Origin of the sequence: Xanthomonas bromi (genome assembly GCF_900092025.1) — a bacterium.
Taxonomy (GTDB): domain Bacteria; phylum Pseudomonadota; class Gammaproteobacteria; order Xanthomonadales; family Xanthomonadaceae; genus Xanthomonas; species Xanthomonas bromi.
In genome coordinates this window covers 1-115,343 of record NZ_FLTX01000036.1, presented here as the reverse complement: position 1 = coordinate 115,343, position 115,343 = coordinate 1, and the positions used below count along the sequence as shown (strand labels likewise).

Below are 115,343 nucleotides of genomic sequence, written 5' to 3'. Positions count from 1 at the left end.
GGTCCCGTGGCGACGCTGGCCGGCGATCTGATCCATTACCCATACCGCTCGCTGATGCAGCAGTTGGCCAAGACCCAGCGCTATGCGCAAATGATGGCCGAGCACGAACACGCACGCGGCAAACGCGCGACCTGGAGCAAGCTGGTACTGGCGCCGGCCTGGCGCTTCTGGCGCGGCTATCTGCTGCGTGGCGGCTTTCGCGATGGCTGGCATGGGCTGATCTACGCGTATGTGCGCGCCAACTACGTGCGCCAGAAGACCATCATGTTGTGGCTGCTGCAGCACAACCAGCCGGTGCAGGATCCACCGCGCGCACCGGATCGACGCAGCGAATAAGGATGGATAAAAACCGTCCAGTACAGTCGTCAAGCCGCTGCCAATGACGCGAACGCTGTGCAGACCGCGGGATGTCCACATGAGACACGCCGGTTCCCGCAACGACTGCACCCATTCGGCTTCTGGTAGGTGGCTGATCAGCCACTCAAAGCGCATGCGGCTGGCGCATGCGGCCGATGGAGCATGCGCCGCTATCGCGTACTGGCCACACCTGACTCGGCCTGTTGCGCCTGCCGCGCCGCCAGACCCACCAGTACTCCGACCATGGCGGTGTAGAAGCTTGCCGCCACCTGGTGCGCGAACATCGATTGGGTCAGCCCGCACAAGGCATAACTGATCACCATCATCACCCCGGCCGCGGCCGGACCACGGAACTGCTGCTGGCCGCTACGCCGATGCAGCCGCACGAACAGCCACAGCGGCACGCCATAGACGGCAATCAACAACAACAGGCCGGGCACGCCCTGGGTCGCACTCCATTCGGCCAGATCGTTGTGCGCGTGTCCCAACTGGCAACGGTACAACGTCGGGTCGGCGGCACAGGCCGGCACATCGTGCATCGCATCGTCGAAACGACCCACACCCACACCGATCAGCGGATGCGCCTTCACGGTGTCCCAGGCCACGTGCAGGCGTTCGATGCGGGCGCCGGCCGACGAATCGGTGTCGCCCACTTCGTAACGTTGCAGGTCGCTCTGCAATTCGCCCAGGCGCATCTGGTCGGTCAGGGCCGGCACGCTGAACGCGACGCCCACCGCCAGCACCGCGCTACCGATGAAGGTCAGCAAGCGCATGCGCGCGCTATGCCAGGGCGCGCCCCAGATCAGCACACCCAGCGTCGCCAGCAACGCCAACCACACCCCGCGGCTGCCGCTGAGCACGATCACCACCACGGTGGCGACCGCAGCGCCCACTAGCCAGCGCACATTGCTGACCGGGCGGCAGAACACCGCCACCACCAGCAACATCAACGCGATGTCGGCAAACACAATTGCGTTGGTGAAGCCTTCGGCGCGGTCGGCCCCGTTCATCACCTGCAGCAGCGCGATCAGCATGGCCGCGAACACGCCGACCAGGGCGCCGCGCCACAGCCACACCTGGCGCGGCTGCAACGCATATGCCCATAACGCCGCCCATGGCAGCACCAGGAAGCGCGAGCGGTTGCCCACATCGCGCAGCCCGTGTTCGAACAAGGCGATCGACAACAGCGACATTGCAATCACCGCCACCGTCAGCCACCCCACCACGCGCAACGACCATTCACGCGCAGCGATGCCGTCGCGCAGGCGACGCCACCCGACCAGCGAACCCAGCAGCAGGCACAAGCCGAAGGGCAGCAGCCCGCTCGGCATGCTCACCACCAGCGCAGTCAATGCGAAGGCGCCCAGCTCGGCAATGCGTCCGCCTGCCCGCGAGGTAGTCGGGGCAGACGGCGACAGCGACGCGGGTTGGGTATGCACGGAATTCATCTAGAGATCGGTGAAAAAGGGTGGCAACGCAGTGGCCGGACGTCGGCAACGCCGACCAAGCTAACGATGCGACGCATGAATCCCTGCTAGACAGCCGCTGACAGCGGCATGGACGCCGCACCAATGGCGCCTGGCATGTGGGCGTGACTGTGGGGCGCGCTGGCTCATTCGGTGTCCAGGTTGCCCTGCTCCTTCGCTTCCACCGCGCGTTCGCTGGAGCTGGCCACGCAGTCGCCGCGCACCGCATCGGCCGGCACCAACCACCAGCGCCGGCGGTTGGCCACGCCCACCAACTGGCTGCGGCTGCGATCCACGCAGGCCAGCAATGCGGTCTCCTGCGCCATCAGCCAGCGCTGGCCGGGGTGTTCTTCCTGCCAGACCACGCCACGCTGCAATTGAGTTTCCCATGGCACCTTGAAGCCGAAGGTCTGCGCCGGGCGGTCGGCCATCAGCAGGTTCTGTTCCTTCCATGCCACCAGCCCGAGTTGCGCATCCGGGCCGATGCGACGCCCGGCCTCGCGCATCACCGCGCCGGACGAACTGGAATCGTTGAAAATCGGATAGCAGACCAGCCCGAACGCCACCCACCACGCACCGAGTAGTGAGACCACCGCGAACGCGGAGCGGCGCGCGCGCAGCAGCAACAGGCTGGCGATGCCCCAGGTCCCCACCGCCAGCAGCAGCCAGCCCAGCGGGTCGGTGGCTTCGCTGCCGACCCCGCGGCTGTCCATGATCTTCTGCTCGAAGCCCGGATGGCCGACCAGCATCGCCAAACCACCAGCGCTGAACACCACTGCCAGCAACAGGCAGAAACCGAACAGCAGCCGCTGCACACCGGCCCGGCGCAGCAGCCCGGGCACCAACGGCGCCAGCGCCAGGCAGAACATCGGCAGCGCCGGCAGGATGTAGACGTCGCGCTTGCCGCTGGGAATGGTGAAGAACACCAGCACCAGCAGCCACCACGCCAGCGGCAACAGATAGCGCGGATCGCGCCGCTTGAGCCGGCGCCGCCACGCGGGGATCGCCCACGGCAGCAGCAGGATGGTCGGCAGCCACATCGTGGCCATGCTTTGCAGGTGGTACCACACCGGCTGCGCATGATCCCAGGAGCTGGCGTAGCGCTTGGCGGTCTGGCGCAACAGGATGTCGTTGAGATACACGCGGTATTCCGGCTGGCCGGCGGTGAGCGCGGTCACCATCATCGGCACGAACCACAACAGGATCGCCACGAAGAAGAACAGCGGCCCCAGCCAGAAGCGCCGGTCGCGCACATGCACGCGCACGCCCGGCCAGCCACGGGCCGCGGCAATGCCGGCCGGGATCAGCATCAGCAGCGCGATGATGCCCACGCCCTTGGTGATCACACCCAATCCGGCGGCGAACCAGCCCAGCGTCCACCAGCGCCAGGCCGGCCCCATCAACAGATGCCGCAGCAATCCGTAATTGGCCAGGGTGATCCAGAACACCACCAGCGGGTCGATCTGCGCCTTCTTGGCCTGGAAGGTGAAGTGCAGCGTGAACAGCAGCATCCAGCCCGCATAGACGCCGACGCGCCGGGTCCACAGCCGCCGCCCCAGATCGTAGACGCAGGCCAACGTGCCCAGCGCGGCCAGCAACGACGGCAGCAGGAACGCCACCCGCCAGTTGCCCAGCAGCGTGTAGAAGAAAGCCTGCAGCCACATCAGCATCGGCGGCTTGTCCGAATACAGCTCGTTGCCGCGATGCGGGAACAACCAATCGCCGCTCAACACCATCTGCTTGGCGACCAGCGCGAAGCGCGGTTCGTCCGCCGGCCAGGGGTCGCGCAGGCCCAGGCCGGCGCCGATCACCAGCACGGCGGTGATGGCCAGCAGCCAGACATCGGTGGAAGCGCGGTTCTTGAGCATATCGGACGGCAGTCGGACGCGGAGGGTGGAGCGCTGCACGCAGCGCGCGATCAGGAGGCTTTTAGCAAAAGCGCGTAAAAAAATCCGTCGCAGTGCTGCTCGCCGGGAAACCGCTGACGCCCGGAGCCGGCCGCATGCCCGAACTGCGCACCCAAGGGCTGCGCCTGTGCGTCGGACGTGCGTTGCAGGAATGCCTCCACCTGCGCCTGGTTCTCACGCGCCAACAGTGAGCAGGTGGTGTACAGCAACTGTCCGCCTGGGCGCAGCGTGCGCCAGGTCGCATCCAGCAGCCGCGCCTGCAGCGCGCATAGCGCATCGATATCGTCGGCACGCCGGTGCAACAGCACATCCGGCTGACGCCGCACCACGCCGGTGGCCGAACAGGGCGCGTCCAGCAGCACCGCATCGAACGGCTGTCCGTCCCACCACGCCTCCGTGTCGGCGGCGTCGGCCGCATGCAACGCGACCCGTGCGTTTGGCACCGTGCGCTGCAAGGTCTGCTGCACGCGCTCCAGGCGGCGCGCATCCACATCCAACGCGGTGAGCTGCAGCGCAGGATGGCGCTCCAGCAGATGCGCCGCCTTGCCGCCAGGCGCGGCGCAGGCATCGAGCACGCGAGCGACCGGCGCCAGGGTCAGCGCATCGGCCACCTGCTGCGCAGCGCCGTCCTGCACCGACACATCGCCTTCGGCAAAGCCCGGCAACTGGCTCACCGGCACTGCGCTGTGCAGGCGCACCGCGTCCGGCAACACCGCATCGGTGTGCGCGGAGATGCCCAGTTCGGCCAATCGTGCGACATAGGCCGCCGGGTCGACGCGTGAACGCTGCACACGCAGCCACATCGGCGCCATCTGCGCACTCGCCACGAAGATGGCCTCGGCGCGCTCGCCCCAGTCCGCACGCAGCTGCTTGCGCAGCCACGACGGCCAGCCGGCATCGTCGGCCACCGCCGGAAACCCCTCGCGCTGGGCGCGCCGCAAGATCGCGTTGACCATGCCGGCCTGGCGTGGCCGGCCCAGTGCGCGGCAGGCATCCACGGTGGCCGACAACGCCGCATGCGCGGGAAGTTGCAGCACGTCGAGTTGGGCAAAACCGACCATCAGCAGCGCCTTGAGTTCGGCATCGCGCGGCGGCAGCGGACGTTCCAGCCATTGCCGCAACGCGACGTCATACGCGGGACGACGGCGGATGACCGCAAAACAGATCGCCTCTACCAGTGCGCGGTCGCGCGGATCGCCGATGCCGGGCAAGGTCGCGGCCAGTTCGGCTTTCAACGAGCGGCCCTGATCGAACACCGCCGTCAGCACGTGTGCGGCTGCCAGACGCGAGGCGACCCCGGCAGTTGCGGTATCGACCGACATCAGCGCAGCGCCGGCAGGTCGCGCCGCGCGTTGAGGTAATCGGCGGCGGTGATCGCCTTGCCACCCGCGCGCTGGAGCACCCGCACCCGCAGCGCACCCTGACCGCAGGCGATATCGATGCCCTGCTTGCTGGCCGCCAGCAGGGTCCCTGGCGGCTGCTGATGGGCCAGTTCCAGCGCCACGGCGCCATGCAGGCGCACGCGCTCACCCGCCAGGATCGCCTCGGCGACCGGCCACGGGTTGAACGCGCGCACGCGCCGCGCCAGTTCCTGCGCCGACTGCGCCCAATCCAGGCGTGCCTGCGCCTTGTCCAGCTTGTGCGCATAGGTGACGCCTTCGGCCGGCTGCGGTTGCGCCACCGGACGGATCCCGGCGCGCAGCAACCCCAGGCCATCGGACAGCACCTGCGCACCCAGCGCCGCCAGACGGTCATGCAACTGGCCGCCGGTTTCCTGCTCGCCGATCTCGATACGCTGCGACAGCAGTACCGGGCCGGTATCCAACCCGGCTTCCATCTGCATCAGGCAGACGCCTGTTTCGGTATCGCCGGCCTCGATCGCGCGCTGGATCGGCGCCGCGCCGCGCCAGCGCGGCAGCAGCGAGGCATGCACGTTCCAGCAGCCGTGGGTCGGTGCGGCCAGCACTGCCTTGGGCAGGATCAGCCCGTAAGCCACCACCACCATCAGGTCCGCATCGAGCGAGCGCAGCGTCGCCAACGCTTCAGGCGACCGCAACGTCGGCGGCTGGAATACCGGAATGCCGCGCGCAGTCGCCTCCAGCTTGACCGGCGACGGCGTCAACCCGCGACCGCGCCCGGCAGGCCGATCCGGCTGGGTGTACACCGCCACCACCTCATGCCGCTGCGCGGCGGCACGCAACGAAGCGACAGCGAAATCCGGCGTACCGGCAAAGATGATTCTCATAAGGCTGGAATTTGGGAGTAGGGAGTGGGGATTGGCAACGGCGGATGTACTGGCCGGGACGGTGGCGGCGTGGAACTGATAGATGGGGTGGACAGTTGCGCGGGCAGATTTGGCGACCAGCGCCGAAAGCGGCATTGCCCAGCATCAATAGGCGCGGTGAAAAAACAGGAGTTGCAAACAGCAATTCGATAGCCGCGACGGACAGCGGCTTATCCAATCCCGCATCCCGAGTTTCAAGGCGCTGCGCACGCGGACTGGGGCAATGGCGATTCGACAACTCACGCCAGCAAACAGATCACACCAGGATCCGCGCCCGAAGATCTGAAACAGCAGACTCAAAGACCAGCAAGACCCCGCTTTTGCCAATCCCGAATCACAACTCCCCAATCCCCGCCCTCAAGCCACATGCTTGCGCTGTTTGGCCAGCTTCTTGCGCACCATTTCGCGCTTGAGCGGCGAGAGATAATCCACGAACAGCTTGCCGTCCAGATGGTCCATCTCGTGCTGGATGCACACGGCCAGCAGCCCATCGGTGTGCAGTTCCTGCGCCTGGCCCTGGCGGTCGAGATAACGCACCGTGATCGCATCGGCGCGGCTGACATCGGCGTAAATGCCGGGCACCGACAGACAGCCTTCCTGATACAGCTGCTCGCCCTGCTTGCTCACGATTTCCGGGTTGACGAATACCTGCGGCAGATTTTTCTCCTCGCTGACGTCGATCACCATGAAACGCTTGTGCACGTCCACCTGACTGGCAGCCAGGCCGATGCCGGGCGCCTCGTACATGGTCTGGAACATGTCATCCAGCAGCGTCTGGAACGCCGCACTGATGAGCTCGGCAGCATCGACCGGCACGGCCTTGGTACGCAGCCGCGGGTCGGGAAACTCAAGAATAGGGAGCAAAGCCATGGGATTACCCGTCTGGGAACACCGGCGCGGCGCCGGCAAGACGATCTCATTCTAGCGCAATGCTTGCGTGGCGCCCCGGTTTCTGGACTATAGTGCGCGGACCTGTTGGGGAATCAGGCAAGAAGGCACTCATGTTGAACCGACTTCGTACGGTCGTCGCTGCGGCGATGCTGACCGTCGCGACCTACGCTGCCGCGCAAGCGGTGGGCGAGCATCCAGACACCTACGTGGTCCGCAAGGGCGATACCTTGTGGGATATCGCTGGGCGTTTCCTGCAAAAACCGTGGCTGTGGCCGGAAATCTGGCAGGCCAATCCGCAGATCCAGAATCCGCACCTGATCTATCCGGGTGACGTGATCAGCCTGGCCTATCTGGACCGCGTGGGGAAAGGCACGATCCAGCCCGGTCCGCGCCAGGAAGCGCCAATCAACGCGATTCCGCTGGCCGATGTCGAGCCGTTCCTGAAAAACCTGCGCGTGGTCGAAGACTTCGATGAACTGCCCTACGTGGTCGGCCTGGAAGGCGGTCGCTCGCGTGCCACCACCGGGCAGGTCGCCTATGTGGTCGGGCTGGAAAACGCACGGCCGGGTCAGCGCTTTGCGGTGGTACGCCCGACCGTGAAGTTCAGCCTGCCCAAGCACAACGAAGACCTGGATATGGCGGGCAACATTACCGCTGGCTCCGGCACCATCTGGAAGAACTTCATTGCGCCGAGCACGCGCCGTGAATTCCTCGGCTACGAGATGGCGCAGGTCAACGTCGGCACCATCACCCGCAGCGCAGCGGGCGGCAACTCCAAGGCGGCGACCTTGCTGCTGCAGGACAGCGGCCGCGAAGTGCGCGCCGGCGACCGGATCGTGGCAGTGGAAGCGCAGCCGTACGATCTGCAGTTCATCCCGCATCCGCCGTCCGAACGGGCGCTGCAGACCGAATTGCGCGTGCTGGCCATTTCCGACGCCTTCATCGTGGGCGGTAGCCGCGATGTGATCGCCATTTCAGGCGGCGCGCGCGAAGGCATCAACAACGGCACGGTGTTCTCGATCTGGCGCAAGGGCCGCACCGTCAGCGACCGCGTGAAGCATTCGCGCTTCTCGCGCACCGACGACGATTTCGGCGGCCCATCCGGCTCCACTGTCGGCCTGCCCGATGAATATGCCTCGCATGCGATGGTGTTCCGCACCTTCGACAAGGTCAGCTATGCGCTGGTGATGGAAAGCGTCAAGCCGACCGGCCTGGGCTATTTCGTCAAGCATCCTGACGCGCAGTAAGCGAAAGTTCCGATGCATCACCGCGACGGCGCCCGAGGGCGCCGTCGTCGTTTGCGATCTAGCCTGGATGCATGGCCCTGACCGCTCCCGATGTGCGCGCATTCCTGATCCTGCTACTGGCAGGCGGCCGCAGCCCGCCGCGGCGAAAGCTGCTGACCTCGTTCGGGTCAGCATCCGAGATGCTGAGAGCCGGGCCCGAGGCGTGGCGCTCTGCCGGTTGCGACGCGCTGCAATCGGCGCTCTTGCAAAGCCCTGACCCGCATGCGCTGGACACCGCACTGCGTTGGTGCGAACACCCGGGACACCACCTGATCGGCTGGCACGATCCGGATTACCCGACGCTGCTGCGGCACATCGCCAATCCGCCGATGGCCTTGTTCGTGGACGGCGACCCCAATGCGCTCTGGCACCCTGGCGTGGCGGTGGTCGGCAGCCGCTCGGCCACTGCTGGCGGCCGCGACCACAGCCGCGCATTCGCCTCCAGTCTGGCCAGCGCCGGGCTGAGCATCATCAGCGGCATGGCCGCAGGCGTGGATGCGATCGCGCATGAGGCCGCACTGGCCCAGCGCGATGGCATCACCGTGGCGGTGGTCGGCACCGGCACCGATGTTGCCTATCCCGAGCGGCACCAAGGTTTGCGCGATCGCATCGCCGAACGCGGCGCGGTGGTCAGCGAATACCTGCCGGGCACCGCCGCGGTCGCAGCGCACTTCCCGGCGCGCAACCGCATCATCGCCGGGCTGGCACTGGGGACGCTGGTGGTCGAAGCGGCGATGCGCTCGGGGGCGCTGATCACCGCCCGGCTGGCGGCAGACGCCGGGCGCGAGGTGTTCGCTCTGCCCGGCTCGCTGCACAATCCGCTCGCGCGTGGCTGCCATCACCTGATCCGGCAAGGCGCCACACTGGCGCAGGAACCCACCCAGGTCATCGAGGGGCTGGGCCAACTGTCTGGCGAATTAGCCAGCGCCTTGCGCGAACGCCTGGCCGCCCCCGCTGAGTTGCCCAGGAAGGCAAAGACCAGCGCTGGCGCTGGTTCTGCCCGCTCCGATCCCGACTACCAGCGCTTGTGGCAAGCGCTGGGCCACGACCCAACCCCTATGGATGCATTGGTGCAGCGCACCGGATTGACGGCCGCCGCGCTGTCCTCCATGCTGCTCATCATGGAACTCGAGGGAGACGTGGTCACCGAGCACGGTCGCTATACCCGCAATCCTTAGTTTCTTCACCTCCACAGCGTCGCGCGACGCAGGCCGAGGGCAATGAAAGAGAGCATTCTTGATGTACTGCTGTACCTGTTTGAACATTATTTCAGCGAAGACGCGGACCTGGTCCGTGACCGTGACTCGCTTCAAAATGGCCTGATCCAGGCCGGCTTCAGTCCCGCAGAAATCAGCAAAGCCTTCGACTGGCTGGACGCGCTTTCCGAGCAGCGGCCCAGTGTCGCGCGCCCGCACGTCGATGGACCGGTGCGTATCTATCACGGGCCGGAGCTGGACAAACTCGATGTGGACTGCCGCGGGTTTCTGCTGTTCCTTGAGCAACACCGCATTCTCGACGCCGACCAGCGCGAGTTGGTGCTGGACCGGGCCATGGCGCTGGACCAGGACGAACTGGATCTGGACGACCTCAAGTGGGTGGTGCTGATGGTGTTGTTCAACCAGCCCGGCGCCGAAGCGGCCTTCGCCTGGATGGAAACCCAGATGTTCCTGGACGAGCCTGAACCCGTACACTGAGCGTTGGAGCCGCCACGGATGTGCGTGCAGGGGACGGGGATGCGCAGTTGGTATTACGTCGATGGCCACCGCCATCGGCACGGTCCGGTGGCCGACGACACCTTGCTGGGCCTGTATCGCGATCGCGTGATCGCCCTGGATACGCTGGTCTGGCGCGAAGGGCTGACCTGCTGGTTGCCGCTGTCCGCCTGCGCCGACACCCTAGGGCCGCCTGTTTCCACTGATGTACGTGCGGCCGCGGTTCCGCCGCCATTGCCGCCTGCGGCACACCCCCCGCTTGTCCATCCGTTCGTCGCGCAGCCGCGCACGGGCTGGTCGCTGCTTGCAGTGCTCGGCGCGGTGGTGGGCGTCTTTGTGGTGGTGGGCGTCATCGGCATCCTCGCGGCGATTACGCTGCCGGCTTACAACGCTTATCTGGGCCGGGCCAAGTTGACCGACACAGTCGGTGAGTTGGCAGCGTTAAAGCCGCAGATCGCCGAATTTCTAGCGCAAGAAGGCCGCTGCCCGGTCAATGGCGACGCTGGCTTCAAACCGCCCGAGCAGTACGCGAGCGAGCGGTTGAGCAGCGTCCGCATCGGCCGTCTTGAGAGCAGCGACTGCGGCATCGAAGCCGTCATACACGCGCCCAGGTCGGCCAGAATAGACGGTAAGGCCCTGTGGCTGGAACTGGATGCGGATGCCGGCAGTTGGCACTGCAGTTCCGAAATCGACGATACCCAACTTCCACCGAATTGCCGCGGCTGACGCCTGCTGCATGCGGCTCGCTACACGTTAAGGGGACAACATGACGCAGTGGTATTACGCCGACGCACAGCGGCAACGCCAGGGGCCGGTAGACACGGACACGCTTCGCGCCCGCCTGTCGCAGGGCATCATCGACCGTTCCAGCCTGGTCTGGCGCGAGGGTCTGGCGCAGTGGGTGGCGCTGCACGAGGTCGAGGCCGAACTGGGCCTCGACAGCAAAGTGTCCCCCGCTCCGGAAGCCAGCGGGCCGACGCCTGTGCATGCGTCGAGCGATACGCCATTGTCGGCTGCGCATCCCGGCGACAGCGCGCCGGCCACAGCATCGCCGGCTGCGGCCACGCCGGCCCACGAGTCCGCGGCCGAAGCAGCGTCCGGACACGCAGCAGTGATCGGTGCTGGTGCTGGTGGCGGCGTTGCCAGTGCCAGTGCCAGTGATGCCGGTGCCGGTGCCGACCACCATTCAGCCATTGATTCCGCCCTACACCCAGCACGGGACCAGGCCTCCCCGTCAGACCCATCAGCGTGGTCCACCGCGCCGGCAGACGCCGCGACCCCAACGCCGGCCGCAGGTCCAAGCCTGACCACGACGGCGGACGCGACCTCGACGCCTGGATACACCCCGGCAGCGGCGAGCGCGCCAGGTCCAAGCGCCTGGGACGCTCCGGCCCTTGCCGCGCCCGCCGCAAGCGTCGCGCCGCAGGATGCGCCGGTGGTCTACGCCGGCCTGTGGCGGCGCGTGGCCGCCAGCATTCTCGATAGCCTGATCACCACCTTTGCGGTGTACCTGATCGTGATCCCGCTGGTGTTCGTGATCGCGCTCGCGACCACCCACGGAGATTCGGGTTCGGCGCTGGATGACGGAAGTGCGCTCGGCATCGCCATCCTGGTGATGTCCTACGGCATCGGCCTGGCTATCCCGACGCTGTATTTCGCCTGGATGCAATCCAGCCGGCATCAGGCCAGCCTGGGCAAGCTCGCCTGCGGCATCAAGCTGGTACGTGCCGACAGCAACGGTGGCCGGGTCGGATTCCGGCGCAATGTGCTGCGCTATCTGGCCTATATGCTGATCAGCGTGCTCACCCTGGGCATCGGCGCGATCGTCGCGGCGTTCATGGCCGGCATGACCGAGCGCAAGCAGACGCCGCATGACAAGCTGTGCGACACCCTGGTCGTGGACCGCTGGGCCTTCACCGACCGTCCGGAGCTGCAGTCGCGCGGCCTGGACACGGTGTCGATCGTGGTGCTGGCCATCTACGGGGTGATCCTGGTGCTGTCGATCGTGGTTATGGTGATCGTGCTGGCGGCAATTGGAATGAGCCAGCGCTAACAGTTCGCGGCGCCGACCGCTTGACACGGCGGCGTCCGCCGTGATCTTTCTAATGAGAGACCTGAACGCCCGGGAGCACTTCCGGGCGTTAACGCATGGAAAACGGCCGATCTGCTTCCCTCGACCGGCCAATTAGGCCACGCTACCCGCCCCCCGGGCTCCGCCCCAAGAAGTTGCCACCATGCCCAAGCACCTGCTCATCGTCGAATCGCCCGCCAAGGCCAAGACGATCAATAAATACCTTGGCAAGGACTTCACCGTCCTGGCCTCGTATGGGCACGTGCGCGACCTGGTCCCCAAGGAAGGCGCGGTCGATCCGGACAACGGCTTTGCGATGCGTTACGACCTGATCGAGAAGAACGAAAAGCACGTCGAGGCCATCGCACGGGCTGCCAAGGGCGCCGACGACATCTTTCTGGCGACCGACCCGGACCGCGAGGGCGAGGCGATCAGCTGGCACATCGCCGAGATCCTGAAAGAGCGCGGCCTTTTGAAGGACAAGACGATGCAGCGGGTGGTGTTCACCGAGATCACGCCCCGCGCGATCAAGGAAGCCATGCTCAAGCCGCGGGCGATTGCGGGCGACCTGGTGGACGCACAGCAGGCGCGCCGCGCGCTGGACTATCTGGTCGGCTTCAACCTGTCGCCGGTGTTGTGGCGCAAGGTGCAGCGCGGCTTGTCCGCCGGCCGCGTGCAGTCGCCGGCGCTGCGCATGATCGTGGAGCGCGAAGAAGAGATCGAAGCCTTCATCGCGCGCGAGTACTGGTCCATCGATGCGCATTGCCGGCATCCCTCGCAAGCGTTCAATGCACGCCTGATCAAGCTGGACGGGCAGAAGTTCGAGCAGTTCACCGTCACCGACGGCGACACGGCGGAAGCGGCGCGGCTGCGCATCCAGCAGGCCGCGCAAGGCGTGCTGCATGTCACCGACGTGGCCAGCAAGGAGCGCAAGCGCCGCCCAGCCCCGCCGTTCACCACCTCCACCCTGCAGCAGGAAGCCTCGCGCAAGCTCGGCTTCACCACCCGCAAGACCATGCAGGTGGCGCAGAAGTTGTACGAAGGCGTGGCGCTGGGCGATGAAGGCTCGGTCGGCTTGATCAGCTATATGCGTACCGACTCGGTGAACCTGTCGCAGGACGCGCTGTCGGAAATCCGCGACGTGATCGCGCGCGATTTCGGCACCGCCTCGCTCCCCGACCAGCCCAACGCCTACACCACCAAATCCAAGAACGCGCAGGAAGCCCACGAAGCGGTGCGCCCGACCTCGGCACTGCGAACGCCTGCGCAGGTGGCGCGCTTTTTGTCCGACGACGAGCGTCGCCTGTACGAATTGATCTGGCGCCGCGCGGTGGCCTGCCAGATGATTCCGGCCACGCTCAACACCGTCAGCGTGGATCTGTCGGCCGGCAGCGAGCACGTGTTCCGCGCCAGCGGCACCACCGTGGTGGTGGCGGGCTTTTTGGCGGTCTACGAAGAAGGCAAGGACACCAAGAGCAGCGAGGACGAGGACGAAGGCCGCAAGCTGCCGCTGATGAAGGCCGGCGACAACATCCCGCTGGACCGCATCGTCACCGATCAGCATTTCACCCAGCCGCCGCCGCGCTTCACCGAAGCGGCGCTGGTCAAGGCGCTGGAGGAATACGGCATCGGCCGTCCGTCCACCTATGCCTCGATCATCCAGACCCTGCAGTTCCGCAAGTACGTGGAAATGGAAGGCCGCAGCTTCCGTCCGACCGACGTGGGCCGTGCGGTGTCCAAATTCCTGTCCGGGCATTTCACCCGCTACGTGGATTACGACTTCACCGCCAAGCTGGAAGACGATCTGGATGCGGTCTCGCGCGGCGAAGCCGAGTGGATCCCGTTGATGGAGAAGTTCTGGGGCCCGTTCAAGGAGCTGGTCGAGGACAAGAAGGATTCGCTGGACAAGACCGACGCCGGCAGCGTGCGCGTGCTCGGCACCGACCCGGTCAGCGGCAAGGAAGTGAGCGCGCGCATCGGCCGCTTCGGCCCGATGGTGCAGATCGGCACCGTGGAAGACGAGGAAAAGCCCACCTTCGCCTCGCTGCGTCCGGGCCAGAGCATCTATTCGATCTCGATCGAAGATGCGCTGGAACTGTTCAAGATGCCGCGTGCATTGGGCCAGGACAAGGATCAAGACGTCAGCGTCGGCATCGGCCGCTTCGGGCCGTTTGCGCGCCGTGGCAGCGTGTATGCGTCGCTGAAGAAAGAAGACGACCCGTACACCATCGACCTGGCGCGGGCGGTGTTCCTGATCGAAGAGAAGGAAGAGATCGCACGCAATCGGGTGATCAAGGAATTCGACGGCAGCGATATCCAGGTGCTCAACGGCCGCTTCGGCCCGTACATCAGCGATGGCAAGCTCAATGGCAAGATCCCCAAGGATCGCGAGCCGGCGTCGTTGACGTTCGAAGAAGTGCAGCAACTACTGGCCGACACCGGCAAGCCGGTGCGCAAGGGCTTCGGCGCCAAGAAGGCCACGCTCAAGAAGAATGCGGTGAAGGATTCGGCCAAGGAAGCCAAGGACGCCGCAGCGAAAGACGCGGCAGCCAAGAAGACTGCGGTGAAGAAAGCGGCCACCAAGACCGCTGCGAAGAAGGCACCGGCCAAGAAGACTGCGGCCAAGAAAGCCGCCAAGCGCGTGGTCAAGAAGACCGTGAGCAAGGTAGGCTGAGGCAGCGCATGGGTCAGACGCTGAGCCTGGACAGTGCGGTCACCACCCTGCGAAAGGGCAGCGTGATCGCCTACCCGACCGAAGCGGTCTGGGGGCTGGGCTGCGACCCGGCGCAGGAGGCAGCCATGCTGCGGCTGCTGGAGATCAAGCGGCGCCCGGTCGACAAGGGCGTGATCGTGGTCGCGTCAGGCATCGAAGTGCTGCGCGACTGGGTTGACATCGATGCACTGGAACCGGCACGCCGGCATGACGTGCTGGCAAGCTGGCCTGGCCCGCATACCTGGATCCTGCCGGTCACCGCACGGGCGCCGCGCTGGGTCACCGGCGAGCATGACGGACTTGCGGTACGTATCAGCGCGCATCCGGTGGTGGCAGCGTTGTGCGCGGCCTGGGGAGCGCCCTTGGTGTCGACCAGCGCCAACCTGGCCGGCGAGCCGCCAGCACGCAGCCGCGCAACGTTGGACCCGGCTTTGCTGACCATGATTGATGGTCTCGTGGACGGCGAGGTGGGCAGCCTGACGCAGCCAACCCAGATACGCGACGCACGCAGTGGCCAGATCCTGCGCAGCTGACAAACGACCGCGTCGCTACCCGTCGCATGCGGTGCTGCTCGGTGCGGCATGTCTCACGCGCACAGCCTGGCCTTCGCGTGCTCATGTGCACCTGACGATTGCCTGACACGTCCTGGCAGCAGCGCTCAACCAAGTGGTCGATTACTGCCGGCACCTCGCAACACCGTTCAGCCGCGCCCCCTTTGCGGCAGCCGGGCAGACGCGCACACTGCGGCCATGCGTACCGTTCTCACCCTTCTGCTGCTCGCTGCGGCGCTGCCTGCGTCGGCCGCCACCCCCGCGAGCAAACCCGACCCGAATGTGCGGGTCTACCGCTGCGTGAGCAGTACCGGCACCGTCGCCCTGCAAGATGCGCCATGCAGCAGCGGTCGCCAACAGGTGCTGGACATGCAACGCCCGCAGGACCCACCGCCGCGACCGGCCCGCGCCGGGCCGCCGGCACCGGTCGCCGCACCGCCCGCGCGCGAAGTCCGCATTGTCACCGTGCAACCCCCGCAGCCGATGTACGAGTGCACCACCGAAGACGGCAACCGCTACACAAGCGACAGCCCGGAAGGCAATCCGCGCTGGGTGCCGACCTGGGGTCCGGCCTATGTGGGCAATGGCGTCGGCCGGCCGGTGAACGGCGGCGGCATCCAGCGCCCGCCGATCTCGGTAAGCCCGCGCCCGGCGATCTCGGTGCAGGGCGGCTCTGGACGAGGAAGCATCCGCGGCAGCCCAAGCTTTGGCGTCGACACCTACCAGGGCGGCTATCAGGACGGTTACAGCGGCGGCGGCTACGGCGGCACGGTGATCGTGCCGTATGGCAACGTGCAGATCCGCGACGAATGCCATGCCCTGCCCGCACAGGAAGTCTGCGCGCGCCTGGCAGACCGCCGTTGGGAGCTGATCCGCCGCTACAACAGCGCGCTGCAGAGCGAACGCGAGGATCTCAGCCGCGAACAGCGCGGTATCGAAGCGCGCCAGCAACGCGATTGTGGCGGCGCATGAGGCGCTGGCTGCTGTTGGGCATAATGGCGCAAAGCATGATGGCGGTGGGTGCGCCAGCCGGCGCGCAGGAGGTGGCGATCTACCGCTGTACCGATCCCGCCGGTGCCCTGACAGTGCAGAACATGCCGTGTCCGAAGGGCATGCAGCAACAGAAGAAGCTGATGACCGTACCGGCGGGGGTGCCATTCGCGCCAGGCGGAGCGGCAACCGCATCGCCGGCACGTGCGGCGCCGGCGACGCAACCGCGCGCTGCGGCGCCAGCCGCTGCGTCGGCGCCAGTTGCAGCGGCCACGCCCGCTGCACCACCAGCACCGGCAGTAACATCCACCTCCACCCTGCCACCGCCACCGCTGTTCGAATGCACCGCGCACGACAACGGCCGTTACTTCACCGAGGATCGCGAGCCGGCCACGCGCTGCCTGCCGATGCAGACTACCGACCTGTCCGGTGGGCCGGCGACCGGCGGCGGTAGCGCCTGCGAGGTGGTCACCGACCGCTGCGCGCCGGTGCCGGACCAGAGCCTGTGCGAGGCCTGGCGCAAGCGCGCCGAGCAAGCCGAATCCACCTGGCGCTTCTCCGACGAGGCGCAATCGGTCGAACGCAAGCAACGCTACCAGCAGATGCGCCGGGTGCTCGACGAAAGCCGCTGCGCGAACCCATCCGCCACGCCCTGAAGAAGACTGGAAGCGTGCAGAGGGCGGCGGCAGGAACAGGATCGACTGCGCGTGCACCACATCCGCGCGTCGACGCCACCACCACCGTGCCTTCGCGCACATTGCCCTGCGATGCGGGGCAGGATGCACTTCCTTCCGACGCAAGGTTTCTTTTGCTGCCATGGCACTGCAGACAAACGTCTGCCATTACCTCATGGCGCGCACGCCGCCGCGACCGTCATGCGATATCAACCACGCACTGTGTGCCCGACAGTCGATCGCCGCGCTTTAAAGCGGCTTGCACGCCATACCCTGATCCGTACAGCCGGCGGTGCGCCCCGCACACGCTTGCATATCCGTGCCGTCCGCCGATCGCATGACGGCCGGCGCAATCGTGTGTTGCTGGATCTAGAACCCGTACCGCAGAAATCCGCCATCCACCGCGATGCATTCGCCGGTGATGTAGCTGGCCGCAGGCAGGCACAAAAAGCCCACGGCGGCGGCAACTTCCTCCGGTTCGCCGATGCGGCGCATCGGGGTGCGTTCGATCACCTGCTCGTAGTAGTCCGGATCCGACAACGGCCCGGAGGTGCGTCGGGTACGGATGTACCACGGCGCCACCGCGTTGACGCGGATGCCGTCTTCGGCCCATTCCACCGCCAGGTTGCGCGTCATCTGCTGCAATGCCGCCTTGGTCATGCCGTACGGCGCGCCGCTGCGCACATGGGTGATGCCCGAGACGCTGCCGACATTGACGATCGCCGAGGCGGCGTGTTGCGTCAGTAGCGGATGCGCATAGCGCGACAGCTCGAAGGCCGAAAATACATTGGTTTCGAAGATGCCGCGCCACTCGTCTTCGGTGTAATCGATCGCAGCGCGGGTGACGTTGCCGCCGGCGTTGTTGATCAGCAGATGCAGGCCATCGGCGTGGTCTTCCACCCAGTCCAGGATCGCGCGGCGTTCCTCATCGTCGGACACATCTGCGGCCAGTCCGTGCAGTTCGCGCTCGGGAAACTCCTCGGCAAGTTCATCGCGCGCCTGCGCCAGGGCATCGACATCGCGCGCCACCATCAGCAGGTCGGCGCCGAAGCCGAGCAGTTCGCGCGCGATGGCCAGGCCAATCCCGGCACTGGCGCCGGTGATGAGGGCGGTCTGTCCATCCAGCCGCCAACGGTGCGTTGTCACGTGGGTGATCCTCTTCAAGACGCAGGAAACGGCCGCTGCAACGCAGTTGACGCGCATGCGTGGCCCGGGCGTTAGGATACCGCTACCCCGAGCGAGGTCACGACGATGAAACTGCATTGGATGCTTGGAGCCAGCCTGGCGTTGTCGCTGGGCGCCTGCCAGCGGCCGCAGCCCGCGCCCACCGAACAGAAACCCGAACCGCAGGCCACCGCCTTGCGCGACCACATCCAGGAACCGCTGGATAAGGCGCACGCCGTGCAGACCGCGACCGATCAGGCCGCCGCAGATCAGCGCAAGGCGATCGACGCAGCTACCCAATGACAGGATGTCCGCTGTCTAGTACGCCCGCAGTCTGAAGCACACGCGTTTGTGTTGACGCGGCACAGACGCGTCGATGCGACTGTGCGTGCGCATGGATGCGCCTCTGCATGCACCGCCCTGGCTGTGACCAAACTCACCGCAAGCATGCGTGATGGCTGATGCCTGATGGTCGATCGCTTGAGCGCTCGACGATCGAATCATGCGTGCTGCCGTCTGCTTGCTTCGTTCGTTCGCAACACCGCATCATCCACCCACAGAAACGACAACGCCGGCACATGGCCGGCGTTGTCGATGCATCACCTGCGACGCAAGTGCGCTGGGTCAGAACCCGCAGAAGCAGTACGCCAGCGACTTGACCGGCGTGCCGCCAGCCTTGCCGTCTTGCACGGCGTCTTCGACGAAGCGCAGTTGCGTGTCCACGTCCGGCAACGAGCGCGCCAGCAGTGCGCGTGCCATGCCCGAGTCGCCCAGCATCCAGGCACCCATGCGGCTGCCGGCAAACCCGCTCATGAACTGCGAGAACGGCGTGGCCGGCTTCTCGACATAGCGCACGCGGAACTTGCCACGACTCAGCTTGGCGCGATCGGCCGCATCGGCCACCGCTTCGGGCATCCCGCCGAACGCATCCACCAACCCCCGCTCCTTGGCCTGCGCGCCGCTCCACACACGACCACGCGCCACCTTGTCGATCGCGTCCACCGGCTGGTGACGCGCCTGCGCCACCTTGCCGGTGAAGTCGGCGTAGCCCTTGTTGATCACCGCCTGGATGACCTGGCCGGCGGCCGGATCCAGCGGACGGGTGATGTCGAACGCACCGGCGAACCTGGTGGTGCCCACGCCGTCGGTGTGCACACCGATCTTGTCCAGCGCGCGGGTCAGATTCGGCACCATGCCGAAGATGCCGATGGAACCGCTGATGGTCGACGGGTCGGCGTAGATGCGATCGGCATTCATGCTGATCCAGTAACCGCCGGAAGCGGCCATATCGCCCATCGATACCACCACCGGCTTGCCGGCCTGTTTGAGCGCGACCACTTCACGGCGGATCTGCTCGGAGGCGAACACTTCGCCGCCGGGCGAATCCACGCGCAGCACCACCGCCTTCACTTTCTCGTCGTCACGCGCCTGGCGCAGCAACGCCGCCGTGGACTCGCCACCGATACGTCCGGCCGGCTGTTCGCCGCCGCTGATTTCGCCGGTCGCCACCACCACGGCCACCTGCGGGCGGCTGTCCATCGGCGAACCCTGGGCCTGCAACTGGCTCAGATAATCGTTGAAACCGATATTGCGGAAGCCGCTGTCGGCATCGCTGTCGGCCACGCCGCGCTTGACCAGCAACGCATCGACTTCTTCGCGGGTCTTGAGTCCGTCCACCAACTTCTGCTGCAGCGCGAACTTGGCAAGGTCGCCACCGGCGGCGGCCACACCTTCGGGCAGCGTGTCGATGCCGGCAGTCAGCTGCGCCGGGCTCAGCTTGCGCGCGGTGCCCACGTCAGCCACATAGCGTTGCCATACATCGTTCATCCAGAACAGATCCGCTTCCTTGGCATCGGCCGAGGCCGCGTCGAGGATGTACGGCTCGGCCGCGGACTTGTACTCGCCCACGCGGAACAGATGCACGTCCACGCCGAGCTTGTCCTGCAGGCCTTCGCGGAAGTACTGGCGATAGCGGCCAAGACCTTCCAGCAGCACGCTGCCCATCGGATCCAGATACACCTCGTTGGCCTGCGCAGCGAGCAGGTACTGCCCCTGGCTCATGTTCTCGCTGAAGGCCACGATCTGCTTGCCGGACGCACGCAACTTCTGCAGCGCCGCGGCCACTTCGCGCTGGGAGGCGAAACCGGACGGCTGGAACTTGTCCAGATTCAGCAGCACGCGCTCGATCTTGCGATCCTTGCCGGCCGCCTCGATCACCCGCAGCAGGTCGCGCAACTGCACTTCTTCGGCGTTCTTGTCGCCCACCGCCTTGGCCAGCGACCGACTCACCGGATCGGCGCTGAATTGTTCGACCAACGTGCCTTCCGGGTTGATCACCAGGGTGGTGCGCTCAGCCAGCGGCTTGGTGCCGTCGCCATGCGCAAGCGCCACCACGAACAACAGCAGCAACAAAAACAGGAAACCGAAGAACACCAGGTTGAAAATGAGGCGCCGGGTGAAATTCATCACATCCCACAGGCCGACGAAGAAGCTGGCGATGGGATTGCGACGCACGGGGTGGTTCATGGAAAACTCCGTCGAAAGACGCTGCATGCAGATCGATGGTGCCCAGCATACCGGCTACGCAGCGCGCGCGGCATGCGCTGGAAGTCAGGGGGTCGCGGTGGCGGTCAGCCGCCGGCTGGTCTGGCGGAAGCGCAGCCCCATCAGGATCGATGCCACCGTCAGGCCCAGGATCAGGCCAACCCACATGCCCTGCGGCCCCCAGCCCAGCCCCAGGCCGAGCCCGGCGCCGATCGGCATGCCCACGCCCCAATACGAAAACATCGCCAGGAACATCGGCACGCGGGTGTCCCTGAGCCCGCGCAGCGCGCCGGCCGAGAGCACCTGGATCCCATCGGGAAACTGGAACGTGGCGGCAAACAGCAGCAACACCGAGGCCAGCGCGGCCACGGCCACATCGTCGGTATAGACGCCGACGATGGCATCGTGGCCCAGCAGCAGCGCGCTGGCCGACAGCGCTTGAGTTCCCAGCACGATGGCATAGCCGGCCCAGGCCGCGCGCCGCATGCCCAGCGGGTCGCCGCGCCCCGCCGCATGGCCGACGCGCACAGTGGTGGTCTCGGCCACGCCCATCGGGATCATGAAACACAGCTGCGCGACGTTGATCGCAATCTGGTGCGCGGCCGCTTCGGTGGAGCCCAGCCGGCCGATCAACAACGCAGTGACGATGAACAACCCGCCTTCCATCAACACGGTGATGCCAATCGGAAGGCCCGTACGCAGCAAGTCGCCGATGGCGCGCCAGCGCGGCCCTTCCAGGTGGGTAAACAATTCCAGATGCGCAAACCGACGCGCGCGCCACAGGTACAGCGCAAACACGCTGGCCTGCACCCACATGGTGATGGCCGAGGCCATGCCCAGCCCCTGCGCGCCATGTTCGGCAAACCCGAACCGGCCATAGGTCAACGCATAACCCAGCGGCGCCAGCACCAGCAACCCGCCAAAGCCCAGCAGCATCGTCGGCAGCGTCCAGTGCATGCCCTCGCTGAGGTAGCGCATGCAGAAGTAGAAGGTCAATGCCGGCACGCCCCAGCGCACTGCGTGCAGAAAGTCGGTGGCGCCGGGCACGATGTCCGGGGCGATCCCGAAGGTCGGCAGCAGCGGCGGCACCACGCTCAGGAACGCGAACATCAGCGCGCTCAGCCCCAGCGATAACCACAGGGCCTGACGGAACAGCGGCCCGATCTCGCGCTCGCGGCCGGCGCCCATCAATTGCGAGACCGAGGCGGTCAATGAGATCAATGTGCCGATCGGCACCAACATCGGCAGCCACAGTAGCGAGGTGCCGATAGTGACCGCCGCCAAGGTGGCGGTGGCATGGTGGCCGGCGATGACGTTGTCGACGAACCCGATCAGGCCAGTGGACACGTGGCCGAGCACCAGCGGTAACGCAAGCAGGCCGGTGGTGCGCACCTCGGAGGCGAAGCCTGGCGTCGCGGACGGGGGGGCAGAAGAAACAGACATGGAAACCGATCGCTGCGCAGACTACGGCCGTGCCGGGAGGCGCTGGCACCGGGTCGCGTGGGCCCGCTATCTTACGCCCACTTTCCGGCTGCGGCTTTGTCGCGCACCTGGGTAGAGCCCGCTGCGCGCGCTGGCAAAAAACGCGAAGGCTGCTGCTACAGGTGCTACAGCGCCGGCGCGGGATAACGCTGCACGCGTGCGCCAACGCTGATCCTTCGGGATCACGTCTTCGGCAACGCGCCCTTCCCCCGACCCGCCAATCGGGCCTGGCTCAGGTCACTGCATTCGACCGCGCATCACCCCACGGACTGCGAAACTGTTCGACTGCATTGCACGGTGCGTTCTGCCACGCCTGCGGACAAAGCGCGCACAACCCGGTGCGCAGCGTCGCGCATGCGGTGGAAGAGGTGTTCGAGTCGTTCTGGCATCTGGATGGGCGCATCTTCCGCACCCTGCGCGATTTGCTGGTGCCCGGACGCCTGGCGCTGCGTTTCCTGAGCGGCCAACGCGTGCATTATGTGGCGCCGATTGCGGCTATTGCTGGTACTGCGCCTGTTGACCTCTGCGGCGCTACCGCCATTCGCCAACCTCTGGATCAACACGCAACTCAGCCACATCCGCGACAATATGCCGCGCCTGCGCAGCAATCCGCAGCTGCTCTACAGCGCGTTTTTCGCTGCGGTGCCGTCTGCGCTGCTGGTGCTGGTTCCGCTGTTTGCACTGCTGTTGGGGGTGTTCCATGTGCGCAGCGGGCAGGTGTATCTGGAACATCTGGTAGTGGCCCTGTATAGCCACGCATTCCTGTGCCTGAACCTGCTGACGCAACTGGTGTTGTCGCTGCTCAGCGATGCCTTGGCGCACGTTGCCAGCCCGATCACCTGGAGTATTGGACTTTCGGCCTGACGGTGTGGATGCCGGTGTATCTGCTCTGGATGCAGCGACGCGTGTACGCGCAGTCCTGGCTGGTCACCGTGCTCAAGTACATCGGCCTGAGCGGGGTGTATTTCGTGTTCGTGACGGTTGCCGCCGCGCTGTTGATGGTGGCGAGTCTGGCGCGTCTGTGATGCGGGAAGATGTGGGTGCGGCTGAGCGAAAACGGCAGCGTTGCAGTACAACGCATGGATGCTGGGCGCGTATGAGGTGCACGGATGGCGGCGCGGCGGGAAGCAGCCTGCTTGAGCTGATGTACCGCACGCCGCCTGCGCGCTCTGCGCGCCTACCGCGGCGAGACCGTGCCGCGACCGATCAGCGCGCCAGCTGCCGCTTCAACCACGCGCTGCGCGTGGCCGGCGCTTCGGCCAGGAAGGCATCGCGCAGGCCGTCGCGCTCCTGGGGCGGGGTCCGTTGTGCCAGCACCGCCAGTTGCTCCAGCTGGCCGGCATCCAGGCTGCGCAGCGCGGCCAGCATGGCGTCGCGCTGGGTGGGCGGCACGTAGCCGATCAGCGGCTGTAATTGCGCGTAGAACGCTCCCACCTGCGAGCCCAGGCGCCAGCCGTCGCGATGCAGGCGATCCATCGCGCCGAACTGCGTGCGCAACGCGCGTTGCTGATCGTCGGGCAAGGCTTGCAGCCGCTCGCGTGCCTGACGCAACACCACGCGGTCGGTGGCAGACAGCCCCTTCCAGGCGGCGTAGCGGGCGCGCAGCTCGGCCTGCTGCGCGGGCGTCATCGCCTCCCAGCGCGCGCGTTGCTGCGCGGCGCTCGGGGTGGTACTCGGCGCTGCCGCAACCGAGGGGGATGCGGCCGGCGTAGCGGCGGATTCTTCCAGCGGCCTCGGCAAGGTCTGCGCGCCGGCAACGCCGACAATCGCGCAGAGTAGCAGACCGCACCAGTCAGTTGGTTTCATCGTCGACCGTCTCCAAAGGGGCGGAAGGCTGCTCAGCCGCCGTGGCATGCGCACCGGACTCATCGACCGGCACCGGGTGGCCGGCGGCGTACCAGGCATAGAAATCCGCAGAGCGGGCCAGCTCCAGATCCGGGTCGGCCAGCATCGCCTGGTCGCGCGGGTCCAGGCCCGGCGTGGCCACTGCATCCGGCAGGTCGGCGGCGGGCAGCTCTTCTACCAAGACCGGCGCCGCGTCAGTCACGTGCAGCACGCCGGCCGGCGCCTGCGACACCGGTTCGGGCGGTAGCGCAGGCCGGCGGTGGGTCCACCACCAGCCCAGCACCGCCAACAGCAGGGCCACCACCAGCACGCCCAGCGCCATGCCTGCGTGGCGGCGCTCCAGCTGCGGCCACTGCCATTGCCGCCGGGGACGCGCGCGTGGGGCGGCCGGACGATGCGGCGCCGGTGCTGGCTCGGTCGGCGCGGCAGTCTGCAGCGACATCCCGGCCAGGGCCGAATCGCGTAACTGGCTGAGCCGGGTCAACTGGGCCGGGGTCAGGTCGCGCAGTTCCACTTGCGCCGCCTCGGCCAGGGCCCGCCAGGCCTGGGCGTCCGGAGTGCCGGTGGCATCGCGCGGACAGGCGCGCGCCAGCGATTGCCGGTAGTCCGCCGCCTCGACGCCCTGCACCTCGCTGGCCGCCTGCTCTTCCAAACCGGCCACGATGCGCAGCAGCAGTGCCAAGCGGCCGGCAGTCTGCATCCGGCCCAACGCAGCGAACGGGGGCAGCCAGGTGCCCGGCATCGGCTCGCGTCGCAGCGGCGGCGCGGTGGCCAGCAGGCTCCAGAAGCGCATCGGCCAACCCGCCATCGGCCGACCGGCCGCCTGGCTGCTGAAGGCGCGCAAGGCCGCTGCAAGGGCACGCTCGGCGGCGGCCACGTCGCCGCATTGCAATTGTGCGAGCACCAGACCCCGGCGTTCGACACCGCGCAGGAAGGCAGAGAGCGCGGCGGGGGTCACGGGGGCGTCGGGAACTACGGTCATGAGAACTCCAGCATCGGCCGGCATGATACCGACGCGATTGGCCCCCGCCGATGGCTTGACAGATCGGCCCGGCCCCGCTCCGCCTTCACGCCAGCCATGCGCGCCGCCGCGGTGGGTTGTGCACAGCGGCAGGCATACCGATACGCAGGCGTCTGTCAACTGTTGTTTTTTCTTTGTTGCAATCGTGTTTCACGCTTAAGTGATTGAAAATAATAGGCTTATTGATGTTGGCTAAAAAATGTCCAAGAGGTTGCAGAGGCTAGTGAATCCATCATCACAGCGTGGAGCACAACACTAATTCACAGCTTTATCCACAGGCGGTGTGGATAAACCCGTTTCCTTAACCCTCACATAGGTTTACGTCGGATTTATCACTTCCGTCACACAAATGCGGCTGCCGCGCTGGTCCCGCTTTGGCCGATTCGGAGCCGGCTGCCGGCCTCTGGACAGGGTCGGTAGACTGGTCGGATGTCCTCGACCGTCGCCACCTTGCGCGTCGCCTTGCCGGTGCCGCTGCCCCACTTGTTCGACTATCTGCCCCCGGCAGATGCGCCGCTGACCGACCCGGCGCGGGTCGGCTGCCGGGTGCGGGTGCCGTTCGGGCCACGCGAGCTGGTGGGGGTGGTGGTGGAGATCGGGCAATTGCCCGCGGCCGACGGCCTGCGCCCGGCGTTGGCCTGGTGCGACCAGGCGCCGCTGCTGGTCGATGAACTGGCCCGCTCGCTGCACTGGCTGGCCCGCTACACCCACGCGCCGCTCGGCGAAGCCCAGGCCAGCGCCCTACCCGGTCCCTTGCGCCGCGGCGAGCCATTGGCCGACACCCACGCCTGGGCCTGGCAGCTGACCGACGCCGGCCGCAGCAGGGCCGCCAGCCTGCGCGCGAACAGCCGCCCCGCCCTGTTGGCGGCCCTGCTGCTTGCCGGCGCAGTGGGTGAAGAGCAGTTGGAACAGCTGCTGCCGCAGTGGCGCGAGGCCGCACGCAGCCTGGCCAAGCGCGGCTACGCCGAACGCCTGGCGGTGCCGGCCGATACGATTTCGCCGCGCCCCGGCAGCGGTCCGCAACTCAACGACGAACAGCAGGCCGCCGCCGCCGCGATCCGCGCGCAGAGCGGCTTTGCCACCTATCTGCTCGATGGCGTCACCGGCAGCGGCAAGACCGAGGTCTACCTGCAGGCGATCGCCGATTGCCTGGCCGCCGGCAAGCAGGCGCTGGTGCTGGTGCCCGAGATCGGCCTGACGCCGCAGACATTAGGCCGCTTCCGCGCGCGCCTGGGCGTGCCGGTGCACGCGTTGCACTCTGGCCTGTCCGATGGCGAACGCGCACGGGTCTGGGCAGCGGCCTGGCGCGGCGAGGCCAAGCTGATCGTCGGCACCCGCTCGGCGGTATTCACCCCGTTGCCCAACGCCGGGCTGATCGTGATCGACGAAGAACACGACGGCAGCTACAAGCAACAGGACGGCATCCGCTATCACGCCCGCGATTTCGCGCTGGTGCGCGGCAAGGCGCTGGATGTGCCGGTGATCCTGGGCAGCGCCACCCCGTCGCTGGAAAGCCTGCACAACGCCGACGCCGGCCGCTACCGGCACCTACGCCTGTCGCAGCGTGCAGGCGACGCGCGCCCGCCGCGCGTGCGCGTGCTCGACGTGCGCAAGCGACCGCTCAAGGACGGCCTCTCGCCGGAGGTGCTGGCCGGGATCGGCGCCACCCTGGCACGTGGCGAGCAGGTGCTGGTGTTCAAGAACCGCCGCGGCTATGCACCCGTGCTGCTGTGCCACGACTGCGGCTGGACCGCGGCCTGCCAGCGCTGCAGCACACCGCTTCACCAAACCCCGATGACCGTGCACGCCGGCGGCCGTCGCCTGCAGTGCCACCACTGCGGCGCGCGCCAACCCGCGCCGTTGGCCTGCCCGGCCTGCGCCAGCCTGGCGCTGCAGCCGCAGGGCATCGGCACCGAGCGGCTGGAAGAGCGCCTGACCGAAGCCTTCCCGGACGTCCCGGTGGTGCGCATCGACCGCAGCACCACCCAGCGCCGCGACGCGCTGGAAACCCAGCTCGCCAGGCTCGGCAACGAGGCCGGCATCCTGGTCGGCACCCAGATCCTGGCCAAGGGCCACGATCTGCCGCGGCTGACCATGGTGGTGGTGGTCGGCATCGACGAAGGCCTGTTCTCGGCCGACTTCCGCGCCGCCGAAAAACTCTCCCAACAATTGATCCAGGTGGCAGGACGCGCCGGGCGCGCCGATCGCCTGGGCGAAGTCTGGCTGCAGACCCATCACCCCGAACACCCGTTGCTGCAGACCCTGGTCAATGGCGGCTACCACGCCTTTGCCGACGCCGAACTGCAGCAGCGCGAAGCGGCCGGATTCCCCCCGTTTGCGCACCTGGCCTTGTTCCGTGCCGAAGCCAAGGATGTGGCGGCCGCCAATCAGTTCCTGCTGGCAGTGCGAGGCTTGACCAACGCCGACACCGGCACGCAATCGCCGGCGTTTGCCGCCGTGGAATGCTACGGCCCGATGCCCGCGCCGATGCCGCGCCGCGCCGGGTTCCAGCGCACCCAGTTGCTGTTGTCGGCGCAGCAACGCTCGGCCTTGCATCGGCTGCTCGATGCGCAATTGCCGGCGATCTATGCGCTACCGCAAGCGCGTCGCGTGCGCTGGTCGCTGGATGTGGACCCGATCGATTTGTATTAGCGCAGGGCAACTGCAGCGCGATGATCGATGGGTGTTGCGTGTGTGCGCTGAATCGCTCTCGCTACAGGCCGACCGCTGACAGGTGCGTTAGCGACAACTGCAATGAGGGCGGTCCGATGGCCGCGATGCGCGCAGCCCGTCAACGCAACCGCCAGCCCATGCCACGCATGATGGTTCGATACGCGTAGCGGCTTCGAACGAACCCGTCTCGATCGCGATGGATAGCGCAGGTGATCCTTTCCATCCGTAAAAACAGCTTCCGACCAGCGATGCCACCCATCTGCGGGATGACGCGCGGCATCGTATCCATCGAGCACACGCGTGGATCTTCGCGATGCCGCTCAGGTCAGCGCCGTCATCACGGCGCGCTGGTACGCCGGCCGTGCGCGCAAGCGTTCGTACCACGCTTGCAGATGCGGCAACACGGGGCGCTCGATGGGCATTTCGAACCAGGCATAGATAAAGCTGCCCAGCGGAATATCGCCCGTCGCGAATCGCTCGCCGGACAGATACGGCTGTTGCGCCAATGCCGCATCGGCACGTGCAAGCAGCTCGCCGGACTGGGTCAACGCCGCAGCGATGCGTGCGTGATCGCGCGCGGCCGGCGCTGTGCGCACAACGCTCCAGAACAGGTCGCGAAACACACCGGCAAAGGTGGAGGTGGCCCAGTCCATCCAACGGTCGCCCAGCGCGCGCTCGGCTGGTGCGTGCGGATACAACGCCGGCGCATATTGCGCTGCCAGATAGCGCACGATCGCATTGGATTCCCACAGCACCAGCGCGCCATCCTGCAAGGTCGGCACCACGCCATTCGGATTCAATGCGCGATAGGCGGGCGTGTCGTTGCCACCGAAGGCACCGCCCACTTCGATCGAGGTATAGGCCACGCCGGCTTCTTCGGCGCACCACGCCACCTTGCGCACATTGCTGGAATTACGCCGCCCCCATAGCGTGATGCCGGCCGCCGATGCGGCGGGTAAACCTGTGTCCTGCGTCATGCTCAGCTCCCTGCCGCAGGTTTGGCCGACGCGCGCGGCGGGCGCTTGGCGGCCGCCGGTTGTGCCTTCGCAGGAGCGGGCTGCGCCGGTTGGGCGCGCCCACCGTTGGGCGAGTCGCGCACCCACAACGCCTGTTCGTCCTGCCTGATCTCGAACACGCCGATCGCGCGCACCAGGTCGCTGAGTTTGCGATAGCCGTAGTTGCGTGGATCGAACGAGGCCTGGTTGGCGACCTGTTTACCGACTGCACTCAGCAGTGCCCAGCCATCGTCCTCGCAGGCGCTGACGATCGCATTGCGCAACATCTGCATCAGACGCGTATCGCTGCGTAATGCAGTGGCATCCTTGCGGCCAACAGCGGTCTCGCTGGCGGCCGCGGCCTGCTCGCCAAGCGCTTCGACGTAGGTGAATTTCGAACACGCATTGACGAACGGCGCCGGCGTTTTCTTTTCGCCGAAGCCATAGACCTTCATGCCGTCGGTGAGCAGGCGCATCACCAGCGGGGTGAAATCGGCATCGCTGGAGACGATCGCAAACCCGTCCAGATTGCGCGCGTACAGCAGGTCCATCGCATCGATCACCATCGCCATGTCCGAGGCGTTCTTGCCGGAACTGTAGGCGAATTGCTGAATCGGCCGGATCGCGTATTCGTGCAACGCCGCTTCCCAACCTTTCAGGTGCGGGCTCTTCCAGTTGCCGTAAGCACGGCGCACGTTGGCCACGCCATAACGCGCCACTTCCGCCAGCACCACGTCGATCTTGCCGGAGGGCGCGTTGTCGGCGTCGATCAGCAATGCGATGCGTTTATCGGGATTGTCGATCATGCTCATTGCTCCAGAGACTCGGCAGATTCGGTCTTGATGTCGGTCTAGATGTGGGCGTCGGTTTCCACGTCACCCTCGTCGACATCCGCCTCGGCCGGCAAGGTGTACTCGGTGCCATCGCGCAGCGTGAGCACGCCCGTGCTCAGGATCTCGCGTTCGGCGCCGTCACTGATCCACGTGGCATGCACGCGCCCGGTGCCGCGATCGCCTTCCACATCGAAGACGAATTCGTCGCCACCCGGCGCCAGACTGGTGCGATACAGATCCACCCGCATCTCGCGGATCTGTCCGATATGTTCCTGCACCAGGGCATCGGCCTGCAGCGCGCTGCGCGCCTGATCGGCAAACAGCGACCAACCGAACGACATCAGCCAGATGAGTGCACCGAGCACCAGCATCCCGAACAGCACCACACAGGTCACAACGCCGATCAGCCCGGTCGCGACGCTGCTGAGTGGCTTTTTGACGACAGGTGCTGGCGTGGCCTGCGCCGCCGCAGCGGACGCTGCAGCTGGCGGCAGAGACGACAATGACGGCAACGGTGGCGGTAACGACGACATGCAGTGAACGGAAGCGGGAGATGCGACATGATGCCGCAGGTGGGCCGCGCTGACGCAGCGTGTTCATTGCCGATGCGGCATGCTGGCAAGTCAGCGTCGCAATCCATCGGACCTTACGATGACCTCTCCCCCGTCCCAAGCCCCACTGCATCTTGTTGTGGTCGGTGGCGGTTTCGCCGGCCTATGGGCGACCCGCGCGCTCGACGACCCCAACATCCGCATCACCCTGATCGACCGTCAGAACCATCACCTGTTCCAGCCGCTGCTGTACCAGGTCGCCACCGCCGGTCTGTCGGCGCCGGACATCGCCGCACCCCTGCGTCACATCCTGCGCGAGCAACGCAATGTCGAAGTGCAACTCGGCGACGTGGCCGAAATCGCGCCCGATCGCCGCGAAGTGGTCCTGGCCGATGGCAACACGCTCGGCTACGACATGCTGCTGCTGGCCACTGGCCCCACCCATGCCTATTTCGGCAACGACCAGTGGGCCGAGCACGCACCCGGCCTGAAGACGCTGTACGACGCGCTGGTACTACGGCGCAAGCTGCTGCTCGCCTTCGAGCGCGCCGAAGCCGAATCCGACCCTGCCGCACGCGCCGCCTGGCTGAGTTTTGCGGTGGTCGGCGGCGGCCCCACCGGTGTGGAACTGGCCGGCACCCTGGCCGAGATCGCCCGCCACACGCTCAAGAACGAGTTCCGCCATATCGACCCGCAACAGGCGCGGGTGCGACTGGTCGAAGCCGGCCCACGCGTGCTGCCGTCCTTTCCGGAAGATCTCACCGACAAGGCGCGCAAACAGCTGGAACGCCTGGGTGTGGAAGTGCACACCGGCACGCCGGTCACGCATATCGATGCGCTGGGCTACCAGCTCGGCAACACCTTCGTGCCGGCGCGCACGGTGGTATGGGCCGCCGGCGTGGCCGCCTCGCCACTGGCGCGCACGCTGGGCGTGCCGCTGGACCGCGCCGGCCGCGTGCTGGTGGAGCCGGACCTGAGCGTGCCAGGCCACCCGGAGATCTTCGTCGGCGGCGATCTGGCCTCGGTGCAGCAGGACGGCCGCCCGGTGCCGGGCGTGGCGCCGGCCGCCAAGCAGATGGGCAAGCACATCGCCAGGGCGATCCGTGCGCGCCATCGCGGCCAGGCCACGCCGGCCTTCCGGTACCAGGACTACGGCAACCTCGCCACCATCGGCCGCATGGCCGCCATCGTGCACGTGGGCAAGCTCAAGCTGTCCGGCATCGTGGCCTGGTGGTTCTGGCTGGCCGCGCACGTCTACTTCCTGATCGGCTTCCGCAACCGCTTCGTGGTGCTGGTGAACTGGGCGATGGCGTACTGGAGCTACCAGCGCGCCGCGCGCATCATCTTCGGTGGCGCCACCGACGACCCGCCGCCCAACAGCAAGGACGGATGACAGCGCCACGGGCCGTGCGCGATGCTGTGCGGCCTGGTTCGATGGCCTGACCGTGGCAACTGTCCTGTTCCTGCTGGATCTGCTCGGTACCTTCGTGTTCGCCCTGAGCGGCGCGACCCTGGCGGTGCGCAACCGCCTGGACCTGTTCGGCGTGCTGGTGCTCTCGTGCGCGGCTGCGGTGTCCGGCGGCATCGTGCGTGATGTATTGATCGGCGCCACCCCGCCGGCCGCGCTGGTACACCCGCAGTATCTGCTCACCGCCTGCCCGGCCGGCGTCGCCGGTTTCTACTGGCACTCCGCAGTGGAACGCCTGCGCAACCCGGTGCAGATTTTCGACGCGGCGGGACTGGCGCTGTTTGCGGTCTATGGCACCAGCAAGGCGCTGGACTACCACCTCAGCCCGCTCAGCGCGACCTTGCTGGGCATGCTCAGCGGCATCGGCGGCGGCATCGCGCGCGACCTGCTGGTCGCACGCACGCCGGTGGTGTTGCAGGCGGAGTTATATGCGGTGGCCGCGCTGGCCGGTGGCGGGCTGGTCGCAATCGGGCACTTGTTGGAGGTGCCGCAAGCCTGGTCGCTGGCAACCGGCGCCGGGGTCTGTTTCGGCCTGCGCTTCATGGCCATCCACTACGGTTGGCATCTACCGGTGGCGCGCCTGCCGGAATAGTCAGGCGGTCGTGGTGCGGGCGATCAAGCACGACTAACCGATATGCGTGACCACCAGCCGGGCGTAGCCCGCGCCGGATATCGGCAGGTCGTCTGCTCGGGTGACGAGTGCAACATCACACTGACTGACGACTGTTCGCTGCGCGTAGCCGCCGCTTGAAGAACGGGAAACGCTCGCGATTGCGCTATGTACCCGCTGCCATGCATTCCACTTGCAATCCATGTGCGCTACCCACGCGCTTTGATGTATTCCACCGGCAATCCAAGTCGGCACGACGCGATCCTTTCCTCCGTGCAGTCAAGCGCGCACACCGCAGTACGGCAGAACGGCGGCAAACCAACCACGCGACTTCGTACTCAACGCATTACCGATGCCGCACATGCAAACGGCCCGGAAAACCGGGCCGTTTGCGTAGCAGCGATCGCGTGATCGAACAGATCAGGCGACGAACAGCGCCTTCATCTTCTTCAGCGCATTCGCCTCGATCTGGCGGATACGCTCGGCCGACACGCCGTATTCGTCGGCCAGCTCCTGCAGCGTCACCTTGGAATCCGAGTCCAGCCAGCGGCGCTTGACGATGTCGCGTGAGCGCGCATCCAGACCCGCCATGCCTTCGCGCAGCAACTGCAGCTGGTTGTCTTCGCTGTCGTGACGCTCGTACGCCTGCGAGGGATCTTCCTCGTTGGCGACCAGGTAGCTCACCGGCGACGGCGGGCCACGCTCGTCGTCTTCGTCCGAGGAGGCATCGAAGCCGATATCGCGACCGGACAGACGCGACTCCATCTCCATCACTTCGCGCTCGGAGACGTTCAAGTCCTTGGCGACCGCAGTCACTTCCGACGCATTGAGCCAGCCCAGACGGGTCTTGGACTTGCGCAGGTTGAAGAACAGCTTGCGCTGCGCCTTGGTCGTGGCCACCTTGACGATGCGCCAGTTCTTCAGGATGAACTCGTGCATTTCGGCACGGATCCAGTGCACAGCGAAGCTGACCAGGCGCACGCCCATGTCCGGGTCGAAGCGCTTGACCGCCTTCATCAGGCCGATGTTGCCTTCCTGGATCAGGTCGCCCAGCGGCAGGCCGTAGCCGTTGTAACCGCGGGCCACGTGCACCACGAAACGCAGGTGGGAATGGACCAGTTCGCGCGCGGCATCGAGATCCAGCTCGTCGCGGAAGCGGCGGGCCAGATTCTGCTCCTCATCGACCGACAGCACCGGAATCTGGTGCACGGCACCGATGTAGGCGTCCAGCGAACCGAGCGCACTGGGAATCGGGAGATTGTTTGCCACAAGGGCAGTCGAAGTAGTCTGGTTCATAGGCACCATCTTAGCAGTCGAACTATTGGACTGCCGGGTATAGAAAGAGTTCCCAGCATTCCATTTATAGAACATTCGGGCTTTCGATACCGACGCTGTTCTATAGCTCGGCACCCCGAATTCGCTGATCACGCTACCACCAAGACCTTCTGCAAACCGTGACAAATTCGGTTGCGAAACGTGCCCCCCGCCGCGCTGTTCAGGCGCCGGCGAAGGTGGCGTCCAGCGTGCTGCGCGGCGGTAGCGACCAGTCGATCGGACTGATCCCGCGACGTTGCAGATGCGCGTTGGTCTTGGAAAAATGCTGGCAGCCCAGGAAGCCGCGATGCGCCGACAACGGCGAGGGATGTGGCGCCTTGAACACGCGGTGGCGCGCCTGGTCGATGACCTTGCCCTTGGACTGCGCGTAACTGCCCCAGAGCAGGAATACCAACCCTTCGCGCTCGCGGTTGAGGGTTTCCACCACATGATCGGTGAAGCCTTCCCAGCCCTTGTTCTGGTGCGCGCCGGCACGGCCCTGCTCCACCGTCAGCACCGCATTGAGCAGCAGTACGCCCTGGCGCGCCCATGGCATCAGATAGCCATGATCCGGCCGCGCGATGCCCAGATCGTCCTGGATCTCTTTGTAGATATTGAGCAGCGACGGCGGCACCGGCACGCCTGGCAGCACCGAAAAGCACAGCCCATGCGCCTGGCCTTCGCCGTGGTACGGGTCCTGGCCCAGGATCACCACCTTGACCTGCTCGAACGGGGTGGCGTCGAAAGCGGCAAAGATCTGCGGACCGGGCGGGAACACCCGCGCGCCGGCCGCTTTGCGTTGGCGCAGGAATGCCGACAGCTCCTGCATCTCCGGGCGTCGCAGCCAGTCGCCCACTTTGGCCTTCCACGACGGTTCCAGCTGGATGCGTCCTTCTACTTCAGTCATAGCGTGACAGCCTGATCCTCCAGACGTGCCAGGCGCAGCTGGAACAACACCTTGGTCACCAGCAAGCGCTCCTCGATCGGTTTTTGCACCAGATCGTTGGCGCCAGCGCGCAGCAATTCGGATTGATTGCGCGGGTTGGTGTCGCCGGTCATCACCAGCACCGGCAGACGGCGCTTGCCGTAGGCGAAATCGATGCGGATGCGCTCGACCACGTCGCGACCGTTGAGCTCGCCCTTGAGAGTCACGTCGGTCAGCACCACATCAATGCGACGCTCGGTGCGACCCAGGGATTCGGCAGTAAGCAGCGCAAAGGCATCTTCGGCGGTGAGCACGTGCACCACCTTCAGGCTCTGGCGCTCGAGCATGCGCTTGGTCGCCTCGGCCACCACGCGGCTGTCTTCGATGTAGAGCACGGTCGCACCCACCACCGGCTCGGGCTGCACGTAGCCGCGGATGAAGGTGGCCAGGGCTTCATGGCCCAGCGCCTTGTCGAAGTAGTCGGTGACGTATTCGGTGAAGCGGCGCTCCACCAGATGTTGCTGCGCATCGCCGGAGACCACGATCACCGGCACATAGGCCTGGCCGGCAGTCTCGCGCACGCTGCGTGCCAGGGTCAGGCCGTCGCCATCGTGCAGCGATAGCGAGGTGGTCACCAGATCCACCGCGCCAGCTTCCAGCACCTCACGCGCTTCGGCAATGCTGGAACAGCCGATCACCTGCACATTGGGCAGGTCGCGCTTGAGCACGTCGGCAATCAGCTTGCGCACCAGCTTCGAACCATCGACGACCATTACGCGCGGTGCGTCGCTGATCAGGTGTTTGAGATCTGGTGGATGCATGGCAGGCCTCAGGTCTCGGTGGGACGGGTCTGGCGGAGGAAATGGCCGGTCACCAGCCAGGCGCCCAACCAACCCAGCACCAGCGTGCCGACCAGCACCATCGCAGAATGCAACAGATCCAACCCATGCAGGGTAAAAGAACTGCCGTAACTGTCGGCCAATGTCGCCAACGGCGCACGCAACGCCAGCCCCGAGGCGGCGATCAAAGCGAGCGCGACGGCGCCAGCGCCGAGCCCGTACCACGCGCCCAGGTACAGGAACGGGCGGCGGATGAAGCCATCGCTGGCGCCAAGCAATTGCAACACCCCGATCTCTTCGCGCCGCGACTGGATGTCCAGCCGCACCGTATTGCCGACCACCAGCACCGCACCGATACCGAGCAGCGCCGACAGCACCTGCACCAACCGCTCGCCGAAGTGCAGCCAGCCATCCAGACGCTTGCGCCACAGCGCATCGTGCTGCACCTGATCGGCCTGCGGCAGCGCCTGCAGCGCGCTGGCCAGTTGCGCATCGTCGGCCGCATTGGCGGGGGTGACGATCAGCAAGGTGGGCAGTGGGTTGTCGCCCAGCGCATCGGCGGCTTCGTCGAGCTTGGCGCTCTCGCGCAGCTCGGCCAATCCCTGCTCGGGCGTGCGCAACGTGACCTTGGCGACATCCAGGCGCGCACGCAGCTCGCCGGCCAGCGCCTGCGCTGCATCGGCGGCCAGGTCGACCTTCAGGAACAGATTGATCTCGCGCGACTGCTGCACGCTGCCGGCCAGCAGCTTGACGTTGTCCAACGCGATCGACAGCCCCAGCGGCAGTGCCAGCGCCAGCGCCATCACCACGATCGTCAGCAACGTCGCCCACGGCTTGCGCATCGCACGGCCCAGGCTGAAGGCGATGCTGTGCAGATGATGGTCGATCCACACGCCGAACCGCGAGGGCGCGACGGTTTCGGTATTGGCGGGCTTGCTCATTCGGCCAGATCCTGCGGCGAGATGTCGTCGACCAGGCGGCCGTGATCCAGGATCAGCACGCGCTTGCGCATCTGCTTGAGCAGCGCCAGGTCATGGCTGACCACCAGCACGCTGGTGCCGCGCGCGGGCAACTCGGCAAACAACTGCATGATTTCGGCGGCCAGTGCGGGGTCGAGATTGCCGGTGGGCTCATCGGCCACCAGCAGGCGCGGTTCGCCGACGATGGCGCGCGCAATCCCCACGCGTTGTTGTTCGCCCGCCGACAACTGCGACGGCAGGGCTTTCTCGCGATGGGCCAGACCGATGCGTTCCAGCGCCGAGCGCACGCGCTTGCCGATCTCGGTGCGGCGGGTGCCGCGCAGGATCAACGGCAATGCCACGTTCTCGGCAATGCTGCGGTCGTTGAGCAGGCGATGGTCCTGATAGACCGCGCCCACCTGACGGCGATGCAGCGGAATCTGCCGGCCACGCACCTTGAGCAGGTTGCGTTCGCCCAGCAGCACCGCGCCCTGGCTGGGACGCTCGCTGAGGTGAATCAATTTGAGCAAGGTACTTTTGCCGGCGCCGGAGTGGCCGGTCACGAACAGCATCTCGCCATCGGCCACTTCGAAGCTGACATCGGTCAGCGCCTGGTGGCCCCCGGCGTAGTGCTTGCTGACGTTGTCGAAACGCAGAACGGTCATCCAGCGATTATGCCGGAGCGCCAGCGCTTGCGTCGCATCGCCGATGCGCGGCGATGCGATCAGTACCGCAAACGGTCAGTTGCCGGAGACCAGCGAACGCAGACGGCGGCCGATCCGGCTCAGCAACGACGGGCTGCCGCCCGGCTTGGCGGCGGCACGCACCGGCTTGGCGACCACCTGGGTGGGCTTGCGCGGTGCGGCAGGCGCGGCGACCGGTGTGGAGGCCACCGTCGGCTCGGCACCGTCGACCGGACGACCGTTGCGACGCCGCCGGCGCTTGCGCGGTGCGCGCTCGGCATCGGCCATGTCCGCAGAAGGCGCCTCTGCCGCTGCTGCTGCAACCACCGGATTTTGGGTCGGCGCCGCAGTTGCGGGCACTTCGCCTTCCACCCGCGGCTTGCGGCGCGGACGCGGCTTACCGTCGGCACCGGCGCTGGCGCCATCGCGGCGACCGCCACCACTGCCGCTGCGCGCTGCGCCACCCGGGCCGCTGCGACCACCGCCACGACGCTGTTCTTCGGCAGCACGCTGTTCGCGCGCTTCGCGGAAGATCGTGCCCACACTGTCGCCAGCATCGTCGTCGACCTCTTCGCCTTCCACCGGCACGCGTGCCGCACGCGGCAGCGGCGTCAGCAGTTCGGAGGTCACCGGCTCGACCGGAATCTTCTGCTCGATGTAGGCCTCGATGTCCGGCAGGCTCATCGCATAGCGCTCGCAGGCGAAGCTGATCGCATCGCCTTCTTCGCCCAGACGCGCGGTGCGGCCGATGCGGTGCACGTAGTCTTCGGCGTCGAACGGCAGGTCGTAGTTGTAGACGTACTTGACCCCGTCGATGTGCAGACCGCGCGCGGCCACGTCGGTGGCGACGAGGATTTCGAGCTGGCCTTTCTGGAAGCGGTTGAGCAGCGACTCGCGCTTCTTCTGCGGCACGTCGCCCGACAGTACGCCGACCCGGTAGCCATGCCGCTCCAGCGTGCGCGCCACGCGCTCGACGAACGCCTTGGTGTTGACGAACACCATCGTGCGCGCGCCTTCGCTACGCGACAACAAACCCAACAGCAGCGTCTGCTTCTCTTCGTCGGACGGGAAATAGATGCGCTGGCGAACCCGCGCGGCGGTGATGGTCTCGGTTTCCACGACGAGCTTTTCCGGCTCGTTCATATGCTCGTAGGCCAACTCCAGCACACGGTGGCTGAGCGTGGCCGAGAACAGCAAGGTCTGCCGGGTACCGCGCTCGGGCATGCGCCGCAGCAGGAAGCGGATGTCCTTGATGAAGCCCAGGTCGAACATGCGGTCGGCTTCGTCCAGCACGCAGATCTCGCAGGCGTGCAGCGACACCACCTTGTGCTGCTTGACGTAATCGATCAGCCGGCCCGGGGTGGCGATGATCACGTCCACGCCCTGCTGCAGCAGTTCGCGCTGCTTGTCGTAGTCCACCCCGCCATAGACCAGCGCAAAGCGCAGGCCCAGCTCGGCGCCGAACTTCACTGCGTCCTTATGGATCTGGATCGCCAGCTCGCGGGTCGGCGCCAAGATCAGCGCGCGCGGGTCTTCCGGCTTGCGGTCGGCCAGCGCCGGGCGGATCAGCAGGCGGTTCATCACCGCCACCAGGAACGCCAGGGTCTTGCCGGTACCTGTCTGGGCCTGGCCGGCGACATCGCCGCCCGGCAGCGCGACCGGCAAGGTCAGCGCCTGGATCGGGGTACAACGGGTAAACCCGGCGCTCTCCAGGCCGGCGACCAACGCCGGATGCAGGTCGAACGAGGAAAAGGTCAAATCGGTTAGCGGTTTGTCGCTCATTATTCCGTCTTCGTGAGGCGCCCTGGGCAGCCCGGGCGCGGCTTGCATCGATGCCGACAGCGTCGCAAACTGCGGCTCTTGTGGCGGACAGCGCGGCTTCAGGACTGACACTTGATTCAGTCGCGCAATGCCCCAGTTTAACGCAATGTAGCGGCCTGCCCGTTCGGGTGGGCCGTTTTGGTTTCCAGGAGACCCAACGTGAGCGATAAGGTTCAACATGTCGGCGATGCCGACTTCGAGACAGCGGTACTGCAATCGGGCGAACCGGTGCTGGTGGATTTCTGGGCCGAGTGGTGTGGCCCGTGCAAGATGATCGCACCGGTGCTGGACGATCTGGCCGACACCTACCAGGGCCGCCTGAAGGTTGCCAAGGTCAATGTGGACCAGAACCGCGCCCTGGCCATCAAGTACCACGTGCGCTCGATCCCGATGCTGTTGCTGTTCAAGGACGGGCAAGTGCAGGCGACCCAGATCGGTGCAGTCGGCAAAGGCCAGCTGACCCAGATGATCGACAAGACCCTGGGCGGCGCGGCGGCCTGAGCAGACGGGCGTCCAGCGATGGGCGCCCGATGATGCGCCGGCAGTTAAATCCTGCCCCGGTAGACGCTTGCGCGGTGACGCGCCGCGGTGATAGTGTCAGTTGGTCCGGCACACGTTCGTGCGCCGCCGTACCCCTCTAGAAGCTCTTCTAGACTCCCATCTACCAATAGTTCGCCCCCTAGTTGGGCGCTCGCACCTTAGCGAGGAATCACGCACTTGTCCGATCATCCTTCCTCCGATACCGGGAGCAGCATCGACGCTCCCGTCGAGAAGCGCGTGCGCAAGCCGCGCGTGAGCAAGACCGCCGTCACCAATGAAGACGGTGGCGCACAGCAGCCCAATCTGCCCTTGCCCGCCAGCCCCGCACCCGAGGCACCCCGTGTCCCGCAGGCACCGTCGCGCGTTGCCGATCCGGCACCTGCGCAGACGTCCAGCGACGGCGCACACGCCGGTCAGGCGCCCAGCGCCAGCCACGGCGGTGACACCCACGGCGAGCCCCGCGAGGGAGGCCAGTCGCAGCAGCAGCGCTTCAACCAGGCGCAGCAACAACAGAACCAGAATCAAGCCCAGAGCCAGGGACAAGGCCAGCCTCAAGGTCAGGCCCAGGCACACGGTCAGAACCAGAACGCCGGCCAGAATCAGCAAGGCCAGGGTGGCCAGGGTCAGGGGCAAAATCAGCAAGGCCAGAACCAGCAGGGCAATCGCCGCGACCGGTTCCGCAATCGCCGCGACCGTGGTCCGCGTGATCGGTTCGGCAACGAAGGCGGCGGCATGCCGCCCTCCGATGGCAGCAACGAGCCCTTCATCGCGCGTCCGCATCCGGCCGTGCCGGAAGGTTTCCCGGTCTATTCGCTGAGCGACCTCAAGCGGATGCCGGCGCAGAAGCTGCTCGACATTGCCGACCAGCTCAACATCCAGGAAGGCGTGGCGCGCGCGCGCAAGCAGGACGTGATCTTCGCCCTGCTCAAGGTGCTGACCCGTCATGGCGAGGGCGTTGCCGCCGACGGCGTGCTGGAAATCCTGCCAGACGGCTTCGGTTTCCTGCGTGCAGCCGAAGCCAGCTACCTGGCCGGCCCGGACGATACCTATATTTCGCCCAGCCAGATCCGCCGCTTCAACCTGCGGACCGGCGATCACCTGTCCGGCCGTATCCGCTTCCCGAAGGACGGCGAGCGCTATTTCGCGCTGTCGATCGTGGACACCATCAACGGTGAGCCGCTGGAAGCCAGCAAGAACAAGGTGCTGTTCGAGAACCTGACCCCGCTGTTCCCGCGTCGCCGCTTCCGTCTGGAGCGTGGCGATGGGTCCACCGAGGACATCACCGGCCGCATCCTGGATCTGATGGCGCCGCAGGGTAAGGGTCAGCGTGCGCTGATCGTCTCCCCGCCCAAGGCCGGTAAGACGATGATGATGCAGCAGGTGGCCACGGCCATCACCACCAATCATCCCGAAGTGCACATGATCGTGCTGCTGATCGATGAGCGCCCGGAAGAAGTGACCGAAATGCAGCGCACCGTGCGCGGCGAGGTCATCTCCTCCACGTTCGACGAGCCGGCGGCGCGCCACGTGCAGGTTGCCGAGATGGTGATCGAGCGGGCCAAGCGCCTGGTCGAGCACAAGAAGGACGTGGTGATTTTGCTCGACTCGATCACCCGTCTGGCGCGCGCCTACAACAACGTGGTGCCCAGCTCCGGCAAGGTGCTCACCGGTGGTGTGGATGCCAACGCCCTGCACCGTCCGAAGCGTTTCTTCGGCGCGGCGCGTAACGTGGAAGAAGGCGGCTCGCTGACCATCATCGCCACGGCGCTGGTGGAAACCGGCAGCAAGATGGACGAGGTGATCTACGAAGAGTTCAAGGGCACCGGCAACAGCGAAGTGCATCTGAACCGCCGCATCACCGAAAAGCGCGTGTATCCGGCGATCGACATCAACCGTTCCGGCACGCGTCGCGAAGATCTGTTGATCGAGCCGGAGCTGCTGCAGAAGATCTGGATCCTGCGCAAGCTGCTGCACCCGATGGACGAAATCGCCGCGATGGAATTCCTGCTGGACAAGATGAAGACCACCAAGTCCAACGACGAGTTCTTCAGTTCGATGAAGCGCTGAGATCGGTTTGCGTCAGCACTACGAAGAGCCCCGCATTGCGGGGCTTTTTTGTGGGCGGTTTTTTGCGTCAGGCGATGCGCTTGGTTTTCCGCGTTTGATCGCGCTTGTGCGGTCGTTGCGGATCGCCTGCATTCTGGTTGCTCGTCATGCAGGCGGCCAACGGATGGCTGATTCCCTGCCAGGCCGGATGTGCGACACGCGCCTAGCCCGCGTGACGCTCATCGCCGCACGCGAAAAGAGGATGCCCAGACCTACACGTTGCTTCCAATGCATTGCCGTACTCCATTGGTTGATCGCACGTTTGACCAGTCTGCCGCTGTAACCGAAACGGGCTAGGCAAGCCGACGCGACTCCGCATACGGCGGCGTGTCCGGATAATCGTCTTCGCGCAGGCGCGCCTGCAGGTCGCGCCACCATTGTGGGTCGAACAGTTCCGGGTGCTGGTGCTTGACCGCTTCCAGTTGCGAGGACGGCAGGCCCATGAACAAGGCGAAGCGCTCGGGAAAGACGTCGCGCGGGCCGACATGGAACCAGGGTTCGGCAGCCATCTGTTCTTCGTAGGTGGTGGGCGTCGGCCAGTCGCGGAAGGTGCAGTCGGTGATCAGGCACAGCTCGTCGTAGTCGTAGAACACCGCGCGCTGATGGCGGGTGATGCCGAAGTTCTTCAGCAGCATGTCGCCGGGAAAGATGTTGTTGCGGGCCATGTCCTTGATGGCCTGGCCGTAGTCCAGCGCAGCCGCATGCGCGGCTTCGGGCAGTTGTTCGCGCAGATACAGATTGAGCGGGCGCAGGCGCCGTTGCACGTAGCACAGCGCGATCAGTACATCGTCGCCGTCTTCGCTCAGGCTCATTGCACAGCTGGTCTGCAACTCTTGCAGCAGCGCAGGCGAGAAGCGCGATGTGGGAAAGCGCAGGAAACGATACGGCTGCGCGTCGAGCAGGCGGCCGATGCGATCCAGCTGGAACACCAGTTCGTACTTACCCTCCACCTGTGCGCGGCTCATGGTTTTGGGATAGGCGAAGCAGTCACGAATGAGCTTGAACACCAGCGGATAGCTGGGCAGCGTGAATACCACCATGACCATGCCCGGCGTGCCATCGGCATGCACCTGCTGCTCGGAGGGATGCGCCTGGAAATGGCTGAAGAACGTGCGATAGCGTTCGGTCTTGCCCTGCTTGGCGCGGCCCAGCATGGTGTATAGCTCGTCCACCGGCTTGTGGGTCAACAGGCTGCGCAAGAACACCACCGCGTCGCCCACCGTGGACAGATCGGCCTGGAAGTAGCTGCGCGAATTACTGAACAGTTGGGCGACATCGCTACGCTTGGTCAACACTGCTTCGGCACGCAAACCGGCGGCGTCGTTGATCAATGCAATGACGCACGGCGAAAACCGGTGCTCGCCGAACACGCGCCCGACCAGATACGCGCGACGTTCACGATAGAACACCGTCTCCAGCAATTCCACGCTGCGCACCGGGTGCTCGCCCCAGTGCGCAAGGTCGTCGAGCAGGCGCACCGCGATCGCGGCGGCGCAGCGGGTGCGGTGCGCATACGGCACCGCGAACGCGTAGTCGCCCAGCACCCGTACCAGCATGTCGGTCAGCCGACCCGGCGAGACCGCATAGGTGTGGCGCGCCACCGGCACGGTGATGGCATCGGTGGGTTCGATGTCCAGGGCGATGAATTCGATATCGGCATCGACGCCGTGGGTGCCGAAGTAACGCCGGGTCAGGGTGTTGTAGAACGTCTTGTACAACTCCTGATCGATCAGCCCGCTCAACAATGCGGCGTAATGGTCGCGGGCACGCATCCACAATACGCGGTCGTGCGCCTGGCCCAGCAGCACCGCGCGCAGGCGCAACATGCATTCGGCGATGTATTGGTCGTAAAGCGCGATGCGTGCAACCGCGTCGTCGCGCGCGCCGCTCCAGTCGCGTGTTTCGAACTGCTGTTTGGCACGTGCGGTGATCTCGGAAAAGCGTGCGTGGTAGTCCTCGAACGCTTCATACACGGCTTGTGCGATGGCCAGTGCACGACGCTCGGATTGCGGCGGTAACGATGGATGGCTCATGCCGGCAGTGTACCCAGCGCCTGTCGTCGCGCGCAGCCAGGGCGAGCGCCGTTGCGCCGATATGACAAGGCCCGCCTCTGCACGAGACGGGCCTTGGGATCTACCGCTTGCGGACGCACCGGCAAGCGGTGCGGGGAATCAAGCCTTCAACGTCGCCAGGATGGCGTTGAAGGTCTTGCTCGGACGCATCGCCTCGCTGACCTTGGCCAGATCCGGGTGGTAGTAGCCACCGATCTCCACCGGCTTGCCCTGCGCACCGTTGAGCTCGGCCACGATGGCGGCTTCGTTGTCGGTCAGCGCCTTGGCCAGCGGCGCGAACTTGGCCTGCAACGCGGTGTCTTCGGTCTGCGCGGCCAGGGCCTGCGCCCAGTACATCGCCAGATAGAAATGGCTGCCGCGGTTGTCGAGTTCGCCCACCTTGCGCGCCGGCGATTTGTTGTTGTCCAGGAACTGGCCGTTGGCCACGTCCAGCGCCTTGGCCAGCACCGTGGCCGACGGGTTGTCGTAGCGGTTGCCCAGATGTTCGAGCGAGGCGGCCAGGGCCAGGAATTCGCCCAGGGAATCCCAGCGCAGGCAGTTCTCTTCGACGAACTGCTGCACATGCTTGGGCGCCGAGCCGCCGGCGCCGGTTTCGAACAGGCCGCCGCCGGCCATCAGCGGCACGATGGACAGCATCTTGGCGCTGGTGCCCAGCTCCATGATCGGGAACAGGTCGGTGAGGTAATCGCGCAGCACATTGCCGGTGACCGAGATGGTGTCCTGGCCCTTGCGGATGCGCTCCAGCGAGAACGTGGTCGCTTCCACCGGCGGCAGGATGCGGATATCCAGGCCGTTGGTGTCGTGGTCCTTCAGGTATTTCTCGACCTTGGCGATCACCTGCGCATCATGTGCGCGCGCCTTGTCGAGCCAGAACACGGCCGGGGTCTCGCTCAGGCGGGCGCGCTCGACGGCGAGCTTGACCCAGTCCTGGATCGGCGCGTCCTTGACCTGGCACATGCGCCACAGATCGCCGGCTTCCACGGCGTGTTCGAACACCGTCTTGCCATTGGCGTCGGTGACCTTGACGGTGCCGGCGGCAGGCATCTGGAAGGTCTTGTCGTGCGAGCCGTATTCTTCGGCCTTCTGCGCCATCAGGCCGACGTTGGGCACCGAACCCATGGTGGCCGGGTCGAACGCGCCGTGCGTGCGGCAGTCGTCGATCACCGCTTGATACACGCCGGCATAGCAACGGTCCGGAATCACCGCCTTGGTGTCCTGCAGCTTGCCTTGCGCATTCCACATCTGACCGGAATCGCGGATCATCGCCGGCATCGAGGCGTCGACGATCACGTCGCTGGGCACATGCAGGCTGGTGATGCCCTTGTCGGAGTTGACCATCGCCAGGCCCGGGCGTTGTGCGTATTCGGCCTGGATATCGGCCTTGATCTGCGCCTGCTGCGCCTCCGGCAGCGAGGTGATACGTGCGTACAGATCGCCGATGCCGTTGTTGGGATCGAAACCAACCGACTTGAGCGCATCGGCATGCTTGCTCAGCGTGTCCTTGTAGAACTCACCGACCACCACGCCGAACAGCACCGGGTCGGACACCTTCATCATGGTGGCCTTGAGGTGCACCGAAAACAGCACGCCCTTCGATTTCGCATCGGCGATCTGCGCGTCGATGAAGCTGGCCAGCGCGCGCTTGCTCAGCACGGCGGCATCGACGATCTCGCTCGCCTTCACTGCCACCTTGTCTTTCAACACGGTGCTGCTGCCGTCGGCAGCGACGAATTCGATCTTCAATGCACCAGCATCGGCGACGGTGGTGGACTGCTCGCTGCCGAAGAAATCGCCGGCATCCATGTGCGCCACATGCGACTTGGAGTCGCTGCTCCACTTGCCCATGCGGTGCGGATGCTTGCGTGCGTAGTTCTTGACCGACAGCGGTGCGCGGCGATCGGAATTGCCTTCGCGCAGCACCGGGTTCACCGCACTGCCCTTGACCTTGTCGTAGCGCGCCTTGATGTCCCTTTCGGCGGCGTCCTTGGGCTCGTCCGGATAGGCCGGCAGCGCGTAGCCCTGGCCCTGCAGTTCCTTGATGGCCGCCTTGAGCTGCGGCACCGAGGCGCTGATGTTGGGCAGCTTGATGATGTTGGCTTCCGGCGTGGTGGCCAGCTCGCCCAGTTCGGCCAGGTCGTCGGGGATCTTCTGCGTGTCGTTCAGATGCTCGGGAAACAGCGCCAGCATGCGCCCCGCCAGCGAGATATCGCGCGTTTCGACCACGATGCCGGCGGTATCGGTGTAGGCATCGATGATCGGCAGCAGCGACTGCGTGGCCAGGTAGGGTGCTTCGTCGGTGAGCGTGTAGAGGATCTTGGGTGTCTTGGACATGGGCGCGAAATGACCTCGGGGGAAAGGAAGCAGCCGGCAGCAGTCCGGCAGGACACGTGGCAGACGGAATCGGGGCCGCAGATTGTCGCGTGTCTGCCGTGTTCTGGCAAAAGTCCGTAGTACCTACCGTCTACGGGTCCTCGGCATGCGTCGATTTTCGGCACACTAGCGGCATGACGACCCAATTCTCTGCCGCAGATCTCGACCAGGCGTTCCTGCTGCGCATCACCACGCCCACCTATTACGCACGTGGCCTGGCCTACGCCGATCAGGAGCGGGTGACGCTGGAAACGGTGGAATCCAGTCGCGTCAGCGCGCAGGTCAGCGGCAGCGAGGACTACACCGTGGAGTTGGTCTGGCGCGATGGTGCGTTGCATGGACAATGCGACTGCCCCATCGGTCAGTGCGGGGATTTCTGCAAACACCAGGTTGCAGTTGCAATCATCTGGGCTCGCGCCACCGCTCATGCTCCTGCTTCCAAACGTGGCAAGCGCGGTGCGGACGCTGCCCCGGCCAGCGACTCGCCGGAGCAGGTGCTACGGCAATGGTTGTCGACACAGACACAGCAGGCCTTGCAGGCGCTGCTCCTGGAGCTTGCCGGCAACGACACCCAGCTACGCAGGCGCCTATTGAGCCAGGCGCAACTGGCGATCGCACCACTGCAGGACTGGCGCAAGGCGATCTCCACCCTGCTGGGCCGTAAGCGATTCATGGACTGGAGTGCCACCATCGCCTACAGCAAGCAGCTGGCAGTGTTGCCTTCACTGCTGGAGCAAGCCCGGCAGCGCGATCCGGTGGCGGCGCTGGACCTGCACGAATATGCGTTCACGCGCTTGCTGACGATTTACGAAGACGTCGACGACTCACGCGGCGATCTGGGTGCGCGTCTGCACGCCCTGGGCCATGCGCATCTGCAGGCCGCACAGGCGGCTGGCACGGACAGACTGTGTGAGCGCCTGTTCGCACTGCGGATGCTCGATCAATGGGACCTGCTGCGGCCATTGTCGGACTACGCCCCACTCCTGAGCCCTGCCGACATTGGCCGGTTGCAACATGCGGCGCTGAAGGTTCTGCAACAGGAGGGCAGCGGCCCTACCCGGCGTCTATTGGCCGAGGCACTGCTTGAAGACACCGCGCGCTGCGGCGGCAGCGTGGATGCCATGCTGGATTTTTTTGGCCGCAACTGCGCCAGCGCCTTGGAGCATCTGGAGATGGCGCGACGCTGCAGCGAACACGGGCGCCAGCGCCAGGCCTTGGATTGGCTGGAGCGCGGCGTCAAGGTTGATCCGAAGGACACCCGTCTGCTGGCTGCGCTGGCACAAGCCTATCTGCGCGATGGCTTCCCCGAAGATGCATTGCAGGTGCGCTGGAAGATCTACCTGCTCAGTCCCTCCGAGAAGAACTATCTAGCGTTGCGCGAGGTCGCGTTGCTGCCGGACTCCTGGGAATCCTGGCGCGAGAGCGCCTTGCAGGCGCTTGAGGCCAAATCGGTGCCGCGCTACATCGACACGCATGACACACGCATCCGCCTATTGCTTGCCGAAGGACAGCACCAGCGCGCGCTGGAACTGGCAGCCGACCAGACACACAAGCTCCCATTGGGTACCTGGGAGCGCCTGCTGCCGGCTGCCGAGACGTGCGACCCGGCCGCCGCGCTTCGGATTTGCCACACCGTGATCGACATACACATCGAGCGCACCGACCGTCAGGGCTACGTGGCGGCAATCGGGCTACTTCCCACGCTGCAGCGGCTTTACCAGCAACAGGGCGAGCAGGGTCACGCCGCATTCGAGGCCGAACTTGGCCGCCTGCGCCAGCGCTACCGCGTCAAACGCACGTTCATTGAGTTGTTGGACAAGAAGTTCGCGGCAGGTATAAAAAAGAAGCTCACCATCAGGTGATGCACAGCTGGTGAGATTGGACAGCCGCACACTGCGACCAGACGCAACACGCGCGCCAGCAGAAAGCTCGCTGATGCACAGCGGCGGCGTGATGCGGACGCGCGCAGCGCCGCAGACGCTTCGCTGCAAGCGCAGGCCGCGTCGGCTTGCTCTCACAAGGACCCAGACGGAGGAACGCCATGGAATTCTTTGCGCATTCGACCAAGCGGCAGGATCGCAGCGATTGGCAACGGCTGGCTGAGCACCTGCTCGCCGTCGGCGAACGTGCCGCCGAGAATGCTGAACCGTTTAAAGGCCAACGTCTGGCCAGTCTGGCCGGGCAACTGCACGACCTTGGCAAGTACACGCGGCAATTTCAGCGTCGGCTGGACGGTGACCCAGCCCGCGTGGATCACGCGACCTGGGGCGCAAAAGTCGCCTGCGAGCGCTATGGCACCGCCGGCACCCTGCTCGCTTACGGCATCGCCGGCCATCACGCCGGCCTGGCCGATGGACGACCAGGACACGCAGCGCAGACACGCCTTTCGCTGCACGAGCGCCTATCGGAGGACTACCGCGAACGGGAACTGCCACCGCTGATGTCGGACTGGGAACGGGAGTTGTCACTGCCGGCCAAGGTGGCGTTGACGGAAGGATTTACCGGACATCCGCGCCAGGAGCGTCGCCCTTTCCAGCTCACGGTCCTGACGCGGATGATTTTCTCCTGTCTGGTCGATGCCGACTTCACCGATACCGACGATTTCTATCGCCGCCTGGAAGGGCGGCAGTCGCGTGCAGAGGAAACCGGCACGCGTCCGGACCCGCCAGAATTGCGGCAACGCCTTGATGCGCACCTGGCCACGTTGCCCACCGAGGGCGGCATCAATCCCTTGCGCGCGCAGATCCTGCGCGAAGTTCGTGCCAAGGCCGGCATGCGTCCTGGTCTGTTCTCGCTCACCGTACCCACCGGCGGCGGCAAGACACTGGCCTCACTGGCATTCGCCCTGGACCATGCCATCGCACATGGACTGCGCCGGGTGATCTACGTGATTCCGTTCACCAGCATCGTCGAACAGACCGTGCAGGTGTTCCGGCAAGCATTGGGGGTACAGGAGCGCGACGACGTCGTACTGGAGCACCACAGCGCCTTCTTCGACGATCCGACCAAGGCGCCGCAGTCCACCGACAAGCGCAAGTTGGCCATGGAGAACTGGGACGCGCCGATCGTCGTCACCACCGCAGTGCAGTTCTTCGAGAGCCTGTTCGCCGATCGTCCTTCCCGCTGCCGCAAGCTGCACAACATCGCCGGCAGCGTGGTGGTTCTGGACGAAGCACAGACCCTGCCGCACGCATTGCTGCGCCCGTGCGTGGCGCTGCTGGACGAACTGGCGCGTAACTACCGGGTCAGCCCGGTGTTGTGCACTGCCACGCAACCCACGCTGCGCCTGGACCAGGGCTTCGCCGGGGGTCTGGAACATGTGCAAGAACTGGTGGACGACCCACCGGCACTGTATGCACAGCTACGACGCGTCCAGGCGCGCCACGTCGGTACGCTCGACGACACTGCGCTGACCGACCAACTCTATCACCGCGAGCAGGTGCTGTGCATCGTCAACAACCGCCGTCACGCCCGGCACCTGTTCGATGCGATCGCCGACCGACCAGGTGCGCGGCACTTGACCACGCTGATGCACGCGCGCCACCGCAGCGCGGTGCTGGCCGAACTGCGCGAAGACCTGAAAGCAGGCCGGCCATGCCGGCTGGTCGCCACCAGCCTGATCGAGGCCGGGGTGGACGTGGACTTCCCCGCGGTGCTGCGCGCCGAAGCCGGCCTGGACTCAATCGCCCAGGCCGCCGGCCGCTGCAACCGCGAAGGCCGGCGACCGGCCGATGCCAGCGAGGTGTTGGTGTTCGCGCCGGCCAATCCCGACTGGGCACCGCCGAAGGAATTGGAGCTGTTCGCACAAGTCTTCCGCAGTGTCGAGCGCAGCCACCGCGACGATCTGCTGGCGATGGACGCGATCGCCAGCTACTTCGCGGAACTGTATCGCAGCCTGGGCGACGGCCGGCTCGACCGCGAGGACGTGCTCGGCCTGCTGCGCGACGCGGGCATCGACAGTCTGCCGCTGGACACGCTGGCGCGGAAATTCAAAATGATCCAGACCACCATGCGGCCGCTGATCGTACCGTATGCCCCCTATGCCGCAGGCAGCGGCAAAGAGGTGCCTGAGGTGGCCGACACCCTGCGCCAGCTCGAACACGCAGAACAAGTGGGCGTAGCCGGCGCCGCCCGTCGTCTGCAGCCGTGGCTGGTACAGGTGCCCGAGCAGGCCTACAAGGCGCTGTGGCAGGCCAATGCCATCGCCCCGGTCGCACAGGCGCGCTATGGCGAACAGTTCGTGAGGTTGGTCAATCCAAGACTGTACGACCCGCGGTTCGGGCTGCGCTGGGACGACAGCCCGCAGTTCCTGGCAGCCGAGGCTCTGGTCAGTTGAGCTTGGCGGCTTTCGCTCAAATCTCAGCATTTGAGATATCAATCAGGCAAGTTGGATCGTGTAACGCCAGATAGGGGAAACAAGGATGAGTTACGGAGTCAGGCTCCACGTCTGGGGCGAACGAGCGCTGTTCACGCGCCCGGAAATGAAGGTAGAGCGGGTCTCGTACGACATCATCACGCCATCGGCGTCGCGCGGCATCCTGGAAGCAATCCATTGGAAACCGGCGATCCGCTGGGTGGTGGACAGCATCCAGGTGCTCAAGCCGATTCGCTTCGAGTCGATCCGCCGCAACGAAGTGGGCGGCAAGCTGTCTGCGGCCAGCGTGAGCAAGGCGATCAAGGCCGGGCGCACCGATACGTTGGTGAGCTACGTCGAAGAGGACCGCCAGCAACGCGCCGCCACCCTCCTGCGCGAGGTGGGTTACGTGATCGCCGCACACTTCGAGTTGACCGACAAGGCCGGCGCCGACGACAACGTCGGCAAGCACCTGGACATCTTCAACCGCCGCGCGCGGCGCGGGCAGTGCTTCCAGGCGCCGTGCCTGGGCACGCGCGAATTCCCCGCCAGCTTCGCGCTGATCGAGCACGACGCGGCGATGCCGGCTACCGATGCAACGCTGGCTGGCGAGCGCGACCTGGGCTGGATGCTGCACGACATCGACTTCGCCGACGGCATGACCCCGCGCTTCTTCCGCGCACGCATGGTCGATGGCCGGGTCGAGGTGCCTGCGCCGGAAAACGGCGGGGTGCGCGCATGATCCTGTCCGCACTTGCCGACTACTACCAACGGCTGCTGGACGATCCGGCATCGGGCATCGCCGCACCCGGCTACAGCCAGGAGAAGATCGGCTACGCCATCGTGCTGGACGGCGATGGCCGCGTCGTGGCGGTGGAGGACGAACATGACTACGACGGCAAGAAGCGGACTCCCAAGGCGCTTTCGGTGCCAACCTCATCCAAGCGTCCCGGGATCGGAACCAAATCGTTCTTCCTCTGGGACAAGACAAGCTACACGCTCGGCGTCAGCGCCAGCAGCAAACGCAGCGAGCAGGAACATGCGGCGTTCCAGGTCCTGCACCAGCAAGCGCTGGCCGGCAGCGACGATCCCGGCCTGCGCGCACTGCTGGCCTTTCTCGAGAGCTGGTCGCCCGCGCAATTTGCCGAGCACCCGCACTTCGCCCGGCACGGCGAGGCACTGTTGGATGCCAATGTCGTGTTCCGCCTGGAGGGCGACGCCAGCTATCTGCACCAGCGCGCAGCTGCGCGCACGGCATGGGAGCGACTGCAGGGCCTGGCCTCCGAAAGCGCCTGCGGCATCTGCCTGGTCAGCGGCGAACGTGCGCCGCTGGCGCGGCTGCACCCGGCGATCAAGGGAGTGAACGGCGGACAGCCTACGGGAACGTCCATTGTTTCCTTCCAGGGCGACGCCTACATGTCGTACCGGGGCTCATTCGAAAAGATCAGAGCCAAGAAAAAAGAAAATGATAGCGGTGCTAACGCGCCAATCTCCGAACAGGCCACCTTCGCCTACACCACTGCACTCAACCACCTGCTGCGGCGCGACCCGCGCAACCGGCAGCGGCTGCAGATCGGCGACAGCACGGTGGTGTTCTGGGCGCAGGCCAGGACTATCGCGCAGGCCGCCGGCGCCGAGGACCTGATCGCCGATTTCCTACGTGGCGGCGACGCCGACGGCCCCGGGATCGCCGACGGCCAGGCCACCCAGCGCCTGCAACTGGCGCTGGAACAGGTGCGGCAGATGCGGCCACTGCGTGAGATGGATGCCACGCTGGACGACGACGCGCGCATCTTCGTGCTGGGCCTGGCGCCCAACGCCGCGCGCCTGTCGATCCGCTTCTGGGAAACGCAGACACTGGCCGGCTTTGCCGCACGTCTTGCTGCCCACTACCACGACCTCAAGCTCGAACCGCCCGCCTGGAAGCGCCCGCCCACACCGGCATTCCTCGCCCTGCAGACCGCGCCGGTCTACGGCGAGCACGGCAAGCCCAAGGTCGAGGACGTCTCGCCGCTGCTGGCCGGCGAACTCACCCGCGCCATCCTCGCCGGCACCCCCTACCCGCGTAGCCTGCTCGGCGGCATCGTCATGCGCTTCCGTGCCGACGGGCAGATCAAGCCGCTGCGCGTGGCCTTGTGCCGGGCCGTCCTGGCACGCGAGGCGCGTTTGGACACGCAACAAGGACTGTCATCCACCAACGGAGAACCCCCAGTGAGTCTCGATACCGCCAATACCGACCCCGGCTACCTGCTGGGCAGGCTGTTCTCGTCGCTGGAAAACCTGCAACGCGCCGCACTGGGCGGCCAGGTCAACGCCACCATCCGCGACCGCTACTACGGTGCCGCCTCTGCAACACCGGCCAGCATCTTCCCGGTGCTGCTGCGTAGTGCCCAGAACCACTTCGGCAAGCTGCGCAAGGACAAGGCCGGCCTGGCGGTGAATCTGGAAAAGGAGATCGGCCAGATCATCGACGCGCTTCCCGCCAGCTTCCCGCGCAGCCTGCCGATTCAGGAACAAGGCTGCTTCGCCATCGGCTATTACCACCAGACCCAGGCGCGCTTCGCCCGCAGTAACGGCCAGGACGCCCCCGACACCGCTTCCGAAGGAGAACCCGCATGAGCGCCATTACCCACCGCTACGAATTCGTCTATCTATTCGATGTGACCAACGGCAACCCCAACGGCGACCCCGACGCCGGCAACCTGCCGCGACTGGACCCGGAAACCAATCGCGGCCTTGTCACCGACGTAGCGCTCAAGCGCAAGATCCGCAACTACGTGGCGCTGGAGAAAGAAGCCCAGTCGGGCTATGCGATCTACATGCAGGAGAAATCAGTCCTGAACAGCCATCACGAATTGGCCTGGAAGGCGTTGAACATTCCGCCGGACGACAAGGAGAAATACAAGAAGCTCCCCAAGGATCAGGCCAAGGCTCAGGAACTCACTTCATGGATGTGCAGCAACTTCTTCGACGTGCGCACCTTCGGCGCGGTGATGACCACCGAGGTCAATACCGGCCAGGTCCGTGGCCCGGTGCAACTGGCCTTCGCCACCTCGGTCGAACCGGTGTTGCCGCTGGAAGTGTCGATCACCCGCGTGGCGGTGACCAACGAGAAAGACCTGGAGAAGGAGCGCACCATGGGCCGCAAGCACATCCTGCCCTACGGCCTGTATCGCGCGCATGGCTTTGTGTCGGCCAAGCTGGCAGAGCGCACCGGTTTCTCGGAGGAGGATCTGCAACTGCTGTGGCGCGCGTTGACCAATCTGTTCGAGCACGACCGCTCCGCCGCACGCGGCGAGATGGCGGCACGCAAACTGATCGTCTTCGAGCACGAACACCCGATGGGCAACGCACCGGCGCATATGCTCTTCGACAAGGTCAAGGTCGAGCGTATTGGCCATGTGGATCAGGGACCGGCACGCAGCTTTTCCGATTACCGGGTGGTGATCGACCGCGCACTTCCTGCCGGCGTCAGCGTGACCGAACTGTTCTGACGATCAGGAGAGCGAGACCATGGACGACGACGACCTGATCCCGCTCTCTGCCCTGCAGCACTACCTTTACTGCCCACGCCAATGCGCGCTGATCCATGTGGAACGGCAATGGGCAGAGAACCGGCAAACCGCCGAAGGCCGGCTGCTGCACGAGCGCGCCGATGTGGCACACACGCAGCGCAGGCGTGGCGTGCGCACCGTCACCGCGATGCCGCTGCTGGCGCTGGAACTGGGCATCACCGGCAAGGCCGATGTGGTCGAATTCCATCACGATCCCGCAGGGGAATTCGCGTTCCCCGTGGAGTACAAACGGGGCCGGCCCAAGTCGCACCGGGCCGACGAGGTACAGCTGTGTGCCCAGGCCCTGTGCCTGGAAAGCATGCTCAAACGCCCAGTAGACGCCGGCGCGCTGTTCTACGGGCAGACCCGCCGGCGCAAGGACGTCGTCTTCGATCAAACGCTGCGCGAGCTCACGCAGCGCACCATCGCCGAAACCCGTGCATTGCTGTCTCACGGCATGACGCCCAGTGCGTGCTACGACAGCAAACGCTGCGATGCCTGCTCATTGATCGACCTGTGTCAGCCGCGCCTGCTCGGTCGCGGGAGCGTGGACACCTGGCTGCGTCGACAACTCGATACTGAAGAGGACTGACGATGCGCCGCCAACTCAATACCCTGTATGTCACCACCGACGGCGCGTGGTTGCGCAAGGACAGCGCCAATGTCGTCATGGAGGTGGAGCGGCAAGAACGCACTCGATTACCGGTTCACATGCTGGAGAGCATCGTCTGCATCGGACGTGTCGCGGTCTCGCCTCAGCTGCTCGGCTTCTGCGCCGAGCAAGGCATCAGCATCTGTTATCTGACTCCGCAGGGGCGCTTTCTCGCGCGTGTGGAAGGCCCGGTGTCCGGCAATGTGCTGCTGCGCCGTGAACAGTACCGATGCAGCGACGATCCCGTGCGTTGCGCCGCGATTGTGCGTCACCTGCTGGCAGGAAAAATACACAACCAGCGCGCCGTGCTGGCGCGCGGCTGGCGCGACCACGGCGACCGCCTCACCGGTATCCCCGCCTTTCAGCATGCACTCAAGCGGCTCAAGCGCATTCCACAACGCCTGCTCATCGAAACCAGTGTTGACGTGCTGCGCGGCCTGGAAGGCGAGGCAGCGCAGTCGTATTTCGGCGTCTTCGGCCAACTGGTACGCACCGAGGCCCCGCTGCTGCGCTTTGGCGGACGCAATCGCCGCCCGCCGCGCGACGCCTTCAATGCCTTGCTGTCGTTTCTCTACACCTTGCTGACCCACGATTGCCGCTCGGCCCTGGAAACGGTTGGTCTGGACCCGGCAGTCGGCTTCCTGCATCGCGACCGACCGGGACGGCCAAGCCTGGCCCTGGACCTGGCAGAGGAATTCAGGCCGTTGCTTGGCGAGCGCCTGGCACTGTCGCTGATCAACCGCCGACAATTGAACGAGCGCGACTTCCAGGTCTTCGACAACGGCGCGGTTCTTCTCAAGGACGATGCGCGCAAGACAGTGCTGATCGCCTACCAGGAGCGCAAACGCGAACAGCTCCAACATGCCTTCCTGGGCGAAAAGGTCGACATCGGCCTGCTGCCCTTCGTGCAGGCGCAGCTGATGGCACGGCACCTGCGTGGCGATCTGGATGGCTATCCCTCCTTCTTCTGGAAATGACACGGCTCAAGTCCCATGATGATTCTGGTCAGCTACGACGTCAGCACCAGCTCTCCCGGCGGGGAGAAACGCCTGCGCAAGGTCGCCAAAGCCTGCCGCGACCGTGGGCAGCGCGTGCAGTTCTCGGTCTTCGAGATCGAAGTCGAGCCTGCCCAATGGACTGAATTACGGCAGCAACTCTGCGACCTGATCGACCCGGCCCTAGACAGCCTGCGGTTCTATCACCTTGGCGCGAAATGGGAGGCCCGCGTGGAGCACGTTGGCGCCAAACCCAGCCTGGACCTCAAAGGCCCACTGATTTTCTGACGCGAACCCCAAGCGTCCCATAAAAACCGGGCAGGTTCGCACCTTCCTCAAGCAACTGATTTGCAAGAAAAAAATAAATACCTAGCGGATTCACAGGTCCGCATGACTACTTCTCGACCGCTTTTTCAGCAAGTCCGCGCAACGGCCCGTGTTTTAGCAACGATGGCAAGCACTTATGCTAAGGGGGGTCGCGCCCTCACGGGCGCGTGGATTGAAACACACTCCCGGGCATCTTCTGATGTGGGTCGATAAGGTCGCGCCCTCACGGGCGCGTGGATTGAAACTTACCCTGACCCTGCTACGGGTGGGGCACCCTGGACGTCGCGCCCTCACGGGCGCGTGGATTGAAACATCAAAGCGCTTACGTCCCGCCTTAACAGCAATGGTCGCGCCCTCACGGGCGCGTGGATTGAAACGCCTTGACCGGGCGTGGCCTGCAGATGCTGCGTTAGTCGCGCCCTCACGGGCGCGTGGATTGAAACTCAGGTGGTGCCCTGGATGAGTTGCGGATGGTGGTCGCGCCCTCACGGGCGCGTGGATTGAAACTAATGCTCCCGACTGGCAGGCAATGACGCCTATCGGTCGCGCCCTCACGGGCGCGTGGATTGAAACTCTCTATAACTCTGCGCCTGTAGCTGGGAACAACTGTCGCGCCCTCACGGGCGCGTGGATTGAAACTGGTCAGGTGCTGACTGGCTCGGATGCAGTGATGGTCGCGCCCTCACGGGCGCGTGGATTGAAACTTCCAGTCCTCGTCCACGTGATGCACGTGCAGCCGGTCGCGCCCTCACGGGCGCGTGGATTGAAACTTTGCGGGCATTGTGATGCGTCAACTACGGCCTGGCGTCGCGCCCTCACGGGCGCGTGGATTGAAACACGCCGTCCGAGCGCCGCTTGCTGCAGGCGTGCATGTCGCGCCCTCACGGGCGCGTGGATTGAAACCGGGTCGCGATACAGGTCGTAGACCGTGTTCGCGGTCGCGCCCTCACGGGCGCGTGGATTGAAACACGTTAGTGCAAGTTTGGTGTTGACAGTGACTAGTCGCGCCCTCACGGGCGCGTGGATTGAAACAACTTGAATCGCGACAACCGCAACGTCGGCGTGGTGTCGCGCCCTCACGGGCGCGTGGATTGAAACTCATCCCGCGACATGCGACCCGCGAACCCCTGCGTGTCGCGCCCTCACGGGCGCGTGGATTGAAACTGACCCGGGCGTATACAGCACGGCAGCCGACGTAGTCGCGCCCTCACGGGCGCGTGGATTGAAACCCAACCACGCCTGCTCCAATGCGGGTTGTGAAATAAGTCGCGCCCTCACGGGCGCGTGGATTGAAACCGCAGTGGGTGCACCTGTCTCGGTGCACCGGCAACGGGTCGCGCCCTCACGGGCGCGTGGATTGAAACAGGTGGCAAACAACAGCTTCAAGCCCGCTGCCGATGTCGCGCCCTCACGGGCGCGTGGATTGAAACGCCTGCTGCACGGTGTGAACCTGCCCGGGTAGAAGTCGCGCCCTCACGGGCGCGTGGATTGAAACATCAACGCCCGGTTGCTGCGGGGCTTGGAAGTGGGTCGCGCCCTCACGGGCGCGTGGATTGAAACTTGGTTGGTGCGTTTGATGCGGGTGCCCAGATCGTCGCGCCCTCACGGGCGCGTGGATTGAAACGGATACATCTTGGCACAGGAGGGCGGGGCCGATGGTCGCGCCCTCACGGGCGCGTGGATTGAAACCAGTTGACGTGCAGCCCGGCGAACATCCGCATATCGTCGCGCCCTCACGGGCGCGTGGATTGAAACTCCGCTAGTGTGGTCGTGGATGTCGTAGAACTTCGTCGCGCCCTCACGGGCGCGTGGATTGAAACCCAACGAGGCCCCGGGCCTTAGCCGGGTGACTTCTCGTCGCGCCCTCACGGGCGCGTGGATTGAAACCGGAACAGTGCGAGCCAGAAAGCCGTAAAGACTATCGTCGCGCCCTCACGGGCGCGTGGATTGAAACTCGTGGACGAGCTGCACCTGCTCGGTAAGCGCTCAAAGTCGCGCCCTCACGGGCGCGTGGATTGAAACTGGAGTTGCCGCAGCGGCGCCTGTACGTACGTGACCGTCGCGCCCTCACGGGCGCGTGGATTGAAACTCGGCGCGCGGTGCTTTGTTGAGTTCCATGTCATGTCGCGCCCTCACGGGCGCGTGGATTGAAACACCTCCCCCTTGTTCTTGCCACCTGCGAAGGTAAGCGTCGCGCCCTCACGGGCGCGTGGATTGAAACCTAGTAGCCGCACCTGTCTGTACCCTCCGTTATGCGGTCGCGCCCTCACGGGCGCGTGGATTGAAACACTGCGCAGCACTTCCCCCAGACAAAGGCGGTATGTCGCGCCCTCACGGGCGCGTGGATTGAAACTATCAGATGGGCCTAGGCCCTGCACACATTGCCGGTCGCGCCCTCACGGGCGCGTGGATTGAAACATGCTGGACGGCGGGAACTTGCCGAACACGTTGAGTCGCGCCCTCACGGGCGCGTGGATTGAAACCTCGCCACGAATGCCGCAGCTGATCCGCCCGGTTCGCGTCGCGCCCTCACGGGCGCGTGGATTGAAACTGATTTGTAGGGCGATACACGGGTGGTATAACTGTCGCGCCCTCACGGGCGCGTGGATTGAAACCGCCGTGGAACCGAGACACGAACGCGCGCTTAATCGGTCGCGCCCTCACGGGCGCGTGGATTGAAACGGTAACCAAGCCCACCTTGTATGCGCTTAGCGGGTGGTCGCGCCCTCACGGGCGCGTGGATTGAAACTGGTCGTTGCTTCTGCCTTTCCCAAACTTGATGCGTCGCGCCCTCACGGGCGCGTGGATTGAAACAACACGTTTTTCCCCGCCGGCCGTGTGGCTGGGAGTGTCGCGCCCTCACGGGCGCGTGGATTGAAACGCCCCGTGCGTCCACAGCCTTAGCCGCCGAGTACCAGTCGCGCCCTCACGGGCGCGTGGATTGAAACCTCTCGTGCACGCATTACCCGGTAAGCGGCGTTAGTCGCGCCCTCACGGGCGCGTGGATTGAAACCATCACTGCCAGACCCAACAAACACGATCCCGCCGGTCGCGCCCTCACGGGCGCGTGGATTGAAACTAGCATCGCTGCTTCTAACATAGCCGCCGCGTCGTCGCGCCCTCACGGGCGCGTGGATTGAAACAGGTTGATGGTGATAGGGCCTGCACCTAGCTTGCGTCGCGCCCTCACGGGCGCGTGGATTGAAACTCCTACGACCCGGAGCTTGGCACCTTCCAACGACGTCGCGCCCTCACGGGCGCGTGGATTGAAACAAGGACAACGTTCAGGACAGTGTGGAGACGGGTAGGTCGCGCCCTCACGGGCGCGTGGATTGAAACCATCTTCTCCAGCAGCCAGCCCGGACGCTCGGGCGTCGCGCCCTCACGGGCGCGTGGATTGAAACTCACTTACAGTAACCCTTGTGTTTAGCTTACCCGGGTCGCGCCCTCACGGGCGCGTGGATTGAAACCCTCAATCCCCATTGGAGGGAAGCGCAGGCTGACCCGTCGCGCCCTCACGGGCGCGTGGATTGAAACAGTTTCCCTCGAGCTCCAGTGCCCTAGCCTTGTGGTCGCGCCCTCACGGGCGCGTGGATTGAAACTTTAGGCTTCTGCCTAACGTGCCGGAGGATGGCATGTCGCGCCCTCACGGGCGCGTGGATTGAAACAGGAGCTCGATACGCGCCCAATCAGTGGGGTGCAGTCGCGCCCTCACGGGCGCGTGGATTGAAACTCCACCATCGCACCGCCGCGCTCTTGCAGCAGGTTGTCGCGCCCTCACGGGCGCGTGGATTGAAACTTCCATCGGTGTTTGCCCAACTCGATGTACTCAAGTCGCGCCCTCACGGGCGCGTGGATTGAAACTTCCATCGGTGTTTGCCCAACTCGATGTACTCAAGTCGCGCCCTCACGGGCGCGTGGATTGAAACGCCTTGGTCTTGTCTAGTCCCGCGTTTGCTTTGTGTCGCGCCCTCACGGGCGCGTGGATTGAAACGTGCTACAGGTGGAGAGGGAAGTGTTCGGGAGAGGTCGCGCCCTCACGGGCGCGTGGATTGAAACCGGGGTATTACCTTCCATTCGTTATTTCCTTAGCGTCGCGCCCTCACGGGCGCGTGGATTGAAACTGGCTTCTTTTCTTCGTCGTGGGGGATTGCTTCAGTCGCGCCCTCACGGGCGCGTGGATTGAAACCTGGGTCGATTCGCTAGGCAACACCTATCGCATCGTCGCGCCCTCACGGGCGCGTGGATTGAAACTGGCTCTCCATACCCGCTGCCGCCGTCGCCATCGGTCGCGCCCTCACGGGCGCGTGGATTGAAACCGGTCTCGCCGTCGCCTTTGGTGTAGGCGTGAGGGTCGCGCCCTCACGGGCGCGTGGATTGAAACATGGCCATGCGTCCGATCTTGCGACAGGCCACCTGTCGCGCCCTCACGGGCGCGTGGATTGAAACCTTACACAACTATTGCGAGCGTTCCAGAATGTGTTGTCGCGCCCTCACGGGCGCGTGGATTGAAACTTACCAATGAATCTACCGGAGCTGCGCATGGAACTGGTCGCGCCCTCACGGGCGCGTGGATTGAAACTAACCACCTGTCGATAGCCTGGCGCACCGACTGGGTCGCGCCCTCACGGGCGCGTGGATTGAAACTGCGTCTGAAGGTCGGTCTTCCCGCCCTTGCTCGCGTCGCGCCCTCACGGGCGCGTGGATTGAAACTCGCCGTGCTGGCGCACCATCTGAATCGCCGTGGTTGTCGCGCCCTCACGGGCGCGTGGATTGAAACCAGGATCGCATCGATATAACGCTGCGGGCTGAATGGGTCGCGCCCTCACGGGCGCGTGGATTGAAACTCCAACCACCCGCAACGCCCACGAACCGGTGACAGGTCGCGCCCTCACGGGCGCGTGGATTGAAACTAGCCGATTTAGCGTCTCAATTTTTGCGCGATTGAGGTCGCGCCCTCACGGGCGCGTGGATTGAAACGGATACCACCTAACAAGCCGAGCTTGATTTAGCGTCGCGCCCTCACGGGCGCGTGGATTGAAACGATCTAACGAACACCTGCTGTGGACAGCGCTCCCTGTCGCGCCCTCACGGGCGCGTGGATTGAAACAACGACACGTTCGGCATGGCACCATCCGCCGTGTGTCGCGCCCTCACGGGCGCGTGGATTGAAACCCACGCCGGCATCGCCCATCACGTCCAGGATGGTGTCGCGCCCTCACGGGCGCGTGAATTGAAACAACATGAACCTGCTGCTTTACGTTTTGCCCCGACGCGGTCGTATCCTCAAAGGCATGCGGGTTGATACTCAGCCAAGCGAAGTGATGCACACGAATTTGGTAAGTCGTGTCCGCATGGGCGCGTGGATTGAAATGGCCCGCCTGGCATATGCGACGCCTGGGACTGCCCATAGCGCCCTCACTGGCGTTTGGGTTGGAAATGCATCATGAGGCATACCTTTTTCTGGCAGGCCTGCCGCCCACTGACGCGGCACAGGTTGGACCATGCTGGAGTTCTGCGTGTGGTGCGGGTCATCACGCACGGGGTTAAAAATTTGGACGCCGTCCATCAATGCTTGGATACCATTTATTTGACGATGATGGTCTGCGGCGTACCTGCTGGCTTGCCGTCGACCATGACCTGTGCAGTGTAAGTGCCGGCCCGCCAGCCGTCGGGCTTGCTGAAGCTCATGTTGGTGGTCTCTGCGCCGCTGGTGGTCAGCGTGGCGCTCTGCTCGCCGGCCACATGCCCATCCTGATAGGTGAGCTTAGCCGAGACCGGCACATTGCTCGCACTGCCCTCGGTCTTGACCGACACGATGATGGTGTCCTTCGTGCCGATGGTGGCGGACGGGGTCACCGTCTTGTCGGCGGCGGCCTTGGTACCGACGGCAACGCTGGATACGGTCACGGCAGACCCGGTCGCAGTACTCTGTCCGGTCTGATCGCTGGCGGGCGGCGTAGCGGCTGGACCAGGCATCGCCTCAGTGGCGGCACCGGAGGTAGGATCCTTCGAAACGCTGGCGTCTTCGACCTTCTTGCAACCGGACAATGCGAGCACGCCGGCAAGCGCGATCACGAGCGTGCGTGAAACGGATTTAGTACGCATGGATCAATCTCCGAATATCGAAAAAATCATTGTTTCTGGAATTTTTTGCAGACTTCGCCGCGTCCCGCAACGCATCTCTGCAATGAAAATGATGATCGCGCTGGCAGCTACGCTTTGTGCGGTAAACGCAACACCTGACCCGGGAAAATCTTGTCCGGATCCTGCAGCGTGTCTCGGTTGGCTTCGAAAATGCGCGGCCATAACTTGCCGTCGCCCAGATGACGTTTTGCAATGCTGGACAGACTGTCGCCTGCCTGCACCGTCACCGATTCCTCGACCAGCTCTGCGGAGCTCTGCACAGTGGTGCGTACATTGGAAAAATCCGGCCCAGGCGTCATATCGGCGGTGCTGTCGACCGATGAGGTGACGTTGGAGAAATCTGCTTTCTTGTCGGCACTCATTGCTGCGCTCCTTCGTCCATCACGAGGACTGCAGGGTGCGTGGCGCGCTGTTAAGCGTGGATCGCGCCGCCGTGAAGCCGGCGCGATCCTTCACTGCAGCGACTTACTGGCGCAGATCGCGAAAGATCGACAGCGGCGTGGGCACGCTGGGCGAGCGACGCAGCGGGTTGATATCCAGCCCACCACGCCGGGTATAACGCGCTTCGACCACCAGCCACTCCGGTGCGCAATGGGTCAGCACATCGTTAAACATGCGCTCCACGCACTGCTCATGAAACTCGGCGTGGTCGCGGAAACTCACCAGATACCGCAACAGGCCCTCGCGGTCGATGGGCGCACCCCGATAGCGCAGCGTGACGCTGGCCCAATCCGGCTGGCCGGTGACCGGGCAATTGGATTTGAGCAAGGCCGAGGTCAGCACTTCTTCCACCACTGGCTGGGCGTGTGCGGAGAGGTAGGCCGCATTCGGCGGGCCGTAATCGTCGATGCTGACGTCCAGCGTATCGATCGATTCGCCTTCGCCCACGACGTCGATCGGCGGCAGGCCGAACTCCACCGACACATCGGTGCCGGCGCGCGTGGACAGGTCGGTGGCGATCCGCGTGCGCACTGCTTCGGCGCTGTTGAAGCGGGTGGCGTTGAGCGAGTTGAGATACAGCTTGAGCGATTTGGATTCGATCAGCGACGGCGATTCGCAGGGCACATGCAAGGTGGCCGTCGCCACGCAGGGCTTGCCCTGTGCATCGAGCCAGCTGAGCTCATAAGCATGCCAACGATCGCGGCCGATAAACGGCAAGACACCGCTCAGCCCGATGGCCTCGCGCCCGGCCGCACGCGGAATCGGAAACAGCAACGACGGGTCGTAGCCGCTGGGATAGGCGACCTCACGACCGAGAGTGGAATCTTCTGGGGTATTCATCCCGCCATTTTAGGCCGCACGGGCTGGCCGTGAGGTGTATGGCGAGGTCGGAGGGACGAGACCATCGGAAGGCCTCGCCACATGGCGTATCACCCAGCCGCACATCGCAATGGGAACTGGAAATCGCCCAGCCGCAGACGATTCCCGATTCCCGATTCCCGATTCCCCATTCCCGATTCAGCCCGCTTCACCCTGCTGCAGATAATCCAGCGACACCTGCAACAGCGCGCGCAAGCCCACATCCAGCGACGACTCGTCCAGCAGGAACTGCGGCGAATGGTTGCTGGGCGCGGTGGCCGGGTCGATGCCCTTGGCCGTGGAGCCGACGAAGAAGAACATCGACGGCACCTGCTGGGCGTAGAACGAGAAATCTTCCGCGCCCATCTGCAGCGGCGGTTCGTACACGTTGTCGGCGCCCACCACGGCCTGCAGGCTGGGCAGCATCTTGGCCGTCAGGGCGGGGTCGTTGACCGTGGCCGGGTTGCCGTCCTGGTCGGGCACCTTCGCCTCCACCTTGGCGCCATGCGCGGCGGCCGTGTGCTCGGCCACGTTCTTGAGATCGGCAAAGATCTGCTGGCGCATGCCTTCGTCGAAGGTGCGGATGGTGCCGACCATGTCCACATCGTCGGGGATGATGTTGTAGCGGATGCCGCCCTTGATCGCGCCAAAGCTCAGCACCGCCGGCTGTTTGGACAGGTTGGCGCGGCGGCTGATCACCGTTTGCGCGGTGGAGATCATGTCGGCGCTGGCCACGATCGGGTCGATGCCGTTCCACGGCGCCGAGCCATGGGTCTGGCGGCCAATCATCTTGATCGCAAAGCGATCCGAGGCCGCCATCAGCGGGCCGCTGCGCACCGCGATCTTGCCGGCCTGCACGCTGGAGAACACATGCAGGCCGAACACCGCCTGCGGCTTGAAGTCGGCGAACAGGCCTTCCTTGAGCATCAGCGAGGCGCCGCCTTCCTCGTTACCGGGCGCGCCTTCTTCGGAGGGCTGGAAGATCAGCATCACCTCGCCCGGCAGCTGCTCGCGCATGCCCACCAACGCCTCGGCCACGCCGAGCAGGATGGCGGTATGGGCGTCGTGGCCGCAGGCATGCATCACCCCGACCTGCTCCCCGCGGTACTCGGCGGTGGCCCTGGAGGCGAACGGCAGCCCGGTCTGCTCGGTCACCGGCAGCGCGTCCATGTCCGCGCGCAGGGCGATCTTCGGGCCGGGCTTGCCGCCCTTGATGATGGCCACCACGCCGTGATGGGCAATGCCGGTGCGCGGCGTGAGGCCGAGCTTTCGTAGCTGCGCGGCCACCGTGGCGGCGGTGCGCTCCTCGCGGTTGGACAGCTCCGGATGCTGGTGGAAGTCGCGGCGCCATTGCACCACCCTGGCCTGCAGCGGGGCAGCGGCGGCCTGAACGTCGGACCGTTGCGCGGTCTGCGCGGCGGCGAGCGTGGACAGGGCGAGCAGTAGCGCACTGGTCAGCAGGCGGGAGGGGCGCATCGAGAATCCTAGAAAGAGGGTTGCCAAGAGCGGCTGACAGAACGTCGCGAGCAGTCGTCAGATAGGCGTGGAGGCGCACTCGGAACCGGCGTGTACGAATGGTACCTGCCGATTCCGGGCATCGGCCGCACTCGCCTCACGGCTGGGCTGTCGTTTTGTTCGCCGGTCTGAATGTAGTACAGGCGCGTGCCGGATGGGCGGCAGTGGGACCCGATTCAGCCCGGCGGTCAACCGTGGCGGCCCTGGGGCGTTGCCGCTGCAGTGCAACTGTCACCGTCGCGGTCGTTTCGCCTGTCGAGCGTTACTTCAGTAATGCTCAATTGCAGGAGAGCAGCGATATGCTTCGCACAGCCGCCCCACGGTCGCACCCACGCGCCCGGCCCGCCCTCAGGAGTTGTCGCATGTCGCGTTTTTGGAAGATCACACTGCTGGTTGTCGCGGTGCTCGTCGTGGTGTTCGTCGCAATGCGGATGATGGGTGGGGGCAAGCGCGCAGGCGCAGCCGGCGGCGAGAACACCGAAGACAACGGCCCGGTGCCGGTCACGGTCGTGGCGGCCACCACGCAGGATGTCCCGGTCTATGCCAGCGCGCTGGGCACGGTCACCGCGCTCAATACGGTCACGGTCAACCCGCAGGTCGGTGGCCAGCTGATGAGCCTGAACTTCAAGGAAGGCCAGGAAGTGAAGAAGGGCGATCTGCTGGCGCAGATCGATCCACGCACGTTGCAAGCCAGCTACGACCAGGCGTTGGCAGCCAAACGCCAGAACCAGGCGCTGTTGGCGACCTCGCGGGTGAACTACCAGCGTTCCAACGACCCGGCCTACAAGCAGTACGTTTCGCGCACGGACCTGGACACCCAGCGCAACCAGGTTGCCCAGTACGAGGCAGCGGTCTCTGCCAACGATGCGCAGATGCGCTCGGCGCAGGTGCAGTTGCAGTTCACCCGGGTGACCGCGCCAATCGACGGCATCGCCGGCATCCGCGGCGTGGACGTGGGCAACATCGTCAGCAGCACCTCCACCATCGTCACCCTGACCCAGATCCGTCCGATCTATGTGTCCTTCAACCTGCCCGAGCGCGAACTGCAGGCGGTGCGCAGTGGCCAGGCGGCGGTACCGCTGGGCGTGGCGGCGCTGGATCGCGGCGATGCGCATGTGATCAGCGGCGACGGCAAGCTGGATGTCATCGATAACCGCATCGCTGCCGACAGCGGGACCTTCGGCGCACGCGCGATCTTCGACAACACAGACAACGCGCTGTGGCCGGGCCAGTTCGTCAACGTGCGCCTGCAGCTGCGCACCATCACCGGCGGCACCGTGGTGCCGACCCAGTCGGTGCAGCGCGGCCCGGACGGCGACTACGTCTATGTGGTGGGCAACGACAACACCGCGCAGATGCGCACCGTGGTGCAGGGCGTGGAAGTGGACGACAGCCATGTGCAGGTCACCAAGGGCCTCAAGCCCGGCGAGCGGGTGGTCACCGAAGGCCAGTTCCGGCTCAAGCCGGGCAGCAAGGTCAGCGCACTCAAGCCGGGCGAGACGCCACCGGAGCCGACCGAGGCCGAACTGAAGGCGGCGAAGGACAAACAGGACCGTGCTGGTGGCAACGGCGGCCGTCGTGGCGGCGGTCCGCGCTAATTCTCGACCAGCGGCGACGCAACCTCCGTCGCCGATGTGCCTCGGCGCTGCATGCGCCGGCTTCGCTTGACGTCTTCAGCAAGGACACCCCCCGTGGGCTTTTCGACCATCTTCATCCGCCGCCCGATCGCCACTTCGTTGCTGATGGCGGGCGTCCTGCTGCTAGGCATCCTGGGCTACCGTCAGTTGCCGGTCTCGGCGTTGCCGGAAATCGACGCCCCCAGCCTGGTCGTCACCACCCAGTATCCCGGCGCCAATGCGACCACCATGGCCTCGCTGGTGACCACGCCGCTGGAGCGCCAGTTGGGGCAGATCTCCGGGCTGCAGATGATGACCTCCGATTCGTCGGCGGGCCTGTCCACGATCATTCTGCAGTTCTCGATGGAGCGCGATATCGATATCGCCTCGCAGGATGTGCAGGCGGCGATCCGCCAGGCCACCCTGCCCTCGTCGCTGCCGTACCAGCCGGTCTACAACCGGGTCAATCCGGCCGACGCTGCGATTCTCACGCTCAAGCTCACCTCCGATTCGCTGCCGCTGCGCGAGGTCAACCGCTATGCGGATGCGATTCTGGCCCAGCGCCTGTCGCAGGTGCCGGGCGTGGGCCTGGTGTCGATCGCCGGCAACGTGCGGCCCGCGGTGCGTATCCAGGTCAACCCGGCGCAGCTGTCGAACATGGGCCTGACCATGGAGTCGCTGCGCAGCGCGCTGACCCAGACCAATGTCAGCGCGCCCAAGGGCTCGCTCAACGGCAAGACCCAGTCCTACAGCATCGGCACCAACGACCAGCTCACCGATGCGGCGCAGTACCGCGAGACCATCATCAGCTACAAAAATGGCCGCCCGGTGCGGCTGGCCGACGTGGCCAACGTGGTCGATGGCGTGGAAAACGACCAGTTGGCCGCCTGGGCCGACGGCAAGCAGGCGGTGCTGCTGGAGATTCGCCGCCAGCCGGGCGCCAACATCGTGCAGACGGTGGAGCAGATCCGCAGCATCCTGCCGCAGCTGCAATCGGTGTTGCCGGCCGATGTGCACCTGGAAGTGTTCTCCGACCGCACCGAAACCATTCGCGCCTCGGTGCACGAAGTGAAGTTCACCCTGGTGCTGACCATCGCGCTGGTGGTGGCGGTGATCTTCGTGTTCCTGCGCCGGCTGTGGGCCACCATCATTCCCTCGGTGGCGGTGCCGTTGTCGCTGGCCGGCACCTTCGGGGTGATGGCGTTCGCCGGCATGTCGCTGGACAACCTGTCGCTGATGGCGCTGGTGGTGGCGACCGGGTTCGTGGTCGACGATGCGATCGTGATGATCGAAAACATCGTGCGCTACATCGAACAGGGCAAGAGCGGGCCGGAAGCGGCCGAGATCGGCGCCAAGCAGATCGGCTTCACCGTGTTGTCGCTGACCGTCTCGCTGGTGGCGGTGTTCCTGCCGCTGCTGCTGATGCCGGGCGTGACCGGGCGGCTATTCCACGAGTTTGCGTGGGTGCTGTCGATTGCGGTGGTGATCTCGATGCTGGTGTCGCTGACGCTGACGCCGATGATGTGCGCCTACCTGCTCAAGCCCGATGCCTTGCCCGAAAGCGAAGACGCGCACGAACGCGCAGCGGCCGCCGGCAAGACCAATCTGTGGACACGCACGGTGGGCACTTACGAGCGCAGCCTCGACTGGGTGCTGGCCCACCAACCGCTGACCCTGGCCGTGGCGATCGGCGCGGTGGCGTTGACGGTGGTGCTGTATGTGGCGATTCCCAAGGGCCTACTGCCCGAGCAGGACACCGGCCTGATCACCGGCGTGGTGCAGGCCGACCAGAACGTGGCCTTCCCGCAGATGGAGCAGCGCACCCAAGCGGTGGCTGCCGCACTGAGAAAAGACCCGGCGGTGACCGGCGTGGCCGCCTTCATCGGTGCCGGCACCATGAACCCCACGCTCAACCAGGGCCAGTTGTCGATCGTGCTGAAGACGCGCGGCGACCGTGATGGTCTGGACGAGGTGCTGCCGCGCCTGCAGAAAGCCGTGGCCGGCATCCCGGGCGTGGCGCTGTTCCTCAAGCCGGTGCAGGACGTCACCCTGGACACGCGCGTGGCCGCCACCGAATACCAGTATTCGATCTCGGACGTGGACAGCACCGAGCTGGCCACCTGGGCCGGGCGCATGACCGAGACGATGCGCAAACTGCCCGAGCTGGCCGATGTGGACAACAACCTGGCCAACCAGGGACGCGCGCTGGAATTGAGCATCGATCGCGACAAGGCCAGCATGCTCGGCGTGCCGATGCAGACCATCGACGACACGCTGTACGACTCGTTCGGTCAGCGCCAGATCTCCACCATCTTCACCGAGCTCAATCAGTATCGGGTGGTGCTGGAAGTGGCGCCGGAATTCCGCACCAGCACCGCATTGATGAACCAGCTGGCAGTGGCCAGTAACGGCAACGGCGCGCTGACCGGCACCAACGCAACCAGCTTCGGCCAGGTGACCTCGTCCAATTCGTCTACTGCCACCGGCGTGGGCGCGCAGAACACCGGCATCGTGGTCGGTGCCGGCAGCATCATCCCGCTGGCCTCGCTGGCCGAAGCCAAGGTCACCAACACCCCGTTGGTGGTGAGCCACCAGCAGCAGCTGCCGGCGGTCACCATCTCGTTCAATCTGGCGCCGGGGCATTCGCTGTCGCAAGCCGTGGCGGCGATCGAGAAAGCGCGCGAAGCGCTCAAGATCCCGATCCAGGTGCATGCGCAGTTCGTTGGCAAGGCCGCCGAATTCACCGGCAGCCAGACCGATATCGTGTGGCTGCTGCTGGCCTCGATCGTGGTGATCTACATCGTGCTGGGCGTGCTGTATGAGAGCTACATCCACCCGCTGACGATCATCTCCACGCTGCCGCCGGCCGGCGTTGGCGCATTGCTGGCGTTGATGATGTGCGGGTTGAGCCTGTCGGTGGACGGCATCGTCGGCATCGTGCTGCTGATCGGCATCGTCAAGAAGAACGCCATCATGATGATCGACTTCGCCATCGACGCACGCCGCGAAGGGGCGAACGCGCACGATGCGATCCGCCGCGCCTGCCTGCTGCGCTTCCGTCCGATCATGATGACCACCGCTGCCGCGATGCTGGGCGCATTGCCGCTGGCGCTGGGCACCGGCATCGGCTCGGAATTGCGCCGCCCGCTGGGCATCGCGATTGTGGGTGGCCTGTTGCTGTCGCAGCTGGTGACGCTGTACACCACCCCGGTGATCTATCTGTACATGGAACGCGCCGGCGAGCGGTTGCGTGCCTGGCGCGCGCGCCGTGCAGCACGCCGTGATGGCATGAACCCGGCGCCTCCCTCGGAGCGTCCGGCATGAGGACCGGTCGCGGCATCGCTGATCGGTCTGCTGGCCCGCGGCATCGCCTGCTCGCACGCACGCGTGGCAGCCGCTTTGGCTTTGGCTTTGGCTTCGGTTCTGACTTTTACCGATTCCCGAATCCCGATTCCCGATTCCCGGCAGTCAATCCATGAACATCTCCGCGCCCTTCATCAAGCGCCCGATCGGCACCTCGTTGCTGGCGATCGGTTTGTTCGTGATCGGATTGATGTGCTACCTGCGGCTGGGCGTGGCGTCGTTGCCGAACATCCAGATCCCGGTGATCTTCGTGCACGCCACGCAGTCCGGCGCCGACGCCAGCACCATGGCCTCCACCGTCACCGCACCGCTGGAACGTCACCTGGGCCAATTGCCTGGGATCGACCGCATGCGCTCGTCCAGTTCGGAGAGCAGCAGCCTGGTCGTGCTGGTGTTCCAGAGCAGTCGCAATATCGATTCAGCCGCGCTAGACATCCAGACCGCGATCAATGCGTCGCAATCGGACCTGCCCTCCGGGCTCGGCACGCCGATGTACTCCAAGGCCAACCCGAACGACGACCCCGTGATCGCCATCGCGTTGACCTCGGAAACGCAATCGGCCGATGACCTCTACAACGTGGCCGACTCGCTGCTGGCGCAGCGGCTGCGCCAGATCACCGGCATCAGCTCGGTGGATATCGCCGGCGCCGCCACGCCGGCGGTGCGCGTGGACGTGGACCTGCGCGCGCTCAACGCGCTAGGCCTGACCCCGGACAATCTACGCAACGCGGTGCGCGCCGCCAACGTCACCTCGCCGACCGGATTCCTGTCCGACGGCAACACCACCATGGCCATCATCGCCAACGATTCGGTGTCCAAGGCCGCCGATTTTGCGCAGCTGGCGATCGCCACCCAGTCCAACGGACGCATCGTGCGGCTGGGCGATGTAGCCACCGTCTACGACGGCCAGCAGGACGCGTATCAAGCCGCCTGGTTCGACGGCAAACCGGCGGTCGTGATGTATGCCTTCACCCGCGCCGGCGCCAACATCGTCGAGACCGTGGATCAGGTAAAGGCGCAGATTCCCGAGCTGCGCAGCTATCTGCAGCCCGGTACCACGCTCACCCCCTACTTCGACCGCACGCCCACCATCCGCGCCTCGCTGCACGAGGTGCAGGCCACGCTGATGATCAGCCTGGCGATGGTGATCCTGACCATGGCGCTGTTCCTGCGCCGGCTCGCGCCCACGCTGATTGCCGCCGTCACCGTGCCGTTATCGCTGGCCGGCTCGGCGCTGGTGATGTACATGCTGGGCTTCACCTTGAACAACCTCAGCCTGCTGGCGTTGGTGATCGCGATCGGGTTCGTGGTCGACGATGCGATCGTGGTGATCGAAAACGTCATGCGGCATCTGGACGAAGGCATGCCGCGCATGCAGGCCGCGCTGACCGGTGCGCGCGAGATCGGCTTCACCATCGTCTCGATCACCGCCTCGCTGGTGGCGGTGTTCATTCCGATGTTGTTTGCCAGCGGCATGGTCGGTGCGTTCTTCCGCGAGTTCACCGTGACCTTGGTGGCGGCGATCGTGGTGTCGATGCTGGTGTCGCTGACCTTGACCCCGGCGCTGTGCAGCCGCTTCCTGTCGGCGCACACCGAGCCGGAAAAACCCGGCCGTTTCGGTGACTGGCTGGACCGCATGCACGCGCGCATGCTCGCCGTTTACACCGTGGCGCTGGACTTTTCGTTGCGCCACGCACTGCTGCTGTCGTTGACGCCCTTGCTGTTGATTGCCGCCACCATTTTTCTGGGCGGCGCGGTCAAGAAGGGTTCGTTCCCCGCGCAGGACACCGGCCTGATCTGGGGCCGTGCCAATTCCAGCGCCACGGTGTCCTTCGCCGACATGGTCAGCCGCCAGCGCCGCATCACCGACATGCTGATGGCCGACCCGGCGGTGAAGACCGTCGGTGCGCGGCTGGGTTCCGGCCGCCAGGGGTCGAGCGCTTCGTTCAATATCGAACTGAAAAAACGTAGCGATGGCCGCCGCGACACCACCGCGCAGGTCGTCGCACGGCTGAGCGCCAAGGCCGACCGTTACCCCGATCTGGACTTGCGCCTGCGCGCGATCCAGGACCTGCCCAGCGATGGCGGCGGCGGTACCAGCCAGGGCGCGCAATACCGCGTCTCGCTGCAGGGCAACGACCTGCCGCAGTTGCAGGAATGGCTGCCCAAATTGCAGGCCGCGCTGAAAAAGAACCCGCGCCTGCGCGATGTCGGCACCGATGTGGATACCTCAGGCCTGCGCCAGAACATCGTGATCGACCGCGCCAAGGCCGCGCGTCTGGGCATCTCGGTCGGTGCCATCGATGGCGCGCTGTATGGCGCGTTCGGCCAGCGCTCCATTTCCACCATCTATTCCGATCTCAATCAGTACAGCGTCGTGGTCAATGCGCTGCCGTCGCAGACCGCCACGCCCAAGGCGCTGGATCAGATCTTCGTGCCCAACCGTACCGGCCAGATGGTGCCGATCACTGCCGTGGCCACGCAGGTTCCGGGCCTGGCACCGCCGCAGATCATCCATGAAAACCAGTACGCCACGATGGACCTGAGCTATAACCTGGCGCCGGGCGTGAGCACTGGCGAGGCGGATTTGATCATCAAATCCACCGCGGAAGGGTTGCGCATGCCCGAGGGCATCCGGCTCAGTGGCGACGACAGTTTCAACGTGCAACTCAGCCCCAATTCGATGGGCATTCTGCTGCTGGCAGCGGTGCTCACCGTCTACATCGTGCTGGGCATGCTGTACGAGAGCCTGATCCACCCGGTGACCATCCTGTCCACCCTGCCGGCGGCCGGTGTCGGCGCGCTACTGGCGTTGTTCATCACCAAAACCGAACTGTCGGTGGTCTCGATGATCGCGTTGGTGCTGCTGATCGGCATCGTCAAGAAGAACGCCATCATGATGATCGACTTCGCGCTGGTGGCGCAGCGCGTGCACGGCATGGACGCGCGCGCAGCCGCACGCGAGGCGTCGATCGTGCGCTTCCGCCCGATCATGATGACCACGATGGTGGCGATCCTGGCAGCGGTACCGCTGGCGGTGGGCCTGGGCGAAGGTTCGGAGCTGCGTCGCCCGCTGGGTATCGCGATGATCGGTGGACTGGTGTTCTCGCAGAGCCTGACCCTGCTCAGCACCCCGGCGCTGTATGTGATCTTCTCGTGCCTGAGCGAACGCTGGAAAGCGCGTCGCGCCCGTGCGCGCGCACGCCGCGCCGAACGCGCTGCGGCGCGGCGTGCGGCGGCACAAGCGCGCTGAGGTGTCGCAACGGCACGGTCGCACAGCCACGCATTGCGGCCTTCAATGCGTGGTTATGCAGCCAAGCGAACCCGTTCGCCTGCGTGGTGATCCATGGATTGGTCTCTGCTGCATCTGCACGCAGGCACCAAGGCTTGGGCATGTGCACCGGCCGCTTCGGCATCCAAGGGCTGGCTGCCGGCCGTTACCGGTCTGGAAGGTTTTCCATAGCAGTGGCGCGCCGTCGGACTGACACGGCGACGCCGTCGCAATGCCGTCCCGAATTCGGCGCGTGCTAGGTCAGCAATCCCTGCAAGGACTCGCGCTCCAGCTGCGCGTACAGCGCGAATTCGTCGTACACCTGCGCACCCAACGCCTGTTCGAAACTGCGTTTGCTCGAATGGGCGGCATAGGCACGCTGTTCGGCGCCCCCGAGGTTGGACTGGAAGATACCGGCCGCACTGACCGGCAAGAAATCTTCGTAGATAATCGGGTCGGCGCTGACCAGGCCAAGCGCGATCGCGGTTTCTGCCGGCATGGCGGCCACTTTCGCCGGGGCGGCGTGGCCGGCGTCGGTGAGCGCATAGCGGAAATACCCCAGGCCTTCCTGACGCAGCAAGGCCTCGTCATCGGGGAAGGCCACGAAAGCGGTCTGCAGCCGGGTGACGTAATCGGTGCCCGTGCTGCCGGCACCGTCGGCATCGCGCGCCTGCGCCAGCAGCGCGTCGTAGAGCGCGCGGCCCTTGGGTGTGAGCGCGAGCCCGCGCTGCTCGATCTCGCCGAAGCGTGCGGTGTGCGTGCCGTGCTCCGGCTGCCCGTCATCGCCGACGAAACGTACCGGCTCGTCCAATGCCTTGAAACTGGTCTGCCGCAACAGGATCGGCACGCGCCGACGCGGTGGCCCCTCGATCACCGCCTTCGCGTCGATGCCGGCACGCTGCATCTGTTCCTGCGCCGCATCGATATCCAGCGTACGCGGAGTGAGGTGATTGATGTGCGGGCCGTGGAAGCTCACCACATCGGCGATCAACTTGTGCGCATCGCTCAGCGCGCGGTAGATCGGTAGCGACACCGTGGCATCGCCATGCCAGCGGAAGGTTTCCAGCGCCTCGGCCACGAACTGCCGTGCCTGGTCGGCGTCCAGTCCGACTTGCTGTTCGTAGCGCTCGATCAACTGCAAGGCGCCGGCGGTAAAGATCTGTCGCTGCTGCAGAATCTGCTCGGCCTGTGCGCGCAAGGTGGCGTCTTCGATCAACTCCAGCCGCAGCAGCGAGGTGAACACGCGAAATGGGTTGGCCGACAGCGCCGCTTCGTCGATGGGGCGGAACGCGGTGGAATGCACCGGTACGCCGGCCACCGACAGATCGTAATAGCCCACCGGCTGCATGCCCATCACCGCGAACAGCCGGCGCAACGTGGCCAGTTCGGCCGCCGTGCCGACGCGGATGGCGCCATGCCGCTCCAGATCCAGCCGCGCGCGCTCGTCGTTGCGCTGCAGCCGCGTCGCCAGCGCAGGATCGGCCTGCAGCGTCTGCGCGTTGACCTGCGCCACCAGCGACATCAGATCGCCATACAACGGCACCTCGGCGCGATACATGTCCGACATCGCCTGGGCGAACCAGCTACGGATCTGATCGGGAGAGACAAAGGCGGTATCGCGCATGGGCTGGTCCTGGCCAAATGCCGGCCGAACGCCAGCGTTGGCGCATTCTCGCCGACCGTGCCCTGCCGCGACCAGTGGCACGGCAGCATCGCAGGCCACGTGTCAGCAAGCAGACAGCCGCACACTGCGGGAAGGGACATGGCGCTACGACGCAGCGACCGCGTCAGAGCCCGGTCTGGGCCGCCGCTTCGGCCGCTTCGCTGGCCTGGCGCGCCGCTTCCAGACGCTGCGCATGATCGCCGAGCTGACGCCGCAGCACGACGTCCAGGGTGATCGGGCGTTCCCAGTGGTCGTAGCTGGCGACGATGGCGTGCCGCAGCGCGCGCATGTGCATGGTGTCCGGCGCCACCGACAGCCGCGTGACCACGCCCTCCCAGCCATCGCGATGGTTGCGGCTGTAGGCACGTACCGTGTCGCGGCACGACAGCTGCACGGTCTGCGCCCAGAAACACGCGAAATAGATATCCCCCGCATGCCAGCCGTGCACTTGCAGCAGCGCCTGCACATACGCGCGCGGTGTGCCGGTATAGCGCGCCACCTCATCGATGAAGCTGGCCGGATAGCGCTGCGCATAACTGCCCATGTCGGCCAGATGCTGGTCCACCCAGGCGTCGCCAGTCCCCGGGATCACTGCTGGCGCCGCAGCTTCCGCCGCAGCCGGTGTTGCCGATGCAGGCGAGGTCTGCGCAGCACCCAGCGCCGGCCACAGCAATGCCACCAGCAAGGGCACCAGCAATGGCAGAGAGCGCAACACGCAGGGGCTGGACGCAGGCATGTAGCGATGATGCCGCATGCTTGTCGTGCTGTCAGGCCAATGGCGCATTGAGGGCCGATGGTGGCCGCGGCGAGCACTCCGCGCAACGCGCAATCTCCGGCGAGGAAGCGTAGTGGACGCGTCCCACGTGTCATCTCCGGCGCAAGTGTGCGCGTAGCCGGCAGCAGACGGAGTCGCTCCGATGACCACCGCATCTGGCGGCGGTCGTTAGATGCGGCGCGCAACCTTCGGAAGTCGATGGACCGCTGCCATCACCCGGAACGCACGACTGACAACATCGGCAAGCGATCTCTGCGCCGACATGACGCACGGTCGCGCCCAGTAGCTGGGGACAACCGTGCTCTGATTCTCAGCGCAGATCGTAAACTCCGAACTGGTGAATCTCGCGGCAACCGCTCAGATCGCAGGAGCCGATGTAGCCAGGACCGATATAACGCTGGCGCGCGTCGCGGTTGTGCGGGCTGCTATACGGATCAGGGCCATAAAGGCCATTGCCATAGTAAATCTGGCCGTAGGGGCGGTTGCGCGAGGCACCAAGGCGGATTGGGCCACCAAACCCTCGGTATCCGCCGTCGCCGTCGTAGCGGCCGCCGACAGAGCCGGCGTTGCGATCGCGCTCGATCGGTCGAGCCTGCAACCTGGCGATACTCTCGCCCTGCGCATCCACATAGCCCTGCTCGCGATCGAAGCGCAACGTGCGGAAATACACCAACTCACCCTCCACCCGACGCGTGTGCAGGCGTACGTCATTGCCGCCGTCGTCGTAGTAAGGCTGCCCGTCGCGAAAGATGACTTCGCTCGGGTTGATGATTTCTTCTTCCAGCTCGGCGGCAGCCAGCGGCGCGGCGCCGGTCAGCAGCCCCAGCAACAAGGCCACGCCGGCGCGCTGGGTCATGGACAACATGGCCATCGGACTCCCTTCAAGCGCGGCCGCGCACGCATGCTCGGCTGCAAACATCCTGTCGTTGGGCGCCACAAGGCACCCGCGCGTTGACGCGTCAAGTCACTAAACCAGTATCGTCGCAACAACGGCCACCCAACTCGGCCTAGCGCTGCTGCCGCGCCAATGCATCCAGCGCATGTACCGCTGCCGGCCAGCCGGCGGCATCGGGTACTTCGCGCATGCGCGGCTCATCTTCCGCCACGCCATGCTCCTGCTCGTGCGCCCAAGTCACCGCGTACGGGGTGTAGATGCCCCAGCCGCCGATGGCCAGCACCGGCTCCACGTCCGAGCGCAGCGAATTGCCGATCATCGCAAACTGCTGCGCCGGCAGATCGAATTCGCCGAGCACGCGCGCATAGGTCTGCGGATCTTTTTCGGACACCACTTCGACCCGCGGGAACAGATCCGCCAGGCCGGACTGCTCGATCTTCTGCTCCTGATGGAAAAGGTCGCCCTTGGTGATCAGCACTACCGCGTAATCGGCGGCAATCGCACTGACCGCCTCGCGTACGCCGGCAATCACCTCGACCGGGTGCTGCAGCGTGGCACGTCCGATCTCGACGATGCGCTGGATATCGTGCGCCGCAATGCGCGCCTGGGTCAGTTCGATTGCGGTTTCGATCATCGACAGCGTCATGCCCTTGGCGCCATAACCGAATACCTTGAGGTTACGCCGCTCTACGGCCAGCAGATGCTGCTGCATGCGGCGATCGCCAAGATCGAGATAATCGGCCAGGATCGCTTCGAAATCCGCTTCGGCGGTGCGGTAATAATCCTCGCTTTTCCAGAGGGTATCGTCGCCGTCGAAGCCGACCAGTTGGATCGCCTGGCCGTCGCGTTGTGCAAGTGCGCTCATCTGGCAAGTCTAGCAGCGCGCCGATAGGGCACCGTGCTCAGTCGCCGGCGGCATCGCCCGGGCCGGGCTGATAGCTGGCGAATTCGTCGCGCGACAGACGCCCATCGCCGTTGCTGTCGAAAGCGGCAAAGTTCTCGCGCAATACCGGATCGGCGCTTGCTTCGGCCAGTGTCAGCGATCCATCGGCGTCGGTATCCAGGCTGCGGAAACTGCGCGGTGCCAGGCCGCCGGTGGAGGAGGCAGCCGATGCCTCGGCCCCGCTCGTGGAGCCGGCAGACCTGGGGGCGTCGGCCGGCAGCAAGGGCGTGGTCGCCGGTGCTGGCGGATCGATCGGCAAAGGCGACATCGCTGGGGCGGTACCGCCAGCCGTCGCCGGCGCAGGCGGTGCGGCAGTGGCAGTAGGCAACTCCGGCGGCGCGGCGAATGCCCAGAGCGGGTTTGCGAACCCGATCAACAGTGCAAAACGGAAGTACGGCATATGCATGAGCGCCCGACGCGGAACGCACACCCTAACGCGGGAGACGTCAATAAAACGGGAGCGACCCTGGCAGATCGCTCCCGCGTGTCCATCCTGTTGCTCTTGCGTGTCACAGCTTGTACCTGAGCATTGGCGTGACTCGATGCCAACACTCTGCGATGCACTACCTCCTCTCAAGACTGTTTATGGATCTATCGAACCAACGGCTCAGTTGCCCTGGGACCCACTTGCCGCACCGCCGCCCTGCTGCTTGGCGACGAAGGCTTTGTACTCATCCGGGGTCAGCTTGCCGTCCGCGTTGCCGTCGGCCTGATCGAAAATCTGCGCAAGGCCCGCGTTGACCTGCGCTTCCTGCTTGCTGATGGCGCCATCGCTATCGGTGTCCACGCTGGCCCAGGTCTGGCCGCCGCCGGATTGCGCCGAGGTGGCCGAACTACCCGACTGCGCTGCGGCATCCTGAGAGGTGCTTTGCGCCATCGCCGGCAGCGCCAGAGCGGCAGCAAGAGCGGCGGTGGCGGCGAGTAGCGAGGTGCGGTTGCGATTCTTCATTACGGTGGTCTCCTTGGCTTGGGCTTGGGAATGCACGGTGTCGCCGCACATGGCATTACCCTACCCATCGCAAATGAACGTCCAACCTGACGCAATTTTGCGCAAAACAGTCTTTTAACCACCGGCTGAACGTTTGCGGCTAATCACCTGTTAGCCCCGGGTGAGTCAAACCGAAGCGCCTCATTCACCGCATGAAATTTTGCGACTAGACCCACACTTTGAACGCGACTTTCAGGCATTCGGCGTGTCGTCGTCCCAGCGTCCGGAACTGAACAGTTTCCAACCAAGCACCACGCCGGCGAGCGCACCGGCCACTTCCAGCACCACGCGCGAGCCCAGTTCGTTGGGATCGTGGATCTTGGCCAGCGCCAAGCGCGCGTAAAGCGGCGATTCCAGCCGCACGATGCTGGTGTAGACAAGATTCCAGATGTCGTAACCGGCGCCGATGGCGACAGTGAGCAAGCAGGCAATACCGAGCGTTTGACCGTGGTTGAACTGCAAACGCCGGCCGATGCGTTCCACGGCTGCAAAGACCAGGATGCCCAGGATGAGCGCGATCAGTCCGGACTCCAGCGAACCGAGCAGGCCGAAGTGCAAGGGCAAATTCATCTTGAGGATCCAGGCAGCAGGCGCATCAGTCTAGCGGCTGCAGTGCCCGGATCCGCGTGCGGGCCGCAACCCGGGCGATCCGGACGAACTGGACGCTGGCCACAGCGATCGCACAGCCGTGGCGATGCGCAGCAGATGGCAGGCGATTGCTGGCATCAGGCCACTACCGGCTGCAATGCCGTCGCCGTGACGGGACGACAGGCGGGCCGGATAGCGGGGCCGCGGAATGGGCTCAGGCGTCGTCCTGCCCACGCGCACGCACCTGCGCCTCGCCCTCTTCATCCCAGCGCACGCTCACGGAAATCGGCTTGCAGCAGACCTGGCAATCTTCGATGTAGTGCTGATCGCCACCCGTGAGATCCAGCGCCAGCGTCATCCACTCCCCGCAGTAGGGGCAGGCGATATCAACAAAGCGTTCCGGGTCGGACATGACGGTTCCTTGGATCTGTCGAAGCCAGTGATCGGGCGTGGTGAGCGACGTCGGCGGCTGTGTCGGCAGGCTGACGCTGAAGTGTACGACTGGCCCTGTGCTGGTGCGTGCTGCGTTGCCGGTGGTGCGGCCGATGCCGACACTGTTTGCTTGAAGCGGAAACAGCGCACCGCTGTCCACGCGGGTCCGGCCTTCGAACGAAGGTCGGCATCGATGCCGGCAACTTTCGCTTTGCAATGCATACCTGCCGCAAGCCGATTGCGAGCCCTACCAGATCGGTGCGCGACGACGCAGCTGCCAACTGATCTGTCTCAGTCCACCGGTACATCGTAGGCGGTGTCAGGCGTCGGTTCGGGACGAAACGTGAAATGCCACCATTCCATCGGATAGTTGGCGAATCCTTCGGCCGCCATCGCACGCAGCAGCCGCTGACGGTGTGCGCGTTGCACTGCGCTGATATCCGGCGCGTCGGTATGCGCACGCGCATCGAAGAAATCGAACCCTGTGCCCATGTCCACCGCGTGGCACGCAGCCGACTTGCACTCCAGCAAGCCCAGATCCAGGGTCGCGCCACGGCTATGCCCGGAGGTCGGGGCGATGTAATCCCCCAGCAGCGCACGCTTGTCCACCCGTGGGTAGTACTGCGCCTTGGTCGCCTGATCCTGCAGATCCGCAGCCCAAGCCACAAACGCGTTCACAGACCGCACCGGCCGATAGCAGTCGAACACTTGTAACCTGTAACCCTCGGCCTTGAGCCTGCGCGCCACGCGCGCCAACGCTTCGGCAGCCGGCCGCAATAGATAGCACCGCGGCGCGTCATAGCCCGGCACAACCTGCCCGGTGAAGTTGTTGCGGCTTGCGTAACGCATGTCCAGTGCAATGTCCGGCGCAAGGCCGTGCACGTCAACAAGACCAGCCTCTGCAGCGGTCTTTGCCGAGGACACCTGCACCTCGCTGGCGACCAGGGCAGTTGGCGTCGTGGCGATCATCAGCAAAACGACTTGAACAAGCAGCGTCCGCCAGCAATACCCTTTCCGAAACAGCAGGTTTTCTTTCATGTTCGCTCCTTTGCGAGATGCCGAGTACGCGCCATAGATCCCGCTGTGCCTCCTTCGCCCTCAGACACGACGTAGGTCCATCATCATGGGCCTAACGGCTGTCGCCTTCGATTGGCGCAAGCGTCGGTCGTGGGCCAGAAGCTCTCGCGTCTTTGGTCAACCCATACAGGATGCGCAGATCCTCGGCATCCAGCGTGGTGGTGCTGTTACCGCGATAGTGGTGGTGAAACGCCCGCAGGGTGGCGGCAGGGTCGTCGAGGCCGTAGCCGAGCAAGACCAGCGCTTGCCATGGGTCGAAGCCTGCCGGGGCTGCGGGTCCGTCGGCAGCGGGCCAGCGGCCGAAGCCGGCTTCGGCCAGGCGCTTCCAGGGAAATAACGGGCCGGGATCGTTCTTGCGCGTCGGGGCAACGTCTTCGTGACCAACGATCTGCGTGCGCGGGATGCGTAGGCGTTTACACACGTCGTCCAGCAGCACCAACAGGCTGTCGATCTGCGCTGGCGCGAAGGGTTCGCTGCCGTCGTTGTCCAGTTCGATGCCGATCGACGCCGAATTGATGTCGGTAATAGTGCCCCAGCGACCGGCACCGCCGTGCCAGGCGCGTTGCGCATCGCTGACCAACTGGTAGCGTTTTCCATCTTTGCCGATCAAATAGTGCGCACTGACGCGACCACCGCTGTTGCGCCCGCGCAGCGTACTCAGGCTTTGCTGCACCGAATGCTGGTCGGTGAAATGCAACACGATCAGGATCGGTCGCCGCGTGTCGTAATTGGGCGAAGGAACCCACTGCGCCAGCGGGTTGCGCTGCGGTGCGTGCGCACAGGCGCCCAGCGACAGCGCGACCAGGCAGAGGGCTGCACGCAGCCAGGCCGAGGACGAGAGAGGAACGCTGGGCAGCACGGATTTCTCCTGGGAAGGCCGGACGACCTGCGCGGCGCGTCCGGCTCGGCCACGCTGCTGTCGCACAACCATTATCCGCCGAGTTGATGCTTGCGTGGCTTTCACCGCAAGAGAATCGGCGGAGTCACCTTGCGCGCTGCGGGCGCCGGTCGTTGGCAGCGCCTCCCAACTTGGCAAGACGCGCCATTGCGGAGACGGCGGCAACGGCCACTGGCGTGGCTGCGGCTGCGGCGAGATGGATGCTCCCTTCCTGCACGCTTCGCACCACCCAACGTACACTGCGGGCACGTCCTCGCCACGCAGCTGCACCGCGTGAATGCGGTCTGCGCCGTATGCCCCTATCCGATTTCGCAGCTCGCCAGCGGCTGCCTTCCTCCCGAGCTCTGCATGCCATTGCCGCGCCGCCTGCTGATGTTGCTGCTGATCGTGCTCGCCCTGCCTTGCGCCGTGTCCGCAGCTGCAGGCGTGCCGGTGGCACAAGCGCCTCCCTTCGGCGTCGGCGATGCACAGCTCACTCCAGACGATTGGATCAAGCGTCGCCCCAACGCGCAGACGCCGCGGATGCATCCCGCACAGATCGCAGACTTCAATGCGCGCCTGCTGCGCGACGATGCATCGATGCACGACATCGCGCACCTGCCCGACATGCTGCCCGCCACCGACGTGCGTGCGCGCATCGACGCGTTGTCGGCCACGCCGAGCCGGCCGCTGTACGACACAGAGGGGCGGCTTCTGGATGCCGCACGCTTGGCCGCGTTGCGCAAGGCCTTGGCATTGGACACCCTTCCCGCACAGGTTCGGCTGCGCTTTGGCCTGGTGGTGACGCGTGCTGCGTTGCGGACCTTTCCCACCGCGCAACGGGTATTCACAGGCACCGACGACCGCGATATCGACCGCTTCCAGGAATCGGCGCTGTATCCCGGCACGCCGGTCGCCATCGTGCACAGCAGTGCCGATGGTGCGTGGCAATTCGTGATCGCCGCCAATTACGCCGCCTGGATCGCAAGCGCGCATGTTGCCGAAGGCAGCCGCACCGAAGTACTGGATTACGCACAACGTGGCCCGCGCCTCATCGTCACCGCAGCCCGCGCACAGACCGCCTACACGCCGGAAAGCCCAGCGATTTCTGCACTGACGCTGGACATGGGCACCACGCTGCCATTGCTCGGCGACTGGCCGCCCCATCAGCCGGTCAACGGCCAGCTACCGCTGGCCGCCTATGTGGTGCAATTCCCGCTGCGCAGCGCCGATGGCCGTTTGCAGCTGGTGCCCGCATTGATCCCACGCGCTGCCGATGTCCACATCGGCGCCTTACCCGCCACCGACGCCGTATTGCTACGGCAGGCATTCAAATTCCTCGGCGAACGTTACGGTTGGGGCAACGATTACGACGCGCGCGATTGCAGCGGCTTCGTGCTGGATGTCTATCGCAGCCTCGGCATCACCCTGCCTCGCAATACCGGCGACCAAGCGCGCAGCCCGGTGTTGCACCGCGTGCCGTTCGATGCAGGTGCACCGTTATCGCAACGCCTGCAACAGCTCGCACAACTGCAGGTCGGCGATCTGATCTACATCCCCGGCCACGTGATGCTGGTGATCGGGCATGCGGGTGGCGCGCCTTGGGTGATCCACGATGTGGCCGGTGCCAGTTACCGCGCCGTCGATGGCAGCGTGCAGCGCGCGCGGTTGAATGGTGCGTCGGTGACACCGTTACTGCCACTGCTCGCCAGCGATGGCACTGCCTTCATCGACCACATCACCCGCATCCAACGCGTTGCACCGACGGACACCCCATGAAGATCACCGGCGTCCGGCTTGGCAGGGTACGCGTGCCACTGAAAACACCGTTCAAGACGGCCGTACGCACCGTGCAGGCGATCGAGGATGTGGTGGTGCTGTTGCAGACCGACAGCGGCCACATTGGCTATGGCGCCGCACCGGCCACCGCACCGATCACCGGCGATACGCATGGCAGCATCATTGCCGCGATCGAGCACTGTATCGGCCCCAAACTGGTCGGCCAGGACGTAGCCGATCTCAACCGGCTATGCGGGCTCGTTCAACATGCGATCGAGCGCAACACCAGTGCCAAGGCCGCCGTGGAAATCGCGCTCTACGATCTGTGGGCGCAGGCGTTCGGCGCGCCGCTATACCAGCTGCTCGGTGGGGCACGCCGCGCATCACCACCGACATCACCATCAGCGCCGATACCATCGCCACCATGGTGGCGCAGGCACAAGCGGCGCTCGCACGCGGCTATCGCGCACTGAAGATCAAGGTTGGCAAGGACATCGATTCGGATGTGAAACGTGTCACCGCGCTCCATGCGGCAGTCGCCGGGCGCGCATCGCTACGGCTGGATGCCAATCAAGGGTGGACGCCCAAACAAGCGGTGCGCACCATGCGCACACTGGAAGATGGCGGCATCGCGCTGGAGTTGCTGGAGCAACCGGTCAAGGCCGCCGATATCGACGGTCTTGCCTTCGTCACCGCACGCATCGACACGCCGGTGATGGCCGACGAAAGCATCTTCTCGCCCGCGCAGGTGATCGACCTGATCCAGCGTCGCGCCGCAGACATCATCAACATCAAACTGATGAAGACCGGCGGGCTGTCCAACGCCATCCGCATCGCCGATATCGCCGGGGTGTATGGGTTGCCATGCATGATCGGCTGCATGATCGAATCCAGCATCAGCGTCGCCGCCGCGGTGCATCTGGCGGTGGCCAAGGCCGACAGCATCACCCTGGCCGATCTGGATGCGCCTGCGCTTGGGCAGTTCGACCCCACCGAGGGCGGCGTGCAGTTCGACGAGGCACAGCTCCACATCGACGATTCGCCGGGGTTGGGCATCCGTCGCATTCGTGGGCTGGAATTGTTGCCGGACACGAGCGGCTGACAACCCTCCCAAGCCGTCGCCAGTCAGGAGTGGACCATGCACGGGAGCGCAGTGTCCGCGTGCCATCTGCCGATTCCGAACAAAGGACGCACCTGGCTGACGGCTAGGCATTAAGCCTGTTTTCCAGTCGAGGGCGTGCTGCCCTCGCCACTTGCAGGACACGCCGTAAACCCGTCCTTGGGGGCTCGATGGCGGCATCCATGCCGCCAACGGTCCTGCAAGCGGCAAGGACACCGCAACTGTCAGTCGTTGGCGACGTTATTGGCGACGTTATTTAAGAGCGAAGCACCAGAGGGAAACCGACACGCAGCAAAGGCTATTGCCGGTGTCAGCCGTCACCAACCAGGCGCACGCACAGCGCGCCGCATGCACTACAGAGCCACAGAGCTGAGTACAGTAGCGACAAGGCAGCGTCCATCACGCGGTACCGGCATCGCGCCCTATCTGCACCAGCCGTGTATCGCACATAGACTCATCCTGCTTGACCCATTGCCCGGAGCCTGCATGCGCCTTGCCACCGTGTTTCGATCCTTTGTGCTGTTGACGCTGGCAAGCTGTAGCAGCCTCGCCGTCGCTGCTGGTCCAATCGATGCCTTGAATCAGGCACGCATGTTGATCGTGGTGACCACCCCGGACTGGAACAGCACCCAGGCGCGTCTGCAGACGTTCTCCCGTGTGGATGGCACATGGCAACCGGCTGCACAGCGCTTTGCAGTCGCGCTCGGGCGGCATGGCAGTGCATGGGGCGAAGGCCTGCATCCGGCGCAGACGCAGGGCCCGCAAAAGCGCGAAGGCGATGGCCGCAGCCCTGCCGGCGTCTTCGCCATCGGCCCGGCCTTCGGCTACCTGACGAGCATCGACAGCACGATGCCGTATCAGGCGATGAGCGCCACCCATTACTGCATGGATGTGCCCAGCTCGCCGCTGTACAACCGCATCGTCGATGCCGCGCAAGTGGGCCAGGCGGCCGTCGCCGGCTCGACCGAACCGATGCGCCTGGATCTGCGCCATGCAGGCGATGCGCGCTACAGCGAGGGCTTCGTGATTGCGCACAATCCCAAGGCCATTCCCGGGCGCGGCAGTTGCATCTTCGCGCACCTGTGGCGGACGCCGGGCCAGTTCACCGCTGGCTGCACCGCCATGGCAGCGGCGGACATGCAACGCCTGCTCGCCTGGTTGAAGCCGGACGATCATCCGCTGTTCGTGCTGTTGCCACGCGCCGAATACGCACGTCTGCACACTGCGTGGCAGCTGCCCGCACTGACCGAGGATGCACCATGAGCACACCGCAGCCTGCGCCGGATGCGACGGGTCTGGTCCGTGTCGTCAGCCGCTGGCAGATCGTCGGCCTGTCGATCAACGATGTCATCGGCAGCGGCATCTACCTGCTGCCTGCCGCGACTGCCGCCCTGCTGGGCCCAATGAGCCTGTGGGCGGTGATGCTGGCGGGCCTGGCGGTGGCCTTGCTGGTGCTGTGCTATGCGCAGGCGGCGAGCTATTTCGATACGCCGGGCGGCAGCTATCTCTACACGCGCGAAGCATTCGGTCCGTTCGTCGGCTTTCAGATCGGCTGGATGATCTGGCTCACCCGCATCAGCTCGGCGGCAGCCTTGAGCAATGGTCTGGCCGACGCAGTCGCGCGGTTCTGGCCTACCGCCGCTCACGATACCGGGGCGCGTTTGCTGGTGGTGGTCGGTTCGTTGGGCCTGCTCACGGCCATCAACGTGATCGGCATGAAATCGGCCGCGCGCACCGGCATCGCGCTGGTGATCGGCAAGCTGGTGCCATTGCTGCTGTTCGTTACCATTGGCCTGTTTTATGTGGATTGGTCGTGGGCGTTTGCCGGCGCCACGCCCGATCTGCGCGACCTGGGCAATCTCGGTGAAGCGGCCTTGTTGCTGCTGTTCGCCTACGCGGGTTTCGAAAACATTCCCGCAGCCGCCGGCGAATACCGCAACCCGCGGCGCGATGTGCCCTTCGCATTGATCACCATGATCGTCACCGTGACCCTGATCTACGCCGCGGTGCAGGTGGTGGCCCAGGGCACGCTGCCGAATCTTGCCGCCTCCCCCACGCCATTGGCAGATGCCGCAAGCCGATTCGGTGGCGAAGCGTTGGCCCTGATTTTGACCGTGGGCGCCACCATTTCCATCCTCGGCACCACCAGCAACACGGTGATGCTCGGCCCGCGCTTTCTGTTTGCGCTTGCACGCGATGGGTATGGACCGGCATTTCTGGCACACGTGCATCCGCGCTTCCATACGCCTGCCGCAGCAGTGGTCACCCAGGGTGTGCTGTCGCTTGCATTGGCGGTGTCGGGATCGTTTACGCAGCTGGCGCTGCTGTCGATGGTCACCCGCCTGTTCGCCTACCTCGGTACCGCCGCAGCGGTAATCGTATTGGCGCGCAGATACCGGCAACGCACCGATACCTTGCGCCTGCCTGGCGGCCCGGCCATCCCCATCGCCGCCGTGTTGCTGTCGCTGGGTTTGCTGGCCAGCGCCAGCTGGCAGAACCTGGCCGCTGCAGGCGTCGCGCTCCTGGTGGGCTGGGTGTTCTATCTGTTTCCGCGCAAGCCAGTGGAGAACAGCGGAGCGCGATACTGAGCCGTTATCAAAGGGAAGTGGACAACGCGCACTCACTCCTCTGCGGGCACTTAGAGCGGCTAACAGAACGTAGCGAGCGGTGGTCAGGTGGGTGCGGACGGCGCGGAGGAACCGGAGTGTACGAGTGGTACATGCCGATTCCGAGCACCGGCCGCGCCCGCCTGGCGGCCGCGCAGTAGTTTTGTTAGCTGCTCTAAAACGTAGAAGGTGGATACGGGACGCACCCGGCTGGCGTCGATGTACTGGCCCCTATCAGCATCTCCGCTTTCGCAGCACACTCGCGCAGCGCTCACGCACGCCTAACTGCAGGCATCCAACGCTGCAGTTCTCTTCTACAAGGGAGCTTGCGATGAAACTGCGCCATGTCTACCGCACCGCCGATCTCGACAGCGCGCAACGCGTGCTGCAGGCCGCGCGAAGCGCCGGCATCGACAACGATGCGCTGTCGTTGATCGCCCGCTCGGATATCGAATTGCAGGCTGTGCCCGACGAACGCAAGGATGCCAAGACCGATTTTCTTCCCGCTGCCGCACGTGGCGCCGCCACCGGCGGTGCGGCTGGCCTGGTGGCAGGGCTGGTCGCCATCGCCGTGCCGCCGATCGGGCTGACCTTGGCCGGCGCGGGCGTCATGGCATTGGCTGGTGCGCTGGTCGGCAGTTGGTCGTCGGCATTGATCGGCGCAACGGTGCCCGACCCGGTCCGCCGTCAGTTCGAAGACGAAATCCAGGCCGGACGCGTGCTGGTGATCCTCGATGCCGAATCCGCCGCATTACAGGATGCCGAGCCAGCCATGCTGGCCGCAGGCGCGACACCCTTGCCGTATGAAGCGGCCTCGGCGATTACCTGAGTTGCCAACCAGGCAACATGCCCGCAGTTCAACGCTGCAGCGATCCGCCGTCGGATGTCGCCGTATTGCACCGCATCCAACCTGCCGCTTTGATGTGCTCCTCACCCATTCTGGCGATGAAATTAACGGCAAGCGACCTACGGTCATCCACACATCCACCAGGGAGACGCGCATGAACGTGCCATATCAGATTCCGGGCCGCGCACCGGACGAAGACCGCAGTCAGAATGTATCGACGTATTGGCGCGAACGCTTCACCGAAGAACCGTATTACACCGAGGGCGATCGCTTTGAAGATTATGAAGGCGCTTACCTGGCCGGCCATGAGGCGCGCATCCGCGATAATGCGCGGGCCTATGACCAGGTGGAGGCCGAGCTGCATCGCGATTGGGAGGCCAAGCGCGGAACCTCCTCGCTGAGTTGGAGCAAGGCGCGGCATGCCGTCAAGCGCGCCTGGGAAAATGCAGCCGATTTCGTGACAGGCGATGATGCACACAAGCGTTAAGGCGACAACGCCACCATCACGTTGGCGTTGTTGCATCCGGCGATCTGCGACAGGTTAGTCGAGTGCCGGCGGCACGCCACGTGTACTACGCCGTGCGCTGTCGGTTTCCATCGCATCGCGGGTGTTTTTCTGCACGGCAACTGCGACGAACAAGCTCAGCGCATAGGCCATCGCATAAAAACCTTTCTCGCTCAGCAATAGAGTGGCGTTGATCAGGCCGATGGTCAGCAGCACCAACGCGATTATCAGCGAGAACCAGCAGATGGCGTAGTACAACCCGGTGACAGGAATCCCATCGGCACGATCACGCACGCTCTTCTGCAACGACACCGATGCGAACAAACCGAACAACAACAGCGTGAAGTAATAGCCCTTCTCGTTGAGCAACATCTGGGCATTCCATAATCCGATCAGATACGCCGCAGCACCCAGCAACAGTGCGGCCCAGGATGCGGCGATAAAAGCAGGCGAGGTTTTTTGCGTGGCCATGGAAACTCCTTTTCATGGTGAAGCGATGCATGACAGACAACGATGTGAGACGCGGACGTCTTGCAGGCAGTGATCTGCAACAAGGGCGGCCTAGGCGGCGTCGTGTAAGGTACTGAAAACCCGACGCGGGACACGTTGCGGGAGGGCTGCAGCGTTACCGCGCCCTATCCCCAGGAGGACCCCATGTCTGTCCGACGTTTGCTTGCCCTGGCCTGTTCGGCCACGCTGTTCACCGCCGGCACTGCAGCTGCCGCGCCCGCAGCCGCCCCCGCGGCCTCCATTCCCAAAGCACAGTGGCCATTTCAGGCCACCACGGTCGCCGACTTCGACGAACCCTGGGCAATGACCTTCCTGCCCGATGGCACGTTGCTGGTGAGCGAAAAGCGCGGCGCGTTGCTGCGGCTGGACCCCAAGACCAGACGCAAGAGCGCCATCACCGGCGTTCCGGCCGTCGCTTATGGCGGCCAAGGCGGGTTTGGCGATGTGCTGGCGCATCCGCGCTTCGCCAAGAACGGACTGGTCTACGTGAGTTATGCAGAGCCGGGCGAGGACGACACACGCGGCGCTGCGGTGGCGCGGGCCAACCTCACACTGGATGCAACCGGCGGTGGCACGCTGTCGGACCTGAAAGTGATCTGGCGCCAGGATCCCAAGGTCACCGGCAATGGTCACTTCGGGCATCGGCTCGCTTTCGGGCCGGATGGCAAGCTATGGATCAGCTCCAGCGAACGGCAGAAATTCACCCCAGCCCAGGACATGAAGGCCAACCTCGGCAAGCTGATCCGGCTCAACGACGACGGCAGCGTGCCGACCGATAACCCCTTCGTTGCAGAGGGTGGCGTTGCCGCGCAGGTGTGGTCGTTGGGTCACCGCAATATTCTCGGGCTGGCCTTCGACGGCAAGGGACGTCTGTGGGAACACGAAATGGGCCCGCTTGGCGGCGATGAGTTGAACCTGATCCAGCGCGGCGCCAACTACGGGTACCCCATCGTCTCCAACGGCGACAACTACGACGGCACGCCGATTCCGGATCACAACACCCGCCCGGAATTCGCCGCGCCCAAGATCAGCTGGACGCCGGTGATCTCGCCGGCGGGCTTTGTGATCTACAGCGGCAAGCAGTTCCCGGCATGGCGCGGGAACGGCTTTATCGGTGGACTGTCGTCGATGGCGCTGGTGCAGGTGTCGCTGGGCGACCAGCCGCGCGAGGTGGCCCGTTACGACATGGGCGCGCGTATCCGCGAAGTGGAGCAAGACCCGGACGGCGCGCTGTGGCTGCTGGAAGACGAAGCCAGCGGCAGTGCCGGGCGTCTGCTCAAACTCACGCCCAAGAGCAAAGCGGCGGTCGAGAAGGACGCTTGATGCATTTGGGCGGATGAGCCGGTACATCTCACTCGATGCACCGGCTGGCGCGATGCCCACATTGAAGAGTGGTCATCGCGCTTGAGCGCCATGTCAGGTGCCGCTTCCTACTCTCGCCGCGGCCAGTCGGTTCGCACTATCGGCATGCGCTGATCAAGCGCTGGCGATGGTGCTGTTGGAGTAAATCACCGACGGGAGAGGACGTAGCCACCACTTCTCCATACAAAGAGCGATGCATCTCCGTGATGGGCTGATCGGCATCCGCAGCCATCACCGCGCAGCGGCAGAGCTAACCATCGAACAGCGACAGTCTTGTGCAACGCGGGTTGCTCGTTCGAATCGCGCAGCGTGCGTTGCGGCGGCGAACCGAATTGCGCCGCTGTCAGCTTTCCAGCAGCTCGAAAGTCACTGCCTCGCCGCTCTTGGCCGACGCGCACACCCACACATCGAACAGACCGGGCTCCGCACCGAAGATACCCTTGTGGTTAGTAAATGCCAGCGCATCGCGCACCAGCGTAAACACCACGTCCTGGCTCTCACCCGGCTGCAGCAACACCTTGCGGAAACCCTTGAGTTCGCGCACCGGGCGTACGCGGCTGGCCACGCGATCGTGCACATACAACTGCACCACTTCCTCGCCTGCGACCTTGCCGGTGTTGGTGACGCGCGTGGTAATGGTCAGCGCGTCATCCCAACCCAGTTGCGCCGCGCTCAACTGCGGCTGCGCATACGCAAACGTGGTGTAGCTCAAGCCATGCCCGAACGCATACAACGGCTCGTTGGGCATCTCGCGCCAGCGCGCCTTGTACTCGGACAGCGCCGGCAATTCCGGGCGGCCAGTGCGCAGATGGTTGTAGAAGTACGGCTGCTGCCCAGTCACCTGCGGGAAGCTGATCGGCAAACGCGCTGACGGATTGTAGTCGCCGAACAGCACATCGGCCACGCCGGTGCCGGTCTGTGTGCCCAGATACCAGGTCACCGCAATCGCATCGGCATCGCGCACCGCACCACTCAAGGCCAGCGCGCGGCCATTGCGCAGCAACACCACCATGGGTGTGCCGGTCGCAGCAATCGCTTCGGCCAGCGCCTGCTGCGCCGTTGGCAAGGTGATCTCGGTGCGCGATTGCGCCTCGCCGCTGAAGCGCTGCGGCTCGCCCAACGCCAGCACCACCACATCGGCCGCCTGCGCGGCATCGATGGCCGCGGAAATACCGCCCGGCAGCGCCTCTTCCAGGCCGCAACCTGGCACAACGCTCAGATATTCGGTGCCGACCACGGCACGCATGCCCTGCTCCAGGGTCACGTAACGCGCTTTGTCGCCGAACAAGGTCCAGCACCCTTCGATGTTCTCGCGGTCCTGCACGAACGGTCCGATCAACGCGATACGCTGGCCGTCCTTCTTCAGTGGCAGCACGGCGCCGTCGTTCTTCAGCAGCACGATCGAACGCCGCGCCGCATCGCGCGACAGCGCATCGTGCGCGGGCAGATGCGCCGTGTCGGCTTCGCGCGCCGGGTCCAGCGAGCGATACGGATTGTCGAATAGCCCAATCGCTTCTTTCAGCTGCAGGATGCGCCGCACGCTGGCGTCCAACGTGGTCATCGGTACCTCGCCGCTTTCCACCAGCGACGGCAGATGTGCGGCGTAGAAACCGCTCTGCATGCTCAGGTCCAACCCGGCCAGGAACGCCTTCTTGGTCGCGTCGCGCTCATCGGCCGCGTAGCCGTGCGCAATCAATTCCATGTCGGCGGTGTAGTCGGAAATCACCACGCCGGGGAACTGCCATTCACCGCGCAGGATCTCGGTGAGCAACTCATGGTTGGCGCTGGCCGGCACACCGTTGATGTCGTTGAAGGAGGACATCACGGTCAATGCGCCGGCATCGAAAGCGGCCTTGAACGGCGGCAGGTGCACATCGCGCAGCGTCTGCGGCGCGATATCGACGGTGTTGTATTCCATCCCCGCGGCCACTGCGCCATAGGCAGCGAAATGCTTGGGCGTGGCCAGCAGGCAATCGTCGGCGGTCAGGTCGCTGCCCTGGAAGCCGCGCACCCGCGCGGCGGCGAACGCCATGCCCAACACGACGTCTTCGCCTGCGCCCTCGGCGCCACGGCCCCAACGCTGGTCGCGGGCGATATCCACCGCCGGTGCGAAGGTCCAGTGGATGCCGGCCGCGGTGGCCTCGATCGCGGTGGCGCGCGCGGTGCGCTCGGCCAGTTCCGGTTCGAAGCTAGCCGCCTCGCCCAGCGGAATGGGGAACACCGTGCGCATGCCGTGGATCACGTCGGCCGCCAGGATCACCGGGATGCCAAGCCGGCTTTCCTCGGTGGCCACCCGCTGGATCAGGCGCCCCGATTCCGCCCCGCCACCATTGAACAAGGTGCCGACCAGGCCCTCGCGGACCTGTTGCAGCACCTCGTCGGCGTTGCGGACATTGGCTTCGGGATTCACGTCCGGCGCGAACGGCCGCACCATGTCGGCGAACACACCCAACTGGCCGACCTTCTCTTCGACGGTCATCCGGGCAATCAGGGTTTCGATGCGATCAGCAGCCATGAGATCCTTGAGAAAACGTTTACATGGCCGGCGATTCTAGCCTGCTGCGGCCGCGGGGGTGCAAGTCTGAAGGCCGGGATTCGAGATTCGGGAGTTGTAGAGGCCGGTTGCACGGCATGTTGCGCGCCAGCGCGTCGGCGGCGCAGCGCTTGGTCCTCCGCGACCCTCGATACACCGAGCTCCCCGCATGCAGCGAGAAGCCAGCAGGGCAGGCGGCTCGCGACAGTCAGCCCGCCCGCTCCCGCTCGATGATCACGCCGACCGCCTGCGCGCCACGCACTGCACCGGGCTTGCTCAGCTTCAACCGCAACCAGCGCACGCCGAATTCGTCCAACACGATCGCCGCACAACGCTCGGCCAGCGTTTCGACCAGCCCGAAATCCGAGCCCTGCACGAATTCGATCAGGCGCTTGCTCACCGCCTTATAGTTCAGCGTATCGGCAATGTCGTCGCTGGCCGCCGGAATGCGGTTGTCGAACCCCATCTCCAGATCGAACCGCAAGGTCTGCCGGATCCGCCGCTCCCAGTCGTAGATGCCGATCAGCGCATCGATGTCCAGGCCTTCAATAAACACTTTATCCATGGGGAATAGGGAGTCGGGAATGGGGAATGGGGAGAAGCAAGGGCGACAACGCACAGCACGGACAGGATCGGGGTAACGCTCTTCCTATTCCCGATTCCCAACTCCCAATTCCCGCGCCGCTGCCAGCGGCCGCAAGCTCGCCATATCCCAACGCGGCGTCACATGCACCGCTGCATCGGCGCGCTCACCGGCTTCCAGCCGCAGCGCGCCGGCGAAGGCGATCATTGCGCCGTTGTCGGTGCACAGCGCCGGGCGCGGGAAACAGACCCGGCCACCGCGGCGTTGCGCGGCCTCCTGCAGCTGCGCGCGCAGGCGCTTGTTGGCGCCCACCCCGCCGGCCACCACCAGCGTGTTGCAGCCGGCCGCGTCCAGCGCGCGCAGGCATTTGATTGCCAGGGTCTCTACCACCGCGTCCTCAAAGCCGCGCGCGATGTCCGCGCGCGTCGTGTCGGACTGGTCGCTGGACCGCCAGGCCAGCAGCACCTGCGTCTTGAGCCCGCTGAAGCTGAAATCCAGGCCGGGCCGGTCGGTCATCGGCCGGGCGAACGTGTGGCGCCCCGGGGTACCGGTCTCGGCCAGTGCCGCCAGCTGCGGGCCGCCCGGATAGGGCAGGCCCATCATCTTGGCGGTCTTGTCGAAGGCCTCGCCGGCCGCATCGTCCAGGGTCTCGCCCAGCACGTCGTAGCGGCCCAGCGCCTTGACCGACACTAATTGTGTATGCCCACCCGATACCAGCAAGGCCACGAACGGCGGCTGCGGCGGGTCGTCTTCCATCAACGGCGCCAGCAAGTGGCCCTCCATGTGATGCACGCCGATCGCCGGCACATCCAGTGCCCAGGCCAGCGAGCGCGCCACCCCGGCACCGACCAGCAAGGCGCCGACCAGGCCCGGGCCGGCGGTGTAGGCCACGCCATCGAGTTCGTCGATGCGCACCCCGGCCTCGCCCAGGGTCTGGCGGATCAGCGGCAGCAGCTTGCGCACATGGTCGCGGCTGGCCAGCTCCGGCACCACGCCACCGTATTCGGCATGCAGCGCGATCTGGCTATACACCGCATGGGCACGCAGCGCCGGCACGCCGGTCAGGGCGGTGTCGTAGACCGCCACGCCGGTCTCATCGCACGACGATTCGATCCCAAGAACTTTCACGGCAACTCGGCAGGCATGGACATGCCGCTATTTTCGCAGTTTTTGGGCTGCGCAGATCGGCCTATGGCGATATGCTGCGCCGCCCCGCCATCGCAGCCATATTCGGCTCGATCACACGCTTTATAGATGCCGTCGCGGGAAATTCTGCCAGGGGCTTGCAGGTCGTTGGCAAGTCGTTATAATGCGCGGCTCGCCGGGGCAACCCGGAAATTCCGTCACGCGAGTCCGCTCGCACCCGCCCGGGGCTCCCGGACGGAAACCCCACTTCTGGAGAACACATGCCCAGCGTTAAAGTCCGCGAGAACGAGCCCTTCGAATTTGCGCTCCGTCGTTTCAAGCGCACCTGCGAAAAGGCCGGCGTGCTGGCCGAAACCCGCAAGCGCGAGTTCTATGAAAAGCCGACCCAGGAGCGTAAGCGCAAGGCTGCCGCTGCCGTGAAGCGTCAGCTGCGTCGTTCCTCGCGCGACGTCACCAAGCGCCAGCGCTTGTACTGATCGAACGCGGTTCCTTGCCGGTGGGGTCTGCGCTGAAGGCGCGACCCGTCGGGAGCGAACCCAAGAGCCGGCACGCGCAAGCGTCGCCGGCTTTTTGTATTGGTCTGTCACAAGGCGTTGCGTCAGAGACATCGGAGCAGTTCACGCGACATGCGTGGTCTCTCCCTGGATAGCTCCACGCGCGCCCTGCCCCCCATTTCGGCCGACGCACACCGCCTTCGACGGCACCTCGGCCTCTCTTCGACACCCACACTCAGGAGTCACCGCATGCCCCTCAAGCAGCAGCTCACCGATGACATGAAGGCCGCCATGAAGTCCGGCGACAAGCACAGCCTGGGCGTGATCCGGCTGATCAACGCCGCGATCAAGCAGAAGGAAGTGGACGAGCGCATCGAGATGGACGATGCCGCCGTGATCGCCGTGCTCGACAAGATGGTCAAGCAGCGTAAGGACTCGGTCACGCAGTACGAAGGCGCCGCACGCGACGACCTGGCGCAGATCGAGCGCGAGGAGATCGTGGTGATCGAACGTTACCTGCCGGCCAAGATGGGCGAAGCCGAAATCGTGGCGGCCATCCAGGCTGCGATCGCCGAGACTGGCGCCAGCAGCCCGGCCGATATCGGCAAGCTGATGGGCGCGCTCAAGCCCAAGCTGGCCGGTCAGGCCGACATGGGCGTGGTCTCGACCCTGGTCAAGCAGCACCTGGCCGGCTGATGTCACCGCAGTGCCCTGCGCCACGGCCAGGGCACTGCGGACGGACGGTGCGCAGTGCAGCGCTGCATCGCCGCCTGGCGGTGACGGGTCAAGCGGTGGACGTACCACCGGGCTGTCATGCCGCAATCCGGTCTTCCACAGACACGCCCGTGTTACCTGCGCAACACGCAAGGCACCCAGTATGGCGCAACACCGCGTTCAAGCGCGCCTGGCCACTGTGCGGCCAAAGCGCTGCACTGTCTCTGCGCCCCTGTCATCGCGCGGGCGCCCGGGAGATCGCCAAGCGTGCGTCCCGAACAATGCACACACGCACCACGTGCACAGTAAAGTCCCTGGGCCCACACAAAAAGCACGCCGCGACCGGCAACTGGCAGGCCACGCTGGCCGGCGGCGGCACAGGCCACTACCTCACCCTCCACTTGCGCGCGTTCACCCGTTCTTCGATGCGCCCCTGCTAGAACGGGTGCGCCAGCGCAGGCACGGGCAAGGTCTTTCCGCATACCGACCTTGCTCTGCGGTCACCTGCGCGCCCAACGGTATGCGCCAAGGATTCTCCCGCCGGTGACGACGCTTTCATCCGCTTATCTGCACAAGCATCTGAGCCGTCTGCAGCGCAGCGTGCCGATGGCATTGCTGAACCGTTTTATCGAGATCGACGTGATGACGCAGGCAGCGTCGTTGTCGTTCTATGCGCTGCTGTCGCTGGCGCCGCTGTTGGTGCTGCTGTTGTGGCTGACCGCCTCGCTCTATCCGCCCGCGCAAGAGGCACTGGTGCAGCAGGTCGCGCAATTGGCTGGCGGCAGCGCTGCCGACGTGGCCCAGACCATCATTCGCAATGCCACCGACCAGCCTGGCGTTGGCTCGTTGGCCGGCCTGTGGAGCACGCTGCTGCTGTTCATCGGCGCCACGGCGGTATTTGCGCAATTGCAGAACGCCTTGAACCTGATCTTCCGCACCGACAAGCAACGCCTGGACGGTCTGATGGCGTGGCTGAAAAAGCGCGTGTTTTCGTTCGGCGTGATCCTGGCACTGGGGTTTTTGCTGATCGTATCGATGATCGCCACCACTGCATTGCAGGTGGTGTTCGCGCGCCTGCCGTCGGTGTTGCCGGCAGTGGGCTATGTCACCACCCTGGCGCTGTATTCGTTGGCGTTTGCCTTTCTGTATCGCTACTTGCCCGACCGCACGGTCGATTGGCGCCAGGCGTTCCTGGGCGGTGCGATCACCGCGTTGTTGTTCGCACTCGGCCGCTATGCCATTGGCGTGTACATCGCCACCGCCGCGCCAGGCAGCGCGTACGGCTCGATGGGGACGCTGGTCATCCTGTTGGTGTGGATGTACTACGCCTCGGTGGTGTTCTTCGTCGGCGCCTTGATCACCGCGGTGATCGATGAGCGCGTGCGCTCGCATCGCAAATTACGCGAAGCCGGTGTAGACCCGGAACATCCGCCGGTGATCGTGCCGCCTGCCGATGCGGCGTCTGCATCTTCAGCGTCGGTGTCGGAAGCGCTGCCACGCGGCTGAGCGCGGCGGCAGTTCCTGCATCGCGGGTGTCCTTGGCGGCCGCCGGGACCGGGTGCCGGCAGGCCGCTGCGATATCCTAGCGGGATGGCCCGCATCCCCGACGCATTCATCGACGAACTGCTTGCACGCACCGACATCGTCGAAGTGGTGGGCGGTCGCGTGCCGCTCAAGCGCCAGGGCAAGGAATATTCGGCGCGCTGCCCGTTCCATGACGAGCGCTCGGCCTCGTTCACGGTCTCGCCGACCAAGCAGTTCTATCACTGCTTCGGCTGCGGGGCGCATGGCACGGCGATCAGTTTTCTGATGAATTACGACCGCCTCGAGTTTCTCGATGCGGTCGACGAGCTGGCCAAGCACGCCGGCATGGAAATCCCGCGCGAGACCCAGCAACGCACGCCGCAACAGCAGGACGACAGCCGCGAGCTGTATTCGGCACTGGAAGCGGCCACCAAGTTCTTTCAGCGCCAGCTCGAAGGCAGCGCGCGCGCGGCCGAGTATCTGGATGGGCGCGGCGTGGACGCCGACAATCGTGCGCGTTTCCAGATCGGCTATGCCCCCGATGGCTATAGCGCATTGAAGGACACCCTGGGCACTGATGCGCGGCGCATGAGTGTGCTCGAGCGCGCCGGGCTGTTTTCCAAGAACGACCGCGGCCATGTCTACGACAAGTTCCGCGATCGGGTGATGTTCCCGATCTTCGACCGCCGCGGCCGCGTCATTGCCTTCGGCGGACGCATCATGGGCGCGCCGGCCGATGGCCGCGACCCGGGGCCGAAATACCTCAATTCGCCGGAAACCGCGCTGTTCCACAAGGGCCGCGAGTTGTACGGCCTGTGGCAGGTGCGCCAGGCCAATCAGAAGATCGAGCGGCTGATCGTGGTGGAAGGCTACATGGACGTGGTCTCGCTGTTCCAATTCGGCGTGACCCAGGCTGTCGCCACGCTGGGCACCGCAACCACGCCCGAACATGCGGAGCTCTTGTTCCGCAACGCGCCGGATGTGTATTTCTGCTTCGACGGCGACAACGCCGGGCGCAAGGCCGGCTGGCGCGCGCTTGAATCGGTGCTGCCGCGCATGAAGGATGGTCGCCAGGCGTTCTTCCTGTTCCTGCCCGATGGCGAAGACCCCGACACCATCGTGCGCAAGGAAGGCGCGCAGGCCTTCGATCAGCGCCTGAAACAGGCCACGCCGCTGTCGCAGTTCTTCTTCGACGAAATGTCGCGCGACATCAACCTGCACACGCTCGACGGCAAGGCACGCTTGGCCGAACGTGCGCGCCCGATGCTGGCGCAGATCCCCGAGGGCGCGTTCGGCGATCTGATGAAGCAGGAACTCTCACGCCTGACCGGGGTGGGTGCGAATGCGTCTGCGCAACAATCTGCATCCAAGCCGCGGCCGCCTGCACGCATGAGCGCACCCACGCAGAAGCGCAGCCTGGTACGTGCATCGATTGCCATCCTGCTGCAACAGCCGTCATTGGCGATGAGCCTGGAGGGCGACCATGATTTTTCCGGATTGCGCCTGCCTGGTATCGACTTGTTGATGGAGTTGCTGGACCTGGTCCGGCAACGCCCCGAGATCAGCACCGGCGCGCTGCTGGAGCACTTCGCCGAGCGCGAGGAACTGGTCGCGCTGCAGAAGCTGGCCGCGCAGGAGCTCCCCGGCGACGAGCACAGTTGGGCGATCGAGCTGCACGACGTCGTCGCCCAGCTCGACAAGCAATTATTGCGTCAGCGTGTGGAAGAACTGCAGACCAAACAGCGCGCGCAAGGGCTGGACGACACCGACAAATACGAGATGCGCGAACTGCTCAAGGCACTTGCAGCGTTGTGATGCACTTTTCGCTGGCGTCATGTCAGGGCAAGCAATGTCGCACCGCCGCGCTGACCGGCGCGCAATCGCCGGCCCGGTCCAGCGTCGGGCATCTTGCAATCGCCGATCACCCCTGAAGGCCAACGCGCGCGTCCGCACGTCGTTGGCCGTTGCTGGCACTAGAGCCGCTTGAACAAGGTGTTTGCCATGGACTCGAGCACGGCAACAGTGGTCTGCGCATCCTGCACATCGCTGACCTCGATCTGGCGGGCATGCGTGACTAGCCGGTCGATCAAGGCATCGCGCGCTTGCTGCTCGATTGCGTCGGCCTGTTGGCACTGCTGCTTCCAGGTCACCGGCGCGATCGGCTCGGCGATCAAGCTATGGCAGGCCGTGGTGTGCTGCACCTTCATCTGTTCGAAAAATTGCTCGATCCCCGTGGGTATGCCGACAGACGTCCCCCGTCAACGACTGATTGTCGATCTGGCAATAGCTGACGGTAGATGCCTTGGCGTTGAGGATCGCCAGATCCACGAGCAGATCGATCTCGCGGATCTTGGCATTGCCGTACAGCGTCCTGATCTGATTCAACATCGGAATTTCCCAGGCGTGCGGTACGCAATCGAGCGTATTCCACAGATCGGCGTTCCAGATCTGGTATGGCTTTTCGCCCGCACCCGGCGATGGCAAGATCGCCGCGAACAGCGCAGCGAAACCTGCGTTGCCCGGCGTTGCGCCTGCAGTGGGGTAGCAATAGACCTGGTCGAAGCCGCTCAGTTCTCCATGGGTCTTCAACCAGGTCGCCAGCGTTGGCGAGAGCGCACCGGCCAGACTGTGTCCAGTGAAGATCACCGTCGCGCCGGTGTTGCCCAAGGCTTGCAGAAATTCGACCAGGGCCGTGTTGGGCGCCAGCGCAGTCTGCGGACTCACCATCGTCAGCAGATGCCACACACCCGTGGCGGTGCCCATCGAGATCGTCACGCCCTGCGGGTCGACGGGCTTCTTCAGCGCCACAGGTGCACTGCTTGCCAACGGATCGAAGCTGGCGAAATCGACGCTGGAAACGACATCGAAATCCTCGCCGAACCAATCGTAGAGCGAACTGGGATTGGTGGCGCTCAGTGCGACCACATAGGCGTCGCCGACGCCTGGCATCGCAGCGGTATGCTCCACATACATGACGTTGCCGGACAACACCGAACCCGGCGCCTGCCAGACCTGCGGCCCCCAGACCAGTTGCCAGTCGCCAATGACCTTTTGGTTTGAAGATGAAGAGGAGGTGTCAATCAGCATTTGCTGGCAGTCCGCCTGCAGCATGGATTGAGGGCCCGAACACGTGCTGACCCAATTGGCCAGGCTCGACAACGCGAAGGTCTGTTGGAATTGATCGTAGGGCATGACGCACCTTTCCCTGTGGTCGCTAGAAAACGTCGAATGACCTACCTCCCCTGACGGAGGGGCCGCCTGCAGCTGCGTGCCGTGGGCAAGTGCTGAAGAAAGGTAGCAATACCGGGCTGTGCAAACTGCGACCGGCACGTAATTTCGAAACGACTTGCGTGGCTGGCGCATGTCGCTGCAACGCCACGTCGGCGACGATGCCTTAGCGAACGACTGACTCTACAATGCGGGGTGCGTTCAACAGTCTCTTGCCCCGGTTTCACACGATGATCAAACATTGGTTGGCGCGATTGCGCATCGATCCTTTCACCCTTGCATTGCTGTGCACGGTCGCGCTTGCCTCGCTGTTACCGGTTTCGGGTACCGCCGCCGCGGTCATGGACGATGTCACCGATGTGGCGATCGCCGCGCTGTTCTTCCTGCACGGCGCGCGGCTGTCGCGCGAAGCGGTCAAGGCAGGCGCGCTGCATTGGCGTCTGCATCTGGTGATTCTGAGCTGCACCTTCGTGTTGTTCCCGCTGCTCGGGCTGTTGTTCAAACCACTCGCGCACCTGGCACTGACACCGGAGCTGTATATCGGTGTGCTGTTCCTGTGCGCGCTGCCGTCCACGGTGCAGTCCTCGATCGCGTTCACTTCGATGGCGCGCGGCAACGTGCCAGCCTCGGTCTGCGCGGCCTCGCTTTCCAGCCTGCTGGGCGTGTTTTTTACGCCATTGCTGATGGGCGCGCTGGTCGGCAGCCAGGGCGCCATGGCGCATCCGGCCGAGGCGATCGGCAAGATCCTGCTGCAGTTGCTGGTGCCATTTCTGGCTGGCCATTTCATGCGTCCATGGATCGGCGGTTGGGTCGAACGCCACCGTGCCGTGCTGCGTTACACCGACCAGAGCACCATTTTGCTGGTGGTCTACACCGCCTTCAGTGCATCGGTGAACGAAGGGCTGTGGCAAAAGACGCCGTTGCCCGCGTTGCTGGCGGTGATCGGCGCCGCAGCGCTGTTGCTGACCACGGCAATGCTCTCGATCACCTTCGTCGCGCGACGCCTGCACTTCAGCCGCGCCGATGAAATCGCCATCGTCTTCTGCGGCTCGAAGAAGAGCCTGGCCACCGGCGTGCCGATGGCCAAGGTGATGTTCGCCGGGGGCGGCCTGGGCGCGATCGTGTTGCCGATCATGCTGTATCACCAATTACAGCTGATCGTGTGCGCCTTCGTGGCCGCACGTTATGCACGCAGCGCGCCGGGCGAGCCGCAGGGTGCAACCGGGCGCCATTGACGATGGGCCACGCCAGCGCCCACCGCTGCGTATCGCGTGACAGCAGTTCGCATCGCCGGCAGATCCAGGGCGTAAGCAGAGATACAACATTCACTGACTCCTGCATCGGCGCGCAAGCGCTCGCTGGAGTGCTCGATCGATCTCCTGCCGCCCCACGGTGATGACCATGACGCTGTCGCTTCGACGCCCCTCCACGTCCGTGATCGCGCTGCTGGCGGCGCTGGTCACGCTCACTGCCTGCGACAAGCCCGCCCCGCCTGCGCCTGCGCCACCCGCACAGGCGGCCAAAGCGTCATCCACGCCGGCACCCGCTGCCAGCATCGCCTGGCGCGAGGGCGACGTGGATGACGCCTTTGCCGAAGCCAAGGAAAGCGGCAAGCCGATCCTGTTGTACTGGGGCGCGGCCTGGTGCCCGCCCTGCAACAGACTCAAGGCCACACTGTTCAAGGACCCGGCCTTCATCGCGCGCACCCAGCAATTCGTCGCCGTGCAGCTGGACGGCGATTCCGAAGGCGCGCAGGCCTGGGGCGAGCGCTTTGGGGTGAAGGCCTATCCCACCATCATCGTGCTGCGCCCGGATCGCAGCGAAATCACCCGTCTGGCCGGCAATGCCGATAACGCGCGTCTGGCCGAAGTGTTGCGGGTTGCGGCCAAGAGCACCAGCACCGCCCAGCAATTGCTCGACAAGGCGCTGCACGCGCCGCAACAGCTGAGCGCGGACGATTGGGCCGTGCTCGGCGACTATGACTGGGGCACCGACGACCGGCTGATCAAACCCGATCATGCTGCCGAGGTGTTCACCCGGCTGTCGACATCCGCGCCACAGCCGGCACTGCAACGCAGCTTCGCCCTGGCGGCCATTAGGGCCGCCGAGCGCCCGCCGGCTGCCAGCCCCGCCCATCGCAAGCTGCTGGAAGCAGTGCTGGCCGACCCGCCTGAGGTGCGCGCCAATGTCGGCACGCTGAGCTATATGCCCGCGCGCCTGATCACCGCGGCCAGCAACGATCCGGGCGTGCGCGCCACGCTCTCCAACGCCCTGATTCAGGCCTTGGACAAAGCCTACGCCGATACGTCACTGCCCATTCCCGACCGGCTTGGCACCGTGTACCCACGCATCCAGCTGGCACGCTTGGCAAAAGGTCAGCCCACCGAACCCGGCGCCAAAGGCCCGAAACCGCCGCTTCCGAACGATGTGGTCGACCTCGTGCATCAACGCGTGCAGTGGGCCACCGACACGGCCAAGACCGATGAGGAACGCCAATCCACCATCAGCACAGCCGCCGCGTTACTGAGCGAGGTAGGCGATAGCAGCGGGGCAGAGCAATTGCTGTTGGCAGAGCTCTCGCGCAGCAAGACGCACTACTACTACATGTCCGAGCTGGCGGATCTAGCCGAACAACGCGGCGACAAGAAGACCGCACTGTCCTGGCTCAAGAAGGCCTATGAAAGCGCGCAAGGCCCCGCCACGCGCGTGCAGTGGGGCGTGATGTATGTGGATGGTCTGATCCGGCTCAGCCCTGACGACACCGCCGGCATCGAGAGCGCCACCACACAGGTGATCGGCGAGCTGGCGGACCAACCGGATGGTTACCGGCAACGCACCCGTCAGCGCTTCGCCACGCTCGGCACCGCACTCAAGACCTGGAGCAAGCAGCACCACCGGGAAGGCAGCGCAGTGCTGGCGCGCCTGCAACAGAAAATGCAGTCCAGCTGCGATAGCAAAAACGCCAACGACTGCGCCAGCTGGCTGAGTTGACTCGGCACAGCGTTGCCGTTGGGCAACAGGTGATGGATCAACAAGGTTCCTCAGCCAGAAACTGCGGCGTCTGCTGACGTGGACGCCGCTGGTGACCTCGACACGGCGCACTTGGCCTCTCTGCCAGGAAGATTCCCGCCCAAATTCCGCATGCGCTACAGGCGCATCGCACAGGAAGCGCAGGTTGCTCAGGCGTGCTTGGCGGCAGACCTACCGCGCTGCCGCTCGCGCCACCGTGGCGGCTAGCGCACCCACGGCAGCAGCAGATGATCGACCATCAGGAAGGCGAATAGCGCCATCAGATAGACGATGGAATAGCCGAACATCTTCATCGAAAACAGTTCGTCCGGCGGGTCGAGCATGCGCCAGGCGTACCAGAGGAACACCACGTTGAGCACCAACGCACCGCCCAGGTAAAACATCCCGCTCATACCCACCGCCACCGGCAGCAAGGTCACGAGCGCCAACAGCACCGTGTACACCAGGATCTGCTTGCGCGTGTGCGGCACGCCGTGGGTCACCGGCAACATCGGGATCGCCGCCTTGGCGTAATCGGCGCGGCGAAAAATCGCCAGCGCCCAGAAATGCGGCGGCGTCCAGATGAAGATGATCAGCACCAGCAGCGAGGCGTTGATCCAGTCGGCGCTGGTCGGCAACCCGGTCACCGCGGCCCAGCCCAGCATCGGTGGCGTGGCGCCGGCCAGCCCGCCGATCACGATGTTCTGCGAGGTCGCGCGCTTCAGGTACACGGTGTAGATCACCGCATAACCGATCAGCGAGGCGAAGGTCAGCACCGCGGTGATGACATTCACCCACACCACCAGGATGGTCATGGAGATCACGATCAGCGCGCCGGCGAACACCAGCACCTGCCATGGCTGCACCTTGCCCACCACCAGCGGGCGCCATGAGGTGCGCGCCATCTGGGCGTCGATCTTGGCGTCGAGCAATTGGTTGATCGCTGCCGCCGCTGAAGCCGCCAGCCAGATGCCCAGGAAGCCCAGCGCGCCGGTGCGCACCTGCAGCCAGGTGGGCATGTCGGGGATGGCCAGGAACATGCCCACCAGCGCGGTGAACACGATCAGTGCCACTACCTTGGGTTTGGTCAGATCCCAATAATCGCGTGCGCTGACAGCCATGCTCACTCCGGCGCGCGCAGCCGCGCCAGCAGCGAGACCAGCACGAACAACAGTGCCACCGCGCCGCCGTTATGCATGACCGAGACCTCCAGCGGCAACGCCAGCTTCACGTTGAGCATGCCCAGCGTCACCTGCACGGCCACCAGCAACGCCAGCGCACCTGCCCACACCCGCATGCCCGGCGAACGCGACAAACGCCACGCCAGCCACCACAGGTACAGCGCCGTCGCAATCGCCCACAGCCGGTGCGCCATCTGGATCGCGATACGCGCCGCGCCATCGAGCACGCCGCCTTCGTAATCCACCCCGATGCCGCGCCAAAGCGTGAAGCCTTCGCGGACATCGTGCGGCGGCCACCACTGACTGACGCAACGCGGGAAATTATCGGCCGACCAGCTGCCGCCGCCGCAGGCCAGCGCGGCGTAGTTGGCGCTGACCCAGCCGCCGAATGCGATCTGCAGGCCCAGCACCGCCACGCCCAGGCGCAGCAGCCACTTCAGCCGCGAGGCGTCGGCCAGCGTGATCGGCAAGTGGGTCGCACGCCAGGCCATCCACACCAACAGCGAGAACATCAGCATGCCGCCCAGCAGGTGCCCCATCACCACGATGGGCTTGAGCAGCAGCGTCACCGTCCACATGCCCAACAGCGCCTGGAAGATCACCACCGCCAGCGTCAGCACCGCCGCGCGCGCGAGATCGATGTTGCTCCAGCGCAGCGCGGCCAACAGCAGGATCGCCTCGCCGCCGATCGCCACGCCGAAGGCCACGTTGTGCCAGCCGGACATGTAGAGCGGGATCGACAACGCCACCAGCACCGCGGCCGACACCACCTGCGCAATGCCCATGCGGCGGCGACGCACCGCCAGCAACGACAGCACCAGCACTTCCACGCCCAGCGCGCCAGCCAGGAAACGGTGCACCTGCTCGCGCCAGGCCTTGTGCGATTCCAGCGGGCGGATTTTGCTGGCCCCGTGCGTGTTGGCCTCGTCGCTGGTTTGCGGCCAGGTCACACGGCCGTAGCAGGTCGGCCAGTCCGGGCAGCTCATGCCGGCATCGGACAGCCGCACGAACGACCCGAACAGGATCGTGCTCGCAGTGAACAACGCCGCCAGCCAGGCCATGCGATGGAAGTGACGGAACAATGCCGGTGGCGCAAACAGATTCATCGAAACGGGCTCACATCAGTTTCAGCAGCTTGACCAGATCCGAGCGCAGACCGGCCGGGTCGAAGCCGGGGGCATAGCGCAGAATCACGAAGCCGTTGGGGTCGATCACATACACCGGCACGCCGGCCGCATCGGTACTACGCGGCAACGCCTGCCGCAGGTGGACATCGTCACGCAGCACGCGCAATTCAGGCATCGGGGGCAGCCCGGCTGGCGGCGCGCCGATCCACAGCACCTCCACCTTGTCGGCACGGTGCCCCAGCAGTTGCCACACCTTGTCCAGTTCGGCGGCCAACGCCACGCACTGCTGGGTACAATTGACCGGCGGTACCACCGCAATGCGCCAGATGCGCTCGCTCGGTGCCCACGTATACGGCTGCCCGTTCGCACGCACCGGCACCAGCGCACGCAGATCCGCAGGCGGCTTCAGCAGTTCGCCGTTGTTGCGCATTGCTGCAGGCTGCCATCCGGAGAAGCGCAGCACACCGGCCAGCAACATCGAGCCGAAGAACAGCGCCGCCAGGGCAATCAGCATCCTGCGACCGCGTTTGACCGAGTGCGGCGTGGCCGATGTGGAGGAGGTCATGGCGGCGATTTTCTCATGCCGCAGGCGTCAGTGCCCGCGGCCGCGGCAGCGCGCACGCCATGTCAGCAGCGTCGCGGTCGCCAGTACCGCGGCGGCCAGCCCGAACCATTGCACCGCGTAACCCAAGTGCCGCGCGGGTGGCAGCGTATTCGGCAGTATTTCCAGATCGCGTACATAGCCAACCGGCAGCGCAGGGTCCAGGCGCAACACCTGCGACGAAATGTCGCGCCTGCCAAGCGTGCTGCGCAGGGTCGTTACGTCCAGGCGTGTGGCCAACCAGGTCTGCGGAGCGCCCCCCGGCGCCAATGCCGGCCCGATCGCCAGCCCCGCCGATGGCGGTGCGCTCAACAGTCCTTCTACGGCCTGTCGGCCATCCAGTGCAACGATGCTGGGCAACTGGCGATCGGCCGGCAATGGCAGCCAGCCCAGATCGACCAGCATGCTTGTCGATACGTCTTCTGGCGCTGCCAGTTGATACGCACGCACACCGGCACGCCCGGCATGCAGCTGATTGTCCAGCAAGACCAGTTGCGGCAAAAACCGCACGCGCCCACGCACCCATGCCAGATCGTGCGGCGTCGCTAGCGCCTGCGCCAAGGGCAGCGTGGTATCGCGCACATGCGCGGCACGGTACAGCAAGGCTTGCTTGCTATGCATCCGCTGCAACTGCCAGTGACCAAGCGCGGCAAAACCCGCGCTCATCAGCAGAGCCAGACACCAGCCGACTACCGCCGTGTGCTTGCGCGTCATGACAAGCGACGCAAAAAGGCGTGCAATGGCATCACCACACCGACTGCACCCGGGGCTGTTGTGAACGATTCGCTCAAGACGCTGCTGATTGTCGCCTTCCTGATCGTGATCCTGTGGAACCTGGGCGCCGGCCTCTACTACCTGCTCACCGATCGCGGCCAGACCAAGCGCACCGTCAACGCACTGACCTGGCGCATCGGTCTATCGGTTGCGTTGATCGCCATCGTGATCCTCGGCATTTATACCGGCTGGATCAAGCCGCATGGCATCGGCCGCTGAGGGGCCGGGAATGGGGAATCGGGAATGGGGAATCGTAAAGGCAAAAGCGGGCTCGCTCTTGCGATTCCCGATTCCCGATTCTCAAAGGACATACACGAACAGGAACAGCGCCAGCCACACCACGTCGACGAAGTGCCAGTACCACGCGGCCGCTTCGAAGGCGAAGTGGTTGTCGCGGGTGAAGTGTCCCTTGGCTGCGCGTAGCCACATCACTGCCAGCATGATGGTGCCCAGCAGCACATGCATGCCGTGGAAGCCGGTGAGCATAAAGAAGGTTGAGCCGTAGATCCCTGAGCCCAGGGTGAGATTGAGCTCGGTATAGGCGTGGATGTATTCCTCCGCCTGCAGGAACAGGAACACGCAGCCCAGCAGTACGGTCAACCCCAGCCACAACAATAGCGCGCCGCGGCGCCCGCCCTTGAGTCCGTGGTGGGCGATGGTCAAGGTCACCCCGGAGCTGAGCAGGATCAACGTATTGATCAGCGGCAAACCCCAGGCCGCAATGGTCTGGAACTGCCCGCCGATCGTGCCCGGGCCGCTGGTCGGCCAGGCTGCCGAATAGCCGTTCCACAGCAATTCGTTGGTCATCACACCGTCGCCCTCGCCACCCAGCCAGGGCAACGTCAGCACACGCGTGTAGAACAGCGCACCGAAGAAGGCGCAGAAGAACATCACCTCGGAAAAGATGAACCACACCATCCCCATGCGGAACGAGCCATCCACCTGGCGGTTGTAATGCCCGGCATTGGATTCGCGGATGACATCGCCAAACCACATGAACAAGGTCGCCAGCAGCATTGCCACGCCGGCGAAGAACGTCCATCGCCCCCATGCCGCGTCGTTGAGCCAGCTGGCCACGCCGATCATCATCACGAACATCGCAATCGACCCGACAAAGGGCCACTTACTCTGGCTCGGGACGAAATACGCGTCGGCGTTGGGACTGTGATCGGCCATGGCGTTGCTTCCGTGTCGTGGTGCGTGTGGATGAGGACTCAGGGTGCGGCACGCGGCACGCCGGACGTGCCACCGCCCTGCAGTTCCGAGGTCAGCGCGTCGTTGCGATAGAACGTGTAGGACAAGGTAATCGTGGTGACTTCCGGCGGCAGTGCGGGGTCGACGATGAAACGCAGCGGCATGTCGCGCGTTTCGCCAGCCTGCAAGGTCTGCGCGGTGAAGCAGAAACACTCGGTCTTGTTGAAATAACCCGATGCGCGCGCTGGCGCAACCGATGGCACCGCACTGCCCACCACCGCCCGCGCACCATCGTTGCGCGCGAAATACAGCGCTTCGTTGAGCTCGCCCGGCACCACATCCATCGTCATCTGCTCGGGATGAAAGGTCCACGGCAGTTTGGAATTGACCCCGCCATCGAACTCGACACGCACCGTGCGCTTACCGGCGGCAGGTGGCGAACCTGCGTTTGCGCGGCTGCTGCCGGGCGCGCGCTCCATGCGGATTCCAAACACTTTCTCGCAGGCAATCCGGTACAGCGGCACCAGGGAGAACGTCAGCACGAACACACCCAACACCACGCCGAGTAGCTTGAACAAGCCGGCCGTCGGTGCGTGTGCGGGCACGCGTGCAGTCACCGACCGATGACTCCCGAAGCAATGAAGCCTGCATAGATCAGCAGCGCGACGATGCCGACCGTTATCGCAGTGCGACGCACAGCGCGGCGCTGTTGCGCCTGACGTTCCGCTGCAGATAACAGACGCGTCACCGCCGGCTCCGAGGCGGACTCAGTGACCGATGTCTTCATGCGCAAGGTCTCCAGGCTTGATCACCGGTGGTACGGTGAAGGTATGCGCCGGGGCAGGCGACGGCACGGTCCATTCCAGACCTTTGGCACCTTCCCAGGCGCGCGCATCTGCCCGTGCGCCGCGACGCAGCGAAGACAGCAGGATCGCGGCCATCAGGAACGGCGTAACGAACATGCCGAACGCACCGATCGAACTGACCAGGTTCCAGTCGGCGAACACCACGTTGTAATCGGGAATGCGCCGCGGCATGCCGGCCAATCCGAGGAAGTGCTGCGGAAAGAACAGCAGGTTGACGAACACCATCGTCCACCAGAAATGCACTTTGGCCCAGGTCTCGTTGTACATCCGCCCGGTCCACTTGGGCCACCAGTAATACACCGCCGCAATCAGTGCGAACACCGCACCGGTCACCAGCACGTAGTGGAAATGCGCCACCACGAAATAGGTGTCGTGATACTGGAAGTCCGCCGGTACGATCGCCAGCATCAGGCCGGAAAATCCACCGATGCTGAAAAGGATCACGAACGCCACCGCCCACAACATCGGCGATTCGAAGGTCAGCGAGCCTTTCCACATCGTGCTGACCCAGTTGAACACCTTCACCCCGGTCGGGATGGAGATCAGCATGGTGGCGAACATGAAATAGATTTCGCCACCCAGCGGCATGCCCACGGTAAACATGTGGTGCGCCCACACGATGAAGCTCAGGAACGCAATCGCTGCGATGGCGTAGACCATCGCCTGATACCCGAACAACGGCTTGCGGCTGAAGGTGGGGATGATTTCGCTGACCACGCCGAAGGCCGGCAGGATCATGATGTACACCTCGGGATGCCCGAAGAACCAGAAGATGTGCTGATACATCACCGGGTCGCCGCCGCCGGCCGCGTTGAAGAAGCTGGTGCCGAAAAACTTGTCGGTCAGCAACATGGTCACTGCGCCGGCCAGCACGGGCATGACCGCAATTAGCAGGAAGGCGGTGATCAACCAGGCCCAGCAAAAGATCGGCATCTTCAACAGATCGATGCCCGGCGCGCGCATGTTGAGCACGGTGGCGATGATGTTGATCGCGCCCATGATCGAACTGACGCCGGCCACATGGATCGCAAACACGCTGAAGGCCACGTTGTAGCCGCCCTGCAGCGACAGCGGCGGATACAGCGTCCAGCCGCCGGCGGGCGCACCGCCGGGCAGGAACAGGGTCAGCAACAACAGGGTGAAGGCCACCGGCAGCAGCCAGAACGACCAGTTGTTCATGCGTGGCAACGCCATGTCCGGCGCGCCGATCTGGAGCGGAATCATCCAGTTGGCCAGGCCCACGAAGGCCGGCATCACCCCACCGAAGATCATCACCAGCGCATGCACGGTGGTCATCTGGTTGAAGAATTCGGGTTTGACGAACTGCAAGCCGGGTTGCATCAATTCGGCGCGGATCACCACGCTCATCGCCGCGCCGATGATGAACATCACGAAGGAAAACAGCAGGTACAGCGTGCCGATGTCCTTGTGATTGGTCGAAAAGAACCAGCGCTCGACGAAACCGGGCTGGTGGTGTCCGTGGTGATCGACTGCGGTATGCGCCATGACGGAACGACCTCTACGAAACGGGCGGTTGCGAGCGATTAAAGAACGGCGGTCGGTGTTGCAGCTTGGGCCGGTGCTACGCCAGGCGCAGTGTCACCGACGGGCGTTGCTGATGCAGCGGCCGGCGGCGCGGCAGCTGGAGCCGTCGGCGCCGCTGCGGGAGCAGTGCCTGACGCGCTACGGCGCGACGCCAGCCAGCGCTGGAATTCAGCCTTGGGGAGCGCTTCCACCACGATCGGCATGAAGCCATGATCCTTGCCGCATAACTCGGCGCACTGTCCGCGATATACGCCCGGTTGTTCGATGTTGGTCCAGGCTTCGTTGACGATGCCGGGAACCGCGTCCTGCTTCCAGCCCAGCGCAGGTACCCACCAGGCGTGGATCACATCGTCGGCAGTAATCACGAAACGGATCTTGGTATTGACCGGCAGCACAAGGCGGTTATCGACGTCCAGCAGGTAGTGCGGCTGCGAGGCCACGGTCGGGCGCTCGCCGCTTTGCCGGATACGATCGGATTCGCGTGCCAGGCGACTGGTAAATTCCACGCCCTGGCCGAGATACTCGTATTTCCACATCCACTGATAGCCGGTCACCTTGACCGTCATTTCCGATTCGCGGGTGTCGTACATCGCAATCAGCTTTGCCGTCGCCGGCCAGGCCATCGCAATCAGCACCAGCACCGGCACCACTGTCCACAGTATTTCAGCGGTGGTGTTGTGACTGAATTGCGCAGCCACCGCGCCTTTGGACTTGCGGAACTTGAAGATCGCATAGCCCATCGCCGAGAACACCAGCGCGCCAATCACCACGCACACCCACAGGGCCACCATGTGCGCCTCGTAGGCCATGCGCGCGGTCTGGGTCACGCCGCGACCCATATTGAGCTGCCACTCCTTGGGATCGGCCGATTGCGCCCAGGCGGCCGACGCGCTCAGCAGCGTGGTCATCGCCAGGCCTGTGCGGGTGTAAATGCTCATCGACTTCCAGCTGCTGCGTTGCGTCATTGCCTAGACCCTTACGTCATCGGTGACGGCCATTGGCGGCCGCGAGCAAGCGTTTCAGCGTCGTTGCCAGTTCCACACGTTCGGCCGGCCCGAGAAAACTTCCAATCTCGATCTGCTTGCCGCTGCTGACCAACAACACCCTGTCGTCGCGTTCCATGCAAAGCCGCACCCAGTGCGGATGTGCCTGGAACGCTGGTGGCGCATGCCCGGACGGAAACACCTCGACAACGGCCTCTCCCACCCGGATCGCTTCTTCGCGCTCGCCACTTCGCCACAACTGCCGTAGCGCCAGCGCCACCACACTACTGTGCAACAGGGCGAACACCGGCGCGAACGCATTGCCGGTCCACCACCCCAGGCCTGCAAACAACCACATCGTTCCCGCCAACACTGCGAACAGCTGCACGAATTGCCTGGCCGACAGTGCCCGCGGAGGCCGCAACCGCAGCTGCGTCCCAACCCCTTCGGACATCAACGGCAGCACTTCGATCATAAACAGCACGCAGCGCACTGCGGGAATAGCCCGATGGTAGACCCGCGCCAACGCATGCGGCAAGCGTTTCAGGTAATCAAAAATTTGCTGCAGTGCAGCTAAAAGTACGCGTAAATCAAACACTTCCGGATTCATCGGCGATGCCGGTGCCGACACCACGCGGCGCGCATGGGCGACAGCGACCTGCACAAAACGGCGGGAAAGCCGCCGCTTCCACACAAGTGCGCACGCCACGGAGCTCACTAGAATGAGCAAGGAATCCAAGGCACCTTTCGCATGAACGCTCAGCTCGACCCGCTTGCCTCCACCTCAGTGGCGCGCCCACTCCTGGCGCCCGAACTGCCCGCCGCACCTGGCGCATTGCGTGCTGCCATCACCGCAGCCTGGCTCAAGGACGAAACCGAGCACATGCGTGAATTGCTCGATCAGGCACGCCTGCCTGCCGCCGAGCAAGCCAAGGTGCAAGCGATCGCTGCCGATCTGGTCACCCGTGTGCGTGCACGTGCGCAGGACCAGGGCGCTATTGAAGCCTTCATGCGCCAGTACGACCTGGGCAGCGAGGAAGGCGTGTTGCTGATGTGCGTGGCCGAGGCGCTGCTGCGCATCCCCGACCAGGACACCGCCGACAAGCTGATCCGCGACAAGCTCGGCGATGCGGACTGGAAGAAGCACGTGGGCGGCAGCGATTCGGTGCTGGTCAATGCCTCCACTTGGGGGCTGATGCTGACCGGCAGGCTGGTGCAGCTCAACGACCTCACCCGCGCCGATGTACCCGGTGCCTTCAAGCGCCTGATCGGCCGCGTCGGCGAGCCGGTGATTCGTCTGGCTGTGCGGCAGGCCATGAAGATCATGGGCCATCAGTTCGTCATGGGCCGCACCATCGGCGAGGCGCTGTCGCGTTCGCGCAAGGGCGACAACGCCAACTACCGCTATTCGTTCGACATGCTCGGCGAAGGCGCGCTCACCATGAAGGATGCGCAGCGCTATCTGCAGGCCTATCGCGACGCAATTCACGCGATCGGCCGCAGCGGCAGCTTCGTCGGTACCGACGTGTTCGCCGCGCCCAGCATTTCGATCAAGTTGTCGGCGCTATATCCGCGCTATGAGCACGCCAAGCGCGCTCGTGTAATGGCAGAGCTTGTGCCTGGCGTGCTGGAACTCGCACAACTGGCCAAATCGTACGGCATCGGCTACACCGTCGATGCCGAAGAGGCCGACCGGTTGGAGCTGTCGCTGGGCATCATCGAAGCCACCTTCTCCGATCCATCGCTGGATGGATGGGAAGGCTACGGCCTGGCCGTGCAGGCATATCAAAAACGCACGCCGTACACGATCGATTTTCTCGCTGATCTTGCGCGCCGTGTTGGGCGACGCATTCCGGTTCGATTGGTCAAAGGCGCCTACTGGGACGCAGAGATCAAGCGCGCGCAGATCGAAGGTCACCCGGGCTATCCGGTGTTTACGCGCAAACAGAACACCGACGTGTCCTACCTGGCCTGCGCACGTCGCATGTTCGCGCACAGCGACGCGCTGTATCCGATGTTCGCCACCCACAACGCGCAGACCATTGCCGCGGTGCGTGCGATCTCTGCGGGTAAAACGTACGAGCATCAAAAACTGCACGGCATGGGCGATGACCTGTATGCCGAAGTGATTCCTGCCGATCGTCTAGGGTTGCCATGCCGCGTGTATGCACCGGTCGGCTCGCACGAAGATTTGCTGCCGTATCTGGTGCGTCGTCTGCTCGAAAACGGCGCCAATTCCAGCTTCGTCAATCGCATCACCGATGAGGACGTCGCCATCGAAGATCTCATCCGCGATCCGGTCGAAGCGGTGTCGTCGTTCACCTCTATTCCGCACCCCAAGATTCCTCTGCCGGCCGATGTGCTGCGTAGTCAGAACCAGAACAGGAAAAACTCCATGGGCGCCAATCTCGCCAACGATAACGATCTGCGCCAACTGGCCGAGCAACTCAACGCGGCGATCAAACCCTGGCGGGCCACGCCCTTGGTGCCTGGCGCGGTGATCAACACGTCCAGCCAGGCGGTATTGAATCCGGCCGATCGCCGCGAAACGGTTGGGCAGTGGCAACCGGCCGATACCGACACCGTGCAGAAGGCGCTGGCCAGCGCTGCGGCAGCGCAACCTGCCTGGAACCGCACACCTGCAGCGAGCCGCGCCACCATCCTGGAACACGCGGCCGATCTGCTCGAAACGCGCATGCCCGAGTTCATGGCGATCTGCGTCAAGGAAGCCGGCAAGACGCTGCCCGACGCTGTGGCCGAAGTCCGCGAGGCGGTCGATTTCCTGCGCTACTACGCCGGCCAGGCACGCGCGCAGTTCGGCGCCCCCGAGCGTTTGCCTGGGCCGACTGGCGAATCCAACGAACTGCAGTTGCATGGCCGGGGCGTCTTTGTCTGCATTAGTCCCTGGAACTTCCCGCTAGCGATCTTCCTCGGCCAGGTGGCCGCCGCGCTGGCGGCAGGCAACACCGTCATCGCCAAGCCGGCCGAGCAGACCAACCTGATCGGCTTCGCGGCGGTCAAGCTGCTGCACGAGGCAGGCGTACCGGAGGCAGCCGTGCAGTTCCTACCGGGCGATGGTGCCACCGTTGGCGCTGCTCTGACCAATGACCCGCGCGTCGCCGGTGTCGCTTTCACCGGTTCCACCGATACCGCACGCATCATCAACCGCACCCTGGCCGCGCGCGATGCTGCCATTGGCGTCTTGATTGCCGAAACCGGTGGCCAGAACGCTTTCATTGTCGATTCGTCCTCGCTGCCAGAAGCGGTGGTCAAGGACGCGATCTCCAGCGCCTTCATCTCCGCTGGGCAGCGTTGCTCCGCGGCACGCGTCCTGTTCGTCCAGGACGACATCGCCGACAAGGTCATGACCATGCTGGCCGGCGCGATGGGCGAGTTGAAGATCGGCGATCCCAGCCTGCTCTCGACCGACGTTGGCCCCGTGATCGACGCCGATGCGCTGACAATTCTCGACGATCACGCCGCACGCATGGATCGCGAAGCGCGTCTGATCGGGAACACCACGCTGGACAACGCCACCGCACACGGCAGCTTCTTCGCTCCACGCGCCTATGAGCTGACATCGCTGGCTCAGCTGCAGTGCGAAATTTTCGGGCCAGTCCTGCACGTGATTCGCTGGAAAGCCGACCAGCTCGACGCCGTCATCGACCAGATCAACGCGACCGGTTATGGCCTTACCTTGGGTGTCCATTCGCGTATCGACGAAACCATCGACCGCATCACCTCACGCGTCGCGGTGGGTAACGTCTACGTCAATCGCAACCAAATCGGCGCTGTGGTCGGCGTCCAACCTTTCGGCGGTCAGGGCCTGTCCGGCACCGGCCCCAAGGCTGGCGGCCCGCATTACCTGCTGCGCTTTGCAACCGAGAAGGTCGTCACCGTCAACACTACCGCGGCCGGTGGTAATGCTTCCCTGCTGACGTTGGGTGATTGAATCGGGTGACTGATCCTAGGTCATTGATAAATCATTCCTGATCTTGGGCGACTGATGCTTTGCGGCCTGCAGGCGGCGCAATATCGGATACGCAAAAACCCCGCCAAGGCGG

At 65.0% G+C, this 115,343-nt stretch carries 92 protein-coding genes, 2 other RNA genes, 2 pseudogenes and 1 CRISPR repeat array (1 of these 97 running past the window's edge); of the genes and pseudogenes, 43 read left to right on the top strand and 53 right to left on the bottom strand.

All coding sequences use genetic code 11. The features are described 5' to 3' along the window. Nucleotides 1–336, top strand: the final stretch of a protein-coding gene (locus XBLMG947_RS11670) for a glycosyltransferase family 2 protein (protein ID WP_065468838.1). It extends 489 nt beyond the left edge of the window; 336 of the gene's 825 nt are visible here — the last part of the coding sequence; the start codon falls outside the window, past its left edge; its stop codon occupies nucleotides 334–336. Between the two features lie 191 nt (nucleotides 337–527). Here XBLMG947_RS11670 and XBLMG947_RS11665 read toward each other — a convergent pair whose 3' ends face one another. The 5 genes from XBLMG947_RS11665 to def all read right to left on the bottom strand — a co-directional run bounded on the left by XBLMG947_RS11665 (nucleotide 528) and on the right by def (nucleotide 6,884). Then, nucleotides 528–1,805, bottom strand: coding sequence for an O-antigen ligase family protein (locus XBLMG947_RS11665; RefSeq protein WP_065468836.1), 1,278 nt, complete (start codon nucleotides 1,803–1,805; stop codon nucleotides 528–530). Between the two features lie 164 nt (nucleotides 1,806–1,969). Further along, complete coding sequence (locus XBLMG947_RS11660) at nucleotides 1,970–3,691, bottom strand: ArnT family glycosyltransferase (protein WP_065468834.1); 1,722 nt, start codon at nucleotides 3,689–3,691, stop codon at nucleotides 1,970–1,972. Nucleotides 3,692–3,741: 50 nt separating this feature from the next. Continuing rightward, nucleotides 3,742–5,052 carry a 16S rRNA (cytosine(967)-C(5))-methyltransferase RsmB gene (gene rsmB, locus XBLMG947_RS11655; protein ID WP_065468832.1) on the bottom strand — a complete coding sequence of 437 codons (1,311 nt, stop codon included), beginning with the start codon at nucleotides 5,050–5,052 and terminating at the stop codon, nucleotides 3,742–3,744. Next, nucleotides 5,052–5,975 (bottom strand): methionyl-tRNA formyltransferase, encoded by a 924-nt coding sequence (gene fmt, locus XBLMG947_RS11650; protein ID WP_065468830.1) that lies wholly within the window; start codon nucleotides 5,973–5,975, stop codon nucleotides 5,052–5,054. Before fmt ends, rsmB begins: the two co-directional genes overlap by 1 nt. Before the next feature lie 396 nt (nucleotides 5,976–6,371). Then, a complete protein-coding gene (def, locus tag XBLMG947_RS11645) occupies nucleotides 6,372–6,884 on the bottom strand; it encodes a peptide deformylase (RefSeq protein WP_065468828.1) in 513 nt (170 codons plus the stop codon). A gap of 131 nt (nucleotides 6,885–7,015) precedes the next feature. Between def and XBLMG947_RS11640 the strand changes: the two genes are divergently transcribed. The 9 genes from XBLMG947_RS11640 (at nucleotide 7,016) to XBLMG947_RS11600 (ending at nucleotide 16,884) form a co-directional block, all read left to right on the top strand. Next, on the top strand, nucleotides 7,016–8,152 hold the full coding sequence (locus tag XBLMG947_RS11640) for a LysM peptidoglycan-binding domain-containing protein (RefSeq protein WP_065468826.1): 1,137 nt from the start codon (nucleotides 7,016–7,018) through the stop codon (nucleotides 8,150–8,152). Between the two features lie 71 nt (nucleotides 8,153–8,223). Next, nucleotides 8,224–9,369, top strand: coding sequence for a DNA-processing protein DprA (gene dprA, locus XBLMG947_RS11635; protein WP_065468824.1), 1,146 nt, complete (start codon nucleotides 8,224–8,226; stop codon nucleotides 9,367–9,369). Between the two features lie 42 nt (nucleotides 9,370–9,411). Then, nucleotides 9,412–9,885 (top strand): DUF494 family protein, encoded by a 474-nt coding sequence (locus XBLMG947_RS11630; protein WP_065468822.1) that lies wholly within the window; start codon nucleotides 9,412–9,414, stop codon nucleotides 9,883–9,885. Nucleotides 9,886–9,924: 39 nt separating this feature from the next. Further along, complete coding sequence (locus XBLMG947_RS11625; RefSeq protein ID WP_065468820.1) at nucleotides 9,925–10,629, top strand: pilin; 705 nt, start codon at nucleotides 9,925–9,927, stop codon at nucleotides 10,627–10,629. 40 nt (nucleotides 10,630–10,669) lie between these two features. Further along, nucleotides 10,670–11,956: an RDD family protein gene (locus tag XBLMG947_RS11620; RefSeq protein WP_065468817.1), complete on the top strand. Its 1,287-nt coding sequence runs from the start codon at nucleotides 10,670–10,672 to the stop codon at nucleotides 11,954–11,956. Nucleotides 11,957–12,137: 181 nt separating this feature from the next. Next, entirely contained in the window at nucleotides 12,138–14,648 is a 2,511-nt protein-coding gene (locus XBLMG947_RS11615) for a DNA topoisomerase I (protein ID WP_065468815.1), read from the top strand. A gap of 8 nt (nucleotides 14,649–14,656) precedes the next feature. Then, nucleotides 14,657–15,220 carry an L-threonylcarbamoyladenylate synthase type 1 TsaC gene (tsaC, locus tag XBLMG947_RS11610; protein WP_065468813.1) on the top strand — a complete coding sequence of 188 codons (564 nt, stop codon included), beginning with the start codon at nucleotides 14,657–14,659 and terminating at the stop codon, nucleotides 15,218–15,220. Nucleotides 15,221–15,436: 216 nt separating this feature from the next. Next, nucleotides 15,437–16,210, top strand: coding sequence for a hypothetical protein (locus tag XBLMG947_RS11605; protein WP_065468810.1), 774 nt, complete (start codon nucleotides 15,437–15,439; stop codon nucleotides 16,208–16,210). Nucleotides 16,211–16,233: 23 nt separating this feature from the next. Then, entirely contained in the window at nucleotides 16,234–16,884 is a 651-nt protein-coding gene (locus tag XBLMG947_RS11600; protein ID WP_181093210.1) for a DUF4124 domain-containing protein, read from the top strand. A gap of 387 nt (nucleotides 16,885–17,271) precedes the next feature. On the opposite strand, the gene XBLMG947_RS11595 is transcribed toward XBLMG947_RS11600, so the two are convergent. Continuing rightward, nucleotides 17,272–18,048, bottom strand: a complete 777-nt coding sequence (locus XBLMG947_RS11595) for an SDR family oxidoreductase (protein WP_065468806.1) — start codon at nucleotides 18,046–18,048, stop codon at nucleotides 17,272–17,274. 105 nt (nucleotides 18,049–18,153) lie between these two features. On the opposite strand from XBLMG947_RS11595, the gene XBLMG947_RS11590 reads away from it, so the two are divergent. After that, nucleotides 18,154–18,369 (top strand): hypothetical protein, encoded by a 216-nt coding sequence (locus tag XBLMG947_RS11590; protein ID WP_065468804.1) that lies wholly within the window; start codon nucleotides 18,154–18,156, stop codon nucleotides 18,367–18,369. Nucleotides 18,370–18,690: 321 nt separating this feature from the next. Here XBLMG947_RS11590 and sppA read toward each other — a convergent pair whose 3' ends face one another. Together sppA and XBLMG947_RS11580 are read right to left on the bottom strand one after the other, a co-directional pair. Continuing rightward, nucleotides 18,691–20,592: a signal peptide peptidase SppA gene (gene sppA, locus XBLMG947_RS11585; RefSeq protein ID WP_065468802.1), complete on the bottom strand. Its 1,902-nt coding sequence runs from the start codon at nucleotides 20,590–20,592 to the stop codon at nucleotides 18,691–18,693. Nucleotides 20,593–20,676: 84 nt separating this feature from the next. Continuing rightward, nucleotides 20,677–22,053 (bottom strand): MATE family efflux transporter, encoded by a 1,377-nt coding sequence (locus XBLMG947_RS11580; RefSeq protein ID WP_065468800.1) that lies wholly within the window; start codon nucleotides 22,051–22,053, stop codon nucleotides 20,677–20,679. A gap of 188 nt (nucleotides 22,054–22,241) precedes the next feature. Between XBLMG947_RS11580 and XBLMG947_RS11575 the strand changes: the two are divergent. Further along, nucleotides 22,242–23,117 (top strand): annotated as a pseudogene (locus XBLMG947_RS11575) (DUF3667 domain-containing protein). 181 nt (nucleotides 23,118–23,298) lie between these two features. On the opposite strand, the gene XBLMG947_RS11570 reads toward XBLMG947_RS11575, so the two are convergent. Together XBLMG947_RS11570 and XBLMG947_RS11565 are read right to left on the bottom strand one after the other, a co-directional pair. Next, the gene (locus XBLMG947_RS11570) at nucleotides 23,299–23,898 is read right to left on the bottom strand and encodes a DUF3106 domain-containing protein (protein ID WP_065468798.1); all 600 of its coding nucleotides are present in this window, start codon (nucleotides 23,896–23,898) and stop codon (nucleotides 23,299–23,301) included. Then, nucleotides 23,885–24,919, bottom strand: coding sequence for a hypothetical protein (locus XBLMG947_RS11565; protein ID WP_065468796.1), 1,035 nt, complete (start codon nucleotides 24,917–24,919; stop codon nucleotides 23,885–23,887). The genes XBLMG947_RS11570 and XBLMG947_RS11565 overlap by 14 nt, the downstream gene beginning before the upstream one ends. A 468-nt stretch (nucleotides 24,920–25,387) precedes the next feature. On the opposite strand from XBLMG947_RS11565, the gene XBLMG947_RS11560 reads away from it, so the two are divergent. Beyond that, a complete protein-coding gene (locus XBLMG947_RS11560) occupies nucleotides 25,388–27,610 on the top strand; it encodes a primosomal protein N' (protein ID WP_065468794.1) in 2,223 nt (740 codons plus the stop codon). 341 nt (nucleotides 27,611–27,951) lie between these two features. Here XBLMG947_RS11560 and XBLMG947_RS11555 read toward each other — a convergent pair whose 3' ends face one another. Genes XBLMG947_RS11555 through XBLMG947_RS11545 form a run of 3 tightly spaced genes read right to left on the bottom strand, consistent with a single transcriptional unit; the run spans nucleotide 27,952 to nucleotide 29,992 of the window. After that, nucleotides 27,952–28,608, bottom strand: a complete 657-nt coding sequence (locus XBLMG947_RS11555) for a glutathione S-transferase family protein (protein ID WP_065468792.1) — start codon at nucleotides 28,606–28,608, stop codon at nucleotides 27,952–27,954. A gap of 2 nt (nucleotides 28,609–28,610) precedes the next feature. Further along, the gene (locus XBLMG947_RS11550; RefSeq protein WP_065468790.1) at nucleotides 28,611–29,438 is read right to left on the bottom strand and encodes an NYN domain-containing protein; all 828 of its coding nucleotides are present in this window, start codon (nucleotides 29,436–29,438) and stop codon (nucleotides 28,611–28,613) included. Between the two features lie 38 nt (nucleotides 29,439–29,476). After that, nucleotides 29,477–29,992 (bottom strand): hypothetical protein, encoded by a 516-nt coding sequence (locus tag XBLMG947_RS11545; RefSeq protein ID WP_065468788.1) that lies wholly within the window; start codon nucleotides 29,990–29,992, stop codon nucleotides 29,477–29,479. A gap of 118 nt (nucleotides 29,993–30,110) precedes the next feature. Here XBLMG947_RS11545 and XBLMG947_RS11540 point away from each other — a divergent pair, with 118 nt between their 5' ends. Both XBLMG947_RS11540 and XBLMG947_RS11535 read left to right on the top strand, forming a co-directional pair. After that, nucleotides 30,111–31,403, top strand: coding sequence for an NAD(P)/FAD-dependent oxidoreductase (locus XBLMG947_RS11540; RefSeq protein ID WP_065468786.1), 1,293 nt, complete (start codon nucleotides 30,111–30,113; stop codon nucleotides 31,401–31,403). A gap of 52 nt (nucleotides 31,404–31,455) precedes the next feature. Further along, entirely contained in the window at nucleotides 31,456–32,070 is a 615-nt protein-coding gene (locus XBLMG947_RS11535) for a trimeric intracellular cation channel family protein (protein ID WP_065468784.1), read from the top strand. Between the two features lie 438 nt (nucleotides 32,071–32,508). On the opposite strand, the gene rpoH is transcribed toward XBLMG947_RS11535, so the two are convergent. The 6 genes from rpoH to rhlB form a co-directional block, all read right to left on the bottom strand. Then, on the bottom strand, nucleotides 32,509–33,384 hold the full coding sequence (rpoH, locus tag XBLMG947_RS11530; protein ID WP_065468782.1) for an RNA polymerase sigma factor RpoH: 876 nt from the start codon (nucleotides 33,382–33,384) through the stop codon (nucleotides 32,509–32,511). A gap of 199 nt (nucleotides 33,385–33,583) precedes the next feature. Next, nucleotides 33,584–34,309, bottom strand: coding sequence for a uracil-DNA glycosylase (ung, locus tag XBLMG947_RS11525; RefSeq protein WP_065468780.1), 726 nt, complete (start codon nucleotides 34,307–34,309; stop codon nucleotides 33,584–33,586). Continuing rightward, nucleotides 34,306–35,148: a response regulator gene (locus tag XBLMG947_RS11520; RefSeq protein WP_065468779.1), complete on the bottom strand. Its 843-nt coding sequence runs from the start codon at nucleotides 35,146–35,148 to the stop codon at nucleotides 34,306–34,308. The genes ung and XBLMG947_RS11520 overlap by 4 nt, the downstream gene beginning before the upstream one ends. Nucleotides 35,149–35,156: 8 nt before the next feature. Beyond that, nucleotides 35,157–36,107 (bottom strand): permease-like cell division protein FtsX, encoded by a 951-nt coding sequence (gene ftsX / locus XBLMG947_RS11515; RefSeq protein ID WP_065468778.1) that lies wholly within the window; start codon nucleotides 36,105–36,107, stop codon nucleotides 35,157–35,159. Continuing rightward, nucleotides 36,104–36,790 carry a cell division ATP-binding protein FtsE gene (gene ftsE, locus XBLMG947_RS11510; protein WP_065468776.1) on the bottom strand — a complete coding sequence of 229 codons (687 nt, stop codon included), beginning with the start codon at nucleotides 36,788–36,790 and terminating at the stop codon, nucleotides 36,104–36,106. Before ftsE ends, ftsX begins: the two co-directional genes overlap by 4 nt. A gap of 75 nt (nucleotides 36,791–36,865) precedes the next feature. Beyond that, nucleotides 36,866–38,590 carry an ATP-dependent RNA helicase RhlB gene (gene rhlB, locus XBLMG947_RS11505; protein ID WP_065468774.1) on the bottom strand — a complete coding sequence of 575 codons (1,725 nt, stop codon included), beginning with the start codon at nucleotides 38,588–38,590 and terminating at the stop codon, nucleotides 36,866–36,868. Between the two features lie 198 nt (nucleotides 38,591–38,788). Between rhlB and trxA the strand changes: the two genes are divergently transcribed. Next, nucleotides 38,789–39,130, top strand: coding sequence for a thioredoxin TrxA (gene trxA, locus XBLMG947_RS11500; protein ID WP_065468772.1), 342 nt, complete (start codon nucleotides 38,789–38,791; stop codon nucleotides 39,128–39,130). Nucleotides 39,131–39,346: 216 nt separating this feature from the next. Continuing rightward, nucleotides 39,347–41,236: a transcription termination factor Rho gene (gene rho / locus XBLMG947_RS11495; RefSeq protein ID WP_065468770.1), complete on the top strand. Its 1,890-nt coding sequence runs from the start codon at nucleotides 39,347–39,349 to the stop codon at nucleotides 41,234–41,236. Between the two features lie 332 nt (nucleotides 41,237–41,568). Here the strand turns inward: rho and aceK are convergent, their stop codons facing one another. Both aceK and XBLMG947_RS11485 read right to left on the bottom strand, forming a co-directional pair. Then, on the bottom strand, nucleotides 41,569–43,308 hold the full coding sequence (gene aceK / locus XBLMG947_RS11490) for a bifunctional isocitrate dehydrogenase kinase/phosphatase (protein ID WP_065468768.1): 1,740 nt from the start codon (nucleotides 43,306–43,308) through the stop codon (nucleotides 41,569–41,571). Between the two features lie 138 nt (nucleotides 43,309–43,446). After that, nucleotides 43,447–45,678, bottom strand: a complete 2,232-nt coding sequence (locus XBLMG947_RS11485; RefSeq protein ID WP_065468766.1) for an NADP-dependent isocitrate dehydrogenase — start codon at nucleotides 45,676–45,678, stop codon at nucleotides 43,447–43,449. 173 nt (nucleotides 45,679–45,851) lie between these two features. Between XBLMG947_RS11485 and XBLMG947_RS11480 the strand changes: the two genes are divergently transcribed. From XBLMG947_RS11480 to cas2, 8 genes are all read left to right on the top strand, one after another. Further along, nucleotides 45,852–47,579, top strand: a complete 1,728-nt coding sequence (locus XBLMG947_RS11480; protein ID WP_065468764.1) for an SWIM zinc finger family protein — start codon at nucleotides 45,852–45,854, stop codon at nucleotides 47,577–47,579. 179 nt (nucleotides 47,580–47,758) lie between these two features. Next, nucleotides 47,759–50,053 carry a CRISPR-associated helicase/endonuclease Cas3 gene (locus tag XBLMG947_RS11475; RefSeq protein ID WP_065468762.1) on the top strand — a complete coding sequence of 765 codons (2,295 nt, stop codon included), beginning with the start codon at nucleotides 47,759–47,761 and terminating at the stop codon, nucleotides 50,051–50,053. A gap of 85 nt (nucleotides 50,054–50,138) precedes the next feature. Then, nucleotides 50,139–50,813: a type I-C CRISPR-associated protein Cas5c gene (gene cas5c / locus XBLMG947_RS11470; RefSeq protein ID WP_065468760.1), complete on the top strand. Its 675-nt coding sequence runs from the start codon at nucleotides 50,139–50,141 to the stop codon at nucleotides 50,811–50,813. Then, nucleotides 50,810–52,690: a type I-C CRISPR-associated protein Cas8c/Csd1 gene (gene cas8c, locus XBLMG947_RS11465; protein WP_065468758.1), complete on the top strand. Its 1,881-nt coding sequence runs from the start codon at nucleotides 50,810–50,812 to the stop codon at nucleotides 52,688–52,690. Before cas5c ends, cas8c begins: the two co-directional genes overlap by 4 nt. Next, entirely contained in the window at nucleotides 52,687–53,565 is an 879-nt protein-coding gene (gene cas7c, locus XBLMG947_RS11460) for a type I-C CRISPR-associated protein Cas7/Csd2 (RefSeq protein WP_065468756.1), read from the top strand. Before cas8c ends, cas7c begins: the two co-directional genes overlap by 4 nt. A 19-nt stretch (nucleotides 53,566–53,584) precedes the next feature. Then, nucleotides 53,585–54,217 carry a CRISPR-associated protein Cas4 gene (gene cas4 / locus XBLMG947_RS11455; protein ID WP_065468755.1) on the top strand — a complete coding sequence of 211 codons (633 nt, stop codon included), beginning with the start codon at nucleotides 53,585–53,587 and terminating at the stop codon, nucleotides 54,215–54,217. 2 nt (nucleotides 54,218–54,219) lie between these two features. After that, complete coding sequence (cas1c, locus tag XBLMG947_RS11450; RefSeq protein ID WP_065468753.1) at nucleotides 54,220–55,254, top strand: type I-C CRISPR-associated endonuclease Cas1c; 1,035 nt, start codon at nucleotides 54,220–54,222, stop codon at nucleotides 55,252–55,254. A gap of 15 nt (nucleotides 55,255–55,269) precedes the next feature. Continuing rightward, nucleotides 55,270–55,560: a CRISPR-associated endonuclease Cas2 gene (gene cas2, locus XBLMG947_RS11445; protein ID WP_065468751.1), complete on the top strand. Its 291-nt coding sequence runs from the start codon at nucleotides 55,270–55,272 to the stop codon at nucleotides 55,558–55,560. 187 nt (nucleotides 55,561–55,747) lie between these two features. Beyond that, a CRISPR array of direct repeats spans nucleotides 55,748–60,839; the repeat unit is 31 nt; unit sequence GTCGCGCCCTCACGGGCGCGTGGATTGAAAC. Nucleotides 60,840–61,185: 346 nt separating this feature from the next. On the opposite strand, the gene XBLMG947_RS11440 is transcribed toward cas2, so the two are convergent. From XBLMG947_RS11440 to XBLMG947_RS11420, 5 genes are all read right to left on the bottom strand, one after another. Then, nucleotides 61,186–61,707 carry a hypothetical protein gene (locus tag XBLMG947_RS11440; RefSeq protein WP_065468749.1) on the bottom strand — a complete coding sequence of 174 codons (522 nt, stop codon included), beginning with the start codon at nucleotides 61,705–61,707 and terminating at the stop codon, nucleotides 61,186–61,188. A 107-nt stretch (nucleotides 61,708–61,814) separates the two neighbouring features. Continuing rightward, the gene (locus XBLMG947_RS11435; RefSeq protein WP_065468747.1) at nucleotides 61,815–62,108 is read right to left on the bottom strand and encodes a LysM peptidoglycan-binding domain-containing protein; all 294 of its coding nucleotides are present in this window, start codon (nucleotides 62,106–62,108) and stop codon (nucleotides 61,815–61,817) included. Between the two features lie 103 nt (nucleotides 62,109–62,211). Further along, nucleotides 62,212–63,027: an NADPH-dependent 7-cyano-7-deazaguanine reductase QueF gene (gene queF / locus XBLMG947_RS11430; protein ID WP_065468745.1), complete on the bottom strand. Its 816-nt coding sequence runs from the start codon at nucleotides 63,025–63,027 to the stop codon at nucleotides 62,212–62,214. A 177-nt stretch (nucleotides 63,028–63,204) separates the two neighbouring features. After that, nucleotides 63,205–64,521, bottom strand: coding sequence for a M20 family metallopeptidase (locus tag XBLMG947_RS11425; protein WP_065468743.1), 1,317 nt, complete (start codon nucleotides 64,519–64,521; stop codon nucleotides 63,205–63,207). Between the two features lie 31 nt (nucleotides 64,522–64,552). After that, nucleotides 64,553–64,628: non-coding RNA, sX9 sRNA (locus tag XBLMG947_RS11420), on the bottom strand. 294 nt (nucleotides 64,629–64,922) lie between these two features. Here XBLMG947_RS11420 and XBLMG947_RS11415 point away from each other — a divergent pair. From XBLMG947_RS11415 to XBLMG947_RS11405, 3 genes are all read left to right on the top strand, one after another. Beyond that, nucleotides 64,923–66,158, top strand: coding sequence for an efflux RND transporter periplasmic adaptor subunit (locus XBLMG947_RS11415; protein ID WP_065468741.1), 1,236 nt, complete (start codon nucleotides 64,923–64,925; stop codon nucleotides 66,156–66,158). Between the two features lie 93 nt (nucleotides 66,159–66,251). Further along, the gene (locus XBLMG947_RS11410) at nucleotides 66,252–69,500 is read left to right on the top strand and encodes an efflux RND transporter permease subunit (RefSeq protein WP_065468739.1); all 3,249 of its coding nucleotides are present in this window, start codon (nucleotides 66,252–66,254) and stop codon (nucleotides 69,498–69,500) included. Nucleotides 69,501–69,651: 151 nt separating this feature from the next. Further along, a complete protein-coding gene (locus XBLMG947_RS11405) occupies nucleotides 69,652–72,792 on the top strand; it encodes an efflux RND transporter permease subunit (protein ID WP_065468737.1) in 3,141 nt (1,046 codons plus the stop codon). Between the two features lie 274 nt (nucleotides 72,793–73,066). Here the strand turns inward: XBLMG947_RS11405 and hglS are convergent, their stop codons facing one another. The 10 genes from hglS to XBLMG947_RS11355 all read right to left on the bottom strand — a co-directional run bounded on the left by hglS (nucleotide 73,067) and on the right by XBLMG947_RS11355 (nucleotide 81,030). Continuing rightward, on the bottom strand, nucleotides 73,067–74,434 hold the full coding sequence (gene hglS, locus XBLMG947_RS11400; RefSeq protein WP_065468735.1) for a 2-oxoadipate dioxygenase/decarboxylase HglS: 1,368 nt from the start codon (nucleotides 74,432–74,434) through the stop codon (nucleotides 73,067–73,069). Between the two features lie 163 nt (nucleotides 74,435–74,597). After that, entirely contained in the window at nucleotides 74,598–75,227 is a 630-nt protein-coding gene (locus XBLMG947_RS11395; protein WP_065468734.1) for a hypothetical protein, read from the bottom strand. Nucleotides 75,228–75,558: 331 nt separating this feature from the next. Then, nucleotides 75,559–76,119, bottom strand: a complete 561-nt coding sequence (locus tag XBLMG947_RS11390; RefSeq protein WP_065468732.1) for a hypothetical protein — start codon at nucleotides 76,117–76,119, stop codon at nucleotides 75,559–75,561. 136 nt (nucleotides 76,120–76,255) lie between these two features. Then, complete coding sequence (locus XBLMG947_RS11385; RefSeq protein WP_065468730.1) at nucleotides 76,256–77,008, bottom strand: HAD family hydrolase; 753 nt, start codon at nucleotides 77,006–77,008, stop codon at nucleotides 76,256–76,258. Between the two features lie 37 nt (nucleotides 77,009–77,045). Further along, nucleotides 77,046–77,486, bottom strand: coding sequence for an EF-hand domain-containing protein (locus XBLMG947_RS11380; RefSeq protein ID WP_065468728.1), 441 nt, complete (start codon nucleotides 77,484–77,486; stop codon nucleotides 77,046–77,048). A gap of 207 nt (nucleotides 77,487–77,693) precedes the next feature. Continuing rightward, nucleotides 77,694–78,035 (bottom strand): EF-hand domain-containing protein, encoded by a 342-nt coding sequence (locus XBLMG947_RS11375; protein ID WP_065468874.1) that lies wholly within the window; start codon nucleotides 78,033–78,035, stop codon nucleotides 77,694–77,696. A 231-nt stretch (nucleotides 78,036–78,266) separates the two neighbouring features. Continuing rightward, nucleotides 78,267–78,644 carry a hypothetical protein gene (locus tag XBLMG947_RS11370; RefSeq protein WP_065468726.1) on the bottom strand — a complete coding sequence of 126 codons (378 nt, stop codon included), beginning with the start codon at nucleotides 78,642–78,644 and terminating at the stop codon, nucleotides 78,267–78,269. Between the two features lie 232 nt (nucleotides 78,645–78,876). Then, nucleotides 78,877–79,074, bottom strand: a complete 198-nt coding sequence (locus XBLMG947_RS11365; RefSeq protein ID WP_065468873.1) for a CPXCG motif-containing cysteine-rich protein — start codon at nucleotides 79,072–79,074, stop codon at nucleotides 78,877–78,879. 311 nt (nucleotides 79,075–79,385) lie between these two features. Continuing rightward, a complete protein-coding gene (locus tag XBLMG947_RS11360) occupies nucleotides 79,386–80,132 on the bottom strand; it encodes a M15 family metallopeptidase (RefSeq protein ID WP_167352021.1) in 747 nt (248 codons plus the stop codon). A gap of 91 nt (nucleotides 80,133–80,223) precedes the next feature. After that, nucleotides 80,224–81,030, bottom strand: a complete 807-nt coding sequence (locus XBLMG947_RS11355) for an N-acetylmuramoyl-L-alanine amidase (RefSeq protein WP_065468724.1) — start codon at nucleotides 81,028–81,030, stop codon at nucleotides 80,224–80,226. 387 nt (nucleotides 81,031–81,417) lie between these two features. Here XBLMG947_RS11355 and XBLMG947_RS11350 point away from each other — a divergent pair, with 387 nt between their 5' ends. The 4 genes and pseudogenes from XBLMG947_RS11350 to XBLMG947_RS11335 all read left to right on the top strand — a co-directional run bounded on the left by XBLMG947_RS11350 (nucleotide 81,418) and on the right by XBLMG947_RS11335 (nucleotide 86,535). Then, nucleotides 81,418–82,827 (top strand): C40 family peptidase, encoded by a 1,410-nt coding sequence (locus XBLMG947_RS11350; RefSeq protein WP_065468722.1) that lies wholly within the window; start codon nucleotides 81,418–81,420, stop codon nucleotides 82,825–82,827. Beyond that, nucleotides 82,824–83,929: pseudogene (locus tag XBLMG947_RS11345) on the top strand (dipeptide epimerase). Before XBLMG947_RS11350 ends, XBLMG947_RS11345 begins: the two are co-directional and overlap by 4 nt. A 504-nt stretch (nucleotides 83,930–84,433) precedes the next feature. Beyond that, entirely contained in the window at nucleotides 84,434–85,210 is a 777-nt protein-coding gene (locus tag XBLMG947_RS11340) for a L,D-transpeptidase family protein (RefSeq protein ID WP_065468720.1), read from the top strand. Beyond that, nucleotides 85,207–86,535 (top strand): APC family permease, encoded by a 1,329-nt coding sequence (locus tag XBLMG947_RS11335; protein WP_065468718.1) that lies wholly within the window; start codon nucleotides 85,207–85,209, stop codon nucleotides 86,533–86,535. The genes XBLMG947_RS11340 and XBLMG947_RS11335 overlap by 4 nt, the downstream gene beginning before the upstream one ends. Nucleotides 86,536–86,592: 57 nt before the next feature. Here the strand turns inward: XBLMG947_RS11335 and XBLMG947_RS11330 are convergent. After that, nucleotides 86,593–86,668, bottom strand: a non-coding RNA gene (locus XBLMG947_RS11330) — sX9 sRNA. 216 nt (nucleotides 86,669–86,884) lie between these two features. Here XBLMG947_RS11330 and XBLMG947_RS11325 point away from each other — a divergent pair. Both XBLMG947_RS11325 and XBLMG947_RS11320 read left to right on the top strand, forming a co-directional pair. Continuing rightward, complete coding sequence (locus XBLMG947_RS11325; protein WP_065468716.1) at nucleotides 86,885–87,382, top strand: hypothetical protein; 498 nt, start codon at nucleotides 86,885–86,887, stop codon at nucleotides 87,380–87,382. A 172-nt stretch (nucleotides 87,383–87,554) separates the two neighbouring features. Beyond that, nucleotides 87,555–87,887: a hypothetical protein gene (locus XBLMG947_RS11320; RefSeq protein ID WP_065468714.1), complete on the top strand. Its 333-nt coding sequence runs from the start codon at nucleotides 87,555–87,557 to the stop codon at nucleotides 87,885–87,887. A 54-nt stretch (nucleotides 87,888–87,941) separates the two neighbouring features. Here the strand turns inward: XBLMG947_RS11320 and yiaA are convergent, their stop codons facing one another. Further along, on the bottom strand, nucleotides 87,942–88,376 hold the full coding sequence (gene yiaA / locus XBLMG947_RS11315; protein WP_065468712.1) for an inner membrane protein YiaA: 435 nt from the start codon (nucleotides 88,374–88,376) through the stop codon (nucleotides 87,942–87,944). A gap of 183 nt (nucleotides 88,377–88,559) precedes the next feature. On the opposite strand from yiaA, the gene XBLMG947_RS11310 reads away from it, so the two are divergent. Beyond that, complete coding sequence (locus XBLMG947_RS11310; protein WP_065468710.1) at nucleotides 88,560–89,738, top strand: PQQ-dependent sugar dehydrogenase; 1,179 nt, start codon at nucleotides 88,560–88,562, stop codon at nucleotides 89,736–89,738. Between the two features lie 382 nt (nucleotides 89,739–90,120). Here the strand turns inward: XBLMG947_RS11310 and XBLMG947_RS11305 are convergent, their stop codons facing one another. The 3 genes from XBLMG947_RS11305 to tsaD form a co-directional block, all read right to left on the bottom strand. Next, nucleotides 90,121–92,292, bottom strand: a complete 2,172-nt coding sequence (locus tag XBLMG947_RS11305) for a glycoside hydrolase family 3 N-terminal domain-containing protein (RefSeq protein WP_065468708.1) — start codon at nucleotides 92,290–92,292, stop codon at nucleotides 90,121–90,123. A 226-nt stretch (nucleotides 92,293–92,518) separates the two neighbouring features. Beyond that, nucleotides 92,519–92,875 carry a dihydroneopterin aldolase gene (gene folB, locus XBLMG947_RS11300; protein WP_065468706.1) on the bottom strand — a complete coding sequence of 119 codons (357 nt, stop codon included), beginning with the start codon at nucleotides 92,873–92,875 and terminating at the stop codon, nucleotides 92,519–92,521. Between the two features lie 84 nt (nucleotides 92,876–92,959). Then, nucleotides 92,960–94,021, bottom strand: coding sequence for a tRNA (adenosine(37)-N6)-threonylcarbamoyltransferase complex transferase subunit TsaD (tsaD, locus tag XBLMG947_RS11295; RefSeq protein WP_065468704.1), 1,062 nt, complete (start codon nucleotides 94,019–94,021; stop codon nucleotides 92,960–92,962). A gap of 278 nt (nucleotides 94,022–94,299) precedes the next feature. Between tsaD and rpsU the strand changes: the two genes are divergently transcribed. From rpsU to dnaG, 4 genes are all read left to right on the top strand, one after another. Then, complete coding sequence (rpsU, locus tag XBLMG947_RS11290) at nucleotides 94,300–94,515, top strand: 30S ribosomal protein S21 (RefSeq protein ID WP_002808376.1); 216 nt, start codon at nucleotides 94,300–94,302, stop codon at nucleotides 94,513–94,515. A gap of 267 nt (nucleotides 94,516–94,782) precedes the next feature. After that, nucleotides 94,783–95,229, top strand: a complete 447-nt coding sequence (locus XBLMG947_RS11285) for a GatB/YqeY domain-containing protein (RefSeq protein ID WP_065468702.1) — start codon at nucleotides 94,783–94,785, stop codon at nucleotides 95,227–95,229. A 561-nt stretch (nucleotides 95,230–95,790) separates the two neighbouring features. Continuing rightward, nucleotides 95,791–96,753 (top strand): YihY/virulence factor BrkB family protein, encoded by a 963-nt coding sequence (locus XBLMG947_RS11280; RefSeq protein WP_065468701.1) that lies wholly within the window; start codon nucleotides 95,791–95,793, stop codon nucleotides 96,751–96,753. A gap of 84 nt (nucleotides 96,754–96,837) precedes the next feature. Continuing rightward, nucleotides 96,838–98,586 (top strand): DNA primase, encoded by a 1,749-nt coding sequence (dnaG, locus tag XBLMG947_RS11275; protein ID WP_065468699.1) that lies wholly within the window; start codon nucleotides 96,838–96,840, stop codon nucleotides 98,584–98,586. A 158-nt stretch (nucleotides 98,587–98,744) separates the two neighbouring features. Here dnaG and XBLMG947_RS11270 read toward each other — a convergent pair whose 3' ends face one another. After that, entirely contained in the window at nucleotides 98,745–98,978 is a 234-nt protein-coding gene (locus tag XBLMG947_RS11270; protein ID WP_065468697.1) for a hypothetical protein, read from the bottom strand. After that, entirely contained in the window at nucleotides 98,947–100,134 is a 1,188-nt protein-coding gene (locus XBLMG947_RS11265) for a lipase family protein (protein ID WP_139074388.1), read from the bottom strand. Before XBLMG947_RS11265 ends, XBLMG947_RS11270 begins: the two co-directional genes overlap by 32 nt. Nucleotides 100,135–100,187: 53 nt before the next feature. Between XBLMG947_RS11265 and XBLMG947_RS11260 the strand changes: the two genes are divergently transcribed. Together XBLMG947_RS11260 and XBLMG947_RS11255 are read left to right on the top strand one after the other, a co-directional pair. After that, nucleotides 100,188–101,234, top strand: coding sequence for a bile acid:sodium symporter family protein (locus XBLMG947_RS11260; protein WP_065468693.1), 1,047 nt, complete (start codon nucleotides 100,188–100,190; stop codon nucleotides 101,232–101,234). 166 nt (nucleotides 101,235–101,400) lie between these two features. After that, nucleotides 101,401–102,990 carry a thioredoxin family protein gene (locus tag XBLMG947_RS11255; protein WP_065468871.1) on the top strand — a complete coding sequence of 530 codons (1,590 nt, stop codon included), beginning with the start codon at nucleotides 101,401–101,403 and terminating at the stop codon, nucleotides 102,988–102,990. 242 nt (nucleotides 102,991–103,232) lie between these two features. Here XBLMG947_RS11255 and cyoE read toward each other — a convergent pair whose 3' ends face one another. Genes cyoE through XBLMG947_RS11235 form a run of 4 tightly spaced genes read right to left on the bottom strand, consistent with a single transcriptional unit; the run spans nucleotide 103,233 to nucleotide 106,631 of the window. Next, nucleotides 103,233–104,129, bottom strand: coding sequence for a heme o synthase (gene cyoE, locus XBLMG947_RS11250; protein ID WP_065468691.1), 897 nt, complete (start codon nucleotides 104,127–104,129; stop codon nucleotides 103,233–103,235). Nucleotides 104,130–104,131: 2 nt separating this feature from the next. After that, nucleotides 104,132–105,295 carry a COX15/CtaA family protein gene (locus XBLMG947_RS11245; RefSeq protein WP_065468689.1) on the bottom strand — a complete coding sequence of 388 codons (1,164 nt, stop codon included), beginning with the start codon at nucleotides 105,293–105,295 and terminating at the stop codon, nucleotides 104,132–104,134. 10 nt (nucleotides 105,296–105,305) lie between these two features. Beyond that, entirely contained in the window at nucleotides 105,306–105,881 is a 576-nt protein-coding gene (locus XBLMG947_RS11240; RefSeq protein WP_065468687.1) for a hypothetical protein, read from the bottom strand. Between the two features lie 27 nt (nucleotides 105,882–105,908). Next, complete coding sequence (locus tag XBLMG947_RS11235) at nucleotides 105,909–106,631, bottom strand: SURF1 family protein (protein WP_065468685.1); 723 nt, start codon at nucleotides 106,629–106,631, stop codon at nucleotides 105,909–105,911. 60 nt (nucleotides 106,632–106,691) lie between these two features. On the opposite strand from XBLMG947_RS11235, the gene XBLMG947_RS11230 reads away from it, so the two are divergent. Next, a complete protein-coding gene (locus XBLMG947_RS11230) occupies nucleotides 106,692–106,910 on the top strand; it encodes a twin transmembrane helix small protein (protein ID WP_017157720.1) in 219 nt (72 codons plus the stop codon). A gap of 81 nt (nucleotides 106,911–106,991) precedes the next feature. Here XBLMG947_RS11230 and XBLMG947_RS11225 read toward each other — a convergent pair whose 3' ends face one another. From XBLMG947_RS11225 to XBLMG947_RS11205, 6 genes are read right to left on the bottom strand one after another with little or no spacing between them, the layout of a single operon-like run. After that, complete coding sequence (locus tag XBLMG947_RS11225) at nucleotides 106,992–107,867, bottom strand: cytochrome c oxidase subunit 3 (RefSeq protein WP_065468683.1); 876 nt, start codon at nucleotides 107,865–107,867, stop codon at nucleotides 106,992–106,994. Nucleotides 107,868–107,905: 38 nt separating this feature from the next. After that, the gene (locus XBLMG947_RS11220; protein WP_065468681.1) at nucleotides 107,906–108,502 is read right to left on the bottom strand and encodes a cytochrome c oxidase assembly protein; all 597 of its coding nucleotides are present in this window, start codon (nucleotides 108,500–108,502) and stop codon (nucleotides 107,906–107,908) included. Then, the gene (locus tag XBLMG947_RS21550; RefSeq protein ID WP_083993040.1) at nucleotides 108,499–108,672 is read right to left on the bottom strand and encodes a hypothetical protein; all 174 of its coding nucleotides are present in this window, start codon (nucleotides 108,670–108,672) and stop codon (nucleotides 108,499–108,501) included. The genes XBLMG947_RS11220 and XBLMG947_RS21550 overlap by 4 nt, the downstream gene beginning before the upstream one ends. Continuing rightward, nucleotides 108,653–110,257, bottom strand: coding sequence for a cytochrome c oxidase subunit I (gene ctaD, locus XBLMG947_RS11215; RefSeq protein WP_065468679.1), 1,605 nt, complete (start codon nucleotides 110,255–110,257; stop codon nucleotides 108,653–108,655). The genes XBLMG947_RS21550 and ctaD overlap by 20 nt, the downstream gene beginning before the upstream one ends. 38 nt (nucleotides 110,258–110,295) lie before the next feature. Next, nucleotides 110,296–111,261, bottom strand: a complete 966-nt coding sequence (coxB, locus tag XBLMG947_RS11210; protein WP_065468677.1) for a cytochrome c oxidase subunit II — start codon at nucleotides 111,259–111,261, stop codon at nucleotides 110,296–110,298. 16 nt (nucleotides 111,262–111,277) lie between these two features. Then, entirely contained in the window at nucleotides 111,278–111,754 is a 477-nt protein-coding gene (locus tag XBLMG947_RS11205; protein ID WP_065468870.1) for a DUF2244 domain-containing protein, read from the bottom strand. Between the two features lie 276 nt (nucleotides 111,755–112,030). Here XBLMG947_RS11205 and putA point away from each other — a divergent pair, with 276 nt between their 5' ends. Then, complete coding sequence (putA, locus tag XBLMG947_RS11200; protein ID WP_065468675.1) at nucleotides 112,031–115,231, top strand: bifunctional proline dehydrogenase/L-glutamate gamma-semialdehyde dehydrogenase PutA; 3,201 nt, start codon at nucleotides 112,031–112,033, stop codon at nucleotides 115,229–115,231. Nucleotides 115,232–115,343: the final 112 nt, after the last annotated feature.

Bases quoted from the DNA above. Each gene is read 5' to 3' on its own strand.
- XBLMG947_RS11665 (WP_065468836.1), bottom strand. From the start codon at position 1,805: ATGAATTCCGTGCATACCCAACCCGCGTCGCTGTCGCCGTCTGCCCCG.
- XBLMG947_RS11660 (WP_065468834.1), bottom strand. From the start codon at position 3,691: ATGCTCAAGAACCGCGCTTCCACCGATGTCTGGCTGCTGGCCATCACC.
- rsmB (WP_065468832.1), bottom strand. From the start codon at position 5,052: ATGTCGGTCGATACCGCAACTGCCGGGGTCGCCTCGCGTCTGGCAGCC.
- fmt (WP_065468830.1), bottom strand. From the start codon at position 5,975: ATGAGAATCATCTTTGCCGGTACGCCGGATTTCGCTGTCGCTTCGTTG.
- def (WP_065468828.1), bottom strand. From the start codon at position 6,884: ATGGCTTTGCTCCCTATTCTTGAGTTTCCCGACCCGCGGCTGCGTACC.
- XBLMG947_RS11640 (WP_065468826.1), top strand. From the start codon at position 7,016: ATGTTGAACCGACTTCGTACGGTCGTCGCTGCGGCGATGCTGACCGTC.
- dprA (WP_065468824.1), top strand. From the start codon at position 8,224: ATGGCCCTGACCGCTCCCGATGTGCGCGCATTCCTGATCCTGCTACTG.
- XBLMG947_RS11630 (WP_065468822.1), top strand. From the start codon at position 9,412: ATGAAAGAGAGCATTCTTGATGTACTGCTGTACCTGTTTGAACATTAT.
- XBLMG947_RS11625 (WP_065468820.1), top strand. From the start codon at position 9,925: ATGCGCAGTTGGTATTACGTCGATGGCCACCGCCATCGGCACGGTCCG.
- XBLMG947_RS11620 (WP_065468817.1), top strand. From the start codon at position 10,670: ATGACGCAGTGGTATTACGCCGACGCACAGCGGCAACGCCAGGGGCCG.
- XBLMG947_RS11615 (WP_065468815.1), top strand. From the start codon at position 12,138: ATGCCCAAGCACCTGCTCATCGTCGAATCGCCCGCCAAGGCCAAGACG.
- tsaC (WP_065468813.1), top strand. From the start codon at position 14,657: ATGGGTCAGACGCTGAGCCTGGACAGTGCGGTCACCACCCTGCGAAAG.
- XBLMG947_RS11605 (WP_065468810.1), top strand. From the start codon at position 15,437: ATGCGTACCGTTCTCACCCTTCTGCTGCTCGCTGCGGCGCTGCCTGCG.
- XBLMG947_RS11600 (WP_181093210.1), top strand. From the start codon at position 16,234: ATGGCGCAAAGCATGATGGCGGTGGGTGCGCCAGCCGGCGCGCAGGAG.
- XBLMG947_RS11590 (WP_065468804.1), top strand. From the start codon at position 18,154: ATGAAACTGCATTGGATGCTTGGAGCCAGCCTGGCGTTGTCGCTGGGC.
- sppA (WP_065468802.1), bottom strand. From the start codon at position 20,592: ATGAACCACCCCGTGCGTCGCAATCCCATCGCCAGCTTCTTCGTCGGC.
- XBLMG947_RS11580 (WP_065468800.1), bottom strand. From the start codon at position 22,053: ATGTCTGTTTCTTCTGCCCCCCCGTCCGCGACGCCAGGCTTCGCCTCC.
- XBLMG947_RS11570 (WP_065468798.1), bottom strand. From the start codon at position 23,898: ATGAAACCAACTGACTGGTGCGGTCTGCTACTCTGCGCGATTGTCGGC.
- XBLMG947_RS11565 (WP_065468796.1), bottom strand. From the start codon at position 24,919: ATGACCGTAGTTCCCGACGCCCCCGTGACCCCCGCCGCGCTCTCTGCC.
- XBLMG947_RS11560 (WP_065468794.1), top strand. From the start codon at position 25,388: ATGTCCTCGACCGTCGCCACCTTGCGCGTCGCCTTGCCGGTGCCGCTG.
- XBLMG947_RS11555 (WP_065468792.1), bottom strand. From the start codon at position 28,608: ATGACGCAGGACACAGGTTTACCCGCCGCATCGGCGGCCGGCATCACG.
- XBLMG947_RS11550 (WP_065468790.1), bottom strand. From the start codon at position 29,438: ATGAGCATGATCGACAATCCCGATAAACGCATCGCATTGCTGATCGAC.
- XBLMG947_RS11545 (WP_065468788.1), bottom strand. From the start codon at position 29,992: ATGTCGTCGTTACCGCCACCGTTGCCGTCATTGTCGTCTCTGCCGCCA.
- XBLMG947_RS11540 (WP_065468786.1), top strand. From the start codon at position 30,111: ATGACCTCTCCCCCGTCCCAAGCCCCACTGCATCTTGTTGTGGTCGGT.
- rpoH (WP_065468782.1), bottom strand. From the start codon at position 33,384: ATGAACCAGACTACTTCGACTGCCCTTGTGGCAAACAATCTCCCGATT.
- ung (WP_065468780.1), bottom strand. From the start codon at position 34,309: ATGACTGAAGTAGAAGGACGCATCCAGCTGGAACCGTCGTGGAAGGCC.
- XBLMG947_RS11520 (WP_065468779.1), bottom strand. From the start codon at position 35,148: ATGCATCCACCAGATCTCAAACACCTGATCAGCGACGCACCGCGCGTA.
- ftsX (WP_065468778.1), bottom strand. From the start codon at position 36,107: ATGAGCAAGCCCGCCAATACCGAAACCGTCGCGCCCTCGCGGTTCGGC.
- ftsE (WP_065468776.1), bottom strand. From the start codon at position 36,790: ATGACCGTTCTGCGTTTCGACAACGTCAGCAAGCACTACGCCGGGGGC.
- rhlB (WP_065468774.1), bottom strand. From the start codon at position 38,590: ATGAGCGACAAACCGCTAACCGATTTGACCTTTTCCTCGTTCGACCTG.
- aceK (WP_065468768.1), bottom strand. From the start codon at position 43,308: ATGAGCCATCCATCGTTACCGCCGCAATCCGAGCGTCGTGCACTGGCC.
- XBLMG947_RS11485 (WP_065468766.1), bottom strand. From the start codon at position 45,678: ATGTCCAAGACACCCAAGATCCTCTACACGCTCACCGACGAAGCACCC.
- XBLMG947_RS11480 (WP_065468764.1), top strand. From the start codon at position 45,852: ATGACGACCCAATTCTCTGCCGCAGATCTCGACCAGGCGTTCCTGCTG.
- XBLMG947_RS11475 (WP_065468762.1), top strand. From the start codon at position 47,759: ATGGAATTCTTTGCGCATTCGACCAAGCGGCAGGATCGCAGCGATTGG.
- cas5c (WP_065468760.1), top strand. From the start codon at position 50,139: ATGAGTTACGGAGTCAGGCTCCACGTCTGGGGCGAACGAGCGCTGTTC.
- cas8c (WP_065468758.1), top strand. From the start codon at position 50,810: ATGATCCTGTCCGCACTTGCCGACTACTACCAACGGCTGCTGGACGAT.
- cas7c (WP_065468756.1), top strand. From the start codon at position 52,687: ATGAGCGCCATTACCCACCGCTACGAATTCGTCTATCTATTCGATGTG.
- cas4 (WP_065468755.1), top strand. From the start codon at position 53,585: ATGGACGACGACGACCTGATCCCGCTCTCTGCCCTGCAGCACTACCTT.
- cas1c (WP_065468753.1), top strand. From the start codon at position 54,220: ATGCGCCGCCAACTCAATACCCTGTATGTCACCACCGACGGCGCGTGG.
- cas2 (WP_065468751.1), top strand. From the start codon at position 55,270: ATGATGATTCTGGTCAGCTACGACGTCAGCACCAGCTCTCCCGGCGGG.
- XBLMG947_RS11440 (WP_065468749.1), bottom strand. From the start codon at position 61,707: ATGCGTACTAAATCCGTTTCACGCACGCTCGTGATCGCGCTTGCCGGC.
- XBLMG947_RS11435 (WP_065468747.1), bottom strand. From the start codon at position 62,108: ATGAGTGCCGACAAGAAAGCAGATTTCTCCAACGTCACCTCATCGGTC.
- queF (WP_065468745.1), bottom strand. From the start codon at position 63,027: ATGAATACCCCAGAAGATTCCACTCTCGGTCGTGAGGTCGCCTATCCC.
- XBLMG947_RS11425 (WP_065468743.1), bottom strand. From the start codon at position 64,521: ATGCGCCCCTCCCGCCTGCTGACCAGTGCGCTACTGCTCGCCCTGTCC.
- XBLMG947_RS11415 (WP_065468741.1), top strand. From the start codon at position 64,923: ATGTCGCGTTTTTGGAAGATCACACTGCTGGTTGTCGCGGTGCTCGTC.
- XBLMG947_RS11405 (WP_065468737.1), top strand. From the start codon at position 69,652: ATGAACATCTCCGCGCCCTTCATCAAGCGCCCGATCGGCACCTCGTTG.
- hglS (WP_065468735.1), bottom strand. From the start codon at position 74,434: ATGCGCGATACCGCCTTTGTCTCTCCCGATCAGATCCGTAGCTGGTTC.
- XBLMG947_RS11395 (WP_065468734.1), bottom strand. From the start codon at position 75,227: ATGCGGCATCATCGCTACATGCCTGCGTCCAGCCCCTGCGTGTTGCGC.
- XBLMG947_RS11390 (WP_065468732.1), bottom strand. From the start codon at position 76,119: ATGGCCATGTTGTCCATGACCCAGCGCGCCGGCGTGGCCTTGTTGCTG.
- XBLMG947_RS11385 (WP_065468730.1), bottom strand. From the start codon at position 77,008: ATGAGCGCACTTGCACAACGCGACGGCCAGGCGATCCAACTGGTCGGC.
- XBLMG947_RS11380 (WP_065468728.1), bottom strand. From the start codon at position 77,486: ATGCCGTACTTCCGTTTTGCACTGTTGATCGGGTTCGCAAACCCGCTC.
- XBLMG947_RS11375 (WP_065468874.1), bottom strand. From the start codon at position 78,035: ATGAAGAATCGCAACCGCACCTCGCTACTCGCCGCCACCGCCGCTCTT.
- XBLMG947_RS11370 (WP_065468726.1), bottom strand. From the start codon at position 78,644: ATGAATTTGCCCTTGCACTTCGGCCTGCTCGGTTCGCTGGAGTCCGGA.
- XBLMG947_RS11365 (WP_065468873.1), bottom strand. From the start codon at position 79,074: ATGTCCGACCCGGAACGCTTTGTTGATATCGCCTGCCCCTACTGCGGG.
- XBLMG947_RS11360 (WP_167352021.1), bottom strand. From the start codon at position 80,132: ATGAAAGAAAACCTGCTGTTTCGGAAAGGGTATTGCTGGCGGACGCTG.
- XBLMG947_RS11350 (WP_065468722.1), top strand. From the start codon at position 81,418: ATGCCATTGCCGCGCCGCCTGCTGATGTTGCTGCTGATCGTGCTCGCC.
- XBLMG947_RS11340 (WP_065468720.1), top strand. From the start codon at position 84,434: ATGCGCCTTGCCACCGTGTTTCGATCCTTTGTGCTGTTGACGCTGGCA.
- XBLMG947_RS11335 (WP_065468718.1), top strand. From the start codon at position 85,207: ATGAGCACACCGCAGCCTGCGCCGGATGCGACGGGTCTGGTCCGTGTC.
- XBLMG947_RS11325 (WP_065468716.1), top strand. From the start codon at position 86,885: ATGAAACTGCGCCATGTCTACCGCACCGCCGATCTCGACAGCGCGCAA.
- XBLMG947_RS11320 (WP_065468714.1), top strand. From the start codon at position 87,555: ATGAACGTGCCATATCAGATTCCGGGCCGCGCACCGGACGAAGACCGC.
- yiaA (WP_065468712.1), bottom strand. From the start codon at position 88,376: ATGGCCACGCAAAAAACCTCGCCTGCTTTTATCGCCGCATCCTGGGCC.
- XBLMG947_RS11310 (WP_065468710.1), top strand. From the start codon at position 88,560: ATGTCTGTCCGACGTTTGCTTGCCCTGGCCTGTTCGGCCACGCTGTTC.
- XBLMG947_RS11305 (WP_065468708.1), bottom strand. From the start codon at position 92,292: ATGGCTGCTGATCGCATCGAAACCCTGATTGCCCGGATGACCGTCGAA.
- folB (WP_065468706.1), bottom strand. From the start codon at position 92,875: ATGGATAAAGTGTTTATTGAAGGCCTGGACATCGATGCGCTGATCGGC.
- rpsU (WP_002808376.1), top strand. From the start codon at position 94,300: ATGCCCAGCGTTAAAGTCCGCGAGAACGAGCCCTTCGAATTTGCGCTC.
- XBLMG947_RS11285 (WP_065468702.1), top strand. From the start codon at position 94,783: ATGCCCCTCAAGCAGCAGCTCACCGATGACATGAAGGCCGCCATGAAG.
- dnaG (WP_065468699.1), top strand. From the start codon at position 96,838: ATGGCCCGCATCCCCGACGCATTCATCGACGAACTGCTTGCACGCACC.
- XBLMG947_RS11270 (WP_065468697.1), bottom strand. From the start codon at position 98,978: ATGAAGGTGCAGCACACCACGGCCTGCCATAGCTTGATCGCCGAGCCG.
- XBLMG947_RS11265 (WP_139074388.1), bottom strand. From the start codon at position 100,134: ATGCGCCAGCCACGCAAGTCGTTTCGAAATTACGTGCCGGTCGCAGTT.
- XBLMG947_RS11260 (WP_065468693.1), top strand. From the start codon at position 100,188: ATGCGGGGTGCGTTCAACAGTCTCTTGCCCCGGTTTCACACGATGATC.
- XBLMG947_RS11255 (WP_065468871.1), top strand. From the start codon at position 101,401: ATGACGCTGTCGCTTCGACGCCCCTCCACGTCCGTGATCGCGCTGCTG.
- cyoE (WP_065468691.1), bottom strand. From the start codon at position 104,129: ATGGCTGTCAGCGCACGCGATTATTGGGATCTGACCAAACCCAAGGTA.
- XBLMG947_RS11245 (WP_065468689.1), bottom strand. From the start codon at position 105,295: ATGAATCTGTTTGCGCCACCGGCATTGTTCCGTCACTTCCATCGCATG.
- XBLMG947_RS11240 (WP_065468687.1), bottom strand. From the start codon at position 105,881: ATGACCTCCTCCACATCGGCCACGCCGCACTCGGTCAAACGCGGTCGC.
- XBLMG947_RS11235 (WP_065468685.1), bottom strand. From the start codon at position 106,631: ATGACGCGCAAGCACACGGCGGTAGTCGGCTGGTGTCTGGCTCTGCTG.
- XBLMG947_RS11225 (WP_065468683.1), bottom strand. From the start codon at position 107,867: ATGGCCGATCACAGTCCCAACGCCGACGCGTATTTCGTCCCGAGCCAG.
- XBLMG947_RS21550 (WP_083993040.1), bottom strand. From the start codon at position 108,672: ATGAAGACATCGGTCACTGAGTCCGCCTCGGAGCCGGCGGTGACGCGT.
- ctaD (WP_065468679.1), bottom strand. From the start codon at position 110,257: ATGGCGCATACCGCAGTCGATCACCACGGACACCACCAGCCCGGTTTC.
- coxB (WP_065468677.1), bottom strand. From the start codon at position 111,261: ATGACGCAACGCAGCAGCTGGAAGTCGATGAGCATTTACACCCGCACA.
- XBLMG947_RS11205 (WP_065468870.1), bottom strand. From the start codon at position 111,754: ATGATCGAAGTGCTGCCGTTGATGTCCGAAGGGGTTGGGACGCAGCTG.
- putA (WP_065468675.1), top strand. From the start codon at position 112,031: ATGAACGCTCAGCTCGACCCGCTTGCCTCCACCTCAGTGGCGCGCCCA.